Raw genomic sequence first — 114,079 nt, 5'->3', positions numbered from 1 at the left:
ACGACAACCCCACACTGAAGCGGGCCTTCGCCCGGTCCTGCAACACCGCCTTCATCAAGCCGGTCCTGCCGCTGAAGGACAAGCGGGACACCGCTCTGGGCAACGAGGCCAAGCAGTACTTCGGCATCGGTCTCAACTGGCAGACCGGCATCACGACCTCGGACGGCAACGTGCCCGAGTCCGCCGGCGCCGAGACGGCCGCCTCGTTCATCGGCCAGGGCAAGATACAGATGAACCCGCTGAACATGGCCTCCATCACCGCCACCGCCGTCAACGGCCGGTTCCGGCAGCCCTACATCGTCCCGCAGAGCCTGGACAACCGGACCTTCGCCCAGGCGAGCCCGCTGCCGCCGGGGGTGTCGGGCCAGCTGAAGGAGATGCTGAACTACACCGCCACCGCCCCGGAGGGCACCGGCACCCGGGCCATGGCGGGCGTGGGCCCCTACAAGGGCGCCAAGACCGGCTCCGCCGAGATCGACGGACACGCCACATCCGACAGCTGGTTCACCGGATTCAGCAACGACCTGGCGGCAGCGGCCCTGGTCCAGTCCGGCGGCCACGGCGGGGACGCCGCGGGCCCGGTCGTCGCGGAGGTGCTGCGCGCGGGGCCGTGACGGGCGCCCCCGGGAACCCGGTCGCACGCCCCGGACCTCGGCCGATAGCGTGCGGGACATGAGCACTTTTGACACCGGCGCCCCCACGGGCAACGACACGTCAGCCGCCCACCCCCGATTCGCCGAGGCCCTGCGCGAGCTCGGTCTCGACGTCGAGATCCGCCGCTTCCCGGAGGCCACCCGGACCGCGGCCGAGGCCGCCGCCGCCCTCGGCTGCGAGCTCGGCGAGATCGTCAAGTCGCTGATCTTCGAGGCCGACGGGGTGCCCGTCCTGGTCCTGATGGACGGCGCCTCGCGCGTCGACACCGAGCGCGTACGGCAGGAGCTGGGCGCGGCGAAGGTGCGGCGGCCGGGCGCGGACGTGGTCCGGGAGGCCACGGGGTACGCGATCGGCGGGGTACCGCCCTTCGGGCACCGCACGAGGACCCGGGTACTGGCCGACCGGGGGCTGCTCGCGCACGACGTGGTGTGGGCGGCGGCCGGCACCCCGTACACGGTCTTCCCGCTCGACCCGGGGTCGCTGATCGGCCACGCGGGCGGCACGGTGGTGGACGTCCGCGAGCAGACCACGTGACCCCGCTGGTCGCCATGGCCGTCCTGACCGCGGCCTTCACCCACGCGGGCTGGAACGCGATCGCCCACGCGATCAAGGACCAGCTCGTCTCGTTCACCCTGATCTCCGGCGGCGGTCTGCTGATCGGCGCGGCCGCCGCCCTCTTCGTGCCCTTCCCGGCGGCGGACGCCTGGCCGTATCTGTTCGTGTCCGCCGCCCTGCACGTGGCGTACATGCTGCTGCTGATGCGCTCGTTCACGCTGGGCGACTTCGGCCAGATGTATCCGATCGCGCGCGGCACCGCCCCGCTCGTGGTGACCGTCCTGGCCGCCGTCTTCGTGGGCGAGGTCCCGGACGGCTGGGCGACGGCGGGCGTCGCGGTCGCCTCCGCCGGGCTCGTCGGGCTGGCCCTGTGGGGCATCAGGGGCGCCGGGAAGCGCCCGCAGTGGCCCGCCATTCTGGCCGCGCTCGCCACGGGTCTGGCCATCGCGGGCTACACGACGGTCGACGGCGTCGGGGTCCGCGCCTCCGGCAGTTCGCTCGGCTACATCGCCTGGCTGATGATCCTGGAGGGCGTCGCCATCCCCCTCTACGCCCTGCACCGCCGCCGCACCGCGCTCCCGGCCCAGCTCCGCCCGTACGCGGTGCGCGGCCTGCTCGGCGCGGCCCTGTCGGTGACGGCGTACGGACTCGTCCTGTGGGCCCAGACGCGGGCGGCGCTGGCCCCGGTCGCCGCGCTCCGCGAGTCCTCGATCATCGTCGGCGCGGCCATCGGCACGGTGTTCTTCAAGGAGCGGTTCGGCGCCCCGCGCATCGCCGCCGCCGGTCTCATGGTGGTGGGGATCGGCTTGATGCTGCATACGAGTTGAGTCGCCCACTCAGCCGTACACGCCAACTCCTCGCAGGTCACCGGCCCTTACCGGTGGGAGCCCGCGGCGCGCGGCCAACACCGCGCGACGCGGGCTTCGTTCACGAACTATTGACACGCTCTTGTCAGGAGCGGAACACTCCGGGAACGGGAGAGCGCTCTCCCACTCCATGCATTCCCCCACCACGCAGGAGGAGGTCTCCATGCCACGGAGGTCGAGAACCCTCACCGGACTGCTCTTGTTCACCTCGCTGTCCCTGACCACGGCAGGGATCGCCGGCATCGCGGCGACGGCGAACGCGTCCCCCGAGGCGCCCGCCCGGGCATCGGGCACGCACGCACAGCACGCCGCCTACTCCATGCCGGGCATGCCCGGCATGGCCGACTCCACCCAGGCGTCGGGCGACGACCCGGACGGCGACGGCTATATCATGGCCGACCCGCCGGTCACCGGGGTCACCCCCTCGACGCAGGTCCCGCCGCAGGCGTACTTCCACGAGTTCCAGGCCAAGTGCGCCCCCACGCACACCGCCCCCGACGACCCGATCGTCTACCCGGGCCAGCCCGGCAAGTCCCACGACCACACATTCATGGGCAACACGACGACCGACGCGTACACCACCACCGCCTCGCTGGAGTCGGGCGACACCACGTGCCTCGCGCCGGGCGACAAGTCGGGCTACTGGATGCCGAGCCTGTTCAACGGGGAGCAGAAGGTCCTCCCCGAGGGCGTCCAGACCATCTACTACAAGTCGGGCGTCACCGACTACACCAGCGTCCGCCCCTTCCCCAAGGGCCTGCGGTACGTCGTCGGCAGCCCGATGCAGAGCGAGGAGGAGTTCAAGAACCTCAAGGGCACCGTCGAGGGCTGGGAGTGCGGCGACAGCTTCAAGAACTACGACTTCCCGGCGACCTGCCCCGACCGCCAGGACGTGCAGCTCAACCTGCGCCTCCAGGCCCCCAGCTGCTGGGACGGCATCCACCTGGACACGCCGGACCACAAGAGCCACATGGCCTACCCCGTGGCCTCGGGCAACAACTACAACGCCTGCCCGGCGGACCACCCGGTGGCGCTGCCGATGATCGAGTTCAAGATGGCCTGGCCGGTCAACGGTGACATGTCGCAGGTGAAGCTGGCGAGCGGTGCCGGCTTCTCGTTCCACTACGACTTCATGAACGGCTGGGACGCCGCCACGCTCGACGCGATGGTCACCCACTGCGTCAAGGGCGGTCTGCAGTGCGACCCGCACGGCTACGACGAGAACCACCCCGACAAGGGCGCGGTGCTCGACGAGAACTACGAACTGCCGTAGCCCGCACGGCCCGTAGCACCACCCCACATCCGGGGCCTTTTTTCGGCCCCTGACGGAGAGCGCTCTCCAAGATCACCCGAGCCTCGCGGATCACGCAGCCCCCGCCCTCCCCACCCCTCCCCCCACTCGCAAGGAGAGTGACATGCACCATCCCCCCACCCGTACGGCGAAACGCCTCATGGCTCCGCTCGCGGCGTCGGCCCTGCTGGCGGGCGCGCTGGTCGCCTTCCAGGCACCCGCCGCCCAGGCGGCCGGAAGCGTCGTCAAGGTCACCGGTTCCCAGGGGAACTGGCAGCTGACCGTGGACGGTGCGCCGTATACGGTCAAGGGTCTGACCTGGGGCCCCTCGGTCGCCGACGCGGAACGGTACATGCCCGACGTGAAGTCCATGGGCGTCAACACCATCCGTACCTGGGGCACCGACGCCACCAGCAAGCCGCTGTTCGACACGGCGGCTGCCAACGGCGTCAAGGTGATCGCCGGCTTCTGGCTCCAGCCGGGCGGCGGCCCCGGGAGCGGCGGCTGCGTGAACTACCTGACGGACACCCAGTACAAGAACGACATGCTCGCCGAGTTCCCCAAGTGGGTCGACACCTACAAGGACAACCCCGGTGTCCTGATGTGGAACGTCGGCAACGAGTCGACGCTCGGCCTCCAGAACTGCTACGGCGGTGACGAACTGGAGGCCCAGCGCAACGCGTACACCACCTTCGTCAACGACATCGCCAAGAAGATCCACGAGGTCGACCCGAACCACCCGGTCACCTCCACGGACGCCTGGACCGGGGCCTGGCCGTACTACAAGAAGAACGCGCCCGACCTCGACCTGTACGCCGTCAACGCCTACAACGCGGTCTGCAACATCAAGTCCGACTGGGAGCAGGGCGGTTACGACAAGCCCTACATCGTCACCGAGACGGGCCCGGCCGGTGAGTGGGAGGTCGACGACGACGCCAACGGCGTCCCGACCGAGCCGACCGACGTCGCCAAGGGCGAGGGCTACACCAAGGCGTGGGACTGCGTCACCGGCCACACCGGGGTGGCGCTCGGCGCCACGATGTTCCACTACGGCGTCGAGGACGACTTCGGCGGCGTCTGGTTCAACCTGCTGCCGGGCGGCCAGAAGCGGCTCGCGTACTACGCCGTGAAGAAGGCGTACGGCGCGGACACCTCGGGCGACAACACCCCGCCGGTGATCACGGACATGACGGTGGACGACGCGACCACCGGCGTACCGACCGGCGGCGACGTGCGCATCAGCACCCGCACCAGCGACCCGGACGGTGACGCGATCACCTACCAGGTGCTGTTCAGCAGCAACTACATCGACCAGAACAAGGCGCTCGTCCCGGCCGAGACCAAGGACAACGGCGACGGCACGCTGACCGCGAAGGCACCGAGCAGGACCGGCGTCTACAAGGTCTATGTGAAGGCCACGGACGGCAAGGGCAACGAGGGCATCGAGACCAAGTCCCTCAAGGTGATCCCGCCGAAGGTGGACGGGACGAACGTGTCCCAGGGCAAGGCGGCCACGGCCTCCTCGTTCCAGACCGACCCGACGGGCGGCTGCCCGTGCGGTGCGGACAACGCGGTGGACGGCAAGTTCGACACCCGCTGGGCCAGTGACTGGAGCGACCCGCAGTGGCTCCAGGTCGACCTGGGCGCCTCCACGACCTTCAAGCACGTACAGCTCGCCTGGGACCCGGCGTACGCCAAGGCGTACGAGATCCAGACCTCCGAGGACGGGCAGAACTGGACCACCGTGACCTCGGTGACGGACGGCAACGGCGACATCGACGACCTCGACGTCAACGGCACCGGCCGCTACGTCCGGATCAACGGCACCGCGCGCGGCTCCGGTTACGGCTACTCGCTCTACGAGTTCGGCGTCTACAGCTGACAGGAGACCGGCGCTCATGATGATCACTCACCTCGACCGGGCCAGGCCCTATGTGCTCAGCCTGTTCCGCATCGTCATCGGGTTGCTGTTCACCTGCCACGGGATCGCCTCGGTCTTCGGCACCCTGGGCCGTGAGGCCCTGCCGGCCGGCACCTGGCCCGGCTGGTACGCGGCGGTCATCCAACTGGCCGGCGGCGTCCTGGTGGCGCTCGGCCTCGGTACGCGCACGGCCGCGTTCGTGGGCTCCGGCTCCATGGCGTTCGCGTACTTCGACGTCCATCAGCGGGTGGGCCTGCTGCCGATCGAGAACGGCGGCGAGGCCGCGGTCTTCTTCTGCTGGACGCTGCTGCTCCTCGTCTTCTCGGGTCCGGGCGTCCTGGCCGCGGACCGGCTGCTGACCTCCCGCGGGGCCGCCCGCGGGGACACGGGGACGCGGCGGGAGCGGCAGCACCTGGGCGTACCCGTTTGAGGGGACGGGTACCCGCGCACCGGCCTCCCGGAACTGCCTCCGGGAGGCCGGTGCCGTGCTGTGCGCGGCAGGGGACCTCAGCGGGTGCCGGCCGCCGGGCCGGCGAACAGATAGGTCTGGCGCTGCACGACGTGGCCGGGCTGGTCGTCCGGGTCGAGGTTGACCTCCAGGAGGCGGCCGTCGGACGGCGACACGATCCAGTTCGGCCGGAGGGCCGCGGTCGCGCCGATCTTCCAGCCGCCCTTGTCCCGCTCGCCCGCGACCCGGGCCGGCTCCCAGCCCCAGTCCTCCCTGTTGCTCTCGGTGGGACGGGCCGCCCACTTCCAGGAGATCCGGGTGCCGGAGCGGCCGTTGCCGTCCTTCACACCCTCCGTCACCGTGGCTCCGGGCGTCTTCGCCAGGACGCGGAAGAGCGCGGAGCGCAGCCTCGGCGACAGGGGCGCGTCGGTCAGCAGCTGGCCGGCCTGCTGGACGGTCTGCTCGGCGGCGTCGTCCGGCCCCTCGGCCCCGGCGGACAGGGCGCGGCGCAGCGCGTCCGGCTCGGTGGGCAGACCGACGAGGCCGTCCCAGGTCACCGCGGTCCTGCCGACGGGCCAACCGGTGCCCCCCGGATTCCTCTTGGTGACGGTGCGGCCGTCCGCGGTCCGGACGACGACCGCGTCCCGGCCCAGGAAGATGTCGTCGGTGTGGGCCTTCCGGCCCTCCGCCCACGTCTTCACGGTGGTCCTCCAGTACGGGGCGGTGCCGGTGCTCCCCGCCGCCGCCCGGTCCGCCATCGCGCCGAACACCTCGGCCGCCGAGGCGCTGGCGGCGGGTCCGCCGCCGAGACCGGTGGCCGGGAGGATCGCGGCGCCCGCCGCCACCGCCGCGACGGCGGCGGCGGCGAGGGCGAACACCCGGCGCCGGCCGAAGCGGGGCCGCACCCTTGCGGGCGCGGGCGCGGCGGCCCCCTCGGTGTCGGCGGCGATGGCCCCGAGGACGAGGGAGTGGGCCCGCGCCAGGACGGCGGGGTCGAGCGGTTCGGTCCGGCCCGCGCGTGCGAGGGCGGCGGCGCCGGGGAAGTCGAGCAGGCCGGTGTGCGCGTCGTCGTGCGTCATGCGAAGTCTCCCGTGAGGGTCGTACGGGCGGGGCCGGTCAATCCGTCGCGCAGCCGGGCGCGGGCCCGGTGCAGTCGGGAGCGGGCGGTGCCCGCGGGTATCCCGACGGCGGCGGCCGCCTCGGCCGGGGTCAGCTGTTCCCAGGCGACCAGGAGCAGCAGCTCCCGTTCCGCCTCGGGCAGTGCGGCGAGCACGCTGCGCAGCCGCGGGCCCACGGCGGCGGCGTCGAGCCGCTGGTCGACGGCCTGCCAGGGGTCGCCCACGACGGCGTCGGCGGGCGCCTGCGGGCGGCCGGCGGCGCGGGCGGCGGTCTGCCGGTGCCGGGCCAGGACGTTCCTGGCGACGCCGAACAGCCAGCCCCTGGCGGAGCCGCGTGCCGCGTCGAAGGCGCCCCGGTGGGCGTAGGCCTGGAGCCACACCTCGGAGAGCAGGTCGTCGGCGGCCGAGGGCGCCCGGCGTACGAGATAGCCGTGCAGGGCGGCGGAGTGCCGGGCGACCAGGGGTTCGAAGGCGGTCGGCTCACGGGCGGAGCGCGTGAGCAGGTCCTCGTCCGGATCCATGGGTCTCCTGTCCGATCCCGCCCGGGTGACGGTCTCACCCCGTACTTGCACGGGAGCGGGGTGAGCGTTCGCGGCGGCCCGCTACTCCGTGGCGAGCGCCTGCCGGAACCCGGTGTTGACGGCGGTCAGCCCGCCGTCCACACAGAGGGTGGTGCCGGTGACCCAGGCCGCGTCGCGGGAGGCGAGGAAGGCGACGGCAGCCGCGACGTCCTCCGGTTCGCCGACCCGGCCGAGCGGGTAGAGCCCGCCGACCCGGTCCAGTTCGGCCTCGCGGCCGGCCCAGGCGTCGGTGCGCAGGGTGCCGGGCGCGACGAGGTTGACCCGGACGCCGCGCGGCCCGGCATGGTCGGCGAGGGTACGGGTGAGGCTCGCCAGGCCCGCCTTGGCGGCGCTGTAGGCGTGGTTGCCGAAGTCCTGCACGCCGTTGACCGAGCCGATGGACACGATCGCGCCCCTGCCTGACGCGGCGGGGGCCTGTCCGGCGGATCAGGGCCGGAAAGGGCGCGGTGTCTGGTGCGGTGCATCGCAAGGCGCCGGAGCGTCCTCATCGCGGAGCGATTGGGGCGTTTCGGCAACGCCGCGAGGTGCCGTGCCAGACACCGTGACCCCGGCCCTGATCCGCCGGACAGGCCCTGGGTGCGGCAGGGCTGCGCGCGAGCAGCGGAAGGCGCCGCCGAGGGTGATGTCGAGGTCGCGCTGCCAGGTCCCGTCGGGCTCGTCCTCGAAGAGGGCGGCGTCGGGGGTACAGGCGTACGCGTTGTTGACCAGCACGTCGAGCGTGCCGAACGCGGCGACGGCCCGGGCCACCGCCGCATCGACGGCCGCCCGGTCCGCCACGTCGCAGACCTGTGCCTCGGCCGCCCCGCCGCTCTGCCGGATCTCCGCCGCGACGCGCTCCGCCCGCTCGCCGTCGAGGTCGGTGACCAGGACGCGGGCGCCCTCGGCGGCCAGCCGGCGGGCGGTGGCGGCGCCGACGCCCTGGCCGGCCGCGGTGATGAGGACGCCGTGTCCGGAAAAGCGCGCGGGGGCGCCGGGAGGAGGAGTCATAGCGCCGACCGTACTGCGCGCACCAGTGCCTGGGAACGGGGGTCGGCGGTGACTCCCTTCTGCAGACCGTTGGTCACATAGCCGAGGGCGATGCCGGATTCGGGGTCCGCGAAGCCCAGCGAGCCGCCCCGCCCGGGGTGGCCGAAGGAGCCGGGGGCGAGCAGCGGGGAGGTCGGTCCGTGCAGCATGTAGCCGAGGCCGAAGCGGGTGGAGACGACCAGGACCCTGTCCGGTCCCGCCGACTCCTCGGTGCGGGCCAGGGTGAGGGTGGCGGGGGCGAACAGCCGGTGGCCGTCGACCGGGCCGATCATCGCGGCGTAGCAGCGGGCGAGCCCCCGGGCGGTGGCGATGCCGTTGGAGGCGGGGAGTTCGGCGGCCCGGTAGCCGGGGTCGTTCTCGTCGGGGAACGGGTCGATCGCGCCGAACGCCCGGCGGGTCAGCGAGTCCGGGTCGCGGTAGGCGTCGGCGACCGAGCGCTTGGGGCGCAGCCGCAGGGCGCCGGATCCGTCGCCCGCGGGCGGTTCGACCGGTCCGATCCGGCCGACCCGGTGGGCCTCGTCGTCGGGGATGCCGAACCAGAAGTCCAGGCCGAGCGGGCGGGCGATCTCCTCGGCGATCCAGCGGCCGACGGTCCGCCCGGTGACGCGCCGCACCAGTTCGCCGATGAGCCAGCTGTAGGTCTGGGCGTGGTAGCCGTGGGCGGTGCCGGGTTCCCACTGGGGCCGCTGGGCGGCGACCGCCCTCGGCCCGCTCACGCCGTCGGCGGCCTCCTCGGGGGTCAGCGGCCGGTCCAGGGCCGGGACCCCGGCGCGGTGGGCGAGGAGGTGGCGGACGAGGACGCGTTCCTTGCCGTTCGCCTTGAACTCCGGCCAGTAGGTGCCGACCGGGGCGTGCAGATCGATCTGGCCGCGCTGGTGCAGCAGCAGCGGTACGGCGGCGGCGATGCCCTTGCCCGCCGAGCGGACGATCTGCACGGTGTCGACGGCCCACGGTTCGACGCCGTCGACGTCTCTGGTCCCGGCCCACAGATCGACGACCTTGTACCCGTGCCGGTAGACGGCGACCGCTGCCCCGCGGTCGCCGCGCTGCTCGAAGTTACGGATGAAAGCATCCCGGACCGGTTCGAATCCGGGCGCCACCGTGCCCCGTACGTCCACGCCTGCTCCTGCGCTCCCGCTCATCCCCCCATGGTGCACGGCGTCGCAGGTCGCGGGTGGGGCGGGTCACCTCATGTTCACCGTCACGGAACGCGGATCGAATCCGAAGGGGAGCTCCAGCCGGTGGGCGCGCATGAGTTCCTCGTCGCACAGGAGGTCCTGGGTGCGGTCGTCGGCGGCGATGACGCCGTCGCTGAGGATGACGGCGCGGCCGCACAGCTCCAGCGCGTACGGCAGGTCGTGGGTGACCATCAGCACGGTGACGTCCAAGGAGCGCAGGATGTCGGCGAGTTCACGGCGGGAGGCCGGGTCCAGGTTGGAGGAGGGCTCGTCCAGGACGAGGATCTCCGGGCGCATGGCGAGGACGGTGGCGACGGCGACGCGGCGGCGCTGGCCGAAGGAGAGGTGGTGCGGCGGGCGGGCCGCGAACTCCTCCATGCCGACCTGCTCCAGGGCCTCGGTGACCCGTTCCTCCAGCTCGGCGCCGCGCAGCCCGCTCGCGGCCGGCCCGAAGGCGACGTCCTCGCGGACGGTGGGCATGAAGAGCTGGTCGTCGGGGTCCTGGAAGACGATGCCGACGCGGCGGCGGATCTCGGCGAGATTGCGCTTGGCGACGGGCAGCCCGGCGACGCGGACGGTGCCGGCGCCCGCGTCGAGGATGCCGTTGAGATGGAGGACCAGGGTGGTCTTGCCGGCCCCGTTGGGGCCGAGCAGGGCGACGCGTTCGCCGTGCGCGACGGTCAGGTCGACGCCGAAGAGCGCCTGGTGGCCGTCGGGATAGGCGTAGGCGAGGCCGCTGACCTCCAGGGACGGCGGTACGGGGTCGGGGTCGGTGCTCATACGGTCCATCCCAGCAGACACACGGCGAGGGCGAGCAGGGGGAGTGCCGAGGCGTACGCCCACTGGGTGCGCGAGGCGGTCACCTCGTCGATGACCGGCATGGTGCCGGTGTAGCCGCGGCTGACCATCGCGAGATGGACGCGTTCGCCGCGCTCGTAGGACCGGATGAACAGGGCGCCCGCCGACTTGGCGAGGACACCCCACTGCCGTACCCCGCGCGCCTCGAAGCCGCGCGAGCGGCGGGCGATGGACATCCGGCGCATCTCGTCGGTGATCACATCGCCGTACCGGATCATGAAGGAGGCGATCTGGACGAGCAGCGGCGGCAGCTTCAGGCGCTGGAGGCCGAGCAGCAGTGAGCGCAGTTCGGTGGTGGAGGCCAGCAGCACGGAGGCGGCGACGCCGAGGGTGCCCTTGGCCAGCACGTTCCAGGCGCCCCAGAGTCCGGGGACGCTGACGGAGAGCCCGAGCACGTGGGTCTGCTCGCCGGGCACGACGAACGGCATGAGCAGCGCGAACGCGACGAACGGCACCTCGATCAGCAGCCGCTTCAGCAGGAAGGCGGCCGGGATGCGGGCCAGGGCGGTGACGCCGGCGATCAGCAGCGCGTACAGCCCGAACGCCCACACGGCCTCGCGCGGGGTGGAGACGACGACCACGACGAAGCAGAAGACGGCGGCGAGCTTGCAGTGCGGCGGCAGGTCGTGGACCGGCGAGTGCCCGTGCCGGTAGAGCTTGTGGGCGTGCCCCGCCGCACCCTGGCCCGGGGCGGGCCGGGGGCGTGGGGTGTCGCTGTGCGTGGTGGGCTTCCGCGGAGCGCCGGCGCCCATCAGACCTTCTCGTCGGTACGGACGTCGCTGCCCGCCTGCTCGTCCTTGGCACGGCGGCGGCGGGTGACCACGTAGAAGGCGCCGCTGCCGGCGACGAGGGTGGCGCCGACGCCGATCACGCCGGCGAGGCCGCCGGAGAGCCGGGCATTGGAGACGTCCTTGACGCCGTAGTCGGCGAGCGGGGAGTCCTTGGCCGCGTGCTCCTTGGCCTCCTTGTCGATGCCCTGGTCGGTGGCGACCTTCTCCAGGCCGTCCGGGTCGGCGGAGGCGTAGAAGGAGACGAAGCCGGCCAGCACGAGGGCGGTGACCAGGCCGGTGGCCCACAGGCCCCGGGTGGGCCGGTGCGCGGCCGGCGCGGGCTCGGGGGCGGCGGCCGGGGCGTCGACCAGCTCGCCGTTGACGCGCAGCTTGAGCGGGGCGGTGAGGCCCCGGGCACCGTGCACCAGGTCCGGGCGGACGGCGATGACGGCGCCGACGGTCAGCGCGGTGATCGCGGCCTCGCCGATGCCGATCAGGACGTGGACCCCGACCATCGCGGTGAAGACCTTGCCGATCGGGATGTCGGTGGTGCCGCCGATCCAGTACATCAGCGTGAAGGCGCAGGCGGCGGCCGGTACGGAGACGAGCGCGGCGACGAAGGACGCGGCGGTCATCGAGCGGCGGGTGCGCGGCAGCACGCCGACCAGGCCTCGGAAGAGGGCGTAGGCGACGACCGTGGTCACGATGCCCATGTCGAGGACGTTCACGCCGAGCGCGGTGAGCCCGCCGTCGGCGAAGAGGATGCCCTGCATCAGCAGGACGACGGATATGCAGAGGATGCCGGTGTACGGCCCGACCAGGATGGCGGCCAGCGCCCCGCCCAGCAGATGGCCGCTGGTGCCGGCGGCGACGGGGAAGTTCAGCATCTGCACGGCGAAGATGAAGGCGGCGACGAGCCCGGCCAGCGGCGCGGTGCGCTCGTCCAGCTCGCGGCGGGCCCCCTTCAGGCTGACGGCGACGGCACCGGCGGCGACGACGCCTGCGACGGCGGAGACGGGTGCGTTGATGAATCCGTCGGGTACATGCATGGGGGAGGCTCCGCTTCCTGCGTTCCTGCGTTGCTGCGCGGGGTCGTGAACCTCTCAAGGATAGGGCCTTGTTGCGAAGCGTTCGCAAGAGCGGGTCTGTCACAACTGCCCAGGGTTCCCACAGTGCTCTTTACGTAAAATATGGGACATTGGATGACGAACAAGACATATGCATAGGAGGAGCCGGCCCATGTCCCCTGTGATCAAAGAACATGCCCGCGCCCGGCTCGTCACCGACGCCCGCGATCTGCCCGTGGTCCCGGTCGAGCTGCGCTACGACACCGCCGACGCGCCCGACACCATCCACGTCCTCTTTCCGGGCGGCACCGACTGGGCCGTCGAGCGCGATCTGCTGGAGCGCGGGCTGCGCGCCCCCGTCGAGCACGGCCCCTGGCGGATCTGGCCCTGCGGCCGGGTCCAGCTGGTGGTCGAGCACCACGAGGCGGACGGCGTCGACGTGGTGCAGTTCGACGCGGCGCCGCTGATCCGGTTCCTCCGGCGCACGCACCACGAGGCGAAGCCCGAGACCGCGCGCGCCTGACCGCCCCGGACATGGCGAGAGCCCCCGTGCACGCGTGCACGGGGGCTCTCGTCGCCCCGGCCCCCCGTCCCCACAGGTAACCCGGGCTTCCGGGGCCGCGCTCCGCTCAGACGCGGCCCCGGGGTTCAGCGGCTCTCGAAGGTGTCCGAGACCGTCGGCTCAGACGCGGACGAGCTCACGCTCTCCGTCGGCGTCCGGACCGGCGCCGTCGGCGGGCACCTCGGCCAGCTCCTTGCGCAGGCCCTCGCCCTCGACGTCCACGTTGGGCAGCACCCGGTCCAGCCAGCGCGGCAGCCACCACGCGCGCTTGCCGAGCAGGACGAGCACAGCGGGCACGATGGCCATCCGCACGATGAACGCGTCGAAGAAGACGGCGATCGCGAGCGAGAAGCCGATCATCTTGATCATCTGCTCGCTGGAGCCGATGAAGCCGGAGAAGACCGCCATCATGATCACGGCCGCGGCCGTGACGACCCGGGCCCCGTGCTTGAAGCCGGTGACGATGGCCTGGCCGGGCTTCTCGCCGTGGACGTACGCCTCGCGCATCCGGGTGACGAGGAAGACCTCGTAGTCCATCGCGAGACCGAAGACCACGCCCACCATGAAGATCGGCATCATCGACATGATCGGACCGGTCTGCTCCACCCCGAAGAGCGAGCCGAGCCAGCCCCACTGGAAGACCGCGACGACCGCGCCCAGGGCCGCGACGACCGAGAGCAGGAAGCCGAGCGCCGCCTTCAGCGGCACCAGCACCGACCGGAAGACCACCATCAGCAGCAGGAAGGCGAGGCCGACCACGAGTGCCAGGTAGGGCAGCAGCGCGTCGTTCATCTTCTGCGAGAAGTCGATGTTCATCGCGGTGGCACCGGTGACCAGCACCTCGGCGCCGGTGTCGGACTTGATGTCGTGGCCCGCGTCGCGGATCGCGTGGACCACGTTCTCCGTCTCGACGGAGCTGGGCCGGTCCTTCGGGACGACGGTGATCATCGCCGCGTCGCCGGCCTTGTTGAAGGTGGCCGGGCTGACCGCCACGACGCCCTTCATCCCGGAGATCTCGTCGGTGACCTGCTTGGCGGCGGTCTTGCCGTCGGCGCTGTTCGCGGTGTCGACGACGACCATCAGCGGCCCGTTGAAGCCGGGGCCGAAGCCCTCGGAGAGCAGGTCGTAGGCGCGCCGCTGGGTGGTGCTGGTGGGCTGGGAGCCGTCGTCCGGCAGACCCATCTCCAGCGAGGCGGCCGGTACGGCGATGGCGCCCAGGCCGAGGACCCCGACCAGCAGCACCCACACCGGCTTGCGCAGCACGAACCGCGCCCAGCGGGTGCCCATGTTCGGCTTGGCCTCGGGCCTGTTCTCCGCCTCGGCGGCCTTGCGGGCCCGGCGCCCCATGACCCGCTTGCCCGCGAAGCCCAGCATGGCCGGGACCAGGGTGAGCGCGATCAGGACCGCGATGGCGACCGTGCCGGCCGCGGCGAAGCCCATCTTCGACAGCATCGGGATGTTGACGACGGCCAGGCCGACCAGGGCGATGACCACGGTGAGCCCGGCGAAGACGACCGCGGACCCGGCGGTGCCGACCGCGCGGCCCGCCGCCTCCTCGCGCTCCCGGCCCTCGGCCAGCTCGGCCCGGTAGCGGGAGACGATGAACAGCGCGTAGTCGATGCCGACCGCGAGGCCGATCATCATCGCGAGGGTGGAGGTGGTGGAGCCCAGGTCGAGCACATTGGCCAGCGCGGTGATCGTGGAGACCCCGATGCCGACCCCGATCAGGGCGGTGAGCAGGGGAAGACCCGCCGCGATGAGCGAGCCGAAGGTGATCACGAGGACCACGGCCGCCATCGCCACACCGATGATCTCGGTGGCGCCGGTCTCCGGCATCACCTGGAGCGCGTCACCGCCGATCTCGACGGTCATCCCGCTCTTCTGGGCCGCCTTCCCGGCGTCCTCCAGGGCGTCGCGGGTGGCGTCGGTCAGCTCCATCGAGTTGACCTTGTAGGTGACCGAGATGTACGCGGTCGAGCCGTCCTTGGAGACCGCCTTGCCGGCGTACGGGTCGACGACCGAGGCGATCTGGTCCGAGCCGGACTTCAGCTCACGGGTGAGCTTGTTGACCTCGGCCTTGTTGGCCGGGTCCGTCATCTTCTCGTTCTCGGGGGCCTTGTAGACGATGCGCGCGGTTGCGCCGTCGGCGCTGGCCGCGGGGAATCGCTGTTCCAGCAGGTCGAAGGCCTTCTGGGCCTCCGTACCCGGAATCGAGAAGGAGCTGGAGGTGGCGGTGGACGCGGAGGCCGCGCCGAACCCGGCGAGCGCCAGCAGTGCCACCCAGATCAGGGCGACATAGCGGCGGCGCCGGAAGGCGAGCCGTCCGAGCTTGTAGAGGAATGTGGCCACGGGGGCGTACTCCCGGTCAGGTCGTTGAGTGGAATGGGGCGTGAGGAACCAGCCCGACGACGAGAGCGGCGTGTCAGGTGGGGCTTGGGGAGAGGGCCGTGGGGACGGCTGTCAGACTCCGAGAGCGGGGAGGATCACGGAGTCGACGTAGTCGAGAAGGAACGCCTGGTCGACGGCGCGGTCCTCGACCAGCTGCCGGGCGGCGACAGCGCCGATCAGCATGTGCGGTACGTATTTCAGCGCCGGGTTGTCCGGACGCAGCTCACCCCGGTCCACGGCACGGCGCAGCAGGGTGTCGAGACCGGTCATCTCCGGTTCGATCAGAAGCTCGCGCAGGGCCTGCAGGAGGTCGGGGTTGTCGTGGACGGCATGGCTCAGACCCCGCATCAGCGCGGCGTCCTTCTCCATCTGACAGTCGTCACTGCGGCTCAGGACGGCGTGGAAGTCACCGCGCAGGGAGCCGGTGTCCACCTCGCCGAGCGTGACGGGCTTGTTGTGCCGCAGGGCCGTGACGACGAGAGCAGGCTTGCTCCCCCACTGGCGGTAGAGGGTGGCCTTGCTGGAATGGGTGCGAGCGGCGACGGCATCCATCGTCAGGGCGTCGTAGCCGACCTCGCGGAGCAGGTCGAGCACGGCGGCGTACAGCTCGCTCTCACGCTCGGGCGTGAGCCGTGTGCGTGCCATGTGTCGACCTCCTGTCCCTGGGTTGTCCCTGGGTCCCGTCATCGAACGAAACTGTTTCGTACACCAGGACGGTACCTCGCGCGCCTAGCGAAACGAAATAGTTTCGCTTGTGTCCCGCACCACAAGTTGCCGCGGCCCCCTCGCGCGGAAAGCATTGGGGGGTGAGTGACGACGTCTCGTATCTCCGGTTCCCGCACCTCCACGAGGATCTGCTCTGCTTCGCGGCGGAGGACGACCTCTGGGTCGCCCCGCTCGCCCCCGAGGGGGTGCGGCCCGGGCGCGCCTGGCGGCTGACCGTCGACCGCACCAGAGTCAGCCATCCGCGCTTCTCCCCCGACGGCTCCCGCATCGCCTACACGACCTGGCGCAGCCTGGACCCCGAGATCCACCTCGCCCCGGTCGACGGCGGCCCGTCCCGCCGGCTCACCCACTGGGGCTCCACCGACGCCCGGGTCTGCGGCTGGACCCCCGATCCGGGCGATGCCTCGCAGATCCTCGCCGTGTCCTCGCACAACCAGCCGTTCTCGTACTTCTCCTGGGCCTACAGCGTCCCCACGGACGGCAGCCCCGGCGGCAAGCTGCCCTGGGGCCCGGTCTCGGACATCGCGGTCGCCGACATCGACGGCGAGCGCCGCACCCTGCTGCTGACCGGCACACCCCCGCACGAGCCGGCCGCCTGGAAGCGCTACCGGGGCGGGGCCATGGGCCGGCTCTGGCTGCACGGCGAGCGGCTGCTCCCGGACATCGACGGGCACCTCGCGACCCCGATGTTCGTCGGCGGCCGGATCGCCTTCCTCTCCGACCACGAGGGCGTCGGCAACCTCTACTCCTGCCGCCCCGACGGCGGCGACCTGCGCCGCCACACCGACCACGACGCCTTCTACGCCCGCAACGCCTCCAGCGACGGACGGCGGGTCGTCTACCAGTGCGCGGGCGAGCTGTGGCTCGTCGACGACCTGGAGTCGCCCACCGCGGTCCCGCGCAAACTGGAGGTGCGGCTCGGCGGACCGCGCACCGGACGGCGTTCCTACCAGGTGCCAGCCGCCAGCAACGTGGACTCGCTCTCCGTGGACGAGACCGGCCGGGCGAGCGCCGTCGCCGTGCGCGGCAGCCTGTACTGGCTCACCCACCGCGACGGCCCCGCCCGCACCATCACCGACACCCCAGGCGTCCGGGTCCGGCTGCCGGAGATGCTGGGCAGCGGCAGCCAGGTCGCGTACGTCACCGACGCGGAGGGCGAGGACGCGATCGAGATCGCCCATCTGCCGCGCGCCAGCGGCGACCGCGCCCCGCGCCGGCTCGCCTCCGGGCTGATCGGCAGGGTCCAGGAGCTGATCTCCGACCCGGACGGCGAACGCCTCGCCATCGCCTCGCACGACGGCCGCCTCCTCCTGCTGGACACCGACGAGGAGACGTCGAGCGGCGAGCCCACCGAGCTGATCCGGTCCGTCAACGGCCCGGTCCGCGATCTGGCGTTCTCCCCGGACGGCGCCTGGCTCACCTGGTCGCACCCCGGCATCGGCCGCTCGCTGCGCCAGATCAAGCTGGCCCGGATCATGGGGCCCGGCTCCCCGGTGATCGTCGATGTCACCAACGGCCGCTTCGAGGACGAGAACCCCGTCTTCACCGGCGACGGCCGCTATCTGGCCTTCCTCTCCTGGCGCGGCTTCGACCCGGTGTACGACGTGCACACCGGGGACCTGTCCTTCCCGCTCGGCTGCCGCCCGTATCTCGTCCCGCTCTCCTCGGCGACCCCGTCCCCCTTCGCCCTCTCCCCCGACGGCCGGCCCGCGGCGGGCGGCCTCGACCCGGTGGACTCGGCCGAGGCGGGTACGGCGGAGGGCTCCACGGTGACCGTCGAGTTCGAGGGCCTGGAGAGCCGGGTCACGCCGTTCCCGGTCTCCGCCTCCAAGTACTCCGCGCTCCACCCGGTCAGCGGCGGCGGCCTGGTCTGGCTGCGCTGGCCGATCTCCGGCGCGCTCGGCGAGACGTTCGCCAACCCGGCGGACATGTCGGGCCGCCCGACGCTGGAGCACTTCAACATCGCCAAGGCGAGGAAGACCGAACTCGTCGACCACCTCGACTGGTTCGCCGTGAGCGGCGACGCCTCCCGGCTCGTCGTCATGGACGACGGCGAACTGCGCGCCGTCCCCGCCACCGAGCCCGGCGACAACGACTCCACGGTCTACCTCGACCTGCGCCGCATCCTGCACGAGGTCGCCCCGGGGGCGGAGTGGCGGGGCGCGTACGGCGAGGCGGGCCGCATCATCCGCTCCTACTTCTGGGAGCCGGACATGTGCGGGATCGACTGGCCGGCGATCCTCGACCAGTACCGCCCGCTGGTCGAACGGGTCGCCACGCCCGACGAGTTCGCGGACCTGCTCCGCGAGGTGCTCGGCGAACTCGGCACCTCGCACGCGTACGTCTCGCCCGCCCGCCGCAACGAGGGCCCGCCGCACTACCAGCGCGCGATCGGCCTGCTCGGCGCCAACCTGGTGTGCCGGGACGGCGCCTGGACCGTCCAGCGCATCCTGCCCGGCGACTCCTCGGACTCCAAGGCCCGCTCCCCGCTGGCCGGTACGGGCATCCGCGAGGGCGCGGTCCTCACCCATGTCGACGGCCGCCCGGTCGACCCGGTCACCGGCCCCTACCCCCTGCTCGCGGCGGCGGGCGGCACCACGGTGGAGCTGACCTTCACCCCGGCGGGCGGCGAGGGCCGCTCCCGCCGCATCGCGATCGTCCCGCTGGTCGACGAACGCCCGCTGCGCTACCAGGACTGGGTCGCCAAGCGCCGCGAGGTCGTCCGCGAACTGAGCGGCGGCCGGTGCGGCTACCTCCACATCCCCGACATGGGCGGCTCGGGCTGGGCCCAGTTCAACCGCGACCTGCGCATGGAGGTCTCCCGCCCCGCCCTGATCGTGGACGTACGCGGCAACGCGGGCGGTCACATCAGCGAACTGGTCGTCGAGAAGCTCACCCGCACGATCCTCGGCTGGGACCTCACCCGAGACGCCCAGCCGGTCTCGTACGCCTCCAACGCCCCCCGGGGCCCGGTGGTCGCCCTGGCCGACGAGGCCACATCCTCCGACGGAGACATGATCACCGCGGCGTTCCGCCTGCTCGAACTCGGCCCGGTGGTCGGCCAGCGCACCTGGGGTGGCGTGGTCGGCATGACGGGCCGCCACCGCCTGGGCGACGGCACGGTGATCACGGTCCCGATGAACGCGGCCTGGTTCGACACGTACGGCTGGTCGGTGGAGAACCACGGCGTCTCCCCCGACCTGGAAGCCCTCCGCACCCCCCTGGACTGGGCCGAGGGCCGCCACGCAGTCCTGGACGACGCGGTCCGCGTAGCCCTGGACCTCCTGGCCGCCCACCCACCGGCGACACCCCCGAGCTACGACACAGCACCGGACAAGAGGCGCCCGCCGCTGCCGCCGAGATAAGTACAGGAACCCTCCACGCGATTCACCGTCGATCCCGCGCCGCACCCTCGCGCCGTCACCATTGGCGCAAACTTTTCCAGGGTGCCCGAAACCTGCCGTTAACATGAATTTACCTGTCAGAAATGCCACACAAGCGATCCCGCATTCCACATGGACTAACTGCGTGTATAGGGCAACAGTCACCCGAGGCAACTCTCTTCGAGTGGACTGGGGTTCTCATGTGTGGAATCACCGGCTGGGTCTCCTACCGGCGTGACCTGACGGAACATCAAGAAGACATCGACGCCATGACACGGACCATGGCGTGCCGCGGCCCCGACGCCGCGGGCGCGTGGGTGGCGCCGCACGTCGCCCTGGGGCACCGGCGGCTCGCCGTGATCGACCTGCCGGGCGGCGCGCAGCCGATGACCGTGGAGACTCCCGACGGGGCGGTCTGCATGGTCTACTCCGGCGAGGCGTACAACTTCACCGAGCTGCGCTCGGAACTGCGCCGTGCCGGGCAGCGGTTCGACACCGACTCCGACACCGAGGTGGTGCTGCGCGGCTACCTCGTGTGGGGCGAGAAGCTCGTGGAGCACCTCAACGGGATGTACGCCTTCGCCATCTGGGACACCCGCACCGAGCGCCTGGTGATGATCCGCGACCGGATGGGCATCAAGCCGTTCTACTACTACGAGACCGAGGACGGCGTCGTCTTCGGCTCCGAGCCCAAGGCGATCCTGGCCAATCCCACCGTCGCCCCCGTCGTCGGACTCGACGGCCTGCGCGAGCTCTTCGCCGGCGCCAAGACGCCCGGCGCCGCGGTCTGGGAGGGCATGCGCGAGGTGCGGCCCGGGGAGATCATCGTCCTGGACCGGGGCGGGATGCGCCACCACATCTACTGGCGGCTGCGTTCCGAGCCGCACACCGACAGCAAGGACGAGACGGTCGCGCACGTCCGCGCGTTACTGGATGACATCGTGCGCCGCCAGCTCGTCGCCGACGTGCCCCGCTGCACGCTGCTCTCCGGCGGCCTGGACTCCTCCGCGCTCACCTCCCTGGCACAGATCCACCTGGCGCCCCAGGGCGAGACGGTGCGCAGCTTCGCCGTCGACTTCCCCGACCAGGACAAGCACTTCCAGGCCATCGACGTCTCGCCCACCCAGGACACGCCCTACGTCCACGCCGTCGCCGAACACGTGGGCTGCGACCACCAGGACATCATCCTGGACGGGGCCGCGCTGTCCGCCCCCGAGGTCCGCCGCGCGGCCGTGGGCGCCCGTGATCTGCCGGCCGGCATCGGCGACCGCGACAACTCCCTCTATCTGCTGTTCGCCGCGGTCCGCCGCCACTCCACCGTGGCGCTGTCCGGCGAGTCGGCCGACGAGGTGTTCGGCGGCTATCCGTGGTTCCACGACGAGCGGCGGTACGCCGAGACCTTCCCCTGGCTGGCGGGCCGGCACTCGCTCATCGAATCGGGCGGCCAGATCAGTGAGGACCTCAAGCCCGCGCTGGCCCTCGGGGACTTCATCTCCGACAGCTACCGGACGGCCGTCGCGCAGACCCCCGCCCTGGACGGGGAGACGGGCCTGGACCAGCGCATGCGGGTGGTCAGCCACCTCCATCTGACCCGCATGGTGCAGACCCTCCTGGACCGCAAGGACCGGATGAGCATGGCCGTCGGCCTGGAGGTCCGCGTCCCGTTCTGCGACCACCGCCTCGTTCAGTACGTCTTCAACGCCCCCTGGTCCCTGAAGACCTTCGACGGCCGTGAGAAGAGCCTGCTGCGTGCCGCGACCCGGGATGTCCTGCCCGAGTCGGTCGCCAACCGCAAGAAGAGCGGATACCCGGGCACATTCGACCCCGCCTATGTCGAGGCCATCCAGTCCCAGGGCGCCGAACTGCTCCGCGCCGGCCACGCCGCGACGGACCTGGTCAACCGCGAGCGCCTCACCGAGGCCACCACCCGGCCCGCCGCCGACCTGGACCAGCGGCAGCGGATGCTGCTGGAGCGCACACTCGACCTGGGCGCGTGGTTCGACATCCACCACCCGACGGTCAGGGTCTGACCCCGACGAGGAGCGGGCCCCGGCCCGCTCCTCGATTTCCCCTTTCCGTCCGGGGCACGGAATTCGCATGAAGTCAAAAGGCACATCGGCGATTGACACAATGCCTGCGGATATGCCCTCGCGATTGCTCGAAAATCGCCAACCATGCGGCTCACCAAAGGAATTGACACCCACCCGATAAATACCTACGGTCCGGTCGTCAGGATTTCCCGATCGCGTCCGAAGGTATTCATGACCACGTCTGCGCTGCCCAAGAACAGGCAGCAGTTGATCCTTGCCGTCCTCATGGTGTGTTCGCTGCTGATCTGGCTGGACAACACCGTCCTGAGCACCACCCTGGAGACGCTCGCCGACCCGGTCCGCGGGCTCGACGCCGGACCGGCCGAGCTGCAATGGGCCACCGGCGCGTACACGCTGGCCTTCGCCACGCTGATGTTCACCGCCGGCGCACTGGGCGACCGCTTCGGGCACCGGACCGTACTCGTGACGGGGCTGGTGGTCTTCGCCGGGGCGTCCGTGTGGGCCGCGTACGCGGGCGGTCCCGGCCAACTCGTGGCCGCGCGGGCCGCGATGGGGGTCGGCAGTGCGCTGATCATGCCCGCCGACATGGCCATCCTCATGTGGACCTTCACCGGGCCCGCCCGGTCGACCGCCATCGCCGTCTCCTCGACCTCCGCCGGTGTCGGGATGGCGGTGGGCCCGGTACTGGCGGGGGTGCTGCTCGGGCACTTCTGGTGGGGCTCGGTCTTCCTCGTCAACGTCCCCGTCGTGGTGGTGGCGCTCCTCGGCGTCGTCCTGTTCGTCCCCGACTTCCGCAGCCCGGTGGTACGGCCGCTGGACCCGGCCGGGATGCTGCTGTCCGTCAGCGGCCTCGCCGCACTCGCCTACGGGCTGATCCGCGCCGGCCAGGTGGCCGCCTGGGGCCGTACGGACGTCTGGGCGCCGACCGCCGTCGGAGCCGTCCTGCTGACCGCCTTCGTCCTCGCCGAACTGCGGGCCCGCGTACCCGGATTCGACCCCCGGCTGCTCGCACGACGTGCCTTCGGGGGTGGCAACGCGGCGCTCGGGCTGCTCCTCTTCGCCGTGTCCGCCATCACCTTCTACGGCGCGTTCTACCTCCAGGGCGCACGCGGCTACTCACCCCTCGAAGCGGGCCTCGCCGGGCTCCCGACCGCCCTCGGCGCGGTCCTGGGGGCGCCCGTCGGCGCGCGCCTGGTGCGCCGCTGGTCGCTCCGGCCCGTCACCGTGCCGGCCCTCGTCGTCGCCGCCCTGACCATGGGCGCGTACGGACTCTTCGGGCTGCGGACCCCACTCGTCCGCATCGAGTTCCTGCTGCTGGTCCAGGGCCTCACCATCGGCATGGTGCTCGGTCCGGTGACCGCGGCCCTCGTCAGCACGCTGCCGCTGGACCGGGCCGGTGCCGGGTCCGCCGTCACCAACACCGTGCGCCAGACCGGCAGCGTGATCGGGATCGCCGTCGGCGGCACGATCATGTCGCTCGTCTACCGGAGCGCGATCGAACCCTCGCTCTCCGACGCGCCCGCCCCGGTACGGGACCAGGCCCGGATCTCCGCCGAACAGGCCCGGCACGCCGCCGAGGCGACCCACCGGCCCGCGCTCGCGCACGCCGCCGACGACGCGTTCGTCCACGCCATGCACGTCGGCGCGGTCTGGATCATGTGCATCACGCTCCTCGGCGCCGCCGTCCTGTTCGCCGCCCTCCGCCCGGACCGGAAGCCGGGTCCCATCGACCACCGCGCCCCGACACCGCACGAGGGCACTCACGGCAAAACGAAGCGGAACGCGGTATAAGAGGCCCGTCATCCCCGACCACGCCCCACAACCTCAGATCTTCCTCAAAATAGGAACGAGCCGAACGAATTTTGAATCCCGGTTTCTTCGGCAGCATTCCATCAATTTCTTGACGCCGCACTCGCCCATTCATTACGGTCCACTTATGTCAACTTCACGGGGAGGTCGACGCGTTCGTCGACCGGGGAAAAAGTTGAGCAAGGCGGCCAAGAAGTACGGACACCTGCGGTCGGCCGGTGTCCTGCTCGCGGCGGGGCTTGCCGCGGTCGGCCTGTCGGCCTGCTCCGGAGAAGCAGGCCCGGCGAAGGGCCACCCCTCGAAGGGCCACCCCTCGGCCTCGGGTGCCGCCGCCCACTCGTCGCCCGGCAAGAAGAGCCTGGACGACGCGGCGAAGCCCGCCAAGGCTCTCGTCGACGAATACACACCCAGCGGCTACAGGACGTCTCCCGTCGCATCCGGATATGACTGGGCCAACGCGTCCGGCCAGAAGATCTCCGAATCGCTGCCGGGTGACCATCTGTTCCAGATCGCGTGCTCCGGCAGCGGCGCCGTCACGGTAACTGTCTCTCTCCCGAAGGGAGACAGCAAGGAACAAGTGGAATGCGGAGCCAAAGCCCGCACCATTTCGTTCGACGGAAAGTTTGACGCCGTCGTCAGCGGAGGTACGTCGAACAGCGGCGCCTACGCATGGCGCATCGCGGGCCGGGCCTGACCACCCCGGCCTCATCGCGGCTTCCCGCCGCACCAGCAAACGGAGGAAAAGAATGCGCAAGACCATTGTCCGGAGCATGGCCGTCGGAACGGCCGCGATCGCTTTCATCGCGGTGTCCGGCACCGCCGCCCAGGCGGCTCAGACCGGCTCGGGGAAGGCGTACGGGGGCTGCACCAACTCCGTGACGCTCTGGCGCACGGGCGGCACCGTGTACGCCAACGCCAAGATGACCTGCAAGAAGAAGGGTCTCATCCTGCGCCCCACGGTGGCGCTCTCCGGGAACAACGGAAAGACGTTCAAGTCCGACGGCAAGGCCTGCCGGAAGGCGACGACCTGCACGACGCCCACCGTGTCGGTGAAGGCCACCAAGGGGTGGACCTACCGCGCGTCGAACTCCGGCAACGCCACCCTCGCCATCCTCGGCGTGGACGACGAGTTCTGGCCCATTTCGAGCGTCGCCCACACCACGTACAAGGCCAAGAGCTGACCTGCCTCGGACACCCGCGACGGCCTGCCGGCTCCCCCCGGCGGGCCGTTCCGGCTCTGTGCCTACGCGTACGGTGCGCCGTTCGACGCGGATGCGGCCCGTCCGCGTGCCGCTCACCGAGCCCGTCAGGACGGCGGGACGCGGTAGTAGTCCTCGACCACCGCCCGTACCTCCTCCAGCAGCGCCGGTCCGTCCTGCGGTACGGGCGGGCGGCCGTTGCCCGGCCGGATGGTCAGCAGTTGTTCGCCGGACAGGGCGAACACCACCCGGCCCAGCCCCGCCTGCTGGATGACCGCCCCGCACATCGTGCAGGGCTCGCAACTGGTGTACATCGTGGTGGACGCGGCCGTCGCCGCGTCCAGCTCCCTTGCCGCCCAGCGCGCGAGCTTCAGCTCGGGGTGGGCGGTGATGTCGCGGTCGGTGAGGGTCGTTTGCGGTCCTCCGCGAGCACCGTGCCGTCCGGGCCCGCGAGCAGTGAGCCGTAGGGCGGGTTGCCGCTCTCGCGCGCCTCGGCCGCGAGGGCGATGGCGCGCCGCAGGAGGGTGTGGTCGTCGGTCGTGGTCATCGCTGCTCCGTGGTGGTGCGGGAGGGGAAGAAGTGGGCGGCCACCGTGGCAAGGGCCTGCCGGCCGGGCTGCGGGTGGCGGGTCTCGCGGGGGTCGCCGTGGTACGGGTCGAGGACGACCGTGTCGGCGCCCAGCAGCCTCAACCGCTCCAGGTCGTCCATGATCTGGTCGACCGTGCCCTCGCCGGCGAGGCGTTGGGGGTCGGAGACCGGTGACGGCGTGGGCCGGAGCGCGATCCGGGGCGCGAACGCGGGTACGGGCACGCCCTGTTCGTACGCCGCCGACTTCAGCCGGTCCGCACCCTCCCGCAGCCAGGGCAGCGTGCAGCGCAGGGGGTGCCAGGCGTCCCCGAACCGGACGGCCCGGCGTACGCCCGCGTCGCTGTTGCCGCCGACCCAGACCGGGATGCGCCGGTCGCCGTAGGACGCGGTGTCGGTCCAGGCGTCCCGCAGGTCGCGCAACACGCCGTCCGTGAGGCGTCCGCGCTGTTCGAAGGGGATGCCGAGCGCGGCGAACTCCTGCCGGGCCCAGCCCACACCCACCCCGAGGACGAGCCGGCCGCCGCTGAGGGCGTCCAGGTTGGCCGCCATGCGCGCGGTCAGCAGGGCGTGGCGGTAGGGGGCGATGAGGACCGTCGTGCCGAGGCGGACGCGGGTGGTGAGGCCTGCCAGCCAGGACAGGGTGGTGAAGGGCTCGTAGAAGGGGGCCGGATAGCGCTCGGCGACATCCGGCGTGATGGCCACGTGGTCGGAGAGCATCAACAGGTCGAAGCCCAGGCCCTCCACGGTCTGCGCCCAGTCGCGCAGGACGCCGGGGTCGGTGCCGGGGCCGAAATTGGGGACGTTCACGCCGATCTTCACGCCGCCGAGCCTAGCCAGGGCATCCCGCCTCCTTGAAGGGATTCGCGCCTGTTCAGGGGCAGTTCACCCGTGGATATCCCGGTAATCTGACCGGATGACCGGGAATCTTGACTCGACGGACTGGGCGATCCTGGACGAGCTCCAGCGGGACGGCCGGATCGCCTTCACCGAGCTGGCGCGGCGGGTGAATCTGAGCGCGTCGGCGACGACGGAGCGCGTGCGGCGGCTGGAGACGGCCGGGATCGTCACGGGCTACCGGGCGGAGGTGGACCTCGAACGGGCCGGGTATGTGGCGCTGGCGGTGGTCCGGCTGAAGTACCCCGGCAGCCGGCACGAACCGCTGCGCCGGATGCTCAAGGAGCGTCCGGAGATCCTGGAGTGCCTGCGGACGACCGGGGACGACTGCTACGTCCTGAAGGTGGCGGCCACCTCGATGGCGCACCTGGAGGAAATCGTGGACGCGCTGGCCGAGTTCGGGAGCACGACCACCAACCTGGTGTTCAGCCGGACGCTGCCGTTCCGTGGCCCGAGCGAGCCCCGGGACCGTCCGCTTCCGTGAGTCCACGCACGCGGCCGGCCGCGCGGTCGACCAGGGTGAAGACGGCCAGGGCGACCGTCGCCGACGCCGCCCCGGCGAGGGCGTCCGCCGCATGCCGGCCCAGCTCCGGCCGCAGCGCGTCCACGAGCCCGAACAGCGTGGCACTCCCCGCGACCACGGCCGCGAGAGCGGGCCACCAGGAGCGGTGGCGGGTGAAGAACCAGTGGCCGAGCCCCATGCCGATCAGGGGCGCGACGGACCACTGCGGCTCGTCGAGGGCGGCGATCACGCCGTACCCCAGACCGCTGGCCGCCCAGCAGACGGCGGTCACGAAAGCCGCCTCGCGCCAGGACACGGGCCGCCTCATCCGTGCCGCCCGGCTCCGGCGTACGTGTCCCGCGCGCCCGTCCCGATATCGCGCATCCCCGCCCACTCCCTCGCCTCACGCGGACCTCGACGCGAGGAACCGCCCCCGGCCGCAATGATCGCCGCCCGGACGCGCTGTGTCATCCACGGGACACGGCACACGGCACACGGAAGGGGCGCACCCGGACGGATCCGGGTGCGCCCCTCGCGCGTTACGGCTCTGCGTCAGTGGTCGAAGCGCTCGCGCACGTCGTCCGCCGCGCCCTGGGCCTTGTCGCGACCCTGCTCGGACGCCTCGCGGGCGCGGTCGGACGCGTCCTGCGACCGGTCGCGGCCCTCGCCCTTGCCGTCCTTCATCTTCTTCTGCGCCTGGTCGGCAAGATCCTGCGCCTTGTCCTTGAACTGGTCGGCGATGCCCATGCTGTTCACTCCTCGATGGGGTGTACGGGGGATGGCCCCGTCGGGGCCTCGACCAGACTTACACGACCGGACACAAGCCGCATTTCGATCACTTACGCTGCGTGTCCGAGGCCCGGCGCGTGGCCCGTTCGTCCTGGTCAGCAGCGCCCCCGGCACCGACGAGCCCCTTGCTGACGCCCTCCAGGCGGGAGCCGAAACGCTTCATCTCGCGCTGGCCCACGACACCGATGAGCGAGGGCAGGTAGCCCCGTACGGACTGCATGCCGCGCAGCCACCACTGGGCGTAGACATGCGGCGAGCGCCGCTCGATACCGGCCACGATCCGGTCGACGGCCGGGCCCAGCGGATAGGTGCGGTTGGACGGCCAGGGCAGCCGCTGGCGCAGCTCGCGCATGACGTCGTCCTCGTCGGCGCCGCGCACCATGTCGGTGTCGGTCCAGGACAGATAGCCGACGCCGACCTTCACGCCCCGGTAGCCGACCTCGGCCCGCAGGCTGTGGGCGAAGGCCTCGACGCCCGACTTGGACGCGCAGTACGCGGTCATCATCGGGGCGGGGGTGATCGCGGCGAGGGAGGCGATCTGGAGGAAGTAGCCCCGGCTCTCCATCAGGACGGGCAGGAAGGCCCGGCCGGTGACCGCGCCGCCGATGAGGTTGACCTCGATGACCCGGCGCCAGGCGACCGGGTCGGAGTCGACGAACGGGCCGCCGGAGGCGACGCCCGCGTTGGCGACGACGACGTCGACCTTGCCGAACCGCTCCTTGACCTCCTGGGCGACCCGCGCCATCGCCTCGTGGTCGGTGACGTCCGCGTGCCAGTGGTCGCTGTCGCCGTGCAGGCGCTCGGAGACCTTCTTCAGCTCGTCCGGCTCCAGGCCGACCAGCGCGAGCGTCGCACCGCGCGCCGAGAGCTTGCGGGCCAGCAGCTCGCCCACACCGCGTGCCGCGCCGGTGACGACGACAACCTGTCCTTCGAGACTGTTCCTGCCGCTCATGCGACCTCCTCCTTGCCCTCGACACCAGCCGTACCCCGGTCCGGGAGTTCCGGGAGGTAGGTGGTCACCAGCTCCCGGATGCTCGCCGTGACCGCCTCCGGCGCCTCGACCGGAGTCATGTGGCCCATGCCCGCCAGCTCGGTGAGCCCCAGGCAGTCGGGCAGCGCCGCCGCGATGGCCCGGGCGTGGACGGGCGGCGTGAGCCGGTCCTGCGTACCCGCGATCACCGCGGTGGGCACCCGCAGCTCCCGTACGCCCTCGTCGAGGTCGAGGTCCGCGAGGACCTGGCCCCAGGCGACCCGGGGGAGCCTCGGGCAGGCGTGCACGATCCGGGCGCAGGTGTCGACCCGGTCCGGAGCCGAACCCGGTCCCATTGTCCCGTACTTGAGGAGGCGACGGGAGACCGGCGTGACCGGCCCGAGCGGGGCGCGCGCCCCGAGGATCGCACGGGTCAGCCGGGTCCGGACGGCGCCGGGCCGCATCGGCACCACGAGCGACTCCGCGAGCAGCCGGGAGCTGCCGGTGCTGCACAGCAGGACGGCGGCGGCGTGCTCGCGCAGCGCGGGCCGGCGCGAGGCGGACATGATCGTCATGCCGCCCATGGAGTGCCCGGCGAGCACGGCCTTCTCCCCCGGTTCCAAGGTGGCGGCGAGGACGGCTTCGAGGTCGTCGGCGAGCGCGTCGGTGCTGTACCCGTCGCGTCCGGCGGCCGGCGAGGTGCCGTGGCCGCGCTGGTCGTAGGCGATGACGCGGTGGTCGACGGCGAGGTCGCGGATCTGGGCGTCCCAGAAGCGGGTGTTGCAGGTCCAGCCGTGCGACAGCACGACGGCCGGGGCGCCCTCCTGCCCGTGCACCTCGACATGGACGCGGGAGCCGTCGGCGGAGACGGCCATCAGCTCCCGTGCGGGAACGGGCGCACCGCTGTCGCGCCGCAGCGGGCGGCTCATCCCGCCACCTCCTCGGCGACGGCCCGCTTCGTCGCGCCCCGCTGGGCGGGCACCCGGACGACCTCGTACTCACCGAGGTCGACACCGCGGGTCAGCTTGCGGAACTCGGCGGTGGTGCCGGGCCAGACGGTGGTGTTGCGGCCGCCGGCGTCGAGGTACCAGCTGGTGCAGCCGCCGGTGTTCCAGACCGTGCGCTTCATGCGCTCCTGGACGTTCCGGTTCCACGCGCCGACGGCGGAGGGGCGGGCGTCGAGCGCGGCCTTGCCGCCGAGCACGTCCAACTGGCGCAGATAGTCGGCCATGTAGTTCAGCTGGGCCTCGATCATGAGGATCATCGAGGAGTTCCCGAGCCCGGTGTTGGGGCCGATGATCGTCATCCAGTTGGGGAAGCCTGCCGCGCTCGCGCCGCGCAGCGCCTGCATGCCGTCCTTCCAGGACTCCGCGAGGGTGATGCCGTCCGCGCCGACGACCCGCTCGGCGATCGGCATGTCGGTGACATGGAAGCCGGTGCCGAAGACGATCGCGTCGACCTCGGCCTCCGTACCGTCGGAGGCGACGACGGTCGAGCCGCGCACCTCGCTGAGCCCGGAGGCGACGACATCCACATTGGGCTGGGCGAGCGCCGGGTAGTAGGCGCTGGAGAGCAGGATGCGCTTGCAGCCGATGCGGTACGAGGGGGTCAGCTTGGCCCGCAGGGCCGGATCCTTGATCGCACGGGCCATGTTGGACTTGGCTATCCGTTCGACCAGGCCGAGCTGGTCCGGGTGCTTGGTGAAGGCGCTGACCTGCAACTCCCGTATGCCCCACAGCAGTCCGCGACGGGCGGTGCCGGTGAAGGGGAGCGTGCGGTGGAGCCAGCGCTCGGCGCCGCTGATCTGCCGGTCCATCCGGGGCATCACCCAGGGCGGGGTGCGCTGGAAGAGCGTCAGCCTGCCCACCTCGGGCTGGATCGAGGGCACGATCTGGATGGCGGAGGCGCCGGTGCCGATCATCGCGACGCGCTTGCCGGTGAGGTCGGCGTCGTGGTTCCAGCGGGCGGAGTGGAAGACCTCGCCGGGGAAGTCGGCGAGCCCGGGGATGTCGGGCATCTTGGGGTCGGAGAGCGGTCCGGTCGCGGAGACGACGACGTCGGCGACGACCGTCGTGCCGTTGGCGCTCTCGATGACCCAGTGCAGTTCCTCGTTGTCCCAGCGCATCTGCGTCACCTCGTGGTTGAGCCTGAGGTGCGGGCGCAGCCCGAAGGTGTCGGCGACGTGCTCCAGGTAGGCGCGGATGTGCTCCTGCCCGGAGAAGGTGCGCGGCCACTCGGGGTTGGGGGCGAACGAGAAGGAGTAGAGGTGGGACGGTACGTCGCAGGCGCAGCCGGGATAGCTGTTGTCGCGCCAGGTACCACCGACCGAATCGGCCCGTTCCAGGATCACGAAATCGGTGATGCCTTCGCGGCGCAGCCGGACAGCGGCCCCGAGGCCCCCGAATCCGGATCCGATCACCGCCACGCGTACATGCTCGTGCTGGGCCATGCTGCCGCCTCCCGCGGTACGTCACACGACTCTGCCAGCAATCACTGGCATTGTTGGGAGACTAGAACAGCTTCGTACCGATGGGTAGGGGTGCGACGAGGGAAAGTTACCGGCGGTACAACATGCGGCTCCCGCACCGGGGAGGCGGATAGGGTGCGGGAGTGGCAGAAGGACGCGAGCACCGTGAATACCGCATGGAGGAGCTGGCCAAGGAGGCCGGCATCCCCGTGCGGACCCTGCGCTTCTACCGGGAACGCGGCCTGATCTCCCCGCCCCGCCGCGAGGGCCGCATCGCCTGGTACGACGACCACCACCTGGCCCGCCTGCGGACCATCGCCGGGCTGCTGGAGCGCGGCCACACCCTGTCCGGCATCGCGGATCTCGCCCGCACCTTCGAGAGCGGACGGGACGTCGCCGAGGTTCTGGGCCTGGGCGAGCCGACCGAGGAGACCCCGGTCCGGCTCACGCCCGAGCAGCTCGCGGACTACTTCGAGGGCGAGTCCACCCCGGAGAACCTGGCGACGGCGATGGAGCTCGGCTACCTCGGCACGGACGGCGACGAGATCGTCCACATCAGCCGCCGCCTGCTGGACGTGTCGGCCGAACTGGTCCGCGAGGGCGTCCCGCTCGCCACGGTCCTCGCCTCGGGCCGCCGCGTCCGCGAGCACGCGGACGCGCTGGCCGACCTCTTCGTCGCGACCCTGCGCGAGCACAGCACGGAGGCGGAACCGCCCCAACTGCGCCCGCTGGCCCGCGCGGTGGTGGACGCGGAACTCTCCATGGCGCTGGACCGGCGGCTACGCAGGGACGCGGAACCGCCGCAGCCGCCCCAGCCGTCCCTGTAGGGCCGGGCCCTACTGCTCGTACACCACCGTCACCGGCGCGTGGTCGCTCCACCGCTCCTCATGGGTGGCGGCGCGCTCGACCCACGCCTTGACCGCGCGCGCGGCAAGACCGGGGGTCGCGATCTGGTAGTCGATGCGCCAGCCGGTGTCGTTGTCGAAGGCGCGCCCGCGGTAGGACCACCACGAGTACGGGCCCTCCACATCGGGGTGCAGCCCGCGCACGACGTCCACGTACGCCGCTTCGTCGAAGACCCGGGTCAGCCACGCCCGCTCCTCGGGCAGGAAGCCGGAGTTCTTGCGGTTGGCCCGCCAGTTCTTGAGGTCCGCCTCCTGGTGGGCGATGTTCCAGTCGCCGCAGACCACGACCTCGCGGCCCTCGGCGGCGGCGCGCTTCTTCAGCCCGGTCAGATAGAGCAGGAAGGCCGCCATGAAGCGCTCCTTCTCGTCCTGCCGCTCGGTGCCGACCTCGCCGGAGGGCAGATAGAGGCTGGCGACGGTGACGCCGGGCAGGTCGATCTCGACGTACCGGCCGCTCGCGTCGAACTCCTCGCTGCCCGCGTCCCCGAAGCCGCCGAACCCGATCTGCACCCGCTCCGGCGCGCGGCGCGAGTAGAGGGAGACCCCGGCCCGGCCCTTGGCGGCGGCCGGCGCGTGGACGGTGTGCCACCCCTCCGGCTCACGCACCTCGTCGGGCAGCTGCTGCGGCTCGGCGCGCACCTCCTGGAGGCAGATCACATCGGCGTCGGTCCGCGCCAGCCACTCGACGAACCCCTTCTTGGCGGCGGCACGGAGACCGTTCACATTTACGCTGGTAACGGTGAGCATTCCGGCACGATACCGACCCGACCGATCGCATACATGTACCATGCATCGCATGAATATCCAGCCGCGCCCTTACGACCACCCCGACGCCGTCAAACTCAACGATCTCGTCCAGCTCGAATACGCCGAGCGGTACGGGGACGAGGGCGACATCACACCGCTGGACGCCACGATGTTCGACCCCCCGCACGGGCTGTATCTGGTCGCCTACGACGCGTCGGACCGCCCGGTCGCCACCGGCGGCTGGCGCTCGCAGGAGCGCAACGAGGAGGGCTACTCGGACGGCGACGCCGAGCTGAAGCGGATGTTCGTGATCGCCGAGGGCCGCGGCCAGGGCCTGGCCCGCCGCATCCTGGCCCTGCTGGAGGCGGACGCCCGCGCGGCCGGCCGCACCCGCATGGTCCTGGAGACCGGCGACCGCCAGCCCGAGGCGATCGCCCTGTACCTCTCCAGCGGCTACACCCCGTGCGAGAAGTTCGGCCACTACCGCACGTACGAGAGCAGCCGCTGCTTCGCGAAGCCGCTCCAGTCCTAGGGCCTGTCCGGCAGACAGGCTCCGGCAGCCAGGCCCTGGCGGCCGTCCCTCAGGAACCGCAGGAGCGCGTCGTTGAAGGCCTCCGGCCGCTCCAGGTTCGGCATGTGACCGGCGCCCTCGACGACGACCAGCTCCGCGTGCGGGATCAGCTCCTGCGTCTCCCGGGCCTCCGCGACGGGCGTGTACCCGTCGTCCGCCCCGACGACGACCAGGACCGGCACCCGGGCCCCGGCGAGCGAGGCGCGGTAGTCCGGCCGCTCGGCCCGCCCCCGCAGGGCGGCCGCCGCCCCCTCGGGCGCGGTGGCCCGCATCATCCCGCTCACCTGCGCGGCGACCCCGGGCAGCGCGGTGACGTTGTACGGGGCGAGCATCCGGTCGAGCACCTCGGCCGCATACCCGTCCATCCCCTCCGCGAGCAGCCGGTCCGCCATACGGTTGCGGACCGCCCTGCCCTCCTCGGTCTCGGCGGCGGGCGAGGTGTCGGCCAGCACCAGGGCGGCCACCCGTTCCGGGAAGGAGCGGTGGAACTCCATCACGATCTGCCCGCCCATGGACAGCCCGCCGACCACGGCCCGCGCGATGCCCAGACGGTCCAGGAGCGCGGTGGCATCGGCGGCGAAGTCCGCGAGCAGGGTGCGCCCCGGGACGACCCCGCTGGCCCCGTACCCGCGCAGATCGGCCGTGATCACCCGGCGCCCGGCCGCGACCAGGGCGTCCGTCTGGGGCTGCCACATGGTCCGGTCGAACGGATGCCCGTGGACGAGCACGACGGGCGCGAGCCCGCTGTCCGCGTCCCCCAGGTCGTCGTACACGAGGACGGTCCCGTCCGCCGCGACGAACTCCAGCCCCGTCCCGCCGCTCACCGGACCCTCCCCACGCCCACGTAGAACCCGCTGCGCTCGACGACGGGCGCGGGCTCCTCGCGGTACCACTCGGTGGCGGGAACGAGCCCCGGCGCGACGAGCTCCAGCCCCTCGAAGAACGGCTCGACCTCTTCCCTCGTACGCATCCGCAGCGCGATGGCGCCCTTCTTGTACGCGGCCTCGGTCTCCTGCTTCAGCTCCGGATGCTGGTCGGCCGTGCCGTGCGAGAGCACCAGGAAACTGCCCGGCGCCAGGGCGCCGACCAGGGTGCGGGTGATGCCGTACGGGTCCTGGTCGTCCGGCAGGAAGTGCATCAGGGCGATCAGCGACAGGGCGATGGGCCGGTCGAAGTCCAGGAGCTTCCTCGCTCGTTCGAGGATGACCTCCGGCTCCCGCACATCGGCGTGCAGATAGTCGGTTGCGCCCTCGGGAGCGCTCACGAGCAGCGCCTCCGCGTGCCGCAGCACGATCGGATCGTTGTCCGCGTAGACGATCCGGGCGGCCGGATTGACGGCCTGGACGATCTGATGGAGATTCGGCTCGGTCGGAATGCCGGTGCCGATGTCGAGGAACTGGTCGATCCCGCCGCGCGCCAGCCAGGCCGAGGCCCGGTGCATGAACGCCCGGTTCCGCGCGGCGTTGCCCCGCGCCTCCTCCGGCAGGGTCTCCGCCACCTGCTGATCCACCGGGTAGTTGTCCTTGCCGCCCAGCAACCAGTCGTAGACACGGGCGGGGTGGGGCTTGCCGGTGTCGATCCGGGGCTGGGGTATGCCTGCCGTCACAGGACGCTCCTCGGTACGGAGTTTTCTCATGAGCGGGTCACCGCGTAACCGCTTTCAGCGTAGGCGAACCAAGATCTATTCCCCTCCCCGAGATCCGCCCGCCCTCCCCAACGCCCTTGCGTTGAAGTGCACTCGAACATGCAGACTCCCACCCACGGCCACCGAACGACGGTGACCGGAACCGGAGGGGACCGTCATGAAGTACCGCACCATCGGCACCGATCCAGCCACCCGCCGCGAGGTCAGCGCCCTCGCCCTGGGCGCGATGCTCTTCGGCTCGGTGACCGACGAGAAGACCTCGTTCGCGATCCTGGACCACTTCGTCGAGGCCGGCGGCACCTTCATCGACACCTCCGACAACTACGCGTACTGGGTCGACGGCGGTCTCGGCGGCCAGAGCGAACGGCTGCTCGGCAAGTGGCGGCGCAGCCGGGGCATCGGCGACGAGATCGTCATCGCCACCAAGCTGGGCGCCGAACCGCTGGCCCCCGGCACGGGGTTCGTCGACAACCCGGAGGGCCTGTCGGCCAAGGCGGTCCACGCGGCGGTCGAACGCAGCCGGGAGCGGCTGGGCGTGGAGAAGATCGACCTGCTGTACGCGCACATCGAGGACCGGACCGTCCCGCTCGGCGAGACCGTCGAGGCGTTCGGCGAGCTGGTCCAGCAGGGCACGGTCGGCCTGCTGGGCGCGAGCAACCACGCGATCTGGCGCATCGAGCGCGCCCGCGCCCTGGCGCGGGCGGCCGGACTGCCCGGCTACGAGGTGCTCCAGTACCAGCACAGCCATCTGCGCCCCCGCTACGACATCCCGACCCCCCTCTTCGAGGACGGCAGCCTGGGCCACGCGGGCCCCGAACTCCTCAGCTACCTGCGCGCCGAGCAGGACCTGACCCTGGTCGCGTACTCCCCGCTCCTGGCCGGCGCCTACACCCGCCGCGACAAGCCGCTCCCCGCGGACTACGACCACCCCGGCACCCCTTCCCGCCTCGCGGTCCTGCACGAGATCACCGCCGAAACGGGCGCCACCACCAACCAGGTCGTCCTGGCCTGGCAACTCTCCTCCCCCTTCCCGATCATCCCCCTGGCCGGCGCCTCCTCCCTGTCCCAGCTGAAGGAGAACCTGGCGGCGGTCGACCTGGAACTGACGGAGGAGCAACGGGGGAGGCTGGACGGGGCGTACTGAGGGCTCCCGGAACCGGCCGGGGAAACGACGAAGGTCCCGCCCGATCTTGCGATCGGGCGGGACCTTCGTTGTGCGGTGGACCTGTGGGGATTTGAACCCCAGACCCCCTCGATGCGAACGAGGTGCGCTACCAGACTGCGCCACAGGCCCTTGCAACGAGTGAAACTTTAGCACCCTCACCGGGGTGCTCGGAAATCGGTTCCGCGCTGGTCAGCCGAGTCGGCGTCGCGGGGTGCGCGGAAGGGGGCTCACTCGTTGGCGGCGCGCGGGCGGTCGCCGTCCTCGTACTGGTCGAACAGGGGGGTCCGGCCCCGGTCGCGGCTGCGGCGGGACTGGGGGGAGCGCTGGCGGGGGGCCGGGTCCACCGCGGGGGGTGCGGGGTTCGCGGCGGGCTCGGCGGTGCTGGAGCGGGCCGCGCTCCAGGTCTCCGGGTCGCCGACCTCGACGCCACCCGTGGCGCGCGGGGCGACCGGGGCGGTGACATAGGTCGGCAGCGGGACGGGGACCGGCTCCCAGCTGTCACCCTGGACCCGGCCGCGTTCGCGCTGCTGGTCGACCCACTCCGCGTGGTCCGTCTGCTCGACCAGGGCGCGGCGGCCGGCCTCCTGCGGGGAGAGGGCGGGGGCCGGCTCGGGTGCCGGGTGGCGCGCCTCGGGGTCTTCGTCGGACTCGGCGGGGGCCGTGGCGGCGGGCTGGTGGCGGCGCGGGCGGTTCTCCCGCAGGCGCTGCGCGGCCACCTCGGCCCGGCGTCGGTCCATGGTGAAGGCGAACCTGCGCCGCTCCTGGGCGCGCAGATGCACGATGTACGCGCTCAGGAGGACCGCCGGGACCGCGGGGGCCCACAGGAAGCGGAGGCCGCCGACCGCCGCGACGACCGCGCCGAGCGTGAAGGCGAGGAAGAGGACGACGGTGGTGCGCCGGCGGCGTGCGAGGACCTGGAGGCGCTGCGCGCGCCGGGCGCGCTCCGCGTCGATTCCGCCGGGGCGCGCGCGCTGGGCGGATGCGGGGGCGGAGGGGTCGGGGGCGGGCCGCTCGCGATCCCGGCGTTTGCGCGGGGCGCGCTCCGGCGGACCGGCCAGGTCGTGCACCCGGGCCTCGGTGTGCGCCGGAGGCGCGGCGAAGGACCGGACGTCGACGGACTCCATTCGGTCCGTGACGACGTCCGGGTCGGCGTCGGGCGCCGCGTCGTCGTCGGTGCGCTCCTGGAGCCCCTTGGCATACCGGCGCTCCATCGCCGCCCGTCCGGACAGCAGCCGGATGGCGGTGCTGAAGCGTTCCGTCGGACGGGCTTCATTGAGCTCGTCCTGCCTCCGGAGCCACATCGGCACCAAGTAGGCGGCCCAGGCCCCGACGATGACTGCATAGATGAGGCCACTGCTGCTCACATCTCACACCGTAGAGGGGTTTGCGCGGAGGCATCCGCCAATTGGCACGGTGTGTCGCACGATCCGGCTGATATCACGGACTTTTTTTGTGATTGTTCAGATCAACAGTCGGCGTTTGACTGTCCGTTAGCGGTCAACTGGCAGTCATACGGCGATCAATTTCGAACACATATTTTATTTCGACTGATGTTCCGGCCGGTCCGGCCGCGCCCGGTGCCACCTCCGGAGCAGCCCGTCGGGCACCTCCTCGGCGGTGAGCGCGTAGATCAGATGGTCCCGCCAGGCGCCGTCGATGTGCAGATATCGCGGCCGCAGCCCCTCCTCGCGGAATCCGAGTTTCTCCACGACCCGGCGGCTGGGCCCGTTCTCCGGGCGAATGCACACCTCGATGCGGTGCAGTCCGACCACCCGGAAACAGTGGTCCACCGCGAGCGCGACCGCGGTCGGCATCACCCCGCGCCCCGCCACCTCCTGGTCCACCCAGTACCCGACGTGCCCCGAGCACATCGAGCCCCAGGTGACCCCGGCCACGGTCAGCTGACCGACCAACCGCCCCTGGTACTCGATGGCGAACGGCAGCATCCGGCCGGCGTTGGCCTCGGAGCGCAGATGGCGGACCATCTGGCGGTACGTGGGCCGCTGGGCCACCGGTCCGCCGGGGGCGGGCGGCGGCACGGTCGCCTCCCAGGGGCGCAGCCAGTCCCGGTTGCGCCGGTTGACCTCACGCCATTCACGCTGGTCGCGCAGTCTTATCGGCCGGAGGGCGACATCGCCGTCCACCAGGATCACCGGCCAGGTCGGGACGTTCAGCTCGGGCTCCCGGGTCGGGGGTGATCGCCGCCGCGCAGCTGGTCGACGGCGTGCACCAGGAGTCGGGTCAGGACCGCGAGCCCGTCGCGCACCCCGCCGGTGGACCCGGGAAGATTGACGACGAGGGTGCGGCCGGCCACCCCCGCGAGCCCGCGCGAGAGCGCGGCCGTGGGCACCTTGTCCCGGCCCTCGGCCCGGATCGCCTCCGGGATGCCGGGGACCTCGTGGTCCAGGACGCGGCGGGTGGCCTCGGGGGTGCGGTCGGTGGGCGAGATGCCCGTACCGCCGGTGGTCACGATGACGTCGTACGCGGCGGCCACCCCGTCCCGCAGCGCCTGCTCGACCGGGTCGCCGTCAGGCACGACCCGCGGTCCCTCGACGGTGAAGCCGAGCCCGGTGAGCACCTCGGCGATCAGGGGCCCGCCCTTGTCGGCGTAGACCCCGGCGGCGGCGCGGTTGGACGCGGTCACCACCAGGGCGCGGTACGGGGCCGGGGACGCCCCGGGCGTGCTCACGCGTCCGCCCCGCCGGGGGCGGTGCGGACGTAGTCGCCGGACTTGCCGCCCGACTTCGCCTCGACCCGCACGTCCGTGATGACCGCGGCCTTGTCGACCGCCTTGACCATGTCGATGACGGTCAGCGCGGCGACCGAGACCGCGGTCAGGGCCTCCATCTCCACGCCCGTGCGGTCGGTGGTCTTCACGGTGGCCGTGATCTCCACCGCGTCGTCGGCCACCGTCAGGTCGACGCCGACACCGGAGACGGCCAGCGGGTGGCAGAGGGGGATCAGCTCCGGGGTCCGCTTGGCGCCCATGATCCCGGCGATGCGCGCGGTGGCGAGGGCGTCGCCCTTGGGCACGCCCTCGCCCCGGAGCAGCTCGATGACCCGCGGCGATACGAGGACCCGGCCGCTGGCGCGAGCGACGCGTGCGGTGACGTCCTTGCCCGAGACGTCGACCATGCGGGCGGCCCCCGCCTCGTCGATGTGCGTCAGCCTGTTCTGCGTAGTCAACTAACTCCGCCTAGCGGTAGGGCGCCGGTTGCCCCGCTGCTGCACCGGGGTGCAGGTCCGGGGTCCGGGGGGTGTCCCCCGGAAGGCACAGCGGCAGATACCGTACCGCCACCGGGCGCCGGTCAGCGGAGCAGGATCACCTCGGTGTCCGTGCCGGGCTCGGCGGAGGTGACGTCCTCGGGCAGCACGATCAGCGCGTCCGCCTGCGCGAGAGCGGCGATCAGATGCGATCCGGAGCCCCCGACGGGCGTGACGGTGCCCGCCTCGGCGTCGTACGTACCGCGCAGGAACTGCCGCTTCCCGGCCGGCGAGGACAGCGCCTTGTCGGTGACCAGGGTGGCCCGCGCGGTCGGCCGGGTCACCTCGGGCAGGCCCATCAGGGTGCGGATCGCGGGCCGTACGAACAGCTCGAAGGAGACGTACGAGGAGACGGGGTTGCCGGGCAGGGCCAGCAGCGGGGTGTGGTCGGGGCCGATGGAGCCGAAGCCCTGCGGCTTGCCCGGCTGCATGGCGAGCTTGCGGAAGTCGACCCCGCCGCCCGGCTCGTCCTCGTCGCCCACCGAGGACAGGGCCTCCTTGACCACGTCGTACGCGCCGACGCTGACCCCGCCCGTGGTCACGACGATGTCGGCGCGGATCAGCTGGTCCTCGATCGTCGCGCGCAGCGTGTCGGCGTCGTCGGTGACGGAACCGACCCGGTAGGCGATCGCGCCGGCGTCCCGGGCGGCGGCCGTCAGCGCGAAGCTGTTCGAGTCGTAGATCTGTCCGCCGGTCAGCTCCTCGCCGGGCTGCACCAGTTCGCTGCCGGTGGAGATGACGACGACGCGGGGGCGGGGCCGCACCTTCACCGTCGAGCGGCCGATCGCGGCCAGCAGCCCGATCTGCGGCGGCCCGATCACCGAACCGGCCCGCAGCGCCAGATCGCCGGGCCGTACGTCACTGCCCCGGTCCCGGACATGGGCGCGCGCCCCGGCCGGGCGGTGGACGCGGACCTCACCGCCCGCGCCCTCGGGCGCGTCGCTGTGGGCGCGCATCGTGGCGGCCGGGCCCTCGCCCGTGCCCCCGTCGGTCCACTCGACGGGGACGACGGCCTCGGCGCCCTCCGGGAGCGGGGCGCCGGTCATGATGCGGGCGGCCTCCCCCGGTCCGACGCGCCGGTCCGCGCCCAGCCCGTCGTCGCCCGCGGCGACGTCCCCGATGACCGTGAGAACGGCGGGGAACTCCTCGGTGGCACCCTCGACATCGGCGACCCGCACCGCGTAGCCGTCCATCGAGCTGTTGTCGAAGGGCGGCAGGGCGATCTCCACCACGACGTCCTCGACCAGGACGCAGCCCTGTGCCTCGGGCAGTTGCAGCTCGATGGGTTCGAGCGGCTTCACCGCGGCGAGGATGTCTTCCAGGTGCTCGTCCACCGACCAGATCGTGCTGCTCAAGGTGCTACATCTCCTCGGTGACGTAACTGCGGAGCCAGGTCCGGAACTCCGGCCCCAGGTCTTCACGTTCGCACGCGAGTCTGACAATGGCACGGAGGTAGTCGCTCCGGTCGCCGGTGTCATAGCGGCGGCCCTTGAAGACCACACCGTGCACCGGGCCGCCGATCTTCTCGTCCTCGGCCAGCAGTTGCAGGGCGTCGGTCAGCTGAATCTCGTTGCCCCGGCCCGGCTCGGTCCTGCGCAGTATCCCGAAGACGGCGGGGTCCAGGACATAGCGGCCGATGATGGCGAGGCTGCTGGGGGCGTCGGCCGGCTCCGGCTTCTCGACCAGTCCGGTGACCCGCACCACGTCGCCCTCGGCGGTGGGCTCCACGGCCGCGCAGCCGTACTGGTGGATCATCGCGGACGGGACCTCCATCAGCGCGACGACGCTGCCGCCCTCGCGCTCCTGGATCTCCACCATGCGGGCGAGCAGCGGGTCGCGCGGGTCGATCAGGTCGTCGCCGAGCAGGACCGCGAACGGCTGGTCCCCGACGTGCGGCGCGGCGCACAGGACCGCGTGGCCGAGTCCGCGCGGGTCGCCCTGGCGGACGTAGTGCATGGTGGCGAGGTCGCTCGACTCCTGGACCTTGCGCAGCCGTTCGGCGTCGCCCTTGCGGGTGAGCGCCGACTCCAGCTCGTAGTTCCGGTCGAAGTGGTCCTCGAGCGGGCGCTTGTTGCGTCCGGTGATCATGAGCACGTCGGAGAGCCCGGCGGCCACCGCCTCCTCCACGACGTACTGGATGGCAGGCTTGTCGACGACAGGCAGCATCTCCTTGGGAGTGGCTTTGGTGGCCGGCAGGAAGCGGGTCCCGAGGCCCGCCGCCGGAATGACAGCCTTGCTGATCCTGGGGTTCGACTGGGTCATGCGCAGAACCTTAACCGGCACACATGGGCGGAAGATGAGTCTCCGGTTAACTTTGTACTCATATATGCCCGTACGACAGATCTGTGGGTGCCCTGTTGAACACCGACATGTCCGCAAAGGCCCTGCTGCGGCGTGAACTGCTCGCCGCGCGACGCCTCCTGACCATGGAGGACGTCGAACGGGCGGCCGCGGTTCTGGCGCGCCACGCGCTCGGGCTCCCCGAGCTGGCCGGGGCCCGTACCGTCGCCGCGTATGTCTCCGTGGGGCGCGAACCTGGCACCCGCGCCCTCCTGGACGCGCTCCGCGCGCGGGGCGTACGCGTCCTGCTTCCGGTGCTCCTGGCCGACAACGACCTCGACTGGGCGCCCTACGAAGGCACCGGGAACCTCGCGAAGGCCGGCCGCGGCCTGCTGGAGCCCACCGGCGGACGGCTCGGCCCCGATGCCGTCCTGGAGGCGGACGCGGTGCTGCTCCCCGGTCTCGCGGTCGATGGGCGCGGAATGCGGCTCGGGCGCGGCGGCGGCAGCTACGACCGGGTGCTGGCGCGCCTCGCGGCGGCCGGGGCCCACCCGGCGCTGATCGTGCTGCTGTACGGCGACGAGGTGGCCGCGCGGGTCCCGGAGGAACCGCACGACCGCCCCGTGGACGCCGTGGTGACACCGGACGGCGCGCGCCGCTTCGGCCGGGGCCGAGGTCCCGCGCCCGTCCCGAGGCCCTAGGGCTTCAGGGTCAGCGTGTCCTTCGTCGCCTTGGCCACGTCGTTCGTGCCGAAGGCCCAGGGCAGCAGTTCGCCGTTGACCCACTTGTCCGTCTGGTCGGTGTAGTGCGCGCTGAACGCGTGCCCGGAGGCGCCGGTGAGGTTGATCCAGCGGGACCTGTCCCAGTCCCCCACGTTGACGACCATCCGCATCGACGGCACCCAGACGACCTCGTAGCCGCCGGCCGCGTTCCAGCCGGTGGCGTTGACGGCCGCCTCGCCGCCCCCGAGGTTCCAGGGGCCCCGGTTCAGCACCCGCTGGAGCAGTCCGGGGCCCTCGGTGCCGAGCGTCTGGTTCTTCAGGGTCAGCTGGTGCAGCCGGCCCCAGTTCCAGGTGGTGATGTCCTTGCCGAGCTTGGCCGTCAGCTCCCAGCGGGCGTCCTCCATGGCGCGCGCGAACAGCTCGTCACGGGTCTCGGTCGCCTTGTCCTTGCGGCTGCGCGGGGACTTCCACCAGTCGCTGTCCGGCTTGTCCATGAGGTTCGCGACGACCTGGTACCAGCGGTCGCCGCCGTCCGGCTGCGCCGAGTCCGGGGCTCGCTGACCGCATTCGCGTACCAGCTTGTCCTGCTCGTCGACCGGGCCGGAGCTCTTGGCCGGGGGCACGTTCAGGCACTCGCCCTCGACCCGCAGCTCCTTGGGCAGCTTGTCGCCGAAGCCCAGCTTGAGGATGTTGCGCCAGACGGCGTTGAAGTAGGCGGCGGCGGCCGAGTCGGCCTCCTGGGTGTAGTCCCAGCCCTCCAGCAGCTTCTGCGCCTCGCGGACGTCCTTGTCCGAGATGTTGATCTTCAGCAGCTCGGGCACCAGCAGCGCGGCGATCTCGCTGGTGTTGTCCATCTGCATCTTCTGCATGTCTTCGGTCGAGATCTTCCCGCCGCCCTTGATCTTCGACTCGATGAGGTCGTTGATCCGCTGGCTGCGGGTGCCGTAGCCCCAGTCCTTGGTGAGCAGGTACGGGTACTTGTCCTCGTCGATGACCGCCTGGTTGGCGGTGACGATGTAGCCGCGCTTCGGGTCGTACTCGTACGGCAGCTCGTCGAAGGGGATCGGGTCCTTCTTCCAGCCGTACGACGAGGACCAGCCGGGGCTGGGCAGCGTGCCGTCACCGGCCTTGCGGACCGGGATCCTGCCGGGCGCCTGGTAGCCGATGTGGCCCTTGGTGTCGGCGTAGATCAGGTTCTGCGAGGGGACCTCGAAGTGCTGGGCCGCCGCACGGAAGGAGGTGAAGTCCTTGGCGCGGTTGAGCTCGAAGACGGCGTCCATGGAGTGGCCGGGCTCCAGGGCGGTCCACTTCAGGGCCACCGCGTAACCGTCGGCACGGTCCGGGGCGGCGTTGGTGACCGGCGCCTTCTGGCCGACCTTCTCCAGCTCGCTGCTGCGGTCGGAGACCAGCGGGCCGTTGTTGGTCTCGCGGACGGTGATGTGCCGGTCCTTGCCGCCGGCGACCTTGATGGTCTCCTCGCGGGTGGTGAACGCCTTGACCTTGCCGTCGTACAGGTAGCCGTCGCCGGAGACCTTCTCCAGGAAGAGGTCGGTGACGTCGGCGCCCAGGTTGGTGAAGCCCCAGGCGATGTCCTGGTTGTGGCCGATGATCACGCCGGGCATGCCGGAGAAGGTGTACCCGGCGGTGTCGTAGCCACAGGTCTCCGAGACCGTGCGGCAGTGCAGCCCCATCTGGTACCAGAGCGAGGGCAGCTGCGGCGCCAGGTGCGGGTCGTTGGCCAGCAGCGGCTTGTCGGTCGTCGTGTACTTGCCGGAGACCACCCAGGAGTTCGACCCGATGCCGGTGCCGTTCGGGCCCAGCAGGGCGGGGATCTCGTCGAGCGTCTCGGAGAGCGCGCCGAGCTGGGTGTTGAGCCCCTCGGTGGCACCGGCGGCGGTGGAGCTGCCGAGGCCGTCGGAGGGCGAGGCGTCGGGGTCGAACTTCCCGGTGACCGGCGAGACCGCACCCTGGTCGACGATCGGCCGGTGCTTGTCGTACGGGTAGGGCGGGTACAGGTCCTGGATCTTCTTCGCGTCGAGCCGGCTCGTCATCAGCGAGCGGTCGATCTCGTCCTGCATGTTGCCGCGCAGGTCCCAGGCCATGGCCTTCAGCCAGGCGACCGAGTCGACCGGGGTCCACTTGGCCGGCTTGTAGTTGTTGGTGAAGCCGAGGGCCGCGTACTCGACGGAGATGTCCTTGCCGTCGCGCCCCTCCAGGTAGGAGTTGACGCCGTCCGCGTACGCCTGGAGGTTCTTCTTGGTCTCCTCGGACAGGACGTTGTCGTACTCCTCCTGTGCCACCTTGCGCCAGCCCAGCGTGCGCAGGAAGGAGTCGGTCTCGACCTGGCCGGAGCCGAACATCTCGGAGAGCCGGCCGGCCGTCAGATGACGGCGGACGTCCATCTCCCAGAAGCGGTCCTGCGCCTGGACGAAGCCCTGGGCACGGAACAGGTCGGCGTCGGAGTCCGCGTAGATCTGCGGGATCCCGCTGCCGTCGCGCTTCACCTCGACGTTGCTGTCGAGGCCTTTGAGCTGGAGCGTTCCGCTGGTCTGCGGGTAGGAGGCCCGCACAGTGGATACGGACCAGTACGTTCCGTAACCGATACCCGCGACAAGCGCCAGCACCAGGACGATCACGATCAGGCGGGCGCGTCGCCCCTTCTTCTTGCGCGGCCCGCCACCGGCGGAACCGGTGGAGCCGGAAGAGGCGGTTGTGTTGGCGGGCATCGCTGTCCTTCGAGGGGCAGGGTGGTCCTGGGAGTGCAGGAGCAACCATAGGCGCAGCGGGGAAGCCACTCTGACGCGGTATCGGGATGACTCGAATTGCGTAGCGATCGTACGAATACTCGAACGCATCAAGAAAACGTTAAAGATTAGGTAAGGTAACGAAGTACCGGCCGCCGGAAGACGATCCGGCAGGCGTACGCAGGGAAGGACCGGCCACTGACTGTCCACACGCTCAACGAACTCCTGCTCGTCTGCTCACTCGTCCTGCTCGTCGCGGTCGCCGCTGTCCGGATCTCGTCCCGCAGCGGACTCCCCAGCCTGCTCCTGTATCTCGGCATCGGGATCGTCATGGGGCAGGACGGGCTCTTCGACGTCAAGTTCGACAACGCGGAACTGACGCAGGTCATCGGGTACGCGGCCCTCGTCGTGATCCTCGCCGAGGGCGGCCTCGGCACGAAGTGGAAAGAGATCAGACCCGCGCTGCCCGCCGCGGCGATGCTCTCGCTCGTCGGCGTCGCGATCAGCGTCGGCGTGACCGCGGCCGGGGCGCACTACCTGGTCGGCCTGGAGTGGCGGCAGTCGCTGATCATCGGCGCGGTCGTCTCCTCCACGGACGCCGCCGCGGTCTTCTCCGTGCTGCGCAAGGTGCCGCTGCCCTCCCGGATCACCGGTGTCCTGGAGGCCGAGTCCGGCTTCAACGACGCCCCCGTGGTCATCCTGGTGGTGGCCTTCTCCACCGTGGGGACGGTCGACAGCTGGTACGTCCTGGTCGGCGAGATAGCGCTGGAACTGGCCATCGGCGCGGCCGTCGGCATCGCCGTGGGCTGGCTCGGCTCCTTCGGGCTGCGCCATGTCGCGCTGCCCGCCTCCGGCCTCTACCCGATCGCCGTGATGGCGATCGCGGTCTCCGCGTACGCGGCGGGCGCCATGCTGCACGGCAGCGGCTTCCTCGCCGTCTACCTGGCCGCGATGATCCTCGGCAACGCCAAGCTGCCGCACTGGCCCGCGACCCGCGGCTTCGCCGACGGGCTCGGCTGGCTGGCCCAGATCGGCATGTTCGTCCTGCTCGGACTGCTGGTCACCCCGCACGACCTGCTCGACGACTTCTGGCCGGCGGTCGTGGTGGGCCTGGTGCTGACCGTGGTGGCCCGGCCGCTGGAGGTCTTCGTCTCGCTGGCGCCCTTCCGGCTGCCCTGGCAGGAGAAGGCCCTGATGTCCTGGGCGGGGCTGCGCGGCGCCGTGCCCATCATCCTGGCGACCATCCCGATGGTGTCCGGGATCGAGGGCTCCACCCGGGTCTTCAACATCGTCTTCGTGCTCGTCATCGTCTACACCCTCATCCAGGGCCCGACCCTGCCCTGGCTCGCCAAGGCTCTCAACATCGCCGAGGACCCGTCCGAGGCGGCCGACCTGGGGATCGAGTCGGCACCCCTGGAGCGGCTGCGCGGCCATCTGCTGTCGGTGGCCATCCCGGCGAAGTCGAAGATGCACGGCGTCGAGGTCGGGGAGCTGCGGCTGCCCTCGGGGGCCGCGGTCACCCTCGTCGTGCGCGACGGCAAGAGCTTCGTCCCCATCCCGGCGACCGTGCTGCGGCGCGGCGACGAACTGCTGGTCGTGACGACCGACCCGGTGCGCGACGCGGCCGAGGCACGGCTGCGCGCGGTCGGCGAGGGCGGCAAGCTGGCCGGCTGGCTGGGCACGGGAAGTCAGCTCTCCGGCGAGGAGACCGTCACCGGCCCTCATCCGGCCGGGGTGCTCAAGGCCGCGAAGAAGCTGGGCCGAGCGGATCTGAGCAAGAAGAAGCGCGACGCGGCGGCCCGCGAGGCCAAGGCACGCGAGGCGAAGGCGCACCACTGAGAACGCAGCGCGTTCACAGGTGACGAAGGGCGGCATGCCCACAATCACAGGTGCGCCCGCGCCTTTGCCTGTACCATAAAGGAAACCTAGATCGACCTATTGATCCACCAACTCTGCCTGACGCAGAGCTGGCGCGACCGTATGGCGGTCGTGGCGTCCTCCGCCTCTGCTGCGAGCGCCCGGCATCTACCGCAGTTCCGCGCGAAGAGGACAGCTCTCGGCAGCTCCCGACCGGGTCCGCACCCACGTGCCGGCCCGCCCCTCGGAAGCACGGCCACCAGGCGGCAGAAAGGCATGGACCGTGGCGTCCACGGTCTCCGACCGCCCCGGATACGGGCAGTTGCTGCGCACCCCGGGTGCGTGGACCTTCCTCCTGCCGGGCTTCGCCGCACGGCAGCCCTTCGCCATGCTGACCATCGGCATCGTCCTGCTGGTCCAGCACACCACCGGCTCGTACGGCAGCGCGGGCGCCGTCGCGGCCGTGACCGGGGTCTCCATGGCCCTGTTCGCCCCGCAGACCGGCAAGCTCGCCGACCGCTTCGGCCAGCGCGCCGTGCTGCTGCCGGGCGTCCTCGTGCACACCGCGTCCGTCTCGGGCCTTGTGGCGCTCGCGCTGGCCGGCGCCCCGATGTGGGCTCTGTTCGCCGCCGCCGTCCCCACCGGGGCGTCCGTCCCGCAGATCGGCCCGATGGTGCGGGCCCGCTGGGCGGCCGTGCTGGGAGCGGCGCCGGGCCGTGAGGCCTCGCCGCTGATGTCCACGGCGGCCGCCTTCGAGTCCGTGACAGACGAGTTCACCTTCGTCATCGGCCCCGTCCTCGCCACCGCGCTGTGCACCGGCGTGCACCCGGCGGCCGGACTGATCGCGGAGGCCGCCCTGACCCTGTTCGGCGGCCTGTTCTTCGCCGCCCAGCGCGCCACCCAGCCCCCGGTGCGCAACGCCGCGGCCGCGGGCTCCCCGCGGCACACCTCCGCCCTGTCCGTCCCCGGCGTCCGCGTGCTCGCGGTCGCCTTCCTCGGGATCGGCGCGGTCTTCGGCGGCATGCAGGTCTCGCTGACCGCCTTCGCCGAGGAGATCGGCAGCCCCGGTTCCAACGGACTGCTGTACGGGATCTTCGCGGCCGGCAACATGCTGGCCGGCATCGCCTGCGGGGCCATCGCCTGGAAGACCGGCCCCCGCCGCCGGCTGATCGCCGGGTACGCGGCGCTGACGCTCACCGCGTCGGGCCTGTGGGCGGTGCACTCCGTGCCGCTGCTCGCGGGGCTCGGGCTGCTCGTCGGCCTCTGCATCGCCCCGGCCCTGATCAGCGGCTACACCCTGGTCGAGGCGCTGGTCCCGGCCTCCGCCCGGACCGAGGCGTTCACCTGGCTGACGGGCGCGGTCGCGCTCGGCCAGGCGGGCGCGGTGACGGTGGCCGGACGGCTCGCGGACGCCCATGGGGCGAGCACCGGATTCCTGGTGCCCCTGGTGGGCACGGCGCTGGCGCTGGCGACCCTGGTGACCTTGCGTTCCCGGCTCGCCCCGAGGAGTTCGGGGCGGACCGTGGCACGTGGGATCGGTCACCGCGGGCCGGTCACGGTGGACTGATCCAGCGGAATACGTCACTATGGAGCGTCGTTAGCACTCATCGAGTCAGAGTGCCAGGAGGAACAAGTGCCGACCTATCAGTACCAGTGCACCGAGTGTGGCGAGGGCCTCGAAGCGGTGCAGAAGTTCACCGATGACGCTCTCACGGTGTGCCCGAACTGCGACGGACGCCTGAAGAAGGTGTTCTCGGCGGTCGGCATCGTCTTCAAGGGATCCGGTTTCTACCGGAACGACAGCCGCGGCTCCTCGTCGAGCAGCACGCCGGCCTCGGCCGCCGCGAAGACCTCCGGGGCCTCGTCCTCGACGGGTTCGGACGCGAAGCCGTCCACCGCCGCGTCGACGTCCTCGTCCAGCTCCTCGACGGCGTCCTCGTCGTCCTCCGCCTCTTCCTCGTCGAGCGGTTCGTCGGCCGCCTGAGCCGCCCGCCCGACCGTTCGCCCCTGCTTCACCGGGACCCCGCCGATCCGCTCGGCGGGGTCCTCGGCGTTCCCCGCCCGGCTGCCGCCGTCACGAGCGGAACGCCTACTGTGACCGCATGGTGAACGCAGAGATCGGTGTGATCGGCGGTTCGGGGCTGTACTCCTTCCTGGAGGACGTCACCGAGGTCCGCGTGGAGACCCCCTACGGAGCGCCGAGCGACTCCGTCTTCCTCGGCGAGATCGGCGGCCGCAAGGTCGCCTTCCTCCCCCGGCACGGACGCGGCCACCATGTGCCGCCGCACCGCATCAACTACCGCGCCAACCTGTGGGCCCTGCGCTCGGTCGGCGTGCGCCAGGTGCTCGGCCCGTGCGCGGTGGGCGGGCTGCGGCCGGAGTACGGGCCGGGCACGCTGCTCGTGCCGGACCAGCTGGTGGACCGCACGAAGACCCGGGTCCAGACGTACTACGACGGCGAGACCCGGGCCGACGGAGTGGCGCCCAAGGTCGTGCACCTGGGTTTCGCCGACCCGTACTGTCCCGAGGGGCGCAAGGTGGCCCTGGCGGCGGCGCGCGGACGGGACTGGGAGGCCGTGGACGGCGGGACGCTGGTCGTCGTCGAGGGGCCGCGCTTCTCGACCCGTGCCGAATCGCGCTGGCACGCGGCGATGGGCTGGTCGGTGGTCGGGATGACGGGGCACCCCGAGGCGGTGCTCGCCCGTGAACTGGGCCTCTGCTACACGACGATGACCCTGGTGACGGACCTGGACGCGGGGGCGGAGGCCGGTGAGGGTGTCTCCCACGAGGAGGTGCTCAAGGTGTTCGCGGCCAATGTGGACCGGTTGCGCTCGGTCCTCTTCGACGCGGTGGCGGCACTGCCGGCGGACGCGGACCGCGACTGCCTGTGCGCGCACGCGCTGGACGGGCTGGATACGGGGATCGAGCTGCCGTAACAGGACGGCTCGGGGCCTGTACGGGCGGGCCGCTGCCGGTCCGGGCGGGAGCTTTCCCCGGCCCGGGTGAGGGCCTTCCCCGGCCCGGGTGAGGGCCTTCCCCGGCCCGGGTGAGGGAGTTGTCCACATCCGGCGGTCCGTCCACAGGGCTCTGCGGGGATCGCGCGGGTGGTGGATCGTGAGGGCTGTGCGGCCGGAATTCCTGGAGTTCCGGACCGCCGTCCGACTCGCCCACCCACCCTGACGCAGGCGGTGTTTGCCATGCTCGCATCCGGATCTCCGGCCCCTCCCCCGCCCTCTCCGGCGCCTCCGCCCTGCGGGGTGCCCGCCTTCCCTCCGCTGCGGGTGCGCGGGGGCGGCGGCCATCGGCTGCGGCGGGCGGTGTGGCGGCAGCGGAGGGCGATGGCCGCGGGACTGGCCCTGACGGCGGCCGCGCTGGCCGCTTCGGGGCTGGGCGGCGGCGGGGGTACGGGGCCCGGGGCCGCCGACGCGGCGGGCCGGGCGCCGGAGCGGGCATCGCCGCCGGTACGGCTGGTGTCGGCGCCCGTCCGGATCACGGACGCCGCGACGGTACGGCTGCTGCGGCCGGGGGACCGCGTCGATGTGATCGCCTCCGAGGGCGCCGGGGGCGACGCCCGGGTGCTGGCCCGGGGCGCACGGGTGGAGCGGGTGCCCTCGGCCGAGGAGGCGACGAGCGCGACGGACGCGGCGGACGCGGCGGACGCGGCGGACAGGGGCGCACTGATCGTCCTGTCCGTGCCGAGGCCGACGGCGACGCGACTGGCCGGTGCGGGGATCTCCGCCGGATTTGCGGTGATCCTGTGTTGATTCGTACTGACGCACTATCAGGTCACCGGACAAGCAGGCTGGATGGGGTGGTTCCCCGGTGTCCTGCCGTAGGTTGCGGAGCAGTTCGCACCCCCTACGGCACAGACGAAGGACGGCTCACGCGTGAGCGAGAAGAAGAAGGTCAGTCTACTGGAGGGCTTCAAGGCCTTCCTGATGCGCGGCAATGTGATCGACCTGGCGGTCGCGGTCGTCATCGGCGCAGCGTTCACGAACATCGTGAACGCGATCGTCAAGGGCGTCATCAATCCGATCGTCGGTGCGTTCGGCACCCAGGATCTGGAGAGCTACAGCTCCTGTCTCAAGGCCCCCTGCACGGTCGACCCGAAGACGGGCGAGGTCGACGGCATCCAGATCCTGTGGGGCTCGGTGCTCAGCGCCGCGCTCAGCTTCCTGATCACCGCTGCCGTCGTGTACTTCCTGATGGTGCTGCCGATGGCGAAGTACCTCGCCAGGCGTGCGGCCATGCAGGCGGCGAAGGAGGGCGTGCAGGAGACGCTGGAGGTGAGCGAGCTGGAGGTGCTGAAGGAGATCCGCGACGCCCTGGTGGCTCAGCGCGGCGCGCCCGCCGACGGGCCCGCGCGCGGCGGGGACTCCGGGGGCGGCTCCCCGGCACCGGGCAGCCAGGAGTAGCACGGCCGGAGGCGACCGGGCCGGCGGGAGGCGGGCGCTCAGATGTGGTGCGGCGGCTTCTCGTCGAGGAAGCGCGCGAGATCCGCCGCGCTGCCGCCGGACGGGGCCCGCTCGCCCCAGCCCCGGTCCGTGTCGTCCGCGGACTGCTGGTCCAGCGGATCGTCGAAGATCAGCGCCGGCTTGGGCTTGGACTCGGGCCGGTCCGGCGCGGACGTCTCCGCATCGCGCGGTCCGGGGGCGGGGGCGGTACTCATGCCTCCAGGGTACGGCCGCCCGCCGGGGCGGGGACGCGCGGCGGACGCGGTCAGCGGTCCTTGGGGTCGATCCGCCAGAGCCCGAGCACGACGAGGAACGACAGACACAGGAATCCGGCTCCCCACCACGCGGTGCCGGAGTTGCCCTCCATCCATTCGTCGATGATCACGGTCAGGCCCCACAGCTGCCCGATGACGACGGTCATGGCCAGCGTCAGCCGGGCCGTGAGCTTGGAGGACCGCTCCGGCTCCTGGTCGGTGCCGGCGCCGGGCCCCGGGCCGGTGTGGCGGACGCGGGGGTCGCCGTAGCCGCTGGTGGGCCGGATCTGCGGGTAGCGCTCGTGGACCGGCCGGTTGAGCTCGGGGCGCGCGCTGCCCGGGTGGTACTCGGGGTAGTGCGGGACGGGCGGCTGCTGGGCGTCGTCGCTCATGCCCGCCCCCCGGGGGCCGGCTCGGTCCGGGACCCGGCGCCCGGGGCAGGTCCGGCCCCCGATGCGGCCCTGGAAGCGGAACCGGCCCCGGCCGAGGGGGCCTCCGCGCCGCCGCGTACGCCGGGGCAGCCGATCCGGGCCGCGAGATCCGGGCGGTCGTCGCCGAGCTGCCGGCACAGTCCGTGCTCGATGCTCTCGCCGGAGCGGGTGGTGCCGACCGCCCAGACGCTCCCGTCGGCCTGCTCGGTGAGCACCACCTTGGGCAGCCCGCGCGGCGGCGGCCCCGCGGTGACCTCACCGGTGCGGGCGTCGAAGACGCCCTCGTGGCAGGGGCAGTACAGCTCCCCCTCCGAGCCCCGGTCCTTCCGCCACAGGACGGCACAGGCGAGATGGGTGCAGATCGCGGAGTAGCCGACGAGGGTGCCGTCGTTGAGCCGGACGGCGACCGCGCGGTCCTCCTCGTCCGGGTAGCGGAAGGAGACGGACTCGCCGGGCAGCAGCTGGCCGCTGACCTTCTTGGGGGCGGGTGCCTCGGCGTCCTCGGGGTCGCCGTGGCGCGGCAGGATGCCACCGGCGACGCCGAGCCCCCCGACGGCGAGTCCGCCGGAGACGGTGGCGACGATCCGCAGGTAGTCGCGGCGGGTGGTGAGGGAGTCGGCCGCGATCCGGTCGTGCAGGGCCTCGCGCGGGTCGCCCGGAGGCGGCGGGGAGGGCGGCTGGTCGGTGACGCTCATCGGCGGACGTCCTTCCCGTTGATCTCCACGACGGGCAGGCCGCCGGGGACCGGCCACTGGACCCGGTCGTACGGGGACGACCATGGCCACGCCGGTGCGGACCTCGCTCTCGCCGAAGACGAAGGTGTCGGCGACCTGGACGCCGGGGCGCTCGGCCTGGAGCTCCTCGACCGTTCCGTAGAAGAGCGCTCCGGTCGGGCAGACCGTGGCGCACATGGGGGCGAGGCCGTAGGCGGTGCGGTCGTAGCAGAGGTTGCACTTCATCTGCAGCTTCGCCTGGAGGTCGATCTTCGGGACGCCGAAGGGACAGGCATTGACGCAGTTGGCGCAGCCGATGCAGCGGGTGGTGTCGGCCTGCTGCACCACACCGTCGGCGGTCACCAGGATCGCGTCGGCGGGACACACCTCGGCGCAGGGTGCGACGGGGTCCTCGCAGTGCATGCAGACCGTGGGAAGGGAGGCGACGGACTGGCCCTCGTCGGTGTAGTCGAGGTGGATCATCGACTTGCCCCGGTGCGAGTCGCATTCGCGGCAGGCGGAGACACAGGCCTGGCAGCCGATGCAGCGCCCCGGGTCGATAAAGATCGTTCTGCCCATCATGCGGGCATCAGCTCCTCTCCGAGGTGCCGCGGCCCTGCGGCGAGGTGGGCGGCAGCGGGTCGGTGCGGGAGACCTGGGTCTCGGGGTAGGCGACATGTCCCGGCGCGACCGGGGGTGCGGGGACCTCGTCGATCGCCTCGGCGTGCTCGATGCGGCAGGCGCACACCTTGTACTCGGGGATCTTGGAGCGGGGGTCCAGGGCGTCGATGGTCAGCGCGTTGGCCGCCGTGGGGTACGGCCAGTGGTACGGGACGAAGACGGTGTCGGGGCGGATCGCCTCGGTGACCAGGGCGGGGAAGACCTCGCTGCCGCGCCGGGTGACGACGCGGACCGGTTCACCGTTGCGGAAGCCGTGGGAGGGGTGGACCTCGGCCCAGGGGCGCGGGGTCTGTTCGACTAGGGCGCCCAGGCGGCGGGTCTGGTTGCCGGAGAGGAAGTGCGCGACGGTACGGCCGGTGGTGAGGGACATGGGGTGGTCGTCGTCGTACGGGTCCATGGGCAGGTGCCAGTCGACGACCTGGAGGTGGATCTTGCCGTCGGGGTGGTAGGTCCGGCCGTCCTCGAAGAGGCGGGGGGTGCCGGGGTGGTCGGTGGAGGGGCAGGGCCAGGCGATGCCGCCGGTCTCCTCCAGCCGTTCGTAGGTGATGCCGTAGTAGTCGTTGACGGTGCCTGCGGAGGCGATCCGCAGCTCGTCGAAGACCGCCCGGGAGTCGGCGAAGGCGAATTTGTCGCCCGCGCCCAGGCGTCTGGCCAGCTCGCACATGACCCAGGTGTCGGTCCGTACGCCGGGGGGCGGGTCCTGGGCCTTGTTGTGCTTGACCACCCGGGCCTCGGCGTTGGCCATCACGCCTTCGTCCTCGGCCCAGGTGGTGACGGGGAAGACGACATGCGCGTTGGCGGCGGTCTCGGAAAGGAAGAAGTCGAATTGGGCGTGGAACTCCGTGGTGTCGTACCCCTCCTTGACCACCTTGTAGTTGGGCAGGGAGACGAAGGGGTTGTTGCAGATGCCGATCAGGCCGCGGATCTCGCGGCGCTGCATCTGCCAGACCATTTCCATCATCGAGGTTCCGGCGGGCGGGAGTTCGGACTCCTCGATGCCCCAGATCTCGCAGATCTGCCGGCGGTGCTCCTCGTTCATGATCGAGCGGCCGCCGGGGAGGAGGTCGGACTTCTGGCCGTGTTCGCGACCGCCCTGGCCGTTGCCCTGGCCGGTGATGGTGCCGTAGCCGGCGCCGGGCTTGCCGATGTGGCCGGTGGCGGTGCAGAGGTTGATCACGGTGAGGCTGTTCTCGACGCCCTGCGAGTGGTGCTCGATGCCCCGGGCGTGCCAGGCCATGGCCTTGGGGGCGCGGGCGAAGGTGCGGGCGACCTGGACGATCTGTTCGGCGGGGATGCCGCAGATCTCGGCGGCCCGGGACGGCGGGTACTCGGCGGCCTTGGCCTTCACCTCCTCCCAGCCGGTGGCGTGGGCGGCGAGGTAGGCCTCGTCGGTGAGGCCCTCCTCGACGACGACGTGCAGGACGGAGTTGAAGAACGCCGCGTCGGTGCCGGGCTTGAGGGCGACATGGATGTCGGCGGTCCGGGCGATGGCGGTCTCGCGCGGGTCGATGACGATCAGGCTCGCCCCCCGGTCCCGGGCGCCCCACACGTACTGGGTCATGACGGGGAAGCACTCGCCGACGTTGGAGCCGGCGATCAGCAGGCAGTCGGTGAGCAGGATGTCGGAGAAGGGGTTGCCGGCCCGGTCGATGCCGAAGGCGAGCTTGTTGGCGCCGGCCGCGCTGACCATGCAGAGCCGGCCGTTGTAGTCGACGTGCCGGGACTTGAGGGCGACCCGGGCGAACTTGCCGACCAGATAGGTCTTCTCGGAGAACAGGCTGGCCCCGCCGAGCAGCCCGAAGGCGTCGTTGCCGTACGTCTGCTGGATGCGCCTGATCTCGGCGACGGTGAAGTCGAGTGCCTCGTCCCAGGAGACCTCACGGAACTCCTCGTCGCGGGAGCGGCGCATCAGCGGGGCGGTGAGCCGGTCGGGGTGGTTGACCTGCTGATAGGCGTTGATGCCCTTGGGGCACAGGCGCATCCGGTTGATGTCGTGGTTGCGGGGTTCGACGCCGAAGACCTTGCCGCCCCGGTCGACGCGCAGATACATCCCGCACTGCACCCCGCAGAAGCAGCAGTGGGTGGGGACCAGCGTCTCGCCGTCCTGGTCGGCGCGCCAGCGGTCGGCGGGGATGCCGCCCGCGTCGCGGAAGGCGCGGGTGCCCGGCGGGGCGAGGGAGGGGTCGAGGGGCACGACGGCACGGGGGTCGGCCGCGCGGGGGTCCGCGGTCACTTGAAGCCCTTCTTCACCTGGGAGAGATAGGCGCTGCCGCGCAGCACCCGCTTGCAGCGCGGGCAGTACTCGGACCAGGCGTCGAAGCCGAGGCCGAGGTCGCGCATGGTGCCGCGGAGGTTGTCGACGTACGGAGCGGTGTCGATGGGCTCCTCGCAGCGGCGGCAGCTGAAGACCTCCTGGTCCTGCCGGCCGGTGTACTTGAACAGCTGCATGCCGACGGCGGCGGGCCGCTGGACGATGTGGAAGAACTTCCCGAAGGGGATGTAGATGAGGGTGAAGACGACCGACACCATGTGGAGGATCGCCAGGAACTCGTAGCCGCCGCCGTGCAGGAAGATCGAGGAGAAGGTGAGCAGCAGCCCGGTGACGGAGATGACGATCAGTGCGATCAGCGGCACCAGGTCGTAGGCGAAGCGCTGGCCGGTGATGGCGCCGCGGTCCTTCATCCGGCGCCACAGGAAGTAGGAGGCGCCGGGGATGACGAGGACGGCGGCGATGTCCAGGCCGTGGAACATCAGCCAGCCGAGGATGTTCAGGGAGTCGAAACCGATGATCTTGAAGCCCCAGATACGCATCTCGTAGCCGGGTCCCGTGCCGCTGCCCGAGGTGAAGGTGAACCAGCCCCAGGTCAGCGGGAAGGTGATCAGGGAGGCGAGGATGCAGCCCCAGAAGATCAGCTGGTGGGCGGCCCAGCGGGCGTGCGAACGGGCACCCAGGAGTTTCTGGAAGCCGAGATAGGTGGCGATCATCTTGGGCAGGGCGGTGGGGGCGCGGCGGAAGTTGTCGACCGAGAAGAGGCTCCCCCAGCCCTTCCTGAACAGCCGCCGGGCCCCGGGCGCGGAGACCCAGACGGTGTACCGGTAGGCGACGCCGAAGGCGAGGAAGACCGTGGCCACGGCGTACGGCAGGAGCGCGGAGTCGAAGTTCTCCAGGAACCTGCTGCCGAGCACGATCGCCACGATCAGCAGGAGGGAGACGATCACGCCCGCGGCGGTCGCGCGCGCGGTGGCGGACCGGGGGACGGCGGCGGGGGCCCCGGCGGGGGCGGAGGCTTCTGGTGGCTCGGTCACCCCGTCACCGTTGGACTGTATGAGGTTGTTGGTCCTGTTTTGCGGCCTTACGGGGTGAGCGCGTCGCGGTCCGGGGCCGCCCGTACGGACCGTGCGGGCGGAGGTTCCCGCTCCCCGCCGGTACGTTCACCCTGCACGCCGCCCTATCAGCGACCGCGCCACGAGGAGCCCGGATGATGACCGCCCAGGAGCCCATGGACCCGTCCCCGTCGTCCCCGGCCGCCCCGCAGCCGCACCGCAGGGACGCGCTCACCGATGTCGCCGGGCTGCGCGTCGGCCATGCGCGGCTGCCGGGCGGGGGTGCGCTGAGCGGCACCACCGTGGTGCTCGCGCCCGAGGGCGGCGTGGTCGCGGCCGTCGATGTGCGCGGCGGCGGTCCGGGCACCCGGGAGACGGACGCGCTCGACCCGCGCAATCTGGTGCAGCGCATCGACGCGGTGGTCCTCACCGGCGGCAGCGCGTTCGGCCTGGACGCGGCGTCCGGGGTGATGGCCTGGCTGGAGGAGCGGGGGCGCGGGGTGCGGGTCGGCGCCGATCCGCACCAGGTCGTCCCGGTGGTGCCCGCCGCCTGCCTCTTCGACCTGGGGCGCGGCGGCGACTGGGGCGCCCGGCCCGACGCCGCGACCGGCCGGGCGGCGGTGGAGGACGCCGCGCGCCGGGAGGAGGGCGCGGCGGTCCCCGAGGGGTGCGTCGGCGCGGGTACGGGCGCGGTGGCCGGGCGGCTCAAGGGCGGGGTGGGGACGGCGAGCGTCCTGCTGCCGTCCGGGATCACCGTGGCCGCGCTGGCCGTGGTGAACGCGGCGGGCTCGGTGCTCGATCCCCGTACCGGCGTGCTGTACGGGGAGTACGGCGGCGCCGAGCCGGCCGTCGCACCCGCGCCGGAGATCCACGAGGCGGCGCGACAGCGCCTGGCGCAGGCGCGCGAGGCGGACGCGCGCCCCCCGCTCAACACCACGCTCGCCGTCGTCGCCACCGACGCCGAACTGGGCCGCGCACAGGCGCAGAAGCTCGCGGGCACGGCGCACGACGGCCTGGCGCGCGCCATCCGGCCCGTGCACCTGCTGACCGACGGGGACACCGTCTTCGCGCTCGCCACCGGCCGGCGGGCGCTGGACCCGGCGAACCCGATCGCGCTCAACGACCTGCTCACGGCGGGTGCGGAGACCGTGACCCGGGCCATCGTGAAGGCCGTCCGGGCGGCCACGGGCGTCGACGGCCGCGCGGGCGGCGGCACCTACCTCGCGTACAGCGATCTCTACGGACCGCCCGGCCGGGCGGAAGGGGCGCCGGGGGACGACTTCAGGGGAACCGACTCGCCTTCCGCGTAAGGGAGTTCGGGACATACGCGGGAACCTTCTGCGTGTGCCGTACGTTTTCCGGAACCCCGGTCACGATGTCAGGCCCAGGGACTACGTTGAGCACGCACCAAGTCACACGCGGCGACGGCCTGGAGACAGCACCTTGAGCGATCCGTACGAGACAACCGAGCAGCACCTCGAGCGACTCCTGCGACGGGCTCTCAACTCGTTCGACCTGCCCGACCACACGGTGGAGCGCCTCGGCTCGGCGCTCGCCCACAGCAGTTCCCTGCACTCCTCGCACCACAGTGCCACCCTGCACCGCGAGACCTACCGCCATACGTATCTGCTGGCCGACGGCTCGCCGTTCACCCTGTGGGAGCTGGTCCACTGCGGCCCCCGCGAGGCCGGTACGCCGGACGCCCGGCAGCACGAGCTGTACGACGACGAGACCGACGCCCATCTCGCCGCCGCCCGGCTGGCCGGCGGCTTCTGCGAGAGCACGGTCTTCGGGGACGACGCCCCGCACGCCGATCTGGACATCCTGTCGGCCCTGATGGCCGCGCCCCCGGCCCCGCTCCCCCGGACGTACGCCCCGGACAATTCCGCGGACCACGCCCGCCGGGTGCTGCGCCGCGCGGAGAACGGGGACGTGCCCGGCGAGGAGACCGCGCGGCTGCTGCGGGCCGCCTTCGCCCACCACATCACCCAGATCTTCGGCCGGCAGTGCCGCGTGGACGGCCGGGACGCGGGCTTCACGCTCTACGAGCACGCCTTCCTGCTCCTGGACGGGAGCGAGACGAGCCTCTGGGAGGTCGAGCACACGGCGACGCCGGACGGCCGCCACATGTGCGAGGTGTACGCCGACGAGGACACCGCGCGCGGGGCGATGGAGAGCCGTACGCGCATCTGCTGAGCCGGGCGGACATGCCGGTGCCCGCACCCCGTCGGGGTGCGGGCACCGGCGCGTCCCGCGTCCGCTCAGTGCGTTAGCACGGGCTCCCCGGCGGACTCCGCGGGCCCATCGGCCGCGTCGGCGATCTCGTCGCCGCCGCCCTCCACATGCTGCTTCGGGTGCGCCGGCAGCGCGAACATCACCACGGAGATCAGCGCCAGGACGCCGACCACCCACCACAGCGAGTGCTCGAAGGCGTCGGCGAACGCCGGGCCCACCTCCGGCGGGGTGAGCGTGTCACTGATCGACCCGAAAAAGACGACCGAGACGAGCCCGAGCCCCAGCGCATTGCCCATCTGCTGCACGGTGTTGAACAGCCCGGAGGCCGAGCCGGAGTGCTCCTTGGGCACCTCGGAGAGCACCGCGTCGGCCAGCGGGGCCACGATGAGCCCCATGCCGACGCCCATGACGACCAGCGGCAGCACCATCTGCCAGGACGTGATCGCCGTCCCGTAGTGGTCCGACTCCCAGATGTAGAGCAGCAGTCCGGCCGCCATGAGCAGCGCACCCACCTGGAGCACCTTGCGGCCGAAGCGCGGCACCAGCTTCTGCACGGAGAGACCGGCGGCGGCGGAGACGGCGATCGAGAACGGGATGCCGGTGGTGCCGGCCCGCAGCGCGCTCCAGCCGAGGCCCTCCTGCATGTACAGCGTCCAGACCAGGAAGAAGATCCCGAGCCCGACGCCGAAGGTCAGCTGCACCGCTATGCCCGCGGCGAAGCTCCGGACCCGGAACAGCTCCAACTCCACCAGCGGCGACCCGTCCCGGCTCGCCTTCCGGCGCTCGAACAGCACCAGGACCAGGAAGACCAGGAGGCTGCCCGCCATCGACAGATGGCCCCACAGCGGCCAGCCCAGCTCGCGCCCGCGCGTGAGCGGGTAGATCAGCATCAGCATCGCCAGCGTGACCAGCACGACGCCGATCAGGTCGAGGCGGAGCGCCTTCGGCGACTTCGACTCGGTGATGAACCGGCGGCCCAGGATCAGCCCGGCGATGCCGACCGGCAGATTGATCAGGAAGATCGGCCGCCACTCGAGACCGGCGATGTTCCACTCGGTGAGCAGCGCGCCCAGCAGCGGCCCGGAGACCGCGCCGAGGCCGACGATCGCGCCGAAGAGACCGAAGACCTTGCCGCGCTCGTGCGCGGGGAAGGTGGCGTGCACGATCGACAGCACCTGCGGCACCATCAGCGCCGCCGTACCGCCCTGGAGGAAGCGGGAGGCGACCAGCATCTCCGGGTTGGCGGCGAAGCCGCAGAGCGCGGAGGCGAGGGTGAAGCCGCCGATCCCGATGAGGAAGAGGCGCTTGCGGCCGTAGATGTCACCGAGCCGCCCGCCGGTGATCAGCCCGGCGGCGAAGGCGAGCGCGTAACCCGCGACGATCCACTGGATCGAGCTGAACGAGGCGCCGGTGTCCTGCTTGATGCTCGGGATGGCGATATTGACGATCGTGACGTCGACCAGGTCCATGAAGGCGGCGGTCATCACGATGGCCAGCGCGAACCACCGGCGGCGGTCCGACGGGTCCGGGGACACCGCCGGCGCGGCCGCCGGGGACGGCGAAGGTGCGGAGGAAGTCATAGGAAGAAGTTAGACGCCCACTAGGTCAGGTCATGACCCAATGGGCGGGCATCCTGGGTGACATGACCGACACCCCGGCACGACTGCTGAATCTGCTGTCACTGCTCCAGACGCCGCGCGAGTGGCCGGGCAGCGAACTCGCCGACCGGCTCGACGTGAGCCCGCGCACCATCCGCCGCGACATCGACCGCCTCCGCGACCTCGGCTATCCGGTCGAGGCAACGCGCGGCTCGGTCGGCGGGTACCGGCTCGTCGCGGGCAGCGCCATGCCCCCGCTGCTGCTGGACGACGAGGAGGCGGTGGCCATCGCGGTGGGGCTGCGGGCCGGGGCCGGCCACGCCATCGAGGGCGTCGACGAGGCCTCCGTACGCGCGCTGGCCAAGCTGGAGCAGGTGCTGCCCGCCCGGCTGCGCCACCGGGTCTCCACCCTGCAGAACGCGACCGTGCCGCTCACGCGCGGGGACGGTTCGACCATCGACCCGCGGACGCTGACTGTGATCGCCTCCGCCGTCACCGGGCGGGAGCGGCTGCGGTTCGCCTACCGCGCGGGGGACGGCGCCGAGACGCGGCGGCAGGTCGAGCCGTACCGGCTGGTGAGCACCGGGTGGCGCTGGTACCTGGTGGCGTACGACCTTCAGCGGGAGGCGTGGCGCACCTTCCGGGTGGACCGGGTGAGCGAGCCGTTCGCGACCGGGGCCCGGTTCGCGCCCCGGGAGCTGCCCACGGGCGACGCGGCGGAGTTCCTCAGCAGTTCCATGGCGCGCAGGCAGGCGGGGGTCGCGGTGGACGTGAGCTTCGCGGCTCCGGCGGAGTTCGTGGCCGCGCGGCTGCCCGCGTCGGTCGGCCCGCTGGAGCCGACGGCCGAGGGCGGCTGCCGGCTGCGGGCCGTGCTGGTGGACTCGCTGGAGTGGGTGGCGGTGCGGCTGGCCCTGGTGGACTGCGAGTTCACCGCGCACGAGCCACCGGCCCTGGTGGCGTATCTGAACGACCTGGGCGGCCGGCTGACCCGCTCGGCGGCGCCTTGACCCGAGGGCCGCAGGACACCGGAAGGGCCGGGAAAAGGGATGAGCCCCGGCGCCAGGGGGGGGTGGGCGCCGGGACTCAGCTTCAGGGGGCCGAAGTGAAGCGGCCCAATTCGGAGGTTACTGGACTCGGGCTCACGCCGCAGCGTCAAAGCCCGTGTCGTGAGCCATTCGCTTCAATTCGAGCAGCGCGTGCTTCTCGATCTGGCGGATCCGCTCCCTGGTGAGCCCGTGCTGCTTGCCCACTTCGGTCAGGGTGCGCTCGCGGCCGTCCTCGATTCCATACCTCATCCGGATGATGGAGGCGGTCCTGTTGTCGAGCTTGCCGATCAGGTCCTCCAGCTCCTCGCTGCGCAGGAGCGTCATCACCGACTGCTCGGGCGAGACGGCGGAGGTGTCCTCCAGCAGGTCGCCGAACTGGGTGTCGCCGTCGTCGTCGACCGACATGTTGAGACTGACCGGGTCACGGGCCCAGTCCAGCACGTCACCGACGCGGCCCGGGGTGGAGTCCAGCTCGGCGGCGATCTCCGCGTGCTCCGGGTCGCGCCCGTGCTCGCGGTTGAACTCGCGCTGCACCCGGCGGATCCGGCCGAGCTCCTCCACCAGGTGGACGGGGAGCCGGATCGTGCGCGACTGGTCCGCTATGGAGCGGGTGATGGCCTGCCTGATCCACCACGTCGCATACGTGGAGAACTTGAAGCCCTTGGCGTAGTCGAACTTCTCGACCGCGCGCACCAGGCCCGCGTTGCCCTCCTGGATCAGGTCGAGCAGGGGGAGCCCGGCCCGGGGGTAGCGGCGGGCCACGGCGACGACGAGGCGGAGGTTGGAACGGATGAATATGTCCTTGGCGCGCTCGCCCTCGGCGACCAGCGCCTCCAGCTCCTCGCGCGAGGCGCCGCCGGCGTCGCTCTCCACCGCGCCGTCGAGGATCTGCCGCGCGAAGACGCCGGCCTCGACGGTCTGCGACAGCTCGACCTCCCGGGCGGCGTCGAGCAGCGGCGTGCGCGCGATCTCGTCCAGGTACATGCCGACCAGGTCGCGATCGGCGATCTCTCCGCCCACGGCGCGAACGCTGCTCGCCCGGTTGGTCCCGCCGGTGGCGGACGAACGTCGGGCGACGGCACGGGTTGCCATGCGTGCTCCCTTGCTGAGTAGGTCGCGACACCCTTTCGGGTGCCCTGCATCCGATGGAAACAACGACTGGAATCCGGACAGAATTCCCATGCCTGGCATTCATTTTCGCGATCATGCAGTACCCTGTCGCGTCACTGAGACGGGTACCTGACACCATCGCGCCCTGAAGCGCAGGTCAGAGCGGGTTTCACCGGTGATCCGGCGTCCCGTACGGACATCCGCCCGCGTCGCGCACATGAGACCGCCCTCACATACGACGCAACCACCCGCTCCGGTTGCGCTCCTACCCCGAAGACGGCCGGGGCCGACTCCTGGTTGCTCGGAACATCCGGGACCGCGGTCCTAGTCCCGGCTGCTCGGAACATCCGGGACCGCGGTCCTAGTCCCGGCGCCCCGCAGCCCTGCGACCGCAGCCGGTTACCGGGCCCCGGGCCGATGCCTAGCGTGAGGACGCATGGACGAGACGACGCACACCGCACCGGCCCCCACCGCACCCGACGCCTCCGGCACGCTCGACGAGGCGCTGGAGCGCATCCACTCCTTCGGCCCCGAGCGGCACGGCTGGCTGACCAATCACGCCCCGATGGCCGTCGAGGCCCTGGTCCGCCGCGGCCAGGCGCCGACGGTGCACCGCTGGCTGGACCACTACCGCGCGAAACTGGAGGACATGCCCGACCGGGTCGCCGAGGTGACCCCGGCGAACTGGCGCGAGGCACTGGGCGACCCCGGACGCATCGCCGACTGGACGGTGTACTTCGAGCGGGAGACGGCCGAGCGGCCCTGGCGCGAGGTCCTGGCCGAGTGGTGGCCCCGGCTGCTCCCCGGCATCGCGGCGGGCGCCACGCACCCGGTGATCCGGGTCGGCCACAGCATCCGGACCCTGCTGGACGGCGAGCGGAACGCACCCCGCACCACCGAGCTGGCCCACGGCCTCGGCTACTGGGCGGCCCGCCACCGGCTGGGCCGGCTGACCGGATTCCCGCAGTGGCCCGGGCAGCCCGTGACCGGCCCCGACGACGCCCGGGACCGGCTGGCGGAACTGGTGCGGGCCGCCACCCACCGCTATGCGGCGTACGGGCACGGCGAACCGATCATGCTGGTGCACGCGGCCACCGCGCCCAACGCCGTCCTGCGGGCGCTGCCCGCGCTCCCCCGCGAGCTGTGGGCGGCGAGCCTGGAGGCTGCCTGGGCGGCGAGCGCGGCGGTCACGGCCGCGTACACCCCGGCGGAGCCCGCCGCCGTCCGCGCCGAAGCCGGCGGGCTGTCCGCCGAGGAGGTCTTCGCGCGGGCCGCCGCACACGGCGACGACCACACCATCAAGTTCTCCGACACCGCGCTGGACGTCGCTGACGCCCCGGCCCTGACGGCCGCCCTGCGCGCGGTCGAGCTGAACCCTCCGGTGTTCTGAGCCGGACTGTACCGAGCCGGGCCGGACCCGGGCCAGCGGGCCGGGCCGGCACCCCGGACCGGCCCGCCGCGCCTCAGCCGTACTGCACCGAGCGCTTGGCCAGCCCCATCCAGAAGCCGTCGATCACACTGCGGCCCCGGTCGAGCTCGCCCTCCGAGGCGCCGAGCGTGACGAAGAGCGGGGCGAAGTGCTCGGTGCGCGGATGCGCCAGCCGCCCGGCCGGGGACTTGTGCTCGAAGTCGAGCAGCGCGTCGATGTCCTGCGCCTGGAGCGCGCGCTGCCCCCAGTCGTCGAACTCCACCGACCAGCCGGGAACGCCGCCGCCCTGATGCCGCAGCGCGGCCAGGTTGTGCGTGAAGAAGCCGCTGCCGACGATCAGGACGCCCTCGTCGCGCAGCGGCGCGAGCCTGCGCCCGATCTCCATCAGCTTCTGCGGGTCCAGCGTCGGCATGGAGATCTGCAGCACCGGGATGTCGGCCTCGGGGAACATCTCGACCAGCGGGACGTAGGCGCCGTGGTCGAGGCCGCGGTCCGGGATGTCCTGGACCGGCGTACCGGCGCCGCGCAGCAGTTTGCGGACGCTCTCGGCGAGCTTCGGGGCGCCGGGGGCCTCGTACCGCACCTGGTAGTAGTGCTCGGGGAAGCCCCAGAAGTCGTAGACGAGCGGGATCGTCTCGGTGGCGCCGACGGCGAGCGGGGCCTCCTCCCAGTGGGCGGAGACCATCAGCACGGCCTTGGGGCGCGGCAGCCCCGCCGACCAGGCGGCCAGCTCGGCGGGCCAGAGCGGGTCGTCGGCCAGCGGCGGGGCGCCGTGGGAGAGGTAGAGGGCGGGCATGCGCTCCGCGGTGACTGTCATGGCACTCCCCATCCGCTGCTGCTCAAGGTAAGTCTTCTGGTGAGCTTCCGAAGGATTAGTTCTTTAATCTTCAAGCTCCCACCTTCGGAGACCTTAGCTCTATCTAGTTCAACTTTCAAGAAAAGGTCGTACAGTGGAGTACATGACCACGGCACCCACCGGTGAGCAGCCGCGTTGGCTCACCGACGAAGAACAGTGCGTCTGGCGGGCGTACCTCCACGCCACCACGCTGCTGGAGGACCATCTCGACCGCCAGTTGCAGGGCGACGCCGGCATGCCGCACATCTACTACGGGCTGCTCGTCCAGCTCTCGCAGGCGCCGCGCCGCCAGAAGCGGATGACCGAGCTCGCCAAGGACGCCAAGATCACCCGCTCCCGGCTCTCGCACGCCGTCGCCCGGCTGGAGAAGAACGGCTGGGTCCGCCGCGAGGACTGCCCGTCCGACAAGCGCGGCCAGAACGCGGTGCTCACCGACGAGGGGTTCGAGATGCTCCGCCGCTCCGCACCGGGCCACGTCAAGGCCGTACGGCAGGCGATGTTCGACCGGCTCACCCCGGAGCAGGTGCGCTCGCTGGGCGAGATCATGCAGGTGCTGGCGGCCGGGCTGCAGCCCGAGGGCACGGACGCCGACCTGCCCTGGCTCCGCTGACACCACCCCGCCACACACCGCTGCCCCGGTTCCGTCGGACGGAACCGGGGCAGCGCGCGCTTCACAGCGGCCGGGTGGCGGTGGCTCAGTGAGCGACGACCGGAATCTTGAACTCGTCCTCGACACCGTCGGCGTCACCGGAACCGGAGCCCGCCGACGTGGTGGTCGCGGACGGCCGGCCGGCGTTGATGAAGGTCACCGCGATGGCGGCGGCCACCACCAGGATGCCGACGGCCCACCAGATGGCACCGGTGAAGCCGTGCACCATCGACTGGAGCTTCAGCAGCTCCGGGTTCCTGGCGCCGAGCGCGGCGTGCGAGGTGGCGTACGCCGTGGCGGCCGAGGCGGCGATCGTGTTCAGCAGGGCCGTACCGATCGCACCGCCGACCTGCTGCGAGGTGTTGACCATCGCGGAGGCGACACCCGCGTCACGCGGCTCGACACCGTGCGTGGCGAGCGACATGGCCGGCATGAACGCCGTGCCCATGCCCAGACCCAGCAGCAGCTGGCCCGGCAGGATGACCGCGGCGTACGAGGAGTCGATCTCCAGCTGCGTGAGCAGCAGCATGCCGACGGCGGCGGTCAGGAAGCCGGGAGCCATCAGCAGACGGGCCGGGACCCGCGTCATCAGCCGGGCACCGATCTGCGTCGACCCGGTGATCATGCCGACGATCATCGGCATGAAGGCGAAGCCGGTCTTGATCGGCGAGTAGCCCTGGACGACCTGGAGGTAGTACGTGAGGAAGAGGAACAGGCCGAACATCGCGATGACGGCCAGGCCCAGCGAGAGGTAGACACCGCCCCGGTTGCGGTCCATCACGACGCGCAGCGGGAGCAGCGGCGACTTGACCCTGGACTCGGTCAGGACGAAGGCCAGCAGCAGCACACCGGCGGCGACGAACGTGCCGACGGTCAGCGAGTCCGACCAGCCGCTGGACTCGGCGCGGGTGAATCCGTACACCAGCGAGACCAGGCCCAGCGCGGACAGGACGACGCCCGGGATGTCGAGCGAGGAGCGGTTACGGCTGCCGGCGGGCTCGCGGATCACGAAGTAGGCACCGGCGGCCGCGACGATCGCGAACGGGATGTTGACGAAGAAGGTCCAGCGCCAGTTCAGCGTCTGGGTGAGGAATCCGCCGAGGATCAGGCCGACGGCGCCACCGCCACCGGCGATCGCCCCGTAGATGCCGAACGCCTTGGCGCGCTCCTTGGCGTCGGTGAACATCACCGCGAGCAGCGAGAGGGCGGCCGGGGCCAGCAGGGCGCCGAAGACACCCTGGAGCGCGCGGGAGCCGAACAGCATGCCCTGGTTCTGCGCCGCACCACCGAGCGCGGACGCCAGCGCGAAGCCGATCAGACCGACGACGAAGGTGCGCTTGCGGCCCCAGAGGTCGGCGATGCGCCCTCCGAAGAGCAGCAGCCCGCCGAAGGCGAGGGCGTAGGCCGTGATGACCCACTGCTTGTTGGCGTCCGTGATCCCCAGGGCGGTCTGGGCGTGCGGCAGCGCGATGTTCACGATCGTGGCGTCGAGCACGACCATCAACTGCGCGAGCGCGATGAACGCCAGCGCCTTCCAGCGACTGGGGTCCGGGAGTCGGATATCAGCTGTTTTTGACATGGGAGTAGCCACCTAGGGACGCGCGAGAGCGCACGAGGTCGTGAACCGTGAGAACGGGACGGGCGTGAGAGTCGTGAGGGTCGGTCAGAAGATGCGTGAGGTGATGCGTGAGGCGATCAGGTGCGTGAGGTGATCAGGGAGCCGCTTGACTGATCGGCAAGGCGCTCGGGCGGTCAGGAACGCGCTCGGCCCCCGAGGGGCCCGGCACGGTCAGGTCCGGCGCCGCAGATCCTCCAAGGTCGCCGCCGTTCCGGGCAGGACGGAGCGGGCCGGGGCCTCCAGTCCGTCCAGGAACAGCTGGATGTGGCGGTGGGTGAACCGGTCGATGTTCGGGCAGGCGATGCCCGGCAGCGGCCGGGTGAGCTGGGAGAGGGCGACCAGTACGTCACCGACGGCGATGTCGGTACGCAGGCGCCCCGCGGACATGGCGCGCGCGACGAGCCCCTCGACGGCCTCTTCGAGGCGCCGGCGCTCGGCGAGCAGTTCGGGGTGGTCCTTGTCGAAGCCGCCGGACAGCATGGGGCACAGGGCCCCGATCCGTTCGTCGGCCGCCGCGTGCACGAAGCGGGTGAGTGCGACGAAGGGGTCCGGCTCCTCGTTCGCGGCCTCCTCGGCGCGCTCGGTGGTGCGGGAGGTGACGGCGAGGACGACCTCGTGGGTCAGTGCGGCCCGGTCGGGGAAGTTCCGGTAGAGGGTGGCGTTGCCGACGCCGGCACGGCGGGCGACCTCGTCGAGCGGCACGTCCGGCCCGAACTCGACGAACATCTCGCGCGCGGCCGTCACGATCCGCTCCCGGTTGCGCAGGGCGTCGGCCCGCGGGCGGGGCGTACGCGGCTGCGCCGCTCCGGTGGCGGTACGGGTGACGGTGTCCACGGCGGCACTCCTTCTCTTCCGGGTCTTCCAGGTCCTGGCGACGGTGTCCGGAGAACCGGGGACCGCCTCCCCGTTTCGGGGGAACACCGGTGCAAACGGGGAAAGGATCCCCGGTTATTTCCCGCCCGAATGTGACCTGTGTCACACACGCATCGCGTCCCTGTTCCCGCCGGAAAAACCCACCGATCGGCGCACCCAACGCGCGGCGTGCCCCCTCCCGACCGAGGCTGATCGACAGAGCGCAGTCGGGGTCGGCCGGCTGCCGCGGCCCCGAAGGCGCCTCTATGCAGCAGCCCCGCCACCGCATAGGCAAGCACCGTCATCCGGTCGCCCTCGGCGCGGCATCGGCCCTGCTCATCGCAGCCCTGGCCTCGGCAAGCAGCACCCTGCCGCTCCCCAGCCGGGCCTCCGCCGGCCCGGTGTCCACCACCAGGGCGGCCGGGCTCGCCCCGTGTCGGATGTCCACGGCCATGGGAGTTCAGATGTCGGAGGGCATGCCGACGCAGCCGGGCTACTCCCGGTCCACCGGCCAGATCCACGCCCTCAACCTGATGATCGACTTCCCGGACGCGCCGGGAACGGAGCCGGCCATGGACCGGCTCGCGGAGTTCTTCCCGCAGACCACCGACTGGTTCCGCACCAGCTCCTACGGCCGCCTCACCTATGTCCCCGAGGCCCCGGTGAAGTCCTGGCTGCGGATGCCGCTGCCGTTCTCGGAGTACGGGATCGAGCGCGGCTCACCGTACGAGCCCGGCTACCGCCACCTCGTCCAGGACATCGTCGCCGCCGCCGATCCGAAGGTGGACTTCAGCGCGTACGACCTGGTCAACATCCTGGTCACCCCGAACGCCGGGCCGTCCGCCCTGGACACCGTCCTGTCCGTGACCTTCTCGGGGAACGCCGACGCCCCGTTCGCGGACGGGGTGCCGCTCGCCAACACGTCCTTCGTCTACAGCCGCCAGGACGACGGATCCGGCTCGTACGCCCAGACCGGCTACCGCGTCCTGCCGCACGAGAACGGCCACACCTTCGGGCTGCCCGACCTCTACACGATGGAGGGCGGCGGCTCGGTCGGGCACTGGGACATCATGTCCGAGGACTGGGGGGCCAACAACGACCTGCTGGGCTGGCACAAGTGGAAGCTCGGCTGGCTCGACAACAGCCAGATCAGCTGCGCCTCCGCCGCCGGCACCAGCGACCACGTCCTCGAACCGCTCTCCACCCACGGCGGCACGAAGCTCGCGTTCGTCCCGCTGACGGCCGAGTCGGGCTATGCGGTGGAGGTACGGACCCAGTCCGGCAACGACCAGGCCGTCTGCCGGCCCGGTGTGCTGATCTACAAGGTCAGCTCCGACGTGGACACCGGCCAGGGCCCGGTGTCCGTGGTGGACAGCACCAAGGACAGCGCCGGCTGCACCCGTCTGCCCAATGTGCACGCGGAGCTCTCCGACGCGACGTTCCAGCCCGGCCAGACCTTCACGGACCGGGCCAACGGGATCCGGATCGCGGTGCTCGGCAAGGACGCCGAGGACAACTACCGCGTCGAGGTCACCCGCCCCTGACCGCCCGCACCTCGCTCTCCACGGACCCGCGCAGCTCGTGCTTGAGGATCTTGCCCGTGGCGTTGCGGGGCAGCGGCCCGCCGGACACCAGCACATGGGCCGGGACCTTGAACGCGGCCAGGCTCCGCCCGACGTGCGCCCGCAGCTCGTCCACGGTGACGGCGGCGCCGGGGCGCAGCCGCACCACCGCGGCGACCTCCTCGCCCAGCACCGGATGGGCGACCCCGAGGACCGCCGCGTCCTCGACGTCCGGGTGGTCGTGCAGCACGCCCTCGACCTCGACGCAGTACACGTTCTCGCCGCCCCGGATCACCAGGTCCTTGATCCGGTCGACCTCACTGACCCGCCCGTCCCGGACCACGGCCAGATCCCCGGTACGGAACCAGCCGCCGGCGAACGCCCGCGCGGTCGCCTCCCCGTCGCCCCAGTAGCCCCGGGCGAGCGCCTGGCCGCGCAGCCACAGCTCACCGGTCTGCCCGTCGGGCAGCTCCTCGCCGTCCGGCCCGGCGATCCGCAGCTCGGTGGTGGGGGTGGGGCGCCCGACACTGCGCGGGTCGCGCCGGTAGCCGGCCCCGAAGCCGGCGAGGACACCGCCGCTGGTCTCGGTGAGCCCGTAGCCGTTGCGCGGCTCGATGCGCTCCCCGTACCGCGCGGTGAGCCGGCCGACCAGGTCCGGCGGCGCGGCCGCCCCGCCCGTGTTGAGCATCCGCAGGCTCTCCAGCCCGTCGTCCGCCCGGGCGGCGGCGTCGAGCAGCTGGAGCGCGGTGGCCGGCACCCCGGCGTAGTGCGTGACGCCGTGCTCGCGGATGAGCCGGAGCGCCTCGTCCGCGTCCCACTTGCGCATCAGGACGAGGGCGCCGCCGGCGGACATCACGGAGTACAGGCCGGTGAACGCGGCGACGTGGAAGAACGGGAAGGTCAGCAGCGTGACGGGCGTGGGCCCCTGCCCCGGAAGGTCCCCGCGCGCGAGCGCGGAGGCGGCGGCGTGGAACCCGGGGTTGCGCGCGGCGCCCGCCTGCGCGAGGTGCGTGGCAACGGCGCCCTTGGGCCGGCCGGTGGTGCCGGAGGTGTAGATGATCGTGGCGTCGTCCTCGGGCCGGACGTCCAGGGCGGGCGGGGCGGCGTAGCGGTCGGGCGCGGGCAGATCCGCGTACCGCTCCACCCGCCCGTCCGCCTCCCCCCGCTCGCCCTCTTCCTCGTGCTCGTCGTGTTCCTCATGGAAGACGACCACGCGCGCCCCGGCCCTGCTCGCCCACCCGGAGACGAGCGGCAGCCGCTCCCCGTCGACCAGGAGCACCCGGGGCGAGGAGTCGTCGAGGGCGTACGTGAACTCGTCCTCGGTCCACCAGGCGTTCAGCGGTACGGCGACGAGCCCGGCCAGCTGGGCGGCCCAGAACGCGATCTGCCACTCCGGGTGATTGCGCATCGCGACCACGGCCCGCTCCCCCGGCCGCAGCCCGTACGTCTCGCTCAGCCGGCGCGCCAGGGCGGAGGCGGCGGCGAAGAACTCGGCGTACGACCAGGTGCGCTCCCCGGCGATCAGGAACGGCCGTTCGCCGAAGGCCCAGGTGGTCTCGACGAACTCGACGAGCGTCCGGGGCCCGTCGGCGTACACGAGCCGCCCGTCCTCACCCCGCACGACGGCGAACGGCCCACCGGAAGCGGTGAGCAGGGCCTCGATGCGGGCGAGGGGGTCGGCGGCGTCGGTGTCGGAATGGGGCACGAACAGCCTTTCCAAGCGATCGCTCAGGGCGCTCGCGACGCTATGCCCGCACCCGGAACCCGTCAAGGCGCGTCACCCGGGCCGCCGCCACCGCGGGGCGGCACCACCCCCGGCGCCCTTCAGACGATCACGCCGGACGCCCCCAGCCGGCGCAGGGCGACAAGCAACGCCGTCCCGCGCCCACCGGGCCTCCCCAGCTCCATCAGCCCCCGCAAATCCCCCAACTCCAGCTCCAACGGCACCCATCCCCGCCGTACGGCCTCCACGGCACTCCGGTAGCCCTGATCCACCGGCCCGGTGGCCCCCCGCAACTCCGCCGCCCTGCGGACGATCCCCGGCCGCACACCCCGCTGCCGGATCACGGTCCGAGCATTCCCCCGCCCACCGACCCGTGCCCGTTCCCCCCACGGGGAAGCCCTCCCCCGACGCACATCCGCTAGGCTGTCACTGGTCGGTCGCCAGTACGCCTGGCCCGACCAGCGGGCTTGAAGGAAACCTCCAAGCCCGGGCCTTCGTAGCTCAGGGGATAGAGCACCGCTCTCCTAAAGCGGGTGTCGCAGGTTCGAATCCTGCCGGGGGCACATACGGATAGACCCCGGACCGTCCCGGTCCGGGGTCCGGGGTCCCCTCAGGGCACTGGCGGCAGCGGAATGCGCCCCGCCCCTCACTCCTCGATCTGTTCCTCGTCTGCGTAGTCGGCCTTGTGGTTCTGGATCGTGTTCAGGACGTGGAGGGCGATGTCGCGCAAAGTTTTCCAGTCCTCGGCCGGTCCGAGCAGGGGTGGGAACGTGACGGTCTGGCCCAGCTCCGCCAGTGCGTCGACGTGTGCCCTGGCGTCCGCCAGGCAGTTGTTGAGCGTGCGGCGCCTGTCCCGGATCTGCTGCTCCACCGGCACTTCCACGTCCGAAGCCGTCTGCGAAGAGTCTTCGACGTTCTCGGTTCCCTCCGGCCATGGCGAGGGCGCGACCGCCGTTCCGTCGGGCTCCGCGGTCTCGTCGTCCTGCTCCGCGTCCTGGGCCGGTCCGAGCGTCTGGCGTGCGCGAGCCGGGTCCGAGGCGACGACGACGTCCCACTCCAGCAGCATGACCGGCTCACCCTCGGCCACAAGGATGTGGTCCGACGCCTGCAGGTCCACCACCGAGTGCTGGTAGTCCCCCTGCTTCTCGGTGTCCTGGTCGTAGGGCAGGCCGAGCTGCTGCCTCGTCCCCGAGTTCCTGGGCAGCCTGTCGTCCTCGAAGCGCTGTGCCGCCCATGCCAGAGTCCGTAGGCCGATCTCGTTGCCCTCCCGGGCCAGGCCTTCGACGATCTTGTGCACGTCGGAACGGAAGGGGACCTTTCCGGGTGCCCGGGTCATGCCCACCGACGAACCGACGTTCCTGGTCAGCAGCTTGTCGGCGATCAGGGCCGTGCCGCCTGCCAGGGCAAGGGTGAGGCGGGCATCGCGGTTGCCCTTGAGCGCCGGCTCGACCAACGTACGGAAGTCCTCCGTCACCGTCGGGGCCCACCCGTCCTCCAGGACCTCCTTGAACAGGACGCCCCCGTTGCTCCACGCGTTGCGCGCCTGCTGGGCGGCGGCCTTCTTGGTGGACCGCCAGGGGTGGTCGACGATGGGGCCGAGCAGGCCGGCGTAGCCCTTGTCGGTCATGCGGCGATCGCCCTTGATCTCCTTCGCCCGGGTCCGCAGTTCCTCGAAGATGTTCGGCCGGGTGAGCGTGTGCAGGAGCTGGACCGCCCGCCACAGGCCGGTGCCCGGGATGCTCTGGTCCCCGTAGACGTGCGGGGTGTCCGACGCGGCACGGAGCCCGACGGCCAGTTCGTACACCGCGTGCAGTCCGTCCTTCCCCGCGCCGCTTCCCGTACCGCCGTGCAGGACGCGTTTGAGGGCGCGGCCCGCCACCTCGACGTTCTGTGCGGCCGTGTCCCACGGCTTGAACTCGACATGGACCGAGGCGAGGATGGAACGCAGGGCGTCGTCGAAGAGATCCTCGGCGTTCAATGCCGTCCGCTCGTGCACCTGGGCACCGACCGTTATATGCGCCGGCACGACATGGGACTGAGCGATCTGGATGGCGCGCAGGGACGGCTGCTTGTCTGCGCCCGCCTTCGCCATCTCTCTGGCGAATTCGTCGCGCAGAGCCTTGCGGCGTGCCTGACGCCCCAGTGCCATGCGCTGGGTGAGGGGTTTGGGCGGCTCATTCGCACTCTGCTGGTATTGGGCCAGGAGCGCTTCCACAGCCAGGGCGGCCACCTGCTCCGGATCGCTGTCCGGCCCCGCCAACACCTTCCAGGCGCTGGCGAGTCGCGTAATTCCGTCGCGGGCGACCAATGCGCACACCGGCTCGCCGCCGTCGTCGAATTCGTAGATGACCGGGTGCACGATCAGGGCGCGCGTCACCCGCCGGGCAAGGATCGACTCCGCATAGGAATTGCGGTACAGCGTTGTCGAAATGGTCTGCTGGACGTGCCGCTTCAGATGTTGAAGCGATTCGTAGCGGTAGCGCAGAATCGCCTGCGGCTTGCCGTTCTCGGCCATGCCCGTGACCTGCGGGTCGTCCACGGCCAGAATCTCCTGGCCCGTGCGCGGCTGGATCGCGGGAAACAGCTCGGACAGCCAGACCCGGCTGTGGACCGACCGCAGCGTGGCCCCGTCCACATGCTCCTCCAGGAGGAGGCTCGCCCTGGCGTCCTTGGACTCACGGAGTTGCAGCGCCACCGTCTCCGGCGTGACGGCTGCTCGCGCCACCGCGTGCCAGGCGTCCTCGGGCAGCGCGACCAGCGGAGACCTCATGCCCGCCTTGACCAGCTTGTTCCGTTCGTCCACGTCGGATGCGTCGGGCACCTGATCGACTGTGGACACCTCGATCTGCTGCTTGCCCCATTCGACGGTGATGGGTTCGTCAGCCGTATATGCGGACATCGAGCCCCTCCTCAAGGTGGTTGATGTGGAAGACTGGATGTGCGGTCCTGGCCCGCATCGTTCGGGTTCAGGTCCGGCCCGGCTGGGCCCCGGATTCGTCCGGGGCCCAGTCCTTTTTCCGGCTGCGGCACTCGCTGCGGGCGGCGCTCACAGAGCGCTCGGACCGTGGGCACCGGGAAGCGTGGAGCCGAACCAGTGCCACATGAAGGCGCGGGACGCGCTCTTGGCGATGGACTGGTAGGACGAGTACGCCAGCATGTCGGCCGCCTGCAGCAGATGGAGCTCCCGGGCCGGCCGGAACACCGGGTCACCGATGATGTGGCGCCCCTCGTCGGGGAGGGCCCGGTGGGCCTGCCGCAGGGCGCTCTCCGTACCGTCGCCGTCGACGATGACCACACCATGGGTGCCGGACGCGGCCAGCTCGCGGTTGAGCTGATGGAGCAGGGCGGAGTAGAGCGCGGGCCGGTCGCGCCCGTAGTCGTCGGTCTCCCGGTAGACGGCGCGCACGCGCGCCCCCGGCATCGAGGCGATGGTCCGCAGCCCACGCAGGATGACCTCCTGGCAGTGCTGCCGGTGCGTGGCGCGATCAGTACTGCGGGAGCGATGCACGTGTCGGCCACGAGCGCCGACGAGGTCCACTGCGTGCAGAGAGGAATCTGCCGGGATCTCCAGCCGGGCATCCGCGTGCAGCTCGGCGCGGAAGTCCCGCCATCGCTGCTCGGCTACGTGAACATGCCCCAGGTCGACTCCTAAGGAGGCGAAACAGGCAGTGGTACGGGCGTCGCCTCCGTCATCGACGAAGTAGAGGCGCAAGGGGGCAGCACTGATCTCAGCGGCCATCGGCGTTCAACTCCGCGAGCACACTCGGGGTTTTCCCGACACCATTGCCAGGGTCCCTTCCGCACCCCGCACGAGGGGGAGGCGGGCGTGGGGTGCTCTGCTCCACGCACCACGTCGTACGCGGACAGCTCCGGAAGCGGTTGCCGCATCAACCCGGAATCAGACCTCATGGGGAGGTGCCATCCGCGTCAGCAACAGTCTCGAATCCGCCAACTGCCTTGGTTCCGAGACCCCCAGGACTGTTCCTGGTCCCATACGTCACGGTGCTGCCTTGCACCACGCTCGCCACAACCATACCGGTCGGACTGATATGCGCATCACCCAATTGACCTACTGCGTCAAGGGTGTTACCTGGCGTCGCCTCGCCCGGACCCGCCGATAAAACCCCAGGCACAGGCCCGCCCCCCTGCGGGAGGATGAGCCATGCACCCCGATACCTGGCAACCCGCTTCCGACGTGCACGACTTCCTTGCCCGTGCCGGTGATTTCCTGCGCTCGCGGCCCGCGCTCCACAGCATCCCCCTGACCGTCACCGAGGGCCTGGTGTCCAGGGGGCCGGGGGCGTACGGGGACGGTGAGCCCGTCTTCGGGGTGCTGGAGCGGGCGGGCGAGGTCGGTGCGACGTACTTCCGTACTCCGCCGAACCGTCTGAGCCTCACCCCGCTCGGCCCCGACGAGGCGGACGCCCTCGCCGCGCATCTGGCCGGTCGTGGCCATGTCCTCCCCGGTGTCGGCGCGGAACGCGAGACCGCCGCCGCCTTCGCCTCGGCCTGGCAGCGGCGCACCGGGGTGACGCCGGTACTCCACGAGCGCCAGCGCCTGTACCGCCTCGGCACGCTCACCCCGCCCGAGCCGTACCCGGAGGGCCGCAGCCGGGTCGCGGGAGCGCAGGACCGCGAGCTGCTCATGCGCTGGTACGCCGGGTTCGTCGCGGACATCAACGGTTTCGGTCACACGGACCCCGGCGACTGGGCCGACACCCGCATCGCCAACGGACGCGTCACGCTGTGGGAGACCCCCGACGGCACCCCCGTCTCGATGGCGGGCGTGACGGCCATGGTCGCCGGGCAGATCAGGATGGCCCCCGTGTACACCCCTGAGCACCTGCGCGGCCGCGGCTACGCGGGGGCCGCGGCGGTCGCGGCGAGCCGGGCCGCCCTCGCGACGGGCGCGGCCGAGGTGCTGCTGTTCACGGACCTGGCCAACCCGACGAGCAACGGCCTGTACCAGCGCATCGGTTACCGTCCGGTGGCGGATTTCGCGGTGTACGCCTTCCAGGACACCGAGCGCGACCGGTAGGTCCCTCTCGGGGGCGCAGCGGACGACAGGGCGTACCGCGGCAGGCCGGCTGCCGCGCCCCCTGGTCACATCTGGTCGGGCGTCTCGATCCCGAGAAGCCCCAGACCCAGTTCGAGCGTCCGCGCCGTGATGTCGCACAGGACCAGACGGCTCTGCTTGACCTCGCCCTCGGAGCGCAGGACCGGGCACTTCTCGTAGAAGCTCGTGAACGCGCTGGCCAGGCTGTAGAGGTAGTGGGCCAGCCTGTGGAACTCCAGCGTCTGGGCGATCTCGGAGACGAGGCTGTCGAACTCCAGGAGTTCCAGGGCGAGTGCGCGCTCGGCGGGCTCGGTGATGACCAGGGTGCCGACCCCGGTCAGCGGCTGCACGACACCGGCCTTCCGGAAGATCGAGCAGATCCGGGCCCGTGCGTACTGGAGATAGGGCGCGGTGTTGCCCTCGAACGACAGCATGCGGTCGTAGTCGAAGACATAGTCCTTGAGGCGGTCCGTCGAGAGGTCGGCGTACTTGACCGCGCCGATCCCGACCGCCCTGGCGACGTCCGCGCGCGTCTCCTCGTCCAGCTGGGGGTTCTTCTCGGCGATGACCGCCGCGGCCCGGACGACCGCCTCTTCGAGCAGGTCGACGAGCTTCACGGAGACGCCCGCACGGGTGCGGAGCATCTTGCCGTCCTCCCCGAGGATCGAGCCGTGGCCGATGTGCTCGGCCCGGGCCGGCGGGACGAGCCAGTGCGCCTCCCTGGCCACGTCGTAGACCATTTCGAGGTGCTGGCGCTGGGGCAGGCCGACGACGTACAGCAGGCGGGTCGCGTGCAGGTTCCGCAGCCGGTGCCGGATGGTGGCCAGGTCGGTGGCGCCGTACCCGAATCCGCCGTCGCCCTTCTTGACGATGATGGGCAGCGGGTCGCCGTTGCGGTTGGTGTAGCCCTCGGGGAAGACGCACTGGGCGCCTTCGCTCTCCCGCAGGAGGCCGAGTTCGGCGAGTTCGTCCACGACCGACTGGAGCTGGTCGTTGTAGGAGCTCTCACCGAAGAAGTCGTCCTCGGTGAGCCGCACGCCGAGCATGCCGTAGACGGTCAGGAAGTACTTCTTGGATTCGTCGACCAGGGTCCGCCAGAGCCGGAGCGTCGTCTCGTCGCCGCCCTGGAGGAGGACAACACGCCTGCGGGCGCGGTCCTTGAAGGTCTCGTCCGCGTCGAACTTCACGCGGGCGGCCTTGTAGAAGCCGTTCAGATCGCCCACCGAGAGCTCGTGGGCGGCCTCGCTCTCACCGATGTCGAGCAGGTGCTCGACGAGCATCCCGAAGGGCGTGCCCCATTCACCGATGTGGTTCTGCCGGACGACGGTGTTGCCCTGCCACTCCAGCAGGCGCACGGCCGCGTCCCCGATGATCGTCGAACGGAGGTGCCCGACGTGCATCTCCTTCGCGGCGTTCGGCGCGGAGTAGTCGATGACGATCTTCTCGGGATGCTTGGCCTGCGGTACGGCGAGGCGCTCGTCGCCGATCGTGTCGGCCAGGAGACGTGCGAGGACCTCGTCGGAGAAGGTCAGGTTGATGAACCCGGGGCCGGAGATCTCGACCGCCGAGCACAGGTCGTCGAGTTGCGCGGCCTCCACCACACGGGCGGCGATCTCACGCGGATTTCCTCCGATCCTGCGCACGAGGGCGAGGGCGGCGTCGGACTGGAAGTGTGCGTGCTGGGATCGTCGGATGACCGGGTCGACGGGTGCGTCGGCTACGGCTTCGAATGCGGGGGCCAGCCGCTGGTGCAGCAATTCTTCCAGGTTCGCCATTCCGGGAATTTATCCAGGTGAATACCGGGGTGTCCAATCATAAAATTGCGCATTCGACCATGAGGGTTCAGGCGTTCAGGGATCAGGGGTTCGTGCATGCGTCGTCCAGTCGTCCACCTGGTGGGCTGCGGTTCCCGTCCGACCGGTGATCTGCCCGCGTTCGCGGCGGAGTTGCGGGAGGACGGGTGGGCGCCCTGGCTCGTGCCCAGTCCCGTGGGGCTGCGGTTTCTGGATGTCGGGCGGGCCGAGGCGGCGGGGCAGGCGGTGCGCTGGGAGTTCGATCCCGATGCTTCCGTGGAACTTCCCCCGGCGCAGGCCGTCGTCGTCGCGCCGGCCACCTTCAATACCGTCATCAAAATGGCCGGGGGAATGGCCGACACGCTCGCTCTGGCGGTCGCGGCCGATGCCGTCGGGGCGCGGGCGCCCGTGATCGTGGTGCCCTGGACCAATGCGCGCCTCGCGGGGCATCCGCTGTTCGGGCCCGCCACGCGGACGCTGGCTGAATGGGGGGTCCGGGTGCTGGCCGCGGACCAGGCGGAGCCGTTTCCCTGGGCGGCCGTGCGCGAGGCGCTGGAGCAGGCGCGGCGGGAGCGGGAGTTGTAGCGCGGGGGCCTCAGCCGGTGGTCCTGTCCTCGATCTCGATCGTGAGGTACGACGGCCAGCCACCGCGTGCTTCCTGTGCCTGTTCCGCCGTCAGCGGGCCCGTCGTCGGGTGGAAGTGGACCGTCGTGCCCGTCGTGGCGGCGTCCGGGGCGGGGTCCAGGTCCGTGACGGGGACGCCGTGTTCGTAGCGCTGGGTCCAGGAACCGTTGCGGCGGCGGTTGGTGTGGGTGAGGCGTTCGCTGAGGGCCGCGACGACCGACATGCCGCGGCGCGGGTGGCCGTCGGGGAGGGGCGGAGGGGCCGGGACGTCGAAGAAGCGGAGGTCCTTCGTGGCCATCACCGGCTTCTTGACCGGGCGGCCCGCACCGTCGAAGCGGGTGTCCGTGCCCCGGCCGTCGTCCGCCACGGAGACCGAGCCGTCGGGGTGCAGGGTGACGACCGCGCGTCCGCCCCCGTTGCACTCCGCCTCGTCCGCCGCGTAGGCGAGGACCTCCAGGAGCAGGTGGGCCGTGCCGCCGGGGGCATAGCTGTGCGGGGCGCTGCGGATGGCCGCCAGGTGGTCGTGGTCCACGGCCGCCGCCCAGTCGTGCGTGGTGTTGCACCACGAGGCCCTTGTCCTGTCCATCGCAGCAGTATCCGCTGACGACCCGCTGACGCGGAATCCGTCTCAGCGGCAGGACGCCTTCATCTGGGCCGCCGCGTGGTGCGCGCCCAGCAGGGCCGTGCTGCCCCAGTCCCGGCCCCGGTCGATCAGCTGGACCGCGAACGTGTCCCCCTTCACGGGGTAGCTGTTCACCTCCACCGCGCTCCCCCGGTGTGCGCTCTGGCGCACCGCGAAGCCCGTGTACGCCGAGTCCGCGTCCCCGGGGTCGGAGAGCACCCGGTACACCGTGGGATCCCCGGCCGCGTCGCGCGGGCGGGGCGGGGCGGGGACGTACACCGTCAGCGCACACTCCCGGTAGCCCGGGCCCAGGTGCCAGGACCAGGTGGCGGTGCTGCCCCGGTCCTCGCCCGGGCTGCCCGACATCGGTACGGCGCTGAACCGGCCGTCGCACGAGTCGCCCCGGTAGCCGCCCCCGGCGACCGTGTACCAGCCCGCGTCGCCGTTCTCGAAGCGTCCGTGCTCCCGGTACTCCCCCGTCGAGCAGCCCGGGCCCGCCCACTGCGCGTACCTGTGGGCGGGGGCGGATACGCCCGGTTCCGGGTCGGGCGGCGGGCCGATGCGGGTGGGGGCGCCGCCGGCGCGCTCGCCCGTGCCGGTCCCGGAGCGGCCTGCCGCCTCGGTACGGCTGCCGGTGCCGCCCGCCGACACCACGATCGACACCGCCGTGACCAGCGAGCCGGTCAGGACGACCGCGCCCGCCGCGAGCCAGGCCTTACGGCTCCTGGGCAGCGTGGAGATCCGGCCCGTCAGCGTCTCGCGGGCGATCCAGCCCCCGCCCTCCTCGGCGCTCCCGCTTGAACGGGTCACCGAGCCGCAGTCCGGGCAGCTCATCCCCGGCAGTGCACCCCGTCGTCCGCCGCCGCACCGTTGGCACCTCATGGCAGCACACCATGCCAGTGCCCGGGGCCCGGAGCCAGCGCCCGGAGCAGGGATCGGGTCGGAGCCCGGAGGAGACGGTCAGCGGAGTTCGTCAGGGCAGGGGGTGCCCGGCGGCAGCTGGTAGGGCGCGCCCAGCCGGTACACGCCGGGGCGCGGAGCCAGCAGCTCCGTCCACTCGTCGCCGTCCTCGTCCTCGTCCACCTTGATCAGGCAGCCGTTGGTGTTGACGAACGTCTTCGGGGTGCTCTCGTCCGCCCGCTGCTTGGACGCCTCGGTCTCCTGCGGCCGCTCCAGGCCCTTGCCGTTCTCGTCGACCACGGCGAGCCAGCGCGAGAACGGGATACGGATCAGTACCCGGCCCGCCTTCTTCACATGGATGGTCAGCTCCCCGGCGCCCGCCCGGTCCACCGTCGCGGGCGGATCGGCCATGGGAACCGGGCTGTCGACCGCGAACAGCCGCCAGTCGGCGTTCGACCAGATCGCCTTCAGATAGGGCTGGCCCCGTTCGACCAGCTCCGTCTCCTGGACGGCGCCGCTGTCCGGGGCGCCCGTGGGCAGCACCACGTAGTGCACGGCCCAGCGGTCGAGCCACTGGCGGTAGTTGACCGCGTTCAGGGTGTCGTCGTAGAAGAGCGGGTTGCGCTCCATGTCCGCCTGCCGGTTCCAGCCCCGGGCCAGGTTGACGTACGGCATCATCGCCGCCGCCTCGCGGTGGCTGCTCGGCGGGACGACCTCGACCCGGCCGCGCTCCGCGCCGACCCGCTGGAGCTGGTCGACCAGCGGGGCCAGTTCGCGCGTCCAGGAGGCGGTGGGGGCGGTCCGGACGATGTCGTCGACGCCCTTGAAGCCGATCCAGAAGTTCAGCCCGGCGAACGCGACGACCAGCGCGTACCACTTGCGCGAGCGGGGCACCGTGTACGGCAGCGCGGCCAGCAGCACGACACCGGCGAACAGCATCGCCATCCGCGAGACGTTCGAGCCGATCTGCGAGTCCACCACGTACGTGAGCAGCGTGCCGATGCCGTACACGGCGGTCGCCGTACGCACCGTCTTCCAGTCGGCCGGCACCAGGAAGAACACGAGCACGGAGAAGACGAACGGCAGCGACAGCGTCGCGACCGACATCGGCTGCGTGCCGGAGAAGGGGAACAGCCACGCCGACAGCGCCACCACCACGACGGGCGCGAGCCCCAGGGCGTACGCGCCGGGGCGCCGCTTGTTCAGGAACAGCGCCGCCGCGACCACGCCGAGGAAGAGCCCGGCCACCGGGCTGCCGGCCGTCGCCAGCGCGGCGAGCGGGGCCGCGACGGCCGCCTTCGCCCAGCGCTTGTACCGCCAGCGGTGGGGCCAGCAGAACACCGCCGCCACCGCGCCGACCGCGAACATCATCCCGAGGCCGAACGTCACCCGGCCCGACAGCGCGTTGCACAGATACGCGAAGACACCCGCGAACGAGCAGGCCAGCGGGTTACGGACCGCCTTGACCCGGTACAGGATCAGCGAGGTCAGCCCGGCCGAGACCGTTCCGGCGACCATCATCGTCGTCCGGACACCGAGCACCGACATCAGATACGGCGAGACCACGCTGTACGAGACGGGGTGCATGCCGCCGTACCAGGCGAGGTTGTACGCGGTGCCGGGGTGCCGGCCGACGAACTCGGCCCAGGCGTCCTGGGCCGCGATGTCGCCGCCGCTGTTCGCGAAGAAGAAGAACCACAGGATGTGGACGGCCGCGGCGACCACCGTCGTCAGCAGGACCGGGTGGCGCAGACAGAGCGCCTTGAGGCGCTCGGCGGGGCTGTCCGACCCGTTGCCGCCGCCGGGTGCGCGCTGCCCGTCCGGGGCCTGTGTCGTGCCCGCGGAGGCGGTGCCGTCCTTCGCCCGTGTCGGCTCGGCAGTGGTCACTGCGACTCTCCCCGTCCCTCCCCGGACGCGTTGGAACCGCCGGCTTTCCTGCTCGGGTCTCATGGGCCGGAAGACGCGTTCCAGGGTCCACGCGTTGCCCCCGGGACGCTAGCACGCGGTTTTTCGCGCTGTCCGGAAAGGCCCCTGTAAGCGGCACGCACCCCGGTACGTGCCGCTTGCGGTGCCGCTTCCCGTCCGTACGGGCCCGGGGCCGGCCGGCCCCGGGCCGGTCAGCCGAGGCGGGTCAGCTTGTCGCCGGTCGTCGGCTCCGGCAGGTCGTCCTTCAGCGCGACGGCCACCTTCACCTGGCTGGCGCCCTCACCCACCGTGAGCGTGCCGACGTGCGTACCGGCCACCGCTCCGTGCGGGATCGTTTTGCCGTCGTCGGTCAGTTCGAGCTTGACCGTGAGGCCCGCCCAGCCGACCGCCTTCACGTCCTTGGTCGCGACGACCTGGCTGCTGCCGCCCATGCCGTTGTCGACCGTGCCGACCACATCGCCCTTCTTGACGATCTTGGCGCCTTCCAGCAGGTCGAGCGTGGCAGTCATGACCTGCTTGCTGGCCGCGTTCACCGTGTCGATGATCGGGTTCTTGTGCTGGCCGAGCACCGCGCCCACGATGAGCTGGTCCGTACCGTCGACCATCCTGTGCGCGGCGAAGAGCAGGTTGCCGCCCGCCTTGGTGGTGGAGCCGGTCTTGATGCCCAGGGCCCCGTCGAACGGAACGAGCGTGTTGTAGTTCCGCCACTTCTTGCCCGACGGGTCCTTCCACTCCGGCAGCTTGGTGATGTCCATCAGCGCCGGGAACTCCACGAGCTTCTCGCCGAGCTTCACCAGGTCCTCCGCGGTGCTGACCGTCGAAGCGGTGAGCCCGGAGGGGTCGGTGTAGTGGGTGTTCTTCATGCCCAGCTCGTCGGCGGTCTTGTTCATCTTCTCGACGAACGCCTTCTCCGAGCCCGCGTCCCAGCGCGCCAGCAGCCGGGCGATGTTGTTCGCGGACGGGATCATGAGCGCGGCGAGCGCGTCACGCTCGGTGAGGACGTCGCCCTCCTTGACCGTGTCGAGCGTGGACTCGCCCTCGCTGAACAGCTGGCCGTCCGACTCGGCCTTGGCGTCGACCTTGATGCCCGGGCCGTCCTGGCCACGCTTGAGCGGGTGGTCCTTGAGCACGAGGTACGCGGTCATCGCCTTGGCGACACTCGCGATCGGCACCGGCTTCTGCTCGCCGAACGAGCCGACCTTGCCGAGGCCCGTGGCCGCCATGTAGCCCTGGCCCTCGCCGGGCCACGGCAGCGTCGGTGTCTCCCCGTCGAAGCTGTACGTCTCCTTCGCGGACATGGTCAGCGTCGGGTCCGGCAGCGGGCGCACCATCTGCACGATCGCAAAGGCGATCAGCAGCAGGAGCACCAGCGGGGTCCAGATCTTGACCCGGCGCACGACCGTGCGGACCGGGGTCTCCGGCGGCGGCGGGGTGTTCGTCAGCTCGGCCAGCAGGTCGAGCGGCGGCTTGGGCGGCATCGGCTGCTGCCGGGTCCGCTCGGCACCGCTGAGCGAGGCGGCGGGCGCCGGTGCGGGCTCCTCGGGCCTGCGCGGCGCGGGCGCCGGCCGTACGTCGTCGGCGCGCAGCGGTACGAACTTGCTGGTCCGCTCGGCGGGGGCCTCGGGCTCCGGCTTCGCCACGGGGCGGGTGATCTTCAGCGCCGTGGTCGGCTGGTCGACCCGGGGCGACCGGGGCGCCTTGAAGACGGCGGTCGGCTGGTCGATGCCCTGCTTGTCGGCGGAGGCGGTGGCGTCGGCGGTCTCGGGGTCGGTCTCGGCGACATCGTCGGCGGTCTCTCCGTCCGCCTCCGCCGCTGCCTTCGCCTCCGCTTTCGCGTCCGTCTTCGCATCCGCGTCCGTCTCCGCGTCGGGCTCCTCGCGGGTGTGCGGAACGCGGGCCTCTTCCGGGGCGTCGTCGGACGCGGCGGCTTCGGCTTCCGGCTCGGGCTGCGACGCGTCGGGCTCCGAGCGCTCGGGCTTCGAGGCCTCGGGCTTCGAGAGCTCGGTCTCAGGGGACTGGGACTCCGAGCGCTCGGGCTCCGAGGACTCAGGCTCCGAGGGCTCGGTCTCAGGGGACTCAGGCTCCGAGGACTCAGTCTCAGGGGACTGGGACTCCGAGGACTCAGGCTTCGAGGCGTCGGCCTTCGAGGCGTCCGGCTCCGAGGCGTCCGGCTCCGAGGCGTCGGCCTTCGAGGCGTCCGGCTCCGAGGCGTCGGCCTTCGAGGCGTCCGGCTCCGAGGCGTCCGGCTCCGAGGACTCGGCCTCCGGGGACTCGGGCTTCGAGGACCCGGGCTTGTCGTCGCCCTCGCCGGCGTCGCCCTCCTCACCGTCGCCATCGGCCGTCGACACCCACGCGGCGACCGCCGCACGCAGCCGCGCGTCGCCCTCCTCGGGCTCGTCCGGCTCGGTGGCGGCCTTCACCGGCTCCTCGGCGGGCGTCCCGGCGGGCGCGGAGCCCTCCGCGGGCTTCTCCGGCTCCCCGGCGGCCTCCGGAGCGCCCGGGGCCGCCTCGGGGGCCTTCACCGCGCTCCCAGAGCCCTCCGGGGCCTCCTCCGAGGGGGCCCCGGCGTCCGCGGCACGCTCCGGCTCCCCGGAATCGTCGTCGGAAGCGCCGTCGGATGCGGCATCGGCAACGTCGGCAGCTTCGGCGTCAGCCGCGACGGACTCGTCCGCCGCTTCCTCGGACGGCTCCGCGCCGGAAGCCTCGCCGGACTCGCCGGGCGACGACACCGAGACCCCGGACGCGCCGAACCGGAAAACGGCCGTCTTCGTGTCCACACCATCGCCGGACTCCGCCGGGGAGGCGGGTTCGCGGAACACCGCGAGCCGCGGATCGTGCTCGCTCCGAGTCGTTCCCGACGACTTCTGCTGCTCCGACTTGTCGGGGGACTCGCCCGCCACCGATGCCTCCTCCATGCGGCGCGGGGCACCCCCGCGCTGTCCGAACCATCTACCAGTGTCCCGTGTGAACCCTTGGCCGGGCTGCTAGACGAGAACGACATACCTACTGGTTCCCGCACAAAGCACCCAGGCACCCTCGACAGACAGATGTGAGAGGGGTCACCCTGTCATTCATCCACGCGGGGAGGCATGGATGGGCAGGAGCCGCAGAACAATTCCGGAGGAGCTTCTGCTGCTCGCTCTGGACCCGACCACGGGTACCACAGCGCAGCCGCAGTCGCTCGACCTCGGCCTCGCCGGAGCCCAGCTAGTAGAGCTGGCTCTGGCAGGACGGATAGCCCCTGACGGGGATCGTATCGCCGTGGTGATGCCACGGCCGACAGGAGATCCGACCCTGGACTCCGCACTGGAACTGCTGCGCAGACGCGGCAGCCCGGTTCGGGCCGTCCACTGGATCGGCGGACCCCGGCTGGGGCTCCGCCAGATTTACCTCGCTCATCTGGAGCGGTGCGGCATGGTGCATGCCGTGGCGGGCCAGATGTGCGGAGTGCTGCCGACGACTCGCTACCAGGCGACGGACACGGCGATCAGCCGGGACATCAGAGCCCGGCTGGACAGTGCGATCCGCACCGGCGTACCGCCGGACCCGCGGACCGCGGCGCTCGCCGCACTGGCCCACGCGGTCGGACTCGGCAAGCACCTGTACCCCGGGAACGAGGGGCGCTCGTCGCGCTCCCGGCTCCGGGACCTGATCAGGCACGACCCGATGGGCGGTCTCGTGGCGCACGCCGTGATGGACGTCCAGAACGGGGCGGTCGCACAGCCGCGCCGCAATCAGGCGGCCGGCATGCCGTTGCAACCGCAAGTGCAGTCGCAGTCACGCCGCGACAGCATGGCGCACACCGCGGTCCACTAGGGCCGGGGCGTACGCACCATCGCAACGCGCTCCACAACGCTCCACCGCAACACACCACCGCAACAACCGAATACCGCCGCGCCGAAGTCCCCAAGACCCGGTTCGGGAGCCGCACCAAGCGCGGGGCAGCCGGTATATCACCGGCTGCCCCGCGCCGCTGCGTGTAGCCGTTTCCCAGCGCGGGCGGGGGCACGGGTGGCAATCTGCTGAGCAGTAGATACGCACAGCTACATAGCCGGAGGTGCCGTTTCCGTGCCGTCCAACGTCAATCCCACCGTCAGGCGACGCCGGTTGGGTCAGGAATTGCGCCGACTGCGCGAGGTCAAGGGCATGACGGCCGAGGAGGTGGCGGAACGCCTGCTGGTCTCCCAGTCGAAGATCAGTCGGCTGGAGAACGGCCGCCGCTCGATCAGCCAGCGCGATGTGCGCGACCTCTGCGGGGTGTACGAGGTCGAGGACCACCGGATCGTCGAATCGCTGATGCAGATGGCCAAGGACTCCCGCCAGCAGGGCTGGTGGCACGCCTTCGGCGACATCCCGTACAGCGTCTACATCGGTCTGGAGACCGACGCGGCCTCCCTGCGGGTGTACGAGTCGCTGATCGTGCCGGGTCTGCTGCAGACGCGGGAGTACGCGCAGGCGGTGATCGAGGGAATGTGGCCGGAGGCCACGCCCGCCGAGATCGACAAGCGGATCCAGATCCGCCTCAAGCGCCAGGACCGCCTGACCGACCCGGTCGAACCGCTCCGCTTCTGGGCCGTGATCGACGAGGCCGTGCTGCGGCGCGTCGTCGGCAACCCGCAGGTCATGGCCGACCAGTTGCGGCACCTGGTGGAGATCAGCGAGCTGCCGCATGTGACGGTCCAGGTCCTGCCGTACGCCGTCGGAGCGCATCCGGGTATGTACGGGAGTTACACGATTCTGGAATTCCAGGAGGACATGGACGCGAGCGTCGTGTACCTCGAAGGCGTCACGAGCGACCTCTATCTGGAAAAGGCTCCCGACGTCCAGAACTATGCGGTGATGTACGAGCACCTGCGCGCCAAGGCACTGAGTGCGGAGCATTCCCGCGACTTCATTCTGCGGGCGGCGGACGATTGCGGAGCGTGATCGCGTCCGGGGTCCCTACGGCTCAGGTCGCGGGAAAGCGGAAGGTACACCAATGCCTGAAGTGACTGGAAGACTTCCACGGGACATGTCATCCGAACGAGTGAGCGCGTCTCACATCCGATGATGTTGCGGCGTAGCGTCCCTCACAAGTCGCTGGGTGCAGCGGCTGGGCGCACCGCCCAACGACTGGCACAACCATCGGAGTCATTATGCTGATTCGCCATGACGCATTGACAGAATGGACGAAGTCCTCCTATTCCGCGAATGGGAATTGTGTGGAAGTCAAGGCCGCGGAGGGCCGGGCCCTGCTGGTTCGCGACTCGAAGAGCCTGAGCAGTGGAGTCCTCGACTTCACCGCCGAGACGTGGACGACGTTCCTCCAGGACGTCAGCCGGACCACCCAGCGCTGAGACAGCCGGATCCACGCCCTCTCGACCGGCCCGCCGTCCTGGCCGAGAGGGCCCCCCGTGGCCGGCCTCAGCGCAGTTGGTCCACGTACCGGTCCGTGCCCGGCACCGTCGGGACGAACGGGGCCACCAGCTCCACCCGCCCCAGGCCCGATTCCGCCACTGCCGCGTCGAGCCCGGTGAAATGGTCCGCCCAGCAGTTCCCGGGGTCGTCCTGGAGGAACCACAGCAGGGTCAGCCGGGTGTCGACGCCCTCGACCTGCTTCACGTACGTCATCCGGTCCCCCGGCAACGGCGTGGGACGGAACACCGTCACCATCGCCGTCGGCGACCCGCTCAGCCGCTTCGGCAGGTGCCGTGAGCGCAGCCACTCCAGCAGCTCCGCCCGCCGCCCGGGGCCTTCGGCGTCGATCACCTCCAGGACCAGCCCCCGGTAGGGGTGGTCGAGTGCGTGGAAGTCCCGGGGCCCTGCGGCGCCGTCCCGGTAGACCGTCGCCTCGTGGTCCTGGAACGCGGTGAAGACATGGGTGCGGTCCTGGTAGACCCGCCCGTCGCGGTTCAGCCGCTTGTTGATCCCCACGGTCCACTTCATGTGGTCGTCGTAGCGCCCCCGCGTCACCCAGTACGTGGAGAGGTAGCAGCCGGCCCCGACGGGCGCGGCGACGGCGGACTTCTCCGGGTAGCGCAGTTGCCGGAGCTCCCGGGTGGCCACCCAGCGCCGTCCGGCGAACATCCAGGGCATCGCCATCGCGCCCGCGTAGTAGTGGTCGTCCTCGTACCAGCGGTTGTACGCGTACTCATGGCCCGGGTGCGGCTCCACCATCGTGATCAGCGCGTGGCCCGGGTGCACCCCGTACGGGCCCAGCGCGGCCAGTTCGGCGTACGTGTCGCTGCGCGTCCCGCCCTCGTCCCCTGCTGCGCCCCGCATGCCGCTCCCCTTCCGCACTCCGCCGGAGGCACCTACTCTGACGCCCCGTCAGAAAAACTGCCAGGGCCGGGAGGCACCGATGTTGCTCACGGGGAAGACCGTCGTCGTGTCGGGGGTGGGCGCCGGGCTCGGGCACCAGGTCGCGGCCTCGGTCGTGCGGGACGGGGGCAACGCGGTCCTCGGGGCGCGTACCGCGGCCAACCTCGCCAAGTCGGCCGCCGAGATCGACCCGGAGGGCCGGCACACCGCGCGCCTGCCCGCGGACATCACCGACGAGGCGCAGTGCGAGGCGCTCGCCGCGCTGGCCGTCGAGCGGTTCGGGCGGATCGACGCGGTGGTCCATGTCGCCGCCTGGGACAGCTACTTCGGCGGGATCGAGGACGCCGACCTGGACACCTGGAAGGCGGTCGTCGACGTGAATCTGCTCGGCACCCTGCGGATGACGCGCGCCTGCCTGCCCGCCCTGAAGGAGCGCGGCGGATCGGTCGTCGTCATCGGCACGCAGTCCTCGGTGGCGGCGCCGTCCCAGGTGCGGCAGGCGGCGTACGCCGCGTCCAAGGGGGCACTCACCTCCGCGATGTACTCCATGGCCCGGGAGTTCGGGCCGCACCGGATCCGGGTGAACACCGTGCTGCCGGGCTGGATGTGGGGGCCGCCGGTGCAGGCGTACGTCCAGTTCACCGCGCACACCGAGGGGGTGCCCGAGGCCGAGGTGCTGGGGAGGCTCTCGGCGCGCATGGCGCTTCCGGAGCTGGCCACGGACGGGGATGTGGCGGAGGCCGCCGTCTTCCTTGCCTCCGACCGGGCCCGGTCGATCACCGGGCAGTCCCTGCTGGTCAACGCCGGTGAGCTGATGCGCTGACCCTCTCCTGCGACGATCTCCTCCTTCTCGGCCGCACGGGACCCGCATCCCGTGCGGTCTTTCTGTGCTCTGCGGCGCTCGGTGTCTGCACAGCCTGACGAAGTGCCCGCCCATGGTGTGGCCGCCGTCACGTTCGCGACAACGCCCCCACAGGTCAAGAAAAAGCAAAATCGTTCGACTTACTGATCGCCGTTCACATTTCTGACCGCAGGGGACCTTGACCGAGGCACCGGACAGACGGTTCAATCCCCGAAGTCCCCGCTCCCGCACGGGGACGCCGCTGAACGGCCGTACTGACGAAGTGCGTACCCGTTCACAAGGCGGACCCCAGGAGGGGGCACATGAACAGTCTCGACTGGGTCGTGCTCATCGGCTACTTCGGCGTGATGATCGCGATCGGGCTCTGGTCCCACAAGCGCGTGGACAACGTCAGCGACTTCTTCACGGCCGGCGGCAAGATGCCGTGGTGGCTGTCCGGGATCTCGCACCACATGTCCGGCTACAGCGCCGTGATGTTCACCGGATACGCGGGGATCGCGTACCAGTACGGCGTCACGTCCTTCGTGACGTGGTCGCTGCCGATCGCGATCGGCATCGGCATCGGCGCCCAGCTCTTCGCGCCCCGGCTCAACCGGCTGCGCTCGCGGCTGCACGTCGCCTCGCCGCTCGAATACCTGAAGAACCGCTACAACCTCCCGACCCAGCAGGCGCTGGCCTGGTCCGGGCTGCTGCTGAAGATCGTGGACGTGGGGGCGAAGTGGGCGGCCATCGCCACCCTGCTCTCCGTGTTCACGGGCATCACGCTCACCCAGGGCATTTTCATCACCGGCATCATCACGGCCATCTACTGCACGGTCGGCGGTCTGTGGGCCGACGCCCTCACCGAGCTGGGGCAGTTCGTCATCCAGCTGTTCGCCGGGATCGCGATGCTCGTCACCGCGATGAGCAAGCTGGACGGCTTCAGCACGCTGTGGACGGTGTGGGACAAGCTGCCCGAGGGCCACACGGACCCGACGGCCGGTCCGTACACCGTGACCTTCCTGCTCGCCTACCTCTTCATCAAGACCTTCGAGTACAACGGCGGCATGTGGAACCAGGCCCAGCGCTACATGGCCACGGACTCCGCAGCCTCCGCGACCCGCTCGGCGCGGCTCTCCGCCGTGCTGTGGCTGGTGTGGCCGACGGTGCTGTTCTTCCCGATGTGGTGCGCGCCGCTGCTCGTCCACGCGGAGAAGCCGGACGCCTCGGACAGCTACGCGCTGATGACCGAACAGCTGCTGCCGCACGGGCTGCTGGGCCTGGTCGTCGTCGGCTTCTTCTCGCACACGATGGCCATGTGCTCCTCGGACGCCAACGCGATCTCGGCCGTCTTCACCCGCGACATCGCGCCGGTCTTCTCCAAGGCCGCCCGCAACTGGAGCAGCCGGGCCGGCCTGCTGGCCGCGCGGCTGTCCACGCTGGGCTTCCTGGGGCTGTCGATGGCGCTGGCCACCCAGATCAACTCGCCGACGTTCAAGGACATCATCTCGGTCGTCATCAAGTGGGTCGCCGGTCTGATGGGTCCGATCGCGATCCCGTTCATGCTGGGTCTGCTGCGCAGCTTCCGCAGGTCGGGGCCGACGGCGGCGCTCACCAGCTGGGCGGCGGGGCTGCTGGCGTTCTACTTCACCAACTACAACTTCGACGGTTCGGTGAAGACGGATGTGGCGCTCCAGTACCAGGTGGCGCTGCCGCTGGCGATCTCCCTGGTGCTCTTCGTCCTCATCGGGTTCATCAAGCCGGAGGACACCCCCGAGCGCGACGCGATCATCGACCGCATCAACTCGGACGGCGACGGTACGGAGACCGGCGCGAGCGTGCCGGCCCAGGCCGGACCCGAGGACGTGGCGGCTACGGAGGGCGTGAAGGGGGCGAAGGGCGTGCGGGACTGACGCCCTTGCCGACCCGCGACGGCTGTCCCGCAGCCCGTGCCGCTCAGCCGCGCGGGTAGCGGGACAGCCAGCCCTGCGCGGCGGCGGCCGGGCTGTGCAGCGCGGGGCCCTGGGTCATCTCCATGGCGAAGTCGTCGGCGAGTTCGAGGAGGGTGGCCCGCCCCTCCAGCTCCGCGAGCCAGGCCGGCGGCAGCGCGGTCTCGCCGTGCAGCGCGCCGAGCAGCGCCCCGCACAGCGCCCCCGTGGCCGAGGAGGGGCCGCCGTGGTTCACGGCGAGCCGCAGCCCGTGCCGTACGTCCTCCCCGACCAGGGCGCAGTACACCGCGACGGCGAGCGCCTGTTCGGCGGAGTCCTCGGCGCCCAGCGACTCGATGAGCGCGGGGCCCGGGATGCCCTGGCGCACGGTGCCGAGAGCCTGTCGGAGCGCCTCGGTGACGGGCTCGTGGCCGGGCCGCTCGGCCAGCAGCACCAGCGCGTGCTGCACGGACCCGTCCAGCGTCTCGCCGCGCGCGAGGCCGTGCACCAGAACGGCGAACGCGCCGGCGGAGAGCAGTGCGGTGGGGTGTCCGTGGGTGTGCGCGGCGCACTCCACGGCGAGCTGGAAGACGAGCTGCGCCTCCCAGCCGACGAGCAGCCCGAAGGGCGCGGACCGGGTGAGCGGGGCGGAGTCGTGCGCGGTGGGGTTCTTGGGGCGCTCCAGGGTGCCCATGATCTCGTCGCCGAAGCCGCCCAGGCACTCCCGGGTGGGGGCGCGGCGGGCGTAGAGCCACTCCTGCGCGGCGAGCCAGCCGTTGTCCTTGCGGCGTTCGTCGGGGCCCCAGTCGTGCTGGGTGGCGGCCCAGCGCAGATGGGCGCGGTGCACGTCGGTGGGCGGGTGCCAGGCGCCGGTGTCGCGGCGGACCTGGGCGCGGATCAGCCCGTCGACGGTGAACAGGGTGAGCTGGGTGGCGGCGGTGACGGTGCCGCGTCCGCCGTGGGCGGGGACGAAGTCGGTGACCGCGTCGGCTCCGTGGGCCGCGCGGATCTCCTCCAGCGTGAGGGCGCTGACGCCCGCGCCGAGGGCGTCGCCGATGGCCCCGCCGAGCAGGGCGCCGCGCACCCGGCTGCGGAAGTCCTGCTGTTCGGCACGGCCCCAGACAGCCGTGGTCCCCGTGCTCACCGTGCCACCTCCCCGTCGGTCCCTGATCCGATTCCGTGTACGACTGCGCGGTAACTGCGCAGCACTGTAATCGAACGGGAACGGACGGTTCAGGGCCGCGGTGGCACGGGAACGGGAGGCGGCCCCCGGCCGGCCAAATCCCGTTGTGCGGCCCGCCCGCCCGGCGCGATGATCGCGCGATGGCATCTCCGAACCCCGACGGCCGCGCCGGTATCGACGCCGCCCTCGTGCAGCAGCTGGTGTCCGCGCAGTTCCCGCAGTGGAGCGGGCTGCCCGTGACCCCGGTGGAGATCGACGGCTGGGACAACCGCACGTACCGCCTCGGCGACACCATGACGGCCCGCCTCCCGACCGCCGCCGGGTGCGTCCCCGCCGTGGAGAAGGAGCACCTCTGGCTGCCCCGGCTGGCGCCCTCGCTGCCGGTCCCCGTTCGCCCGGTGCTGGGCCTGGGCGCCCCCGGCGAGGGCTATCCCTTCCCGTGGTCGGTGCGCGGCTGGCTGGACGGCGAGACGGCGGCCCGGGCCCGCATCGACGACCTGCCCCGGTTCGCGGTCGCCGTGGCCGGCTTCCTCCTCGCCCTCCAGCGCTGCGAGGCGACGGGCGGCCCGCCGGCCGGGGCGCACAGCTGGTACCGGGGCGCGTCACCGGCGTACTACGACGAGGAGACCCGGCGCTGCCTGGCCGCACTGGAGGGGCGCGTCGACACGGACCGGGCACGCACCGTCTGGGAGGCCGCGCTCGCCGCCGAGTGGCGCGGGGAGCCCGTGTGGTTCCACGGCGACATCGCGTCGGGCAATCTGCTGGTCAGGGGCGGCGAGCTGTCGGCCGTCATCGACTTCGGCACGTCGGGGGTCGGCGACCCGGCCTGTGACCTGGTGATCGCGTGGGGGATGTTCGAGGGCGCGGCCCGGGAGGCGTTCCGGGAGGCGGTCGGCCAGGACGCGGGCACCTGGGCGCGGGCCCGGGGCTGGGCGCTGTGGAAGGCGCTGCTGAACCTGACGGGCGACGCCGGGGCGGACCCGGGGCGGGCGGCGAACGAACTCAGGGTGATCGACGCGGTGCTGGCCGACCACGAACGGTCCGGCTGAGCCGGAGCCCCGCGTCGGAGCCCCGGCGGGCTTGGTGCCGCCACCCGGGCCGATCCAGGCGGTACTCGGCAGGTGCACCCCCGCGCAGGGAGCGCACCGGCTCGGCGGCGGTCTGCGCCCGGGGCGGGGCCGAGGCCCGGCCGCCCGAGCCGATCGCGCCCCAAGGGCTGTCCCGCAATTCCTGGTCGATCAGCGCGCGGCGTCAGATGCGGTGCATCGCAAGGCGGAGAGGCGCCCGCATACCGGATGCATTCGGGCGTTTCGACAACGCGGCGAGGTGCCGTAGCTGTCGTCGTGCGCCCGCCAGGATTTGCAGGACAGCCCTTGGGTGGAAGCCGACGGACAGCTGGGCGCCACGACCGCCAGGACGTGCGCCGCGCCCGCGGCCTGCCCTCTAACTGGTCATGCTCCGTGCGGCGGAGTACACGTCGAGCACGGCCAGGCAGAGCGGGACGAGGGCGAGGAGGAGGACCACCTCGGCCAGGTCGGAAAGACGTCCCCAGAAGGGGGAGAGGCCCCGCTTCGGGATGATCAGGGCGATGCCGACCGACAGGGCGGCGCCGGCGGTGACGGCTGCGGCGAGCCACAGGGTACGGATGTCGAGCGGCCCCCGGTCCTGTTCCGTCAGGAGCTTCATGACGGCGTCGGCCGGCGGGTTGAGCGACAGTCCCAGCACCAGCAGCCCCAAGGCCGCGAGGCCCGCGCCAAGTACGGCGGCCACCTGGGCGGTATAACGGAAGAGCCGGGCCCGCAGCAGCATGGCCAGGCCGGCGACCAGCGCGAGGGTCTGGCCCCAGACGCCGTCGGAGAAGCCCAGGACGGCGGCGGACGCGACCACCACCACGCAGCAGCCTCCGGCGAGGCCCAGCAGCAGTTCGTGCCCGCGCCGGGCCTGGGCCGCGATGCGTTCGGCGTCGACGGGGCCGCTCTCCCCGGTGCCCGGCGCGTTGTCGAGATCGGCCTCCGTCATGGGGCGGGGAGCGGCGTAGCCGATCGGCAGATGGGCCACCCGCGCGGAGAGCCCCGGCAGGAAGGCGATGGCGCCGATCGCGACGACGGCGCAGACGGCGGCGGTCTCGCTGGGGCGGGCCTCGGTGAGGATCGAGCAGAACGTCGCGAGGGTGCCGACCGCCGAAGCGAAGACCACGGCGACGAAAGGCGCGTCGCCGGACGGCATCGCGGCGACCAGCCCGGCGGAGACGCAGAGCACCGCGGCACAGCCGAGCATGAACTGAAGACGCCCGATGCCCTCGCCCGGGTCGAGCGCGAGAAGCCCGGACCCCGCGATCATCAGGTGCGGCAGGGCCGCGAGTCCGAGTGCGGTCGCGGAGGCCCGGTCGCCGTAGTTGCGCGCCCGGACGCCGGCGAGCACGACGAGGAGCGTGCCGACGACGGCGGCGACGATGCCAGGCAGGCCGTGCATGTCGTGCTGGACCGGGTCCGCGAACCAGAGCACGAAGCCCATGAGTACGAGAAGGAGCGCGCCGCCGAAGAGGCCGGAGACGTGGAACAGCTGGTCGCTCCAGAGCGCGCGGTCGCGCCGGACGGCGGACGCGACGGCGTCCGCGACATCGTCGAAGACGGCCGGAGGGAGCGACTCCGCGAAGGGCCGGAGCCGCAGGACGTCCCCGTCGAGGACGCGCTGTACGGCCAGCGGCCGGGTGATGTCCAGGAGGGTTCCGTCGCGGCGGACCAGGTGGTACCCCGGGGGCACTCCCGGCGGGGTGGCCTGGCCGGACAGCCGCAGGATCTCCGGGAGGAGATCGGCGACGACGACATCGTCCGGAAGGGCGACGTCGATGCGACTGTCCGGTGCCACGACCGTTATTCGGCAGAAACCGGTCGTCAGGGTCGAACTCACCTGAATGTTCCCCTCGTTCGCTGTGCGCCGCGCTTCCGGGCAGGGGCGCCACCCTATCGGTGGCACCCCCACGCACTGCACGTAGGATTGTCGACGCGCGGAGGTAGGTCGCTGCCACGGGGGTGCCGGCCCACAACTCTCCGGGCCGCACTGAGGGATTGATTCGCCGGTGACCCAGATCGTCGTCAAGCGCCCGCCTCGAGCCATGCCACCTGAGACATCCGCGGCGGAACTGCGGCTCGAATCGCCCCCTGAACTGCCTCGTGGGCAGCAGGAGGGCATGGCCATGCAGCTCCTGCCGATGCTCGGCATGGGCTCGTCGGTGGTGTTCTTCTTCATGCCCGGCTCGCAGCCGTTCATGAAGATCATGGGCGTCATGATGCTGCTGTCGACCGTGGCCATGGCGATAGCCCAGGTGATGCGGTACCGCAAGGGGACCCAGGGCGAGGCGTCGGAAGGGCGCCGGGACTACCTGAAGTACCTCGCGCAGACCCGGCGGAAGGTACGCGGGACCGCGCGTGTCCAACGCGACGCGCAGTTCTATCTGCACCCTGATCCGGACCAGTTGTGGTCGCTGGTCGTCGGCGGCGAGCGGCTCTGGGAGCGCCGGATCACCGACGACGACTTCGGGCAGGTCCGTGTCGGCCTGGGCGCGCAGCAGCTGTGGACGCCGCTCGTCGCGCCGACCACCGCGCCGGTGGACGAGCTGGAGCCGCTGTCGGCCGGTGCCATGCACCAGTTCCTGGCCGCCCACGCTTCGGTGGACCGGCTGCCGATGGCGGTGTCCCTGCGCGCCTTCTACCACGTCGTGGTCTCCGGCGACCCGGTGTCGGTGCGCGGCAACGCGCGCGCCATGGTCTGCGGGCTGGTCGCGCTGCACTCGCCCGAGGACCTGGTCGTCGCGGTCGTGGCGTCCACGGACGTGGCGGACCAGTGGGACTGGGCGAAGTGGCTGCCGCACGCCCAGGCCCCCGGCTCGTCCGACGGGGCCGGCACCAAGCGGCTGTTCAGCGACGACCTGACCGAGGTCGAGACGCTGCTCCACCACACCCTGGACGGCCGATCCCGCTTCAACCGCGAGGGCAGCCCGCTCCTGGACCAGCCGCACGTGGTCCTCGTGCTGGACGGCGGGGTCGTCCCGCAGGACTCGCTGTTCGCCTCCGCCGAGGGCCTCCAGGGGGTCACCGTCGTGGAAGTCGTCCCGGAGGAGCTGGACGAGCCGCGCGGCGGACTGCACATCGCCGTACGTCCGGGCCGGCTGCGGCTGGAGTCGGCCAGCGTCTCCTACCACGGAACACCCGATCTGCTGCCCGTCGAGACCGCGGAGGCCCTGGGCCGGCAGCTCGCCCCGTTCCGGATGGGCGGCGGCGGGGACGACGACGAGCCGCTGCTCGCCAACCTGGACTTCACGGACCTGCTGGGCATCGGCGACCCCGCCGCGGTGGACACCAACACGGTGTGGCGGCCTCGTTCGACGGCCGAGCGGCTGCGGGTACCGATCGGTGTCGGCGAGGACGGCTCCCCTGTCATGCTCGACCTCAAGGAGGCCGCGCAGGAGGGCATGGGCCCGCACGGGCTGTGCGTGGGCGCGACCGGGTCCGGCAAGTCCGAACTGCTGCGCACCCTGGTGCTGGGCCTCGCGGTCACCCACTCGTCGGAGACCCTCAACTTCGTCCTCGCCGACTTCAAGGGCGGGGCCACCTTCGCCGGGATGTCCGAGCTCCCGCACGTCGCCGCGGTCATCACCAACCTGGCGGACGACCTGACCCTGGTCGACCGCATGCGGGACTCCATCACCGGTGAGCTCCAGCGCCGCCAGGAGCTGCTGCGCTCGGCGGGCAACTACGCCAACCTCACCGACTACGAGAAGGCACGCGCCGCCGGGGCCCCGCTGGAGCCCCTGGCCTCACTGGTCCTGGTGATCGACGAGTTCAGCGAACTGCTGACCGCCAAGCCGGACTTCATCGACATGTTCATCCAGATCGGCCGCATCGGGCGGTCCCTGGGCGTGCACCTGCTGCTGGCCTCGCAGCGGCTGGAGGAGGGCCGCCTGCGCGGCCTGGACACCTACCTCTCCTACCGGATCGGGCTGCGGACCTTCTCCGCCGCCGAATCCCGTACCGCGCTGGGCGTGCCGGACGCCTACCACCTGCCGTCGGTGCCCGGTTCCGGGTTCCTGAAGTTCGGCACCGAGGGGATGACCCGCTTCAAGGCCGCATACGTGTCGGGGACGTACCGCCCCGGGGCCGCGCCGGTCTCCGACAACGGGGAGCTCGCCATTGACCGCCGCCCGGTCCTGTTCACCGCCGCCCCGGTGCCCGTGCACTACCCCGAGCCCGAGCCGAACGTGCCCTTCGTGCCCGGCCGGGCGACCCCGGACGCGCTGGCGGACACCGTCCTCGACGTCATCGCCCGCCGCCTGGAGGGCCAGGGCCCCCTCGCCCACCAGGTGTGGCTGCCGCCGCTCACCGAGGCGCCCTCGGTCGACCGGATGCTGCCGCCGCTCGCGGTCACGCCCGAACGCGGCCTGCACGCGCCGGAGTACCAGCGCAACGGCGCGCTCGTCGTGCCCTTCGGGCTGGTGGACAAGCCGTTCGAGCAGCGTCGCGACTCCCTCGTCCGGGACTTCTCCGGCGCCGCGGGCCACATGCTGGTCGTGGGCGGCCCGCGCTCCGGCAAGTCCACCCTTGTCCGCTCCCTCATCAGCGCCTTCGCCCTGACCCACACCCCGCACGAAGTGCAGTTCTACGGAATGGACTTCGGCGGCGGCGGTATGGTCGCCGTCGACGGCTTGCCGCACGTCGGAGGGGTAGCCTCCCGGCTCGATCCGGAGAAGATCCGCCGCACGGTCGCCGAGGTCGCCGGCATCCTCAACCGGCGCGAGGCGTTCTTCCGGGACAACAACATCGACTCCATCGTCACCTACCGCCGGCTGCGCGCGGCAGGACAGCTGCCGGGCGAGGCGTGGGGCGACGTCTTCCTGGTCATCGACGGCTGGCAGTCCTTCAAGACGGACTACGAGTTCCTGGAGCCCGTCGTCGCCGACATCGCGGCCCGGGGCCTCGGCCTCGGCGTCCACCTGATCGCCACCGTCTCCCGGTACATGGAGATGCGCGCCGCGCTCAAGGACCAGCTGCTCAACCGCCTGGAGCTGCGCCTCGGCGACCCGACCGACTCCGAACTGGACCGCAAGGTGGCCAAGAACGTCCCCGTCGGTACCCCGGGCCGCGGCCTGACGGCGGAGCGGCTGCACTTCATGGGCGCCCTGCCCCGCATCGACGACTCGGCGGGCGGGGGCGGGGACGACCTCTCCGAGGCCACGGCCGCCTTCGTCAAGGCCATGAACGACAACTGGCCGGGCCCGCACGCCCCGGCCGTCCGGATGCTGCCCCGGATGCTGTCCGCGCGCGACCTGCCGGCCGGCCCCGACCCCACACGCGGCGGGGTCGCGATCGGCATCGACGAGATGAACCTCGCACCGGTGTACATCGACTTCGACACGGACCCGCTGTTCGCGGTCTTCGGTGAGTCGGAGTCCGGCAAGACAGCCCTGCTGCGACTGCTCATCAAGCAGATCACCGCCCGCTACACCCCGCAGGAGGCCCTGATCTGTGTCGGCGACTACCGGCGCAGCCTGCTGGAGGTCGTGCCCGAGCCGTACCTGGTCGGCTACGCGACGACGCAGAACGCGTTCGAGTCGTACCTCGGCGACATGAACACCCTCATCACCAGCCGCACCCCGGGGACGGACGTGACCCCGCAGCAGCTGCGCAACCGCAGCTGGTGGCGCGGGCCCCGGGCGTTCATCGTCGTGGACGACTACGACCTGGTGGCCACGTCCTCCGCCAACCCGCTGGCCCAGCTGGTCGACAACCTGCCGTTCGCCCGTGACACCGGCGTCAACTTCATCATCGCGCGCAGCAGCGCGGGCGCCGGCCGCTCCTCGTACGAACCGTTCATGCAGCGCTTCAAGGAGCTGGGTGCGCAGGGCGTAATCCTGTCCGGCCACCCCAGCGAGGGCGAACTCCTCGGCACCGTGAAGGGCCGCCCGCTGCCCCCCGGCCGGGGCATGTTCGTCGCTCGCCGGGGCAACCCGGCGCTGATCCAGACGGGGTGGCTGGAGCCGGAGGGGGACTGACGGGGCGACGCGCCCCGGAGCAGCAAGAAGGGGCCGCCCCGTGACGGGCGGGCGGCCCCTCTTTCGCGTTCTGCCCGGCTATGCCGGAACGGCGGCCCTCAGAGCGACCGGACCAGTTCGAGAGCCAGGGGAAGGGGGCAGAGGGGGTGCGCACGCCTGAGACGGCGGACAGCCGCCAGTGCGCCCTTCTCGTCACGGAGCCGGCGGAGCTCCGCCTCGTCCGTCACCAGCAGCCGCAGTTCCCCGACGGACGCGAACTGCGCGGCCCACTCACTGCGGCGCCTCCGCTGCGCGTATCCCTCAGCCCAGCCCGGGAGGAACGCACCCAGCAGGAACAGGGCAAGCAGCAACGCCACACTGTCCGGCTGACGGAAAAAGGCCACGTAGTAGCAGGCCAGGCCGGCGCACCAGAGCGTGGCCCGTATCCAGGTCGTGCGGGACACCCGCGCACCACCATCGGCGTGCGGGCTCACAGGGCCTTGACCAGGGACACCGCCACGTCCAGCGGGAGGCGGGGGTGTTCGCGCTTGACCTCGCGGACCGCGTGCGCCGCGCCCTTCTCGTCGCGGATGCGGCGCAGGGCCGGCGCGTCGACGGCCTCGCGCAGGGCTTCGAGGGAACCGAAGTTCTCCGCGTACCAGGCGTGTTGTTCCGCCCGTCGCCTGCCCGGCGTCTGCCAGGCCGCACGACCCTCGGCCGCCAGAGGGCAGCCGACGGCGAGGACCATGCAGAGGATCCAGACCGCCGGGTCGAGCCCCTCCTTCAGTGAGAAGAACAGACCCACCAGAGCCACCAGGCCGACGGCCCAGAGGACTACTCGGAATGCACGCATGATGTCACCTGTCTGTTCGTCCGAGAGGCCCGTGCCACCCGGTCGTCTACTGGGGCGAGGCCCCAGTATCGGACGGGTTCAGGCGCCTGGCGCGGCAACCGGCCAGTGGCCGTTGGGGTACGTCGTCATGTCGCGCGCCTCGCCCTCGATGGCGGCCATCTGCTGGGCCTGCGCGCCGAGCAGCGCGGCCAGCGCGGTGACGGCGGTGATGATGTAGCCGATGCTCACCGACGTGTCGCCGACGATGAGGGCAGCACCCGCCCACGAGAACACGACCGAACCCAGCGCCGCGATCGCACCGATCATGGTGACGATGTACTGGGCCAGGATGACGGCGAGCGACACGTAGAACGCGGCGCCGGCGGTCGTGCACAGCGCCAGTCCGGTGGCCACCTTGTCCGCGGTCGTGCCGATCTTCGCGGCGGCGATCGGCTGGGCCTTCACCGCGTTGGTGTAGGAGGTGGCGGCCTCGCCGGTCCAGTGCTTCAGCGACTGGAGTTGGTCGGCGGTGGTGGTGCCGGCCACCTCGGAGGCGCCCCCGCGGATCTCGGACTGCCAGGTCCAGGTGTGGATGGCCATGTAGACGGGCGCCGCCACGCCCTCCATGAGCTCCTTCAGCTTGCCGAGGACCCAGTTGCCGAACTCGATGACCTTGTTGGCGGCCCAGATCAGAGCGTCCCCGATGAAGTCGGGAACATACCAGTGGTTCGCCGTGGATTCGGCCTTCGGGCCGACCTGGCTCACCTTCTCCGAGAGCGTCTGTATCCCGGTGGTCAGCTTCTGTGTGGTCGCCTCGTACTGTGCGGCGTTGAAAGCCATGAAATTCCCCGTCTAGTAAGCGTGGTCCACGTGGTGCTTGGTGTCTACCTCGTGCGCGTCGTAGGCCTTGGCGTTCTTGTACAGCGCGGAGCTCACCGCCGCCATCTGCACCTCGCCCTCCGCACTGCGTGCGGAGACCTGTTCGACCACGGCTCCGTACGCCGAGACGAGGAGCTGGAAGACGCCGGCCTGGAGCCGGTTCATCCTCGTGCCCTCGACCGCGTTGTGCACCGCTTTCATCGCGCTGCTCTGCTCGTCCCACATGACCGCGTCGGTGCGCAGCCCATCGGTGATGACCTTGAGGTCGGGATCACCCAATGCAGTCAGTCCCTTCGGAAATCATTCGGCAAGGCGCCGCGGATCGCTGAGAATGGCCAGTGCTTCGTGCAGCAGGCTGTCGAGCTGGAGGCGGCCCGCGCCGTCCTTGGCGGCGGCCTCCAGTTCGCTCAGTTGGCTACGGGCACCGGCCAGGGCCTCCTCGAAGGCCTGGTTGAGCCCGATGGACGTCTGCTTCGCCGCCCACTGCGGGTCCACCTCGCAGGAGAGCAGGGCCCCCTTCGTGACGGTGATGACGACCCGGTGCGCCGTGGATCTGCCGACGGCCCGGGGCGGCTCGGCGACCGTCGTCGCCATCTGTTGCACCGCGTCGAGCGCCGACAGCGCGTCCTCGGTCACCTCGTCGAGGCTTCGGGGTACGACATGGCGCAGATCCGGTCCGGGAGGCGTCGCCGGCGGGAAGGCCGTCGAGGGGGGAGGCCCGGGCAGAGCGAGTGAGCGGTCCACCTGCCCGGCCGTGGACTGCCAGTCCGCCTGGTCGAAGGCGCGGGCGACGCCCTCCATCCGCGCACTCATCGCCGTCCCGTACGCGTCGAGCACGGCCGCGCCGATGACCTCGGGGCCCTGTCTGCGCTGCCAGTCGGAGGCGGCCTTGATGGATTCCGGAATCCCGTCCGCCGCCAGCGATACGGTCACGGCGCCCTGGGCGTCCGTTCCCTCGCCGCCCTGAGGCATGCGGTTCTGCATGTCCGTCATCAGGTTCTGCAGGTTCTGCGCCTGCTGCTGGAACTGCTGCAACCCTGCCAGGAACTCCTGGTCCACGGTGTTTCCTCCGGCCTGTGTACGTAGGTGGGGGTGGTGCGACGGAGACCGCTCAGTGCCGGGGGCCGGTACTCCTCCGGCGCACCAGGAGCACCGCACCGACGACGACGATCACGGCCGCGACCGCACCGACGACGATCCAGACGGCCGTGTCCGTGCCGCCCTGTCCGTCGTCGTTCTTCGCCGCTGGGGTGGCGGCGGGTTGGGACTTCTTCGAGGGGGCCGCGGAAGCGGAGACGCCGGGCGACGGGGACGCGGTTGCGCGGGCCGCGACCAAGGGGTTCACGTCGGCGGGGCCCGGGTCGGCCTTGCCGCCGAGGACGGCGATCCGGGGACGGACGGTGCCGTAACCGAGGTAGCGGCTGGGGACCTTGCCCTCCGTCGGTCTGCCTGCGGTGTTCATGAGGACGCGGAGGACCTGGTTGCCAGTCCAGTCGGGGTGTTGGGACCAGATGAGGGCGGCGGAGGCGGAAGTGATTGCGGTGGCCTGGCTGGTGCCCCAGCTGCTGCAGTAGCCGGCCATGCCGCCGCCGCACAGAATCGGGATGTCCTTGCCCGGGGCGGCGAGCGCCACCTGGGGACCCGACACCGAGAACTTCGTCACCGAGGACGTCTTGTCGACCGCTCCGATACCCGCGACGCCAAGGCTTGCCGCAGGGTAGGCAACGTCGTTCTCCTTGTCGCCCCGGTTGCCGGTACCCGCAAGAAGGAGCTTCCCACGCTTCACGGCGTAGTCAACCGCCTGCTGGATCCGGTCCAGCTGGTCATCACTCGGCGTGAAACCCTCGTAGGCCAACGACATGTTGATAATCCGGGCCTCGCTGTCGGCGGCGTACCGGATGGCCTCGACCAAGGCCGGAATGCTGTTGGTACCCGACTCCTTCGACGACCCGAAGACGGTGAGCGGGAGGATGCGCGCGTCGGGCGCGAGGCCCTTCACACCCTGGTCATTCGCACCGTTGCCGGCGATCAGCATCGCCATGGCGGTTCCGTGCCCGTCCGTGTCCTTGTGCGCTCCCCGCTCGGGCTCCACGAAGTTCCTGCCCTTGAGTACCTTCCCCGTCAGTTCGGGGACGGAGGGAATCACCCCGGTGTCGAGCAGAGCGACGGTGATCCCCTTGCCGGTGCTGGCCTTCCACATGGCCGGGGCCTGCATGCGGTCCAGGTACCACTCGCGGTCTCGCATGCTGTCCGCGCTCGCGGCCGGGGCGACGGCGCCGCCCAGGAGGAGCAGGGCGCCGCCCAGCGCGGACACCACCGCCGACGTCCGCCCGCGCCGTCGCCAGACCGTTGACCTCATGCCACCCACTCGTATTCTGTCCGCCCCACCGGTGCGGTGCTCGTATACCGGCTGCTAGTCGATCACGGGCGGGACCACGTCGTCCCCCGTGGCCCAGGTCTCCTCGTCCTCTTCGAGGTAGTCCGGGTTCTCGCCGTCGCGCCGCTTGGGACGCCTGCGAGCGCTTTGGGACCCGCCCATCGCACCGCCCATCGGACCCATGGCACCCGGGCGCGCGGTTTCGCGGACGAGGCCGCTGCCGCCGGGCGTGAACTCCCGCCCCGCACCGATACCGCGCGCTTCCCGCACTGCGGCGCCGGACTCGGTGACCAGGCGCCGCGAACCGCCGGCTCCGCCACGCCCCGCGGGCGAGCCGACCGCGCCCACACCGTGACCGCCCATCATCGAGCGGCCGGCCGTCGGACGCTCGCTGCCGATGACCGTGCCGCGTTGTCCGCCCGCGACAGGGCCGGTCAAGGGCCGGCCCGGCGTACCGCCGTGGATGCCGGGGGTACGGACGCTCTCGCCGCCGCCCCTGCCCACCGGGGAGACCGGAATGGTGCGCCGGTTCCCGTCGACGCCAGGACCGACGGGCATCGTCCGCCGGTCTCCGGGGCCGGTCGGGAGCGGCTGCGGGGGCAGGACCACGGGCGGGACGGTGTTCTGCCCGCCACCGCCGACCGGAGTGACCGGAGGACCGCTCGTGGGCGGGGTCGCCGTGACCGGCGGGGCCTCCGGCATCGTCACGGTGTCGATGTCGGTGCCGGTGTTGTCGGTGGTGTCGGGCACCACAGGATCCACGCCCACGTGATGCGGCGTGTGGGTGGACACGCCGGCGACGGAGGACGAACCACCGTCAACAGGCTGCACGGTGACGGAGTGGTGGCCGACCGAGCCCCCTGTGCTCGGCACACCGGACACCGAGTGAATGGCGGGGTTGCCCCCGGAAGATCCCCCGTAGCTCGTCTTCCCGCCGTCGACCGGGCTCTTGGGCAGCACCGCCTCCGGCAGCGGCTTGAAGACCGGCTCCTCCTGCGAGGAGATCGTCTGCTGCGCCATTATGTAGTACGAGGCGAGCTTGTTCATCTGCGGAATCGCCTCGTTGCGCGCCTTGTCAACGGCCTCGAGCCGGGCCTTCTCCTTCGCCTCGTCCGCGTAGCACACGGACGTGGCGTCGGAGTGGCCCTGGATGACCTTGCTGACCTCGCTGAGCGCCTGGCCGGCCGTCTGCAGCGAGGTGCCCGCGGCGCCGGCGTAGTCGGCCAGCTTGATGGTCTCCTTGGCGAAGTCGTCGCCCCACTCGCGGAAGGCGTCGCCGCCCTTGCCCTTCCAAGTGGTGCGGCTGACATGTTCCTTCAGCTCGGTGCCGATCTTCTCTATCTCGGTCTGCGCGTCGATCAGCGCCGTACCGCGGCCCATGATCGCCGTGGGGTCAACGCTGCGGACCATGGCGAGCATGTCCTCGTACGACATGTTCTCGAAGTCCGTCGTGAGGTAGCAGGCGTTGAGCGGCGGCAGTTTGCCCTTGTCCCCCATGGTTATCCCTCTCCCCCGTTCACTTCACGTGCCTACAGGCCGTCCTGGCCGCTGGACGAGCCCGTGTCGTCGGGCCTGTCGTCCTTCGGCAGTCCGGTCTCCGGGTCCGTACCCGGCTTCCGGTAGCTGACCTCGACGCGCTTCTGGATGGCCTGGAGGCGCTCCGCGTACTCCTGGTCGACGTTCTGGTACCCGCGGTCGGCCAGGTCGACCGTGATGCCCATCGCCTCCAACTGCTCGCCGAGCGTCTTGGAGAGCTCGGTCAGGCGCGTGTGTACCAGGTCATAGGCGCCGGAGAGCCCGGTGGCCTCCGGGAAGCCCGTGCCGTACGCGGCGACGGTGACCTTCTGCTCGGTGATGCGGGTGTGTGCGGCCGGCGAGCCGTCGAGCGCGGTGAGGAGCTTGTCCACCCGCGTCTTGAAGCTCTTCAGGGACTCGCTCGGCGTGTCCAGGTCCGGGGCGCCCTTGCCCTCGCCGTTGTCGGGCAGCGGCGGGTCGTCCGGAAGATGGGATCCCATGGAAACGCCTCCCCTAGAGTGCCGTGGGCCCGCAGGCGTGGGTGCGGGACGCGGTGTCCGCGCCCCGCACCCACGGCGTGCCGGTTCCGTTGTGGTTCATCTGCGCCTGGGTCAGCCGTGGAAGCGGCGGGACTGCGCCAGGTCGTTGGCGTGGTAGCCCTCGGTCGCTTCCATGAGCTTGGTCGAGATCTTCAGCAGCGTGTCGTGCATGTGGTTGACCTTGACGTCCCAGCCGCTGTGGCGGTCGTAGAACGCGCGCTGGGTCTCACCGTCCCAGGTGGCGACGACGGCCTTGACCCGGCGGTTCAGATCGTCCAGCTGGCCCTTGATGGTGTTGGCGGTGGTCTTGACCTGGTTAGAGGCCTCGACGACCCCGGAGTACGTGATCTCCATGGAACGGTCTCCTGACGCGAAGGTGCGGAATGAGGACGGGACGGGCCGGGCCGGCTGTTACGAGACCTGGAACCGGTCCAGGATGCCGTTGCTGCCCGTGTGGTCGACGCCGTCGATGCCCTTGAAGCTGTTCAGACGCTCGACCTCCTCGGCGTCGAAGCCGTCGCGGCTCATCTGGACGGCCTCGTGGGTGAACGCCAGGAGCTCTTTCAGGTTGCGCACGTCAAGGTTCACCTGCGTCTGGAGGCCGTTGTACGCGTTGGCCGCGACGCCCTTCCAGTGGCCTTCGACGGAGTCGATGACCGCGTTGAGCGCGGTGATCCTGCTCTCCAGCGTGTCCTGCATGTGGCCGAGATCCTTGATCAGCTGGTTGATCTCTCCGGCTGAAAGCTTGAGCTTGTCTCCCATAGCGCATCTTCCCCCATGAATTGGATGTTGCGGGCTGTCGGGCCGCCGGCCAGCGCGTCCGGATCGGACCGCATATTTGCGACTGTCACTTTAACTGCGATGGCCAACGATTCCAACTTGCTTTCGTTTGCAGCAAGTTGTTTTTCCTTCACCTATTCACGGACGGCTCCGGCCCCGCGCCAAGACCGCGACTCCCGCGACCACCGCGACGAGGAGCCCCGTCGTGGCCAGCACGTAGGACGAGATCCGAGCCATCCGTTCCCGCCTGGTTTCACGCAGCTGGAGCGCCACCGGTTCCGGCCCCGCAGGACCGTCCGAGACCGCGCGGTCCGGAGTGGGCGCGTTCACCGGGTGCTCGTCGTCGGTGAGGGCACGCACCGGGTCCACCACCCCCCAGCCGATGAAGTCGTCCCGGCCGTTCACCGCGCGCTCGGCCGTCTGCTCGATCTGGGCCACCACCTGGGCCTGCGTCCAGCGCGGGTGCTCGGCCCGGATGAGGGCGGCCACGCCGGCGACGTACGGCGCCGAGAAGCTGGTGCCGTTGTCGACGCACTGGCCTCCCTTCGGCACGGTGGACACCATGTCGACGCCCGGCGCCGCGACCCCGACGAAGTCACCGGTCTGGGAGAACGGCGCCCGCTCGTCGTTGCGGTCCGACGCCGCCACCGCCAGCACGCCCGGGTACGCCGCCGGGTACGTCTTCTTGACCTCGGCGGTGAGCCCGTCGTTGCCCGCGGAGGCGACCACCACGATGTCGTCCTTCAAGGCCTCGCGCACCGCGCGCTCCAGGTCGGAGTCGGCCGGCAGGGGCTTGGCGGTGTCCTGCGAGATGTTGATGACCCGGGCGTTCTCCTTGATGGCGTGTCGGATCGCCTCGGCCATCGTCGCGGCGGTGCCGTTGCCCTTGTCGTCGTTCTGCCGGATGGGGACGATCGTCGCCTCGGGGGCGATGCCCACGAAGCCGGTGCCGGTGCGCGGGCGGGCCGCGATGATGCCGGCGACCTTGGTGCCGTGGCCGACGACGTCGGTCGTGCCGTCGCCCCGCCTGGCCTTGCCCTTGGCCTTCGTACCGTCCGGGTTCAGCGGCGGGAGCAGGTCTGTGCCGGAGCTCCGGTCGACGGCGGACTTCAGCTGGGGGTTGGCGGTGTCCACCCCGGTGTCGATCACCGCGACCCGGACGCCCTTGCCCTTGGTGTCCTGCCAGAGCTGGTCGAAGACCAGCCGCTGGAGCGACCAGGGGCGGCCCTGGATCTGCTCCGGCATCGGGAACGTGCACTCGCCGCTGCCCTCGGCGCCCGTTTGCGGAACGGAACCCTCGGCCGCCGCGGGCACCGCCGGAAATGCCGACAGAACAACACTTGCCGCGCATGTCAGAAGCAGTACGGCGGCTGCGGAACGAACCGGAGGACGAGATACGGAACGAACTCCGGAAGGAGCCTGGCAACGGAATACAGCGAGGTTGATCATTTCGCGCTTCCCCCTCATCCGTCGTCAGGAACTCTGCGGCTGCTTGGCGCTGTTGGTGTCGAGGCGGGGCCCCTTGGGCAGCAGACTCGACCAGTTCTCCGGCACCGGCAGCGGCTTCACGTCCTTGTACCCGAGCCTGATCTGCGCCTTGTTGACCTCGGCGATCCGCTCCTCGGGTGACTCGGGCTCCGCGCTCTCACCGATCTTCGAGGGGCCGGCGCTGCTGTCGTTGTTGGTCTGCACGGCGTACCGCAGCCCGGTGTCCGTCACCAGGAAGATCGACCCGGTGCCCGGCGACGCCCCGCTGAACTGCCGGTACAGCACACCGCTGCCCGGGGTCACGTACGCGCTGGTGGCGCCGTCCAGGAAGCTCACCGGGTAGCGGGTACCGGCCCAGGTCGTCAGCCTGGGCACGCCCTTGGAGTCGACCCCGTGCAGCACGTTGCAGACGGTCCCGGTCGCGACGACCGTGTCATTGGCCTGGGCCGGGACGCTCTTGGGCCAGCCCTTCGACGCGTAGAACTCGTCCGGCGAGGAGGTGAAGGACTGCGGGGCGACCTCGGCGGCCTGTGCCTTCTGGGCCAGCACCTCCGCCTCCGGGCTCGTCAGGAGCAGCCGGGCGACCAGGTCGGAGACGGGCGCGACGGCGCCCGGCAGCACGACGTAGTGCTGCATCCCCGTACCGGCGACGGCCTTGAGCACCGTGCCCACCTTGTTCAGGCGGGGGTCCAGGCCATCCACACCGGCCGGGTCGCCGGTCCTGCCGGGCAGCTTCGGGAAGTCGATGGCGGAACCGTCGTGCAGAGTGCCGAGCCAGTCATCGGTGACTTTCTGCGGCCGGGCGCCCTCGCTGAACAGCGAGCGCCGCAGCACCTCGTCACGGGCCGAGGGCTTGTCGCCGCCGGTGGTCCCGATGGCATGCCGCGTGCCGTCCGCGTCCACCAGGTAGCGGGTGCCGTCGCCGCCGTCCGCCTCGACGTAGAGAGCCTGGCCGTCGCGCAGCCGCCGCTTGCCGCCGACCTTGTCCGCCTCGCGGTCGGCGAGCAGGAACACCGCCTTCTGGACGGTGTCGCCCGACCCGGCGCCCGGCTGCTCGCAGACCGCCCAGAGCTTGCTGCGCCCCGCCTCATCCGCGCTGGGCAGCCGGTCGGGTGCGTACGGTATGCCGAGCATGGGGCCCCGTTGCAGCTTGCCGCTGTCGAGTTCGGACTCGGGCACCTGCGTCACCGAGGAGCTCTGCGGGTCCAGCAGCAGCTTCGCCGAGGAGAAGTTCAGCACCGGGTGCAGACGCTTGACGCCCTTGGTCTCCAGCACGACGTAGCGGGTCGTGGACTCACTGCCGACGATGACATGGGCACCGGGGGTGTCCCAGCCGTCGGGAACCTTGGGCTTGAAGATGCCCCAGGCCCCGAAGCCCGCCAGTAGCAGCGCCCCCACGACCGCTCCGGGCACCACGGCGCGCAGCGGGCGTGGCGCGGCCTCGTCCGTCCCGGCCGGGGACGGTTGCAGAAAGGCGGCGACCAGCCGCTTCTTCGCGAAGGTGTAGGCGTTGAGTTCGTCCCGCCGTGATGCCATCTGCCCTACTTCTCCCCGTGGTTGTAGATGCCTCGCGAGCCGCACCCACTATGCCCGTCGATACTCTTTCGCCGCCGTGCGGGTACGTGCTTCCCGGGACAGGCCGACGCTCCTGCCCGGCCGGGCGTGCCGAGAACCCCCGTTCGATCCTCGCCCTGCCGGGCGTGGGACAGTGGGCGATCGCGGGCCGCTGTGCCGAGGGCGTCCGGCTCGCACACGCCGTAGTGCCGTGACACGGAGGGGACATACCGGGGGATGAGCAGCACGACGACCGCAGTGATGAGTGTGCACCCGCAGCCGGGGCGGATCGGCGGAGTGCGGCTGCACCAGGTGGTGCTGGTGGAGGTCGCCGGCGCGCTGATGCTGATCGCGTGGGTGACGGACAGGATGCTGCTGGTGCCGATGGGCGTGGTCGCGGCCGCGCTGGTGGTACTGGCCGTTCTGCGGCGCCGGGGACGGCCGGTGCTGGAGTGGCTGAACACCGTCATGGCGCTGCGCGCCCGGCTGAGGTCGGCACGACGGCCGTGGTCCGCGGAGGGGGTCGATCCCACGCTGGCGCCGGTCGTCGAGTGCGAGACCGCCTTGCGGACGTACACGTACACCGACCGGCAGCGTGAACGCGGTGTCGGGATGGTGGGCGACGGGACGTTCCTCACCGCCCTGCTGCTCGTCCAGCCGCGGGACGAGCCGCTGCGGATGGCCCGGAACGCGCAGCCTCTGGAACTCGGGCTGCTGCACGACGCCCTGGAGGTGGACGACATCCGGCTGGAGTCCGTCCAGGTCGTACAGCACACGCAGCCCGCTCCCGGTCCGCACCTGCCCCCGCAGGCCGCGGCGGCACGCTCGTACGCGCCGCTCCAGGCCCAGGTGGGCACCCCCTCGATCCGGCTGACGTGGATCGCGCTGAAGCTCGATCCGGAGCTGTGTCCGGAGGCGGTGAGCGCACGCGGCGGCGGGATCGGCGGCGCACAGCGCGCGCTGCTGCGGGCCACGGATCAGCTCGCGAGCCGGCTGGCGGCGGCCGGGTTCGACGCCTCGGTACTGACCGAGGCGCAGGTGACATCCGCCCTGGCGACATCGGCCGGGGTGAATCCGCAGGCCAGCGCGGTGGCGGTACGCGCGGACGTGGCGACGCGGCGCACTGCGGAGTCCGCGCGCGCTTGGCGCTGCGACGACCGCTGGCACACGACCTACTGGGTCGGCCGCTGGCCGCACCTGGGCGCGGACGCGGTACCCACGGCACAGCTGGTGGCGCTCCTGACGTCGATGCCGGCGCTGGCCAGCACCTTCAGCCTGGCGGTGTCGCGCGGGACGGGCGGCGCACCGGCACTCAGCGGATATGTCCGCCTCACCGCGTCCGGGAGCGACGAACTAGTGTCCGTGAGGCGCCAGTTGGAACGTGCCGCACGGGGCGTGAAGGTCAGCCTCGTGCGGCTCGACCGCGAACAGCTGCCCGGTGTGCTGGCCACCTTGCCCCTCGGAGGTACCCGTTGACCACGCCCCGTACGACACCCGGCTCCACCACCGGGCCGACGGCTCCCGCTCCGGCGGCGGCCGGACGGATCAAGGCGGGGTTCGGGCTGCTCGGCCCCCGCCGCGACCGGCACGTACTGCCCGCGGAGCAGCTCGGCGCGCTCTCCCTGCCGCTCGGCGACGACGGGGTGGTGGCGGGCGTCGACGCGAAGCGGCAGCCCGCCGTCCTCGGCCTCTTCCGCCCCGTCCAGCTCGATGTCGTGCTCATCGGCAGTCTGTGGACGACGCAGGTGCTGGCCCTGCGCACGGCCGGCACCGGTGCGCGCGTCGCCGTCGAGACGGGCCGGCCGCAGGCGTGGACGGGCCTCGCGCAGGCCGCGGGCGGCGGGCAGCAGTGCATGACGCTGCACGACGTCAAGCAGGTGGGTCCGCAGGGTGCGTCGATCACCAGCCCCGTCCTGGTCGTACGGGACTGCGGCATGCGCCCGCCGCGCAGCCGGCTGGCCCCCGGACCGTGGCAGTCCGTGCTGACGCTGCTCCCCTTTCTGGGCCCGTCGGCGCCGAGGCTGGTCGAGAACGCGGGACTGATCGGCATCCAGCGGGTCTCCCCGGAGGAGGCCGCGGTCCTCGGCCGGCTGCTGCAACTCCCCCGGGCCCAGGCGGAGGCGCTGCCCGGACTCGGCGACGACATGGTGCTGTGGTGCACGCCCCGGCACCGGAAGCTGGTCAAGCTCCAGCCGACCGACATCGAGGCCGGGCTCCTCGGGACCCCGCGCCGCCTGGACTGACGCGCCCGCCCGTCAGTTCGGCAGCACCGGCAGCAGCTCCGGCAGGTGTCCGTCCGATGCCCCGGCCGCGGCCACCCGCTCCGCCGGGACCTCTCCGTACAGCGTCGTACGCGGCTTCGCCGGGCGGCCGGCGAGGTCGGCGATGGCGGTCAGGTCGCGGACCGAGCGGTAGGAACCATAACTCGACCCTGCCATACGGGAGATGGTCTCCTCCATCAGCGTGCCGCCCAGGTCGTTGGCGCCCGAGCGGAGCATCTCGGCCGCGCCCTCCGTGCCGAGCTTGACCCAGCTGGTCTGGATGTTGGTGATGTGCGGGTGCAGGAGGAGGCGGGCCATCGCGGTGACCGCCCGGTTGTCACGGTCGGTCGGGCCGGGGCGGGCGATACCGGCCAGGTAGACGGGCGCGTTGGTGTGGATGAAGGGCAGGGTCACGAACTCCGTGAAACCGCCGGTCTCCTGCTGGAGCGCGGCCAGGGTGCGCAGGTGGCCCAGCCAGTGGCGGGGCTGGTCGACATGGCCGTACATCATGGTCGAGGAGGAGCGCAGGCCCACCTCGTGGGCGGTCCTGATGACCTCCAGCCAGGTCGCGGTGGGCAGTTTGCCCTTGGTGAGGACCCAGCGGACCTCGTCGTCCAGGATCTCGGCCGCCGTGCCGGGGATCGAGTCGAGCCCGGCCTCCTTCGCGGCGGTCAGCCAGTCCCGGATGGACATGCCGGTGCGGGTGGCGCCGTTGACGACCTCCATCGGCGAGAAGGCGTGGACGTGCATGCCGGGCACGCGCTCCTTCACGGCCCGCGCGATGTCGAAGTACGCGGTGCCGGGCAGGTCCGGGTGGATGCCGCCCTGCATGCAGACCTCCACCGCGCCGACCTCCCAGGCCTGCGCGGCCCGGTCCGCGACCTGGTCCAGCGAGAGGGTGTACGCGTCGGCGTCGGTGCGCCGCTGGGCGAAGGCGCAGAAGCGGCAGCCGGTGTAGCAGACGTTGGTGAAGTTGATGTTGCGCGTGACGATGTACGTGACGTCGTCACCGACCACGTCCCGGCGCAGGGTGTCCGCGATCCGGCACAGCTCGTCCAGGGCCGGACCGTCCGCGTGCAGCAGGGCGAGCGCCTGGTCGTCGGTGAGCTTCGTCGGGTCGTCGGCGGCCTGGCCGAGCGCGGTCCTCACGTCGCCGTCGATGCGGGAGGGGACCATGCCGGGCGCGGCGGCCTCGCGGAGCGCCTCCCAGTCCCCGTACACCTCGTCGAAGTCGTCGCGGCGGTCGCCGGTGCGGCCCTCGGTGTCGATGGTGCGGTGCAGGTCGGTGCGGCCGGAGGCGCTGAAGCCCTCGTCGGGCTCCTGCCAGGGCAGCCCGGCGGGGATCGCGCCCTCCTTGGCGAGACCGGTCTCCGGGTCGGCGAGCGCGCGGACGTGCGGGAGGAGCCGGGGATCGAGCCAGGGCTCGCCGCGCTGGATGAACTCCGGGTAGATCGTCAGCCGTTCGCGCAGCTCGAAGCCGGACTCGGCGGTACGGGCCGCGAGTTCGTCGATGTGCGGCCAGGGGCGCTCGGGGTTGACGTGGTCCGGGGTGAGGGGCGAGACCCCGCCCCAGTCGTCGATGCCCGCGCCGACGATCAGCGCGTACTCGGCGTCGACGAGGTTCGGCGGGGCCTGGATACGGGCCGAGGGGCCGAGGATGTGGCGGGCCACGGCGATGGCCGCGGCCAGCTCCTCCAGCTCCGCGTCCGGCATGGCGCGCATCACGGTGTCGGGCTTGGCGCGGAAGTTCTGGACGATGACTTCCTGGATGCCGTGGTAGGCGCGAGCGGTCTTGCGCAGCTCGAAGAGGGAGTCGGCGCGCTCCTCGTAGGACTCCCCGATCCCGATGAGAATGCCCGTGGTGAAGGGGACGTTGGACCGTCCGGCGTCCTCCAGCACGCGCAGCCGTACGGCGGGCTCCTTGTCCGGGGAGCCGTGGTGCGGGCCGCCGGGCTCGGACCACAGCCGGGTCGCGGTGGTCTCCAGCATCATGCCCATCGAGGGCGCGACCGGCTTGAGGCGCTGGAGGTCGGTCCAGGTCATGACGCCCGGATTGAGGTGCGGGAGGAGCCCGGTCTCCTCCAGGACGCGGATCGCCATGGCGCGTACGTAGGCGAGGGTGTCGTCGTACCCCTCGGCCTCCAGCCACTCGCGCGCCTCGGGCCAGCGGTCCTCCGGCCGGTCCCCGAGGGTGAACAGCGCTTCCTTGCAGCCCATCGCGGCACCCTTGCGGGCGATGTCGAGCACCTCGTCCGGCGACAGGAACATCCCGTGCCCGGCCCGGCGGAGCTTGCCGGGCACGGTGACGAAGGTGCAGTAGTGGCATTTGTCGCGGCAGAGCCGGGTCAGCGGGATGAAGACCTTGCGGGAGTACGTGATGACGCCGGGGCGCCCCGCCGCCTCCAGTCCGGCGTCCCGCACCCGGGCGGCGGAGGCGGCGAGGTCTCTCAGATCGTCGCCGCGCGCCTGGAGCAGGACGGCGGCCTCGGTCACGTCGAGGGCGACGCCGTCACGAGCACGCTTGAGCGCACGCCGCATCGCATTGGTGGTGGGACGTC

Annotated in this window: 100 protein-coding genes, 2 tRNA genes and 4 pseudogenes (2 of these 106 cut by a window edge); 42 read left to right on the top strand and 64 right to left on the bottom strand. The window is 71.4% G+C overall.

Annotated features, from left to right (window positions below):
• The 6 genes from RLT58_RS21540 to RLT58_RS21515 form a co-directional block, all read left to right on the top strand.
• Window positions 1-614, top strand: the end of a protein-coding gene (locus RLT58_RS21540; RefSeq protein WP_311312008.1) for a penicillin-binding transpeptidase domain-containing protein. 1,036 nt of this gene lie to the left of the window's left edge; 614 of the gene's 1,650 nt are visible here — the last part of the coding sequence; its start codon lies beyond the left edge, outside the window; the stop codon is at window positions 612-614.
• Window positions 615-672: 58 nt separating this feature from the next.
• Window positions 673-1,188 (top strand): YbaK/EbsC family protein, encoded by a 516-nt coding sequence (locus RLT58_RS21535; protein ID WP_311312007.1) that lies wholly within the window; start codon window positions 673-675, stop codon window positions 1,186-1,188.
• Window positions 1,185-2,036 (top strand): EamA family transporter, encoded by an 852-nt coding sequence (locus tag RLT58_RS21530; protein ID WP_311312006.1) that lies wholly within the window; start codon window positions 1,185-1,187, stop codon window positions 2,034-2,036. Before RLT58_RS21535 ends, RLT58_RS21530 begins: the two co-directional genes overlap by 4 nt.
• A 202-nt stretch (window positions 2,037-2,238) precedes the next feature.
• Entirely contained in the window at window positions 2,239-3,348 is a 1,110-nt protein-coding gene (locus RLT58_RS21525) for a DUF1996 domain-containing protein (RefSeq protein WP_311312005.1), read from the top strand.
• Window positions 3,349-3,490: 142 nt separating this feature from the next.
• Complete coding sequence (locus tag RLT58_RS21520; protein WP_311312004.1) at window positions 3,491-5,248, top strand: discoidin domain-containing protein; 1,758 nt, start codon at window positions 3,491-3,493, stop codon at window positions 5,246-5,248.
• A 19-nt stretch (window positions 5,249-5,267) separates the two neighbouring features.
• Window positions 5,268-5,717: a DoxX family protein gene (locus RLT58_RS21515; RefSeq protein ID WP_311314594.1), complete on the top strand. Its 450-nt coding sequence runs from the start codon at window positions 5,268-5,270 to the stop codon at window positions 5,715-5,717.
• A 77-nt stretch (window positions 5,718-5,794) separates the two neighbouring features.
• Here RLT58_RS21515 and RLT58_RS21510 read toward each other — a convergent pair whose 3' ends face one another.
• The 8 genes and pseudogenes from RLT58_RS21510 to RLT58_RS21475 all read right to left on the bottom strand — a co-directional run bounded on the left by RLT58_RS21510 (window position 5,795) and on the right by RLT58_RS21475 (window position 12,315).
• Window positions 5,795-6,814: a hypothetical protein gene (locus tag RLT58_RS21510; RefSeq protein ID WP_311312003.1), complete on the bottom strand. Its 1,020-nt coding sequence runs from the start codon at window positions 6,812-6,814 to the stop codon at window positions 5,795-5,797.
• Window positions 6,811-7,374, bottom strand: a complete 564-nt coding sequence (locus RLT58_RS21505; RefSeq protein ID WP_311312002.1) for an RNA polymerase sigma factor — start codon at window positions 7,372-7,374, stop codon at window positions 6,811-6,813. The genes RLT58_RS21510 and RLT58_RS21505 overlap by 4 nt, the downstream gene beginning before the upstream one ends.
• Window positions 7,375-7,455: 81 nt before the next feature.
• Window positions 7,456-7,845, bottom strand: a pseudogene (locus RLT58_RS21500) (SDR family NAD(P)-dependent oxidoreductase); the annotation flags it as partial.
• A gap of 165 nt (window positions 7,846-8,010) precedes the next feature.
• Window positions 8,011-8,421 (bottom strand): annotated as a pseudogene (locus RLT58_RS21495) (SDR family NAD(P)-dependent oxidoreductase); the annotation flags it as partial.
• The gene (locus tag RLT58_RS21490; protein ID WP_311314593.1) at window positions 8,418-9,578 is read right to left on the bottom strand and encodes a serine hydrolase domain-containing protein; all 1,161 of its coding nucleotides are present in this window, start codon (window positions 9,576-9,578) and stop codon (window positions 8,418-8,420) included. The pseudogene RLT58_RS21495 and the gene RLT58_RS21490, both read right to left, overlap by 4 nt.
• A gap of 66 nt (window positions 9,579-9,644) precedes the next feature.
• Window positions 9,645-10,418, bottom strand: a complete 774-nt coding sequence (locus RLT58_RS21485; protein WP_311312001.1) for an energy-coupling factor ABC transporter ATP-binding protein — start codon at window positions 10,416-10,418, stop codon at window positions 9,645-9,647.
• Window positions 10,415-11,248 carry a cobalt ECF transporter T component CbiQ gene (cbiQ, locus tag RLT58_RS21480; RefSeq protein ID WP_311312000.1) on the bottom strand — a complete coding sequence of 278 codons (834 nt, stop codon included), beginning with the start codon at window positions 11,246-11,248 and terminating at the stop codon, window positions 10,415-10,417. The genes RLT58_RS21485 and cbiQ overlap by 4 nt, the downstream gene beginning before the upstream one ends.
• Window positions 11,248-12,315, bottom strand: coding sequence for an energy-coupling factor ABC transporter permease (locus RLT58_RS21475; protein WP_311311999.1), 1,068 nt, complete (start codon window positions 12,313-12,315; stop codon window positions 11,248-11,250). The genes cbiQ and RLT58_RS21475 overlap by 1 nt, the downstream gene beginning before the upstream one ends.
• A gap of 190 nt (window positions 12,316-12,505) precedes the next feature.
• Here RLT58_RS21475 and RLT58_RS21470 point away from each other — a divergent pair, with 190 nt between their 5' ends.
• Window positions 12,506-12,856 carry an SsgA family sporulation/cell division regulator gene (locus RLT58_RS21470; protein WP_311311998.1) on the top strand — a complete coding sequence of 117 codons (351 nt, stop codon included), beginning with the start codon at window positions 12,506-12,508 and terminating at the stop codon, window positions 12,854-12,856.
• A gap of 159 nt (window positions 12,857-13,015) precedes the next feature.
• Here the strand turns inward: RLT58_RS21470 and RLT58_RS21465 are convergent, their stop codons facing one another.
• Both RLT58_RS21465 and RLT58_RS21460 read right to left on the bottom strand, forming a co-directional pair.
• A complete protein-coding gene (locus RLT58_RS21465; RefSeq protein WP_311311997.1) occupies window positions 13,016-15,244 on the bottom strand; it encodes an MMPL family transporter in 2,229 nt (742 codons plus the stop codon).
• Window positions 15,245-15,355: 111 nt separating this feature from the next.
• Complete coding sequence (locus tag RLT58_RS21460; RefSeq protein WP_311311996.1) at window positions 15,356-15,928, bottom strand: TetR/AcrR family transcriptional regulator; 573 nt, start codon at window positions 15,926-15,928, stop codon at window positions 15,356-15,358.
• Window positions 15,929-16,089: 161 nt separating this feature from the next.
• Here RLT58_RS21460 and RLT58_RS21455 point away from each other — a divergent pair, with 161 nt between their 5' ends.
• The 5 genes from RLT58_RS21455 to RLT58_RS21435 all read left to right on the top strand — a co-directional run bounded on the left by RLT58_RS21455 (window position 16,090) and on the right by RLT58_RS21435 (window position 24,433).
• Window positions 16,090-19,374, top strand: a complete 3,285-nt coding sequence (locus RLT58_RS21455) for a S41 family peptidase (RefSeq protein ID WP_311311995.1) — start codon at window positions 16,090-16,092, stop codon at window positions 19,372-19,374.
• Between the two features lie 218 nt (window positions 19,375-19,592).
• Window positions 19,593-21,422: an asparagine synthase (glutamine-hydrolyzing) gene (gene asnB / locus RLT58_RS21450; RefSeq protein WP_311311994.1), complete on the top strand. Its 1,830-nt coding sequence runs from the start codon at window positions 19,593-19,595 to the stop codon at window positions 21,420-21,422.
• Between the two features lie 231 nt (window positions 21,423-21,653).
• Entirely contained in the window at window positions 21,654-23,234 is a 1,581-nt protein-coding gene (locus RLT58_RS21445) for an MFS transporter (protein WP_311311993.1), read from the top strand.
• A gap of 193 nt (window positions 23,235-23,427) precedes the next feature.
• On the top strand, window positions 23,428-23,946 hold the full coding sequence (locus tag RLT58_RS21440) for a hypothetical protein (protein WP_311311992.1): 519 nt from the start codon (window positions 23,428-23,430) through the stop codon (window positions 23,944-23,946).
• A gap of 76 nt (window positions 23,947-24,022) precedes the next feature.
• Window positions 24,023-24,433 (top strand): hypothetical protein, encoded by a 411-nt coding sequence (locus tag RLT58_RS21435; RefSeq protein ID WP_311311991.1) that lies wholly within the window; start codon window positions 24,023-24,025, stop codon window positions 24,431-24,433.
• Window positions 24,434-24,558: 125 nt separating this feature from the next.
• On the opposite strand, the pseudogene RLT58_RS21430 reads toward RLT58_RS21435, so the two are convergent.
• Window positions 24,559-24,998 (bottom strand): annotated as a pseudogene (locus RLT58_RS21430) (nucleoside deaminase).
• Complete coding sequence (locus RLT58_RS21425; protein WP_311311990.1) at window positions 24,995-25,858, bottom strand: LLM class flavin-dependent oxidoreductase; 864 nt, start codon at window positions 25,856-25,858, stop codon at window positions 24,995-24,997. The pseudogene RLT58_RS21430 and the gene RLT58_RS21425 overlap by 4 nt, the downstream one beginning before the upstream one ends.
• A gap of 94 nt (window positions 25,859-25,952) precedes the next feature.
• Between RLT58_RS21425 and RLT58_RS21420 the strand changes: the two genes are divergently transcribed.
• Window positions 25,953-26,417 carry an Lrp/AsnC family transcriptional regulator gene (locus RLT58_RS21420; RefSeq protein WP_311311989.1) on the top strand — a complete coding sequence of 155 codons (465 nt, stop codon included), beginning with the start codon at window positions 25,953-25,955 and terminating at the stop codon, window positions 26,415-26,417.
• Here RLT58_RS21420 and RLT58_RS21415 read toward each other — a convergent pair.
• From RLT58_RS21415 to RLT58_RS21395, 5 genes are all read right to left on the bottom strand, one after another.
• Entirely contained in the window at window positions 26,359-26,751 is a 393-nt protein-coding gene (locus RLT58_RS21415; protein WP_311311988.1) for a hypothetical protein, read from the bottom strand. The genes RLT58_RS21420 and RLT58_RS21415 overlap by 59 nt on opposite strands.
• Window positions 26,752-26,987: 236 nt before the next feature.
• Window positions 26,988-27,182: a hypothetical protein gene (locus RLT58_RS21410; RefSeq protein WP_311311987.1), complete on the bottom strand. Its 195-nt coding sequence runs from the start codon at window positions 27,180-27,182 to the stop codon at window positions 26,988-26,990.
• An 88-nt stretch (window positions 27,183-27,270) separates the two neighbouring features.
• Entirely contained in the window at window positions 27,271-28,176 is a 906-nt protein-coding gene (locus RLT58_RS21405; RefSeq protein WP_311311986.1) for an SDR family oxidoreductase, read from the bottom strand.
• A complete protein-coding gene (locus RLT58_RS21400; RefSeq protein ID WP_311311985.1) occupies window positions 28,173-29,123 on the bottom strand; it encodes an alpha/beta fold hydrolase in 951 nt (316 codons plus the stop codon). Before RLT58_RS21400 ends, RLT58_RS21405 begins: the two co-directional genes overlap by 4 nt.
• Window positions 29,120-30,643: a flavin-containing monooxygenase gene (locus RLT58_RS21395; RefSeq protein ID WP_311311984.1), complete on the bottom strand. Its 1,524-nt coding sequence runs from the start codon at window positions 30,641-30,643 to the stop codon at window positions 29,120-29,122. The genes RLT58_RS21400 and RLT58_RS21395 overlap by 4 nt, the downstream gene beginning before the upstream one ends.
• Window positions 30,644-30,837: 194 nt before the next feature.
• Between RLT58_RS21395 and RLT58_RS21390 the strand changes: the two genes are divergently transcribed.
• Entirely contained in the window at window positions 30,838-31,488 is a 651-nt protein-coding gene (locus RLT58_RS21390) for a MerR family transcriptional regulator (RefSeq protein WP_311314592.1), read from the top strand.
• 9 nt (window positions 31,489-31,497) lie between these two features.
• On the opposite strand, the gene RLT58_RS21385 is transcribed toward RLT58_RS21390, so the two are convergent.
• On the bottom strand, window positions 31,498-32,313 hold the full coding sequence (locus tag RLT58_RS21385; protein ID WP_311311983.1) for an exodeoxyribonuclease III: 816 nt from the start codon (window positions 32,311-32,313) through the stop codon (window positions 31,498-31,500).
• Window positions 32,314-32,362: 49 nt separating this feature from the next.
• On the opposite strand from RLT58_RS21385, the gene RLT58_RS21380 reads away from it, so the two are divergent.
• Window positions 32,363-32,845 (top strand): GNAT family N-acetyltransferase, encoded by a 483-nt coding sequence (locus tag RLT58_RS21380; RefSeq protein WP_311311982.1) that lies wholly within the window; start codon window positions 32,363-32,365, stop codon window positions 32,843-32,845.
• On the opposite strand, the gene RLT58_RS21375 is transcribed toward RLT58_RS21380, so the two are convergent.
• Both RLT58_RS21375 and RLT58_RS21370 read right to left on the bottom strand, forming a co-directional pair.
• On the bottom strand, window positions 32,842-33,708 hold the full coding sequence (locus tag RLT58_RS21375; RefSeq protein ID WP_399131660.1) for an alpha/beta fold hydrolase: 867 nt from the start codon (window positions 33,706-33,708) through the stop codon (window positions 32,842-32,844). The two genes, RLT58_RS21380 and RLT58_RS21375, sit on opposite strands and share 4 nt — an antisense overlap.
• Window positions 33,705-34,490 (bottom strand): SAM-dependent methyltransferase, encoded by a 786-nt coding sequence (locus tag RLT58_RS21370; RefSeq protein ID WP_311311981.1) that lies wholly within the window; start codon window positions 34,488-34,490, stop codon window positions 33,705-33,707. Before RLT58_RS21370 ends, RLT58_RS21375 begins: the two co-directional genes overlap by 4 nt.
• A 196-nt stretch (window positions 34,491-34,686) precedes the next feature.
• Between RLT58_RS21370 and RLT58_RS21365 the strand changes: the two genes are divergently transcribed.
• Entirely contained in the window at window positions 34,687-35,673 is a 987-nt protein-coding gene (locus RLT58_RS21365; protein WP_311311980.1) for an aldo/keto reductase, read from the top strand.
• Window positions 35,674-35,749: 76 nt separating this feature from the next.
• On the opposite strand, the gene RLT58_RS21360 is transcribed toward RLT58_RS21365, so the two are convergent.
• From RLT58_RS21360 to galU, 7 genes are all read right to left on the bottom strand, one after another.
• Window positions 35,750-35,823, bottom strand: a tRNA-Ala gene (locus RLT58_RS21360).
• Between the two features lie 98 nt (window positions 35,824-35,921).
• The gene (glpR, locus tag RLT58_RS21355) at window positions 35,922-37,058 is read right to left on the bottom strand and encodes a divisome protein SepX/GlpR (protein ID WP_311311979.1); all 1,137 of its coding nucleotides are present in this window, start codon (window positions 37,056-37,058) and stop codon (window positions 35,922-35,924) included.
• A 174-nt stretch (window positions 37,059-37,232) separates the two neighbouring features.
• Window positions 37,233-37,847 (bottom strand): GNAT family N-acetyltransferase, encoded by a 615-nt coding sequence (locus RLT58_RS21350; RefSeq protein WP_311311978.1) that lies wholly within the window; start codon window positions 37,845-37,847, stop codon window positions 37,233-37,235.
• 17 nt (window positions 37,848-37,864) lie between these two features.
• On the bottom strand, window positions 37,865-38,383 hold the full coding sequence (locus RLT58_RS21345) for a MogA/MoaB family molybdenum cofactor biosynthesis protein (RefSeq protein WP_311311977.1): 519 nt from the start codon (window positions 38,381-38,383) through the stop codon (window positions 37,865-37,867).
• Window positions 38,380-38,880 (bottom strand): cyclic pyranopterin monophosphate synthase MoaC, encoded by a 501-nt coding sequence (moaC, locus tag RLT58_RS21340; protein ID WP_311311976.1) that lies wholly within the window; start codon window positions 38,878-38,880, stop codon window positions 38,380-38,382. Before moaC ends, RLT58_RS21345 begins: the two co-directional genes overlap by 4 nt.
• Window positions 38,881-39,002: 122 nt before the next feature.
• Window positions 39,003-40,313, bottom strand: a complete 1,311-nt coding sequence (gene glp / locus RLT58_RS21335; RefSeq protein WP_311311975.1) for a molybdotransferase-like divisome protein Glp — start codon at window positions 40,311-40,313, stop codon at window positions 39,003-39,005.
• A gap of 4 nt (window positions 40,314-40,317) precedes the next feature.
• Window positions 40,318-41,220, bottom strand: a complete 903-nt coding sequence (gene galU, locus RLT58_RS21330; protein WP_311311974.1) for a UTP--glucose-1-phosphate uridylyltransferase GalU — start codon at window positions 41,218-41,220, stop codon at window positions 40,318-40,320.
• Between the two features lie 107 nt (window positions 41,221-41,327).
• Between galU and RLT58_RS21325 the strand changes: the two genes are divergently transcribed.
• Window positions 41,328-41,939, top strand: coding sequence for a 5-formyltetrahydrofolate cyclo-ligase (locus RLT58_RS21325; RefSeq protein ID WP_311311973.1), 612 nt, complete (start codon window positions 41,328-41,330; stop codon window positions 41,937-41,939).
• On the opposite strand, the gene RLT58_RS21320 is transcribed toward RLT58_RS21325, so the two are convergent.
• On the bottom strand, window positions 41,936-44,686 hold the full coding sequence (locus RLT58_RS21320) for a penicillin acylase family protein (protein WP_311311972.1): 2,751 nt from the start codon (window positions 44,684-44,686) through the stop codon (window positions 41,936-41,938). The genes RLT58_RS21325 and RLT58_RS21320 overlap by 4 nt on opposite strands.
• A gap of 243 nt (window positions 44,687-44,929) precedes the next feature.
• Between RLT58_RS21320 and RLT58_RS21315 the strand changes: the two genes are divergently transcribed.
• The 6 genes from RLT58_RS21315 (at window position 44,930) to RLT58_RS21290 (ending at window position 50,976) form a co-directional block, all read left to right on the top strand.
• Entirely contained in the window at window positions 44,930-46,543 is a 1,614-nt protein-coding gene (locus RLT58_RS21315; RefSeq protein ID WP_311314590.1) for a potassium/proton antiporter, read from the top strand.
• A gap of 301 nt (window positions 46,544-46,844) precedes the next feature.
• Window positions 46,845-48,128, top strand: coding sequence for an MFS transporter (locus tag RLT58_RS21310; RefSeq protein ID WP_311311971.1), 1,284 nt, complete (start codon window positions 46,845-46,847; stop codon window positions 48,126-48,128).
• 66 nt (window positions 48,129-48,194) lie between these two features.
• On the top strand, window positions 48,195-48,545 hold the full coding sequence (locus RLT58_RS21305; protein ID WP_311311970.1) for an FmdB family zinc ribbon protein: 351 nt from the start codon (window positions 48,195-48,197) through the stop codon (window positions 48,543-48,545).
• 118 nt (window positions 48,546-48,663) lie between these two features.
• Window positions 48,664-49,497 carry an S-methyl-5'-thioadenosine phosphorylase gene (locus tag RLT58_RS21300; protein ID WP_311311969.1) on the top strand — a complete coding sequence of 278 codons (834 nt, stop codon included), beginning with the start codon at window positions 48,664-48,666 and terminating at the stop codon, window positions 49,495-49,497.
• 261 nt (window positions 49,498-49,758) lie between these two features.
• Window positions 49,759-50,325, top strand: a complete 567-nt coding sequence (locus RLT58_RS21295) for a hypothetical protein (protein WP_311311968.1) — start codon at window positions 49,759-49,761, stop codon at window positions 50,323-50,325.
• A 123-nt stretch (window positions 50,326-50,448) separates the two neighbouring features.
• Window positions 50,449-50,976, top strand: coding sequence for an MscL family protein (locus RLT58_RS21290; RefSeq protein ID WP_311311967.1), 528 nt, complete (start codon window positions 50,449-50,451; stop codon window positions 50,974-50,976).
• Window positions 50,977-51,014: 38 nt separating this feature from the next.
• On the opposite strand, the gene RLT58_RS21285 is transcribed toward RLT58_RS21290, so the two are convergent.
• From RLT58_RS21285 to RLT58_RS21260, 6 genes and pseudogenes are all read right to left on the bottom strand, one after another.
• Complete coding sequence (locus RLT58_RS21285; protein ID WP_311311966.1) at window positions 51,015-51,230, bottom strand: hypothetical protein; 216 nt, start codon at window positions 51,228-51,230, stop codon at window positions 51,015-51,017.
• Between the two features lie 50 nt (window positions 51,231-51,280).
• Window positions 51,281-51,661: a hypothetical protein gene (locus tag RLT58_RS21280; RefSeq protein ID WP_311311965.1), complete on the bottom strand. Its 381-nt coding sequence runs from the start codon at window positions 51,659-51,661 to the stop codon at window positions 51,281-51,283.
• Window positions 51,658-52,395, bottom strand: coding sequence for a QcrA and Rieske domain-containing protein (locus tag RLT58_RS21275; protein ID WP_311311964.1), 738 nt, complete (start codon window positions 52,393-52,395; stop codon window positions 51,658-51,660). The genes RLT58_RS21280 and RLT58_RS21275 overlap by 4 nt, the downstream gene beginning before the upstream one ends.
• Window positions 52,392-52,995: pseudogene (locus tag RLT58_RS21270) on the bottom strand (4Fe-4S dicluster domain-containing protein). The gene RLT58_RS21275 and the pseudogene RLT58_RS21270 overlap by 4 nt, the downstream one beginning before the upstream one ends.
• A 7-nt stretch (window positions 52,996-53,002) precedes the next feature.
• Window positions 53,003-55,327, bottom strand: a complete 2,325-nt coding sequence (locus tag RLT58_RS21265; protein ID WP_311311963.1) for a molybdopterin oxidoreductase family protein — start codon at window positions 55,325-55,327, stop codon at window positions 53,003-53,005.
• Window positions 55,324-56,400, bottom strand: coding sequence for an MFS transporter (locus RLT58_RS21260; protein WP_311311962.1), 1,077 nt, complete (start codon window positions 56,398-56,400; stop codon window positions 55,324-55,326). The genes RLT58_RS21265 and RLT58_RS21260 overlap by 4 nt, the downstream gene beginning before the upstream one ends.
• A gap of 176 nt (window positions 56,401-56,576) precedes the next feature.
• Here RLT58_RS21260 and RLT58_RS21255 point away from each other — a divergent pair, with 176 nt between their 5' ends.
• Together RLT58_RS21255 and RLT58_RS21250 are read left to right on the top strand one after the other, a co-directional pair.
• On the top strand, window positions 56,577-57,728 hold the full coding sequence (locus tag RLT58_RS21255) for a P1 family peptidase (RefSeq protein WP_399131927.1): 1,152 nt from the start codon (window positions 56,577-56,579) through the stop codon (window positions 57,726-57,728).
• 133 nt (window positions 57,729-57,861) lie between these two features.
• Window positions 57,862-58,614: a DUF6227 family protein gene (locus tag RLT58_RS21250; RefSeq protein ID WP_311311961.1), complete on the top strand. Its 753-nt coding sequence runs from the start codon at window positions 57,862-57,864 to the stop codon at window positions 58,612-58,614.
• Between the two features lie 65 nt (window positions 58,615-58,679).
• Here RLT58_RS21250 and RLT58_RS21245 read toward each other — a convergent pair whose 3' ends face one another.
• Window positions 58,680-60,233, bottom strand: coding sequence for an MFS transporter (locus RLT58_RS21245; protein WP_311311960.1), 1,554 nt, complete (start codon window positions 60,231-60,233; stop codon window positions 58,680-58,682).
• A gap of 62 nt (window positions 60,234-60,295) precedes the next feature.
• Here RLT58_RS21245 and RLT58_RS21240 point away from each other — a divergent pair, with 62 nt between their 5' ends.
• Window positions 60,296-61,258 carry a helix-turn-helix transcriptional regulator gene (locus RLT58_RS21240; RefSeq protein WP_311311959.1) on the top strand — a complete coding sequence of 321 codons (963 nt, stop codon included), beginning with the start codon at window positions 60,296-60,298 and terminating at the stop codon, window positions 61,256-61,258.
• A gap of 132 nt (window positions 61,259-61,390) precedes the next feature.
• Here the strand turns inward: RLT58_RS21240 and RLT58_RS21235 are convergent, their stop codons facing one another.
• Window positions 61,391-62,389 (bottom strand): sigma-70 family RNA polymerase sigma factor, encoded by a 999-nt coding sequence (locus RLT58_RS21235; RefSeq protein ID WP_311311958.1) that lies wholly within the window; start codon window positions 62,387-62,389, stop codon window positions 61,391-61,393.
• A gap of 454 nt (window positions 62,390-62,843) precedes the next feature.
• On the opposite strand from RLT58_RS21235, the gene RLT58_RS21230 reads away from it, so the two are divergent.
• Complete coding sequence (locus RLT58_RS21230) at window positions 62,844-63,797, top strand: questin oxidase family protein (RefSeq protein ID WP_311311957.1); 954 nt, start codon at window positions 62,844-62,846, stop codon at window positions 63,795-63,797.
• A gap of 73 nt (window positions 63,798-63,870) precedes the next feature.
• Here RLT58_RS21230 and RLT58_RS21225 read toward each other — a convergent pair whose 3' ends face one another.
• Entirely contained in the window at window positions 63,871-64,653 is a 783-nt protein-coding gene (locus RLT58_RS21225; protein WP_311311956.1) for a dioxygenase family protein, read from the bottom strand.
• Window positions 64,654-64,786: 133 nt separating this feature from the next.
• Between RLT58_RS21225 and RLT58_RS21220 the strand changes: the two genes are divergently transcribed.
• Window positions 64,787-65,302, top strand: coding sequence for a MarR family winged helix-turn-helix transcriptional regulator (locus tag RLT58_RS21220; RefSeq protein ID WP_311311955.1), 516 nt, complete (start codon window positions 64,787-64,789; stop codon window positions 65,300-65,302).
• A gap of 85 nt (window positions 65,303-65,387) precedes the next feature.
• Here the strand turns inward: RLT58_RS21220 and RLT58_RS21215 are convergent, their stop codons facing one another.
• A complete protein-coding gene (locus RLT58_RS21215; RefSeq protein WP_311311954.1) occupies window positions 65,388-66,920 on the bottom strand; it encodes an MFS transporter in 1,533 nt (510 codons plus the stop codon).
• A gap of 210 nt (window positions 66,921-67,130) precedes the next feature.
• Entirely contained in the window at window positions 67,131-67,793 is a 663-nt protein-coding gene (locus RLT58_RS21210) for a TetR/AcrR family transcriptional regulator (RefSeq protein WP_311311953.1), read from the bottom strand.
• Window positions 67,794-68,077: 284 nt separating this feature from the next.
• Between RLT58_RS21210 and RLT58_RS21205 the strand changes: the two genes are divergently transcribed.
• A complete protein-coding gene (locus RLT58_RS21205; protein ID WP_311311952.1) occupies window positions 68,078-69,355 on the top strand; it encodes a M6 family metalloprotease domain-containing protein in 1,278 nt (425 codons plus the stop codon).
• Here the strand turns inward: RLT58_RS21205 and RLT58_RS21200 are convergent.
• Window positions 69,342-71,078: a class I adenylate-forming enzyme family protein gene (locus tag RLT58_RS21200; RefSeq protein WP_311311951.1), complete on the bottom strand. Its 1,737-nt coding sequence runs from the start codon at window positions 71,076-71,078 to the stop codon at window positions 69,342-69,344. The genes RLT58_RS21205 and RLT58_RS21200 overlap by 14 nt on opposite strands.
• A gap of 119 nt (window positions 71,079-71,197) precedes the next feature.
• The gene (locus tag RLT58_RS21195) at window positions 71,198-71,440 is read right to left on the bottom strand and encodes a hypothetical protein (RefSeq protein ID WP_311311950.1); all 243 of its coding nucleotides are present in this window, start codon (window positions 71,438-71,440) and stop codon (window positions 71,198-71,200) included.
• 146 nt (window positions 71,441-71,586) lie between these two features.
• Between RLT58_RS21195 and RLT58_RS21190 the strand changes: the two genes are divergently transcribed.
• A tRNA-Arg gene (locus RLT58_RS21190) sits at window positions 71,587-71,659 on the top strand.
• Between the two features lie 83 nt (window positions 71,660-71,742).
• On the opposite strand, the gene RLT58_RS21185 is transcribed toward RLT58_RS21190, so the two are convergent.
• Both RLT58_RS21185 and RLT58_RS36145 read right to left on the bottom strand, forming a co-directional pair.
• Entirely contained in the window at window positions 71,743-73,995 is a 2,253-nt protein-coding gene (locus tag RLT58_RS21185; RefSeq protein WP_311311949.1) for a hypothetical protein, read from the bottom strand.
• A 147-nt stretch (window positions 73,996-74,142) separates the two neighbouring features.
• A complete protein-coding gene (locus RLT58_RS36145) occupies window positions 74,143-74,835 on the bottom strand; it encodes a DUF3800 domain-containing protein (protein WP_399131659.1) in 693 nt (230 codons plus the stop codon).
• A gap of 423 nt (window positions 74,836-75,258) precedes the next feature.
• On the opposite strand from RLT58_RS36145, the gene RLT58_RS21170 reads away from it, so the two are divergent.
• Window positions 75,259-76,134 carry a GNAT family N-acetyltransferase gene (locus RLT58_RS21170; protein ID WP_311311946.1) on the top strand — a complete coding sequence of 292 codons (876 nt, stop codon included), beginning with the start codon at window positions 75,259-75,261 and terminating at the stop codon, window positions 76,132-76,134.
• Window positions 76,135-76,199: 65 nt separating this feature from the next.
• Here RLT58_RS21170 and argS read toward each other — a convergent pair whose 3' ends face one another.
• Window positions 76,200-77,927 carry an arginine--tRNA ligase gene (gene argS / locus RLT58_RS21165; protein WP_311311945.1) on the bottom strand — a complete coding sequence of 576 codons (1,728 nt, stop codon included), beginning with the start codon at window positions 77,925-77,927 and terminating at the stop codon, window positions 76,200-76,202.
• Window positions 77,928-78,023: 96 nt separating this feature from the next.
• Between argS and RLT58_RS21160 the strand changes: the two genes are divergently transcribed.
• Complete coding sequence (locus tag RLT58_RS21160) at window positions 78,024-78,530, top strand: flavoprotein (RefSeq protein WP_311311944.1); 507 nt, start codon at window positions 78,024-78,026, stop codon at window positions 78,528-78,530.
• Window positions 78,531-78,540: 10 nt separating this feature from the next.
• Here the strand turns inward: RLT58_RS21160 and RLT58_RS21155 are convergent, their stop codons facing one another.
• The 4 genes from RLT58_RS21155 to RLT58_RS36140 all read right to left on the bottom strand — a co-directional run bounded on the left by RLT58_RS21155 (window position 78,541) and on the right by RLT58_RS36140 (window position 83,162).
• Window positions 78,541-79,155, bottom strand: coding sequence for an ATP-binding protein (locus RLT58_RS21155; protein WP_311311943.1), 615 nt, complete (start codon window positions 79,153-79,155; stop codon window positions 78,541-78,543).
• Window positions 79,156-79,197: 42 nt separating this feature from the next.
• Complete coding sequence (locus RLT58_RS21150) at window positions 79,198-80,025, bottom strand: adhesin (RefSeq protein ID WP_311311942.1); 828 nt, start codon at window positions 80,023-80,025, stop codon at window positions 79,198-79,200.
• Between the two features lie 126 nt (window positions 80,026-80,151).
• Entirely contained in the window at window positions 80,152-81,978 is a 1,827-nt protein-coding gene (locus tag RLT58_RS21145; protein ID WP_311311941.1) for a DUF8823 domain-containing protein, read from the bottom strand.
• Window positions 81,979-82,208: 230 nt separating this feature from the next.
• Window positions 82,209-83,162: a D-alanyl-D-alanine carboxypeptidase gene (locus RLT58_RS36140; RefSeq protein WP_399131925.1), complete on the bottom strand. Its 954-nt coding sequence runs from the start codon at window positions 83,160-83,162 to the stop codon at window positions 82,209-82,211.
• On the opposite strand from RLT58_RS36140, the gene RLT58_RS36135 reads away from it, so the two are divergent.
• From RLT58_RS36135 to RLT58_RS21125, 4 genes are all read left to right on the top strand, one after another.
• A complete protein-coding gene (locus RLT58_RS36135; protein WP_399131923.1) occupies window positions 83,133-85,070 on the top strand; it encodes a pentapeptide repeat-containing protein in 1,938 nt (645 codons plus the stop codon). The genes RLT58_RS36140 and RLT58_RS36135 overlap by 30 nt on opposite strands.
• A gap of 40 nt (window positions 85,071-85,110) precedes the next feature.
• Window positions 85,111-85,833 carry a GOLPH3/VPS74 family protein gene (locus RLT58_RS21135; RefSeq protein ID WP_311311939.1) on the top strand — a complete coding sequence of 241 codons (723 nt, stop codon included), beginning with the start codon at window positions 85,111-85,113 and terminating at the stop codon, window positions 85,831-85,833.
• A 252-nt stretch (window positions 85,834-86,085) separates the two neighbouring features.
• Window positions 86,086-86,943 carry a type II toxin-antitoxin system RelB family anti-toxin gene (locus RLT58_RS21130; RefSeq protein ID WP_311311938.1) on the top strand — a complete coding sequence of 286 codons (858 nt, stop codon included), beginning with the start codon at window positions 86,086-86,088 and terminating at the stop codon, window positions 86,941-86,943.
• A gap of 209 nt (window positions 86,944-87,152) precedes the next feature.
• Window positions 87,153-87,353: a DUF397 domain-containing protein gene (locus RLT58_RS21125; RefSeq protein ID WP_311311937.1), complete on the top strand. Its 201-nt coding sequence runs from the start codon at window positions 87,153-87,155 to the stop codon at window positions 87,351-87,353.
• A gap of 67 nt (window positions 87,354-87,420) precedes the next feature.
• Here the strand turns inward: RLT58_RS21125 and RLT58_RS21120 are convergent, their stop codons facing one another.
• On the bottom strand, window positions 87,421-88,278 hold the full coding sequence (locus RLT58_RS21120) for a hypothetical protein (RefSeq protein ID WP_311311936.1): 858 nt from the start codon (window positions 88,276-88,278) through the stop codon (window positions 87,421-87,423).
• A gap of 79 nt (window positions 88,279-88,357) precedes the next feature.
• On the opposite strand from RLT58_RS21120, the gene RLT58_RS21115 reads away from it, so the two are divergent.
• Together RLT58_RS21115 and RLT58_RS21110 are read left to right on the top strand one after the other, a co-directional pair.
• Window positions 88,358-89,140: an SDR family oxidoreductase gene (locus tag RLT58_RS21115; protein ID WP_311311935.1), complete on the top strand. Its 783-nt coding sequence runs from the start codon at window positions 88,358-88,360 to the stop codon at window positions 89,138-89,140.
• 341 nt (window positions 89,141-89,481) lie between these two features.
• Window positions 89,482-91,071: a sodium:solute symporter family protein gene (locus tag RLT58_RS21110; RefSeq protein WP_311311934.1), complete on the top strand. Its 1,590-nt coding sequence runs from the start codon at window positions 89,482-89,484 to the stop codon at window positions 91,069-91,071.
• Window positions 91,072-91,114: 43 nt separating this feature from the next.
• On the opposite strand, the gene RLT58_RS21105 is transcribed toward RLT58_RS21110, so the two are convergent.
• Window positions 91,115-92,230 carry an ADP-ribosylglycohydrolase family protein gene (locus RLT58_RS21105; protein ID WP_311311933.1) on the bottom strand — a complete coding sequence of 372 codons (1,116 nt, stop codon included), beginning with the start codon at window positions 92,228-92,230 and terminating at the stop codon, window positions 91,115-91,117.
• A 179-nt stretch (window positions 92,231-92,409) separates the two neighbouring features.
• On the opposite strand from RLT58_RS21105, the gene RLT58_RS21100 reads away from it, so the two are divergent.
• The gene (locus RLT58_RS21100) at window positions 92,410-93,318 is read left to right on the top strand and encodes an aminoglycoside phosphotransferase family protein (protein WP_311311932.1); all 909 of its coding nucleotides are present in this window, start codon (window positions 92,410-92,412) and stop codon (window positions 93,316-93,318) included.
• A gap of 394 nt (window positions 93,319-93,712) precedes the next feature.
• On the opposite strand, the gene eccD is transcribed toward RLT58_RS21100, so the two are convergent.
• The gene (gene eccD, locus RLT58_RS21095; protein ID WP_311311931.1) at window positions 93,713-95,179 is read right to left on the bottom strand and encodes a type VII secretion integral membrane protein EccD; all 1,467 of its coding nucleotides are present in this window, start codon (window positions 95,177-95,179) and stop codon (window positions 93,713-93,715) included.
• Window positions 95,180-95,348: 169 nt separating this feature from the next.
• Between eccD and eccCa the strand changes: the two genes are divergently transcribed.
• Complete coding sequence (eccCa, locus tag RLT58_RS21090; RefSeq protein ID WP_311311930.1) at window positions 95,349-99,317, top strand: type VII secretion protein EccCa; 3,969 nt, start codon at window positions 95,349-95,351, stop codon at window positions 99,315-99,317.
• 98 nt (window positions 99,318-99,415) lie between these two features.
• Here eccCa and RLT58_RS21085 read toward each other — a convergent pair whose 3' ends face one another.
• From RLT58_RS21085 to eccB, 12 genes are all read right to left on the bottom strand, one after another.
• The gene (locus tag RLT58_RS21085; RefSeq protein ID WP_311311929.1) at window positions 99,416-99,760 is read right to left on the bottom strand and encodes a hypothetical protein; all 345 of its coding nucleotides are present in this window, start codon (window positions 99,758-99,760) and stop codon (window positions 99,416-99,418) included.
• A 26-nt stretch (window positions 99,761-99,786) separates the two neighbouring features.
• Window positions 99,787-100,149 carry a hypothetical protein gene (locus tag RLT58_RS21080; protein WP_311311928.1) on the bottom strand — a complete coding sequence of 121 codons (363 nt, stop codon included), beginning with the start codon at window positions 100,147-100,149 and terminating at the stop codon, window positions 99,787-99,789.
• 78 nt (window positions 100,150-100,227) lie between these two features.
• Entirely contained in the window at window positions 100,228-100,968 is a 741-nt protein-coding gene (locus tag RLT58_RS21075; protein WP_311311927.1) for a hypothetical protein, read from the bottom strand.
• A 12-nt stretch (window positions 100,969-100,980) separates the two neighbouring features.
• Window positions 100,981-101,286 carry a hypothetical protein gene (locus RLT58_RS21070; RefSeq protein WP_311311926.1) on the bottom strand — a complete coding sequence of 102 codons (306 nt, stop codon included), beginning with the start codon at window positions 101,284-101,286 and terminating at the stop codon, window positions 100,981-100,983.
• Window positions 101,287-101,307: 21 nt separating this feature from the next.
• Complete coding sequence (locus RLT58_RS21065; RefSeq protein WP_311311925.1) at window positions 101,308-102,066, bottom strand: YbaB/EbfC family nucleoid-associated protein; 759 nt, start codon at window positions 102,064-102,066, stop codon at window positions 101,308-101,310.
• A gap of 52 nt (window positions 102,067-102,118) precedes the next feature.
• Window positions 102,119-103,366, bottom strand: coding sequence for a S8 family serine peptidase (locus tag RLT58_RS21060; RefSeq protein WP_311311924.1), 1,248 nt, complete (start codon window positions 103,364-103,366; stop codon window positions 102,119-102,121).
• A gap of 54 nt (window positions 103,367-103,420) precedes the next feature.
• Window positions 103,421-104,881: a WXG100 family type VII secretion target gene (locus RLT58_RS21055; protein ID WP_311311923.1), complete on the bottom strand. Its 1,461-nt coding sequence runs from the start codon at window positions 104,879-104,881 to the stop codon at window positions 103,421-103,423.
• Between the two features lie 32 nt (window positions 104,882-104,913).
• Window positions 104,914-105,399, bottom strand: coding sequence for a DUF2563 family protein (locus tag RLT58_RS21050; protein WP_311311922.1), 486 nt, complete (start codon window positions 105,397-105,399; stop codon window positions 104,914-104,916).
• A 111-nt stretch (window positions 105,400-105,510) separates the two neighbouring features.
• Complete coding sequence (locus tag RLT58_RS21045) at window positions 105,511-105,792, bottom strand: WXG100 family type VII secretion target (protein ID WP_311311921.1); 282 nt, start codon at window positions 105,790-105,792, stop codon at window positions 105,511-105,513.
• A 57-nt stretch (window positions 105,793-105,849) separates the two neighbouring features.
• Entirely contained in the window at window positions 105,850-106,200 is a 351-nt protein-coding gene (locus RLT58_RS21040; RefSeq protein WP_311311920.1) for a WXG100 family type VII secretion target, read from the bottom strand.
• Window positions 106,201-106,356: 156 nt separating this feature from the next.
• A complete protein-coding gene (gene mycP, locus RLT58_RS21035) occupies window positions 106,357-107,463 on the bottom strand; it encodes a type VII secretion-associated serine protease mycosin (protein ID WP_311311919.1) in 1,107 nt (368 codons plus the stop codon).
• A gap of 228 nt (window positions 107,464-107,691) precedes the next feature.
• Entirely contained in the window at window positions 107,692-109,242 is a 1,551-nt protein-coding gene (gene eccB, locus RLT58_RS21030; protein ID WP_311311918.1) for a type VII secretion protein EccB, read from the bottom strand.
• Window positions 109,243-109,557: 315 nt separating this feature from the next.
• Here eccB and eccE point away from each other — a divergent pair, with 315 nt between their 5' ends.
• On the top strand, window positions 109,558-110,736 hold the full coding sequence (gene eccE, locus RLT58_RS21025) for a type VII secretion protein EccE (protein WP_399131921.1): 1,179 nt from the start codon (window positions 109,558-109,560) through the stop codon (window positions 110,734-110,736).
• The gene (locus RLT58_RS21020) at window positions 110,733-111,503 is read left to right on the top strand and encodes a hypothetical protein (protein WP_399131658.1); all 771 of its coding nucleotides are present in this window, start codon (window positions 110,733-110,735) and stop codon (window positions 111,501-111,503) included. The genes eccE and RLT58_RS21020 overlap by 4 nt, the downstream gene beginning before the upstream one ends.
• 12 nt (window positions 111,504-111,515) lie before the next feature.
• On the opposite strand, the gene RLT58_RS21015 is transcribed toward RLT58_RS21020, so the two are convergent.
• Window positions 111,516-114,079: the 3' portion of a bifunctional FO biosynthesis protein CofGH gene (locus RLT58_RS21015; RefSeq protein WP_311311916.1), read on the bottom strand. 19 nt of this gene lie beyond the right edge of the window; 2,564 of the gene's 2,583 nt are visible here — the last part of the coding sequence; its start codon lies off the right edge, out of view; the stop codon is at window positions 111,516-111,518.

The organism is Streptomyces sp. ITFR-16, from assembly GCF_031844705.1.
GTDB lineage: Bacteria > Actinomycetota > Actinomycetes > Streptomycetales > Streptomycetaceae > Streptomyces.
Note: the sequence above shows the minus strand (reverse complement) of the source record. Positions and strands in the feature narration are given on the sequence as shown.

Bases quoted from the DNA above. Each gene is read 5' to 3' on its own strand.
- RLT58_RS21535 (WP_311312007.1), top strand. From the start codon at position 673: ATGAGCACTTTTGACACCGGCGCCCCCACGGGCAACGACACGTCAGCC.
- RLT58_RS21525 (WP_311312005.1), top strand. From the start codon at position 2,239: ATGCCACGGAGGTCGAGAACCCTCACCGGACTGCTCTTGTTCACCTCG.
- RLT58_RS21520 (WP_311312004.1), top strand. From the start codon at position 3,491: ATGCACCATCCCCCCACCCGTACGGCGAAACGCCTCATGGCTCCGCTC.
- RLT58_RS21515 (WP_311314594.1), top strand. From the start codon at position 5,268: ATGATCACTCACCTCGACCGGGCCAGGCCCTATGTGCTCAGCCTGTTC.
- RLT58_RS21510 (WP_311312003.1), bottom strand. From the start codon at position 6,814: ATGACGCACGACGACGCGCACACCGGCCTGCTCGACTTCCCCGGCGCC.
- RLT58_RS21505 (WP_311312002.1), bottom strand. From the start codon at position 7,374: ATGGATCCGGACGAGGACCTGCTCACGCGCTCCGCCCGTGAGCCGACC.
- RLT58_RS21485 (WP_311312001.1), bottom strand. From the start codon at position 10,418: ATGAGCACCGACCCCGACCCCGTACCGCCGTCCCTGGAGGTCAGCGGC.
- cbiQ (WP_311312000.1), bottom strand. From the start codon at position 11,248: ATGGGCGCCGGCGCTCCGCGGAAGCCCACCACGCACAGCGACACCCCA.
- RLT58_RS21475 (WP_311311999.1), bottom strand. From the start codon at position 12,315: ATGCATGTACCCGACGGATTCATCAACGCACCCGTCTCCGCCGTCGCA.
- RLT58_RS21470 (WP_311311998.1), top strand. From the start codon at position 12,506: ATGTCCCCTGTGATCAAAGAACATGCCCGCGCCCGGCTCGTCACCGAC.
- RLT58_RS21460 (WP_311311996.1), bottom strand. From the start codon at position 15,928: ATGGCACGCACACGGCTCACGCCCGAGCGTGAGAGCGAGCTGTACGCC.
- asnB (WP_311311994.1), top strand. From the start codon at position 19,593: ATGTGTGGAATCACCGGCTGGGTCTCCTACCGGCGTGACCTGACGGAA.
- RLT58_RS21445 (WP_311311993.1), top strand. From the start codon at position 21,654: ATGACCACGTCTGCGCTGCCCAAGAACAGGCAGCAGTTGATCCTTGCC.
- RLT58_RS21435 (WP_311311991.1), top strand. From the start codon at position 24,023: ATGGCCGTCGGAACGGCCGCGATCGCTTTCATCGCGGTGTCCGGCACC.
- RLT58_RS21420 (WP_311311989.1), top strand. From the start codon at position 25,953: ATGACCGGGAATCTTGACTCGACGGACTGGGCGATCCTGGACGAGCTC.
- RLT58_RS21410 (WP_311311987.1), bottom strand. From the start codon at position 27,182: ATGGGCATCGCCGACCAGTTCAAGGACAAGGCGCAGGATCTTGCCGAC.
- RLT58_RS21405 (WP_311311986.1), bottom strand. From the start codon at position 28,176: ATGAGCGGCAGGAACAGTCTCGAAGGACAGGTTGTCGTCGTCACCGGC.
- RLT58_RS21400 (WP_311311985.1), bottom strand. From the start codon at position 29,123: ATGAGCCGCCCGCTGCGGCGCGACAGCGGTGCGCCCGTTCCCGCACGG.
- RLT58_RS21395 (WP_311311984.1), bottom strand. From the start codon at position 30,643: ATGGCCCAGCACGAGCATGTACGCGTGGCGGTGATCGGATCCGGATTC.
- RLT58_RS21390 (WP_311314592.1), top strand. From the start codon at position 30,838: ATGGAGGAGCTGGCCAAGGAGGCCGGCATCCCCGTGCGGACCCTGCGC.
- RLT58_RS21385 (WP_311311983.1), bottom strand. From the start codon at position 32,313: ATGCTCACCGTTACCAGCGTAAATGTGAACGGTCTCCGTGCCGCCGCC.
- RLT58_RS21380 (WP_311311982.1), top strand. From the start codon at position 32,363: ATGAATATCCAGCCGCGCCCTTACGACCACCCCGACGCCGTCAAACTC.
- RLT58_RS21365 (WP_311311980.1), top strand. From the start codon at position 34,687: ATGAAGTACCGCACCATCGGCACCGATCCAGCCACCCGCCGCGAGGTC.
- galU (WP_311311974.1), bottom strand. From the start codon at position 41,220: ATGACCCAGTCGAACCCCAGGATCAGCAAGGCTGTCATTCCGGCGGCG.
- RLT58_RS21325 (WP_311311973.1), top strand. From the start codon at position 41,328: ATGTCCGCAAAGGCCCTGCTGCGGCGTGAACTGCTCGCCGCGCGACGC.
- RLT58_RS21320 (WP_311311972.1), bottom strand. From the start codon at position 44,686: ATGCCCGCCAACACAACCGCCTCTTCCGGCTCCACCGGTTCCGCCGGT.
- RLT58_RS21300 (WP_311311969.1), top strand. From the start codon at position 48,664: ATGGTGAACGCAGAGATCGGTGTGATCGGCGGTTCGGGGCTGTACTCC.
- RLT58_RS21295 (WP_311311968.1), top strand. From the start codon at position 49,759: ATGCTCGCATCCGGATCTCCGGCCCCTCCCCCGCCCTCTCCGGCGCCT.
- RLT58_RS21285 (WP_311311966.1), bottom strand. From the start codon at position 51,230: ATGAGTACCGCCCCCGCCCCCGGACCGCGCGATGCGGAGACGTCCGCG.
- RLT58_RS21280 (WP_311311965.1), bottom strand. From the start codon at position 51,661: ATGAGCGACGACGCCCAGCAGCCGCCCGTCCCGCACTACCCCGAGTAC.
- RLT58_RS21275 (WP_311311964.1), bottom strand. From the start codon at position 52,395: ATGAGCGTCACCGACCAGCCGCCCTCCCCGCCGCCTCCGGGCGACCCG.
- RLT58_RS21255 (WP_399131927.1), top strand. From the start codon at position 56,577: ATGACCGCCCAGGAGCCCATGGACCCGTCCCCGTCGTCCCCGGCCGCC.
- RLT58_RS21245 (WP_311311960.1), bottom strand. From the start codon at position 60,233: ATGACTTCCTCCGCACCTTCGCCGTCCCCGGCGGCCGCGCCGGCGGTG.
- RLT58_RS21240 (WP_311311959.1), top strand. From the start codon at position 60,296: ATGACCGACACCCCGGCACGACTGCTGAATCTGCTGTCACTGCTCCAG.
- RLT58_RS21235 (WP_311311958.1), bottom strand. From the start codon at position 62,389: ATGGCAACCCGTGCCGTCGCCCGACGTTCGTCCGCCACCGGCGGGACC.
- RLT58_RS21230 (WP_311311957.1), top strand. From the start codon at position 62,844: ATGGACGAGACGACGCACACCGCACCGGCCCCCACCGCACCCGACGCC.
- RLT58_RS21225 (WP_311311956.1), bottom strand. From the start codon at position 64,653: ATGACAGTCACCGCGGAGCGCATGCCCGCCCTCTACCTCTCCCACGGC.
- RLT58_RS21215 (WP_311311954.1), bottom strand. From the start codon at position 66,920: ATGTCAAAAACAGCTGATATCCGACTCCCGGACCCCAGTCGCTGGAAG.
- RLT58_RS21205 (WP_311311952.1), top strand. From the start codon at position 68,078: ATGCAGCAGCCCCGCCACCGCATAGGCAAGCACCGTCATCCGGTCGCC.
- RLT58_RS21185 (WP_311311949.1), bottom strand. From the start codon at position 73,995: ATGTCCGCATATACGGCTGACGAACCCATCACCGTCGAATGGGGCAAG.
- RLT58_RS36145 (WP_399131659.1), bottom strand. From the start codon at position 74,835: ATGGCCGCTGAGATCAGTGCTGCCCCCTTGCGCCTCTACTTCGTCGAT.
- RLT58_RS21170 (WP_311311946.1), top strand. From the start codon at position 75,259: ATGCACCCCGATACCTGGCAACCCGCTTCCGACGTGCACGACTTCCTT.
- argS (WP_311311945.1), bottom strand. From the start codon at position 77,927: ATGGCGAACCTGGAAGAATTGCTGCACCAGCGGCTGGCCCCCGCATTC.
- RLT58_RS21160 (WP_311311944.1), top strand. From the start codon at position 78,024: ATGCGTCGTCCAGTCGTCCACCTGGTGGGCTGCGGTTCCCGTCCGACC.
- RLT58_RS21155 (WP_311311943.1), bottom strand. From the start codon at position 79,155: ATGGACAGGACAAGGGCCTCGTGGTGCAACACCACGCACGACTGGGCG.
- RLT58_RS21150 (WP_311311942.1), bottom strand. From the start codon at position 80,025: ATGAGCTGCCCGGACTGCGGCTCGGTGACCCGTTCAAGCGGGAGCGCC.
- RLT58_RS36140 (WP_399131925.1), bottom strand. From the start codon at position 83,162: ATGACCGCGTACCTCGTGCTCAAGGACCACCCGCTCAAGCGTGGCCAG.
- RLT58_RS21135 (WP_311311939.1), top strand. From the start codon at position 85,111: ATGGGCAGGAGCCGCAGAACAATTCCGGAGGAGCTTCTGCTGCTCGCT.
- RLT58_RS21125 (WP_311311937.1), top strand. From the start codon at position 87,153: ATGCTGATTCGCCATGACGCATTGACAGAATGGACGAAGTCCTCCTAT.
- RLT58_RS21120 (WP_311311936.1), bottom strand. From the start codon at position 88,278: ATGCGGGGCGCAGCAGGGGACGAGGGCGGGACGCGCAGCGACACGTAC.
- RLT58_RS21115 (WP_311311935.1), top strand. From the start codon at position 88,358: ATGTTGCTCACGGGGAAGACCGTCGTCGTGTCGGGGGTGGGCGCCGGG.
- RLT58_RS21110 (WP_311311934.1), top strand. From the start codon at position 89,482: ATGAACAGTCTCGACTGGGTCGTGCTCATCGGCTACTTCGGCGTGATG.
- RLT58_RS21100 (WP_311311932.1), top strand. From the start codon at position 92,410: ATGGCATCTCCGAACCCCGACGGCCGCGCCGGTATCGACGCCGCCCTC.
- RLT58_RS21080 (WP_311311928.1), bottom strand. From the start codon at position 100,149: ATGCGTGCATTCCGAGTAGTCCTCTGGGCCGTCGGCCTGGTGGCTCTG.
- RLT58_RS21075 (WP_311311927.1), bottom strand. From the start codon at position 100,968: ATGGCTTTCAACGCCGCACAGTACGAGGCGACCACACAGAAGCTGACC.
- RLT58_RS21060 (WP_311311924.1), bottom strand. From the start codon at position 103,366: ATGAGGTCAACGGTCTGGCGACGGCGCGGGCGGACGTCGGCGGTGGTG.
- RLT58_RS21055 (WP_311311923.1), bottom strand. From the start codon at position 104,881: ATGGGGGACAAGGGCAAACTGCCGCCGCTCAACGCCTGCTACCTCACG.
- RLT58_RS21050 (WP_311311922.1), bottom strand. From the start codon at position 105,399: ATGGGATCCCATCTTCCGGACGACCCGCCGCTGCCCGACAACGGCGAG.
- RLT58_RS21045 (WP_311311921.1), bottom strand. From the start codon at position 105,792: ATGGAGATCACGTACTCCGGGGTCGTCGAGGCCTCTAACCAGGTCAAG.
- RLT58_RS21040 (WP_311311920.1), bottom strand. From the start codon at position 106,200: ATGGGAGACAAGCTCAAGCTTTCAGCCGGAGAGATCAACCAGCTGATC.
- mycP (WP_311311919.1), bottom strand. From the start codon at position 107,463: ATGCCGGAGCAGATCCAGGGCCGCCCCTGGTCGCTCCAGCGGCTGGTC.
- eccB (WP_311311918.1), bottom strand. From the start codon at position 109,242: ATGGCATCACGGCGGGACGAACTCAACGCCTACACCTTCGCGAAGAAG.